General features: G+C 61.1%; 85 protein-coding genes and 1 pseudogene (1 of these 86 running past the window's edge). 39 read left to right on the plus strand and 47 right to left on the minus strand.

What is annotated here, in order from left to right; all coding sequences use genetic code 11:
• Nucleotides 1-5,823, minus strand: the 5' end (the start) of a protein-coding gene (locus GGD61_RS41265; RefSeq protein WP_183231106.1) for a VCBS domain-containing protein. Its footprint begins 7,605 nt before the window's first position; the window shows 5,823 of its 13,428 coding nt (coding positions 1-5,823); its start codon is at nt 5,821-5,823; the stop codon falls past the left edge of the window.
• A gap of 876 nt (nt 5,824-6,699) precedes the next feature.
• On the opposite strand from GGD61_RS41265, the gene GGD61_RS21955 reads away from it, so the two are divergent.
• Together GGD61_RS21955 and GGD61_RS21960 are read left to right on the plus strand one after the other, a co-directional pair.
• The gene (locus tag GGD61_RS21955; RefSeq protein WP_183231107.1) at nt 6,700-7,800 is read left to right on the plus strand and encodes a helix-turn-helix transcriptional regulator; all 1,101 of its coding nucleotides are present in this window, start codon (nt 6,700-6,702) and stop codon (nt 7,798-7,800) included.
• A 491-nt stretch (nt 7,801-8,291) separates the two neighbouring features.
• Entirely contained in the window at nt 8,292-8,963 is a 672-nt protein-coding gene (locus GGD61_RS21960; protein WP_084675014.1) for a hypothetical protein, read from the plus strand.
• 178 nt (nt 8,964-9,141) lie between these two features.
• On the opposite strand, the gene opgC is transcribed toward GGD61_RS21960, so the two are convergent.
• Nucleotides 9,142-10,578, minus strand: a complete 1,437-nt coding sequence (opgC, locus tag GGD61_RS21965) for an OpgC domain-containing protein (protein ID WP_183231108.1) — start codon at nt 10,576-10,578, stop codon at nt 9,142-9,144.
• 445 nt (nt 10,579-11,023) lie between these two features.
• Between opgC and GGD61_RS21970 the strand changes: the two genes are divergently transcribed.
• Nucleotides 11,024-11,686 carry a response regulator transcription factor gene (locus tag GGD61_RS21970; RefSeq protein WP_018323185.1) on the plus strand — a complete coding sequence of 221 codons (663 nt, stop codon included), beginning with the start codon at nt 11,024-11,026 and terminating at the stop codon, nt 11,684-11,686.
• On the opposite strand, the gene GGD61_RS21975 is transcribed toward GGD61_RS21970, so the two are convergent.
• From GGD61_RS21975 to GGD61_RS21985, 3 genes are all read right to left on the minus strand, one after another.
• Complete coding sequence (locus tag GGD61_RS21975) at nt 11,681-13,801, minus strand: MASE1 domain-containing protein (protein WP_183231109.1); 2,121 nt, start codon at nt 13,799-13,801, stop codon at nt 11,681-11,683. The genes GGD61_RS21970 and GGD61_RS21975 overlap by 6 nt on opposite strands.
• 982 nt (nt 13,802-14,783) lie before the next feature.
• Nucleotides 14,784-15,203 carry a hypothetical protein gene (locus GGD61_RS21980; protein ID WP_183231110.1) on the minus strand — a complete coding sequence of 140 codons (420 nt, stop codon included), beginning with the start codon at nt 15,201-15,203 and terminating at the stop codon, nt 14,784-14,786.
• Nucleotides 15,179-15,649 carry a hypothetical protein gene (locus GGD61_RS21985; protein WP_245283408.1) on the minus strand — a complete coding sequence of 157 codons (471 nt, stop codon included), beginning with the start codon at nt 15,647-15,649 and terminating at the stop codon, nt 15,179-15,181. The genes GGD61_RS21980 and GGD61_RS21985 overlap by 25 nt, the downstream gene beginning before the upstream one ends.
• A 55-nt stretch (nt 15,650-15,704) precedes the next feature.
• Between GGD61_RS21985 and GGD61_RS40540 the strand changes: the two genes are divergently transcribed.
• Nucleotides 15,705-15,908 carry a hypothetical protein gene (locus tag GGD61_RS40540; protein WP_245283407.1) on the plus strand — a complete coding sequence of 68 codons (204 nt, stop codon included), beginning with the start codon at nt 15,705-15,707 and terminating at the stop codon, nt 15,906-15,908.
• A gap of 10 nt (nt 15,909-15,918) precedes the next feature.
• On the opposite strand, the gene GGD61_RS21990 is transcribed toward GGD61_RS40540, so the two are convergent.
• A complete protein-coding gene (locus GGD61_RS21990) occupies nt 15,919-29,859 on the minus strand; it encodes an Ig-like domain-containing protein (RefSeq protein ID WP_312012690.1) in 13,941 nt (4,646 codons plus the stop codon).
• A 738-nt stretch (nt 29,860-30,597) separates the two neighbouring features.
• On the opposite strand from GGD61_RS21990, the gene GGD61_RS40545 reads away from it, so the two are divergent.
• Both GGD61_RS40545 and GGD61_RS21995 read left to right on the plus strand, forming a co-directional pair.
• Nucleotides 30,598-30,816, plus strand: a complete 219-nt coding sequence (locus GGD61_RS40545) for a hypothetical protein (RefSeq protein WP_026202838.1) — start codon at nt 30,598-30,600, stop codon at nt 30,814-30,816.
• Nucleotides 30,817-30,939: 123 nt separating this feature from the next.
• Nucleotides 30,940-31,230, plus strand: coding sequence for a hypothetical protein (locus GGD61_RS21995; RefSeq protein WP_183231112.1), 291 nt, complete (start codon nt 30,940-30,942; stop codon nt 31,228-31,230).
• A gap of 681 nt (nt 31,231-31,911) precedes the next feature.
• On the opposite strand, the gene GGD61_RS22000 is transcribed toward GGD61_RS21995, so the two are convergent.
• Nucleotides 31,912-32,130 (minus strand): hypothetical protein, encoded by a 219-nt coding sequence (locus GGD61_RS22000; protein ID WP_183231113.1) that lies wholly within the window; start codon nt 32,128-32,130, stop codon nt 31,912-31,914.
• Between the two features lie 235 nt (nt 32,131-32,365).
• Here GGD61_RS22000 and GGD61_RS22005 point away from each other — a divergent pair, with 235 nt between their 5' ends.
• The 6 genes from GGD61_RS22005 (at nt 32,366) to terL (ending at nt 37,787) form a co-directional block, all read left to right on the plus strand.
• The gene (locus GGD61_RS22005) at nt 32,366-32,578 is read left to right on the plus strand and encodes a hypothetical protein (RefSeq protein WP_018322887.1); all 213 of its coding nucleotides are present in this window, start codon (nt 32,366-32,368) and stop codon (nt 32,576-32,578) included.
• A gap of 182 nt (nt 32,579-32,760) precedes the next feature.
• The gene (locus GGD61_RS22010) at nt 32,761-32,925 is read left to right on the plus strand and encodes a hypothetical protein (RefSeq protein WP_183231114.1); all 165 of its coding nucleotides are present in this window, start codon (nt 32,761-32,763) and stop codon (nt 32,923-32,925) included.
• A 995-nt stretch (nt 32,926-33,920) separates the two neighbouring features.
• A complete protein-coding gene (locus tag GGD61_RS22015) occupies nt 33,921-34,232 on the plus strand; it encodes a hypothetical protein (protein WP_183231115.1) in 312 nt (103 codons plus the stop codon).
• 269 nt (nt 34,233-34,501) lie between these two features.
• Nucleotides 34,502-35,965, plus strand: a complete 1,464-nt coding sequence (locus GGD61_RS22020) for a DNA methyltransferase (RefSeq protein WP_183231116.1) — start codon at nt 34,502-34,504, stop codon at nt 35,963-35,965.
• On the plus strand, nt 35,962-36,387 hold the full coding sequence (locus tag GGD61_RS22025) for a DUF5681 domain-containing protein (RefSeq protein ID WP_183231117.1): 426 nt from the start codon (nt 35,962-35,964) through the stop codon (nt 36,385-36,387). The genes GGD61_RS22020 and GGD61_RS22025 overlap by 4 nt, the downstream gene beginning before the upstream one ends.
• Nucleotides 36,384-37,787, plus strand: coding sequence for a phage terminase large subunit (gene terL / locus GGD61_RS22030; protein ID WP_183231118.1), 1,404 nt, complete (start codon nt 36,384-36,386; stop codon nt 37,785-37,787). Before GGD61_RS22025 ends, terL begins: the two co-directional genes overlap by 4 nt.
• Nucleotides 37,788-38,155: 368 nt before the next feature.
• Here the strand turns inward: terL and GGD61_RS22035 are convergent, their stop codons facing one another.
• Nucleotides 38,156-38,551, minus strand: a complete 396-nt coding sequence (locus GGD61_RS22035) for a hypothetical protein (RefSeq protein ID WP_183231119.1) — start codon at nt 38,549-38,551, stop codon at nt 38,156-38,158.
• Nucleotides 38,552-38,791: 240 nt separating this feature from the next.
• Here GGD61_RS22035 and GGD61_RS22040 point away from each other — a divergent pair, with 240 nt between their 5' ends.
• The 3 genes from GGD61_RS22040 to GGD61_RS22050 are packed head-to-tail and all read left to right on the plus strand — an operon-like array spanning nt 38,792 to nt 41,350.
• A complete protein-coding gene (locus GGD61_RS22040) occupies nt 38,792-39,652 on the plus strand; it encodes a YqaJ viral recombinase family protein (RefSeq protein ID WP_183231120.1) in 861 nt (286 codons plus the stop codon).
• Entirely contained in the window at nt 39,636-40,778 is a 1,143-nt protein-coding gene (locus GGD61_RS22045) for an ERF family protein (RefSeq protein WP_183231121.1), read from the plus strand. Before GGD61_RS22040 ends, GGD61_RS22045 begins: the two co-directional genes overlap by 17 nt.
• Nucleotides 40,775-41,350, plus strand: coding sequence for a hypothetical protein (locus GGD61_RS22050; protein WP_183231122.1), 576 nt, complete (start codon nt 40,775-40,777; stop codon nt 41,348-41,350). The genes GGD61_RS22045 and GGD61_RS22050 overlap by 4 nt, the downstream gene beginning before the upstream one ends.
• Nucleotides 41,351-41,615: 265 nt before the next feature.
• Here the strand turns inward: GGD61_RS22050 and GGD61_RS41440 are convergent, their stop codons facing one another.
• The 5 genes from GGD61_RS41440 to GGD61_RS22075 all read right to left on the minus strand — a co-directional run bounded on the left by GGD61_RS41440 (nt 41,616) and on the right by GGD61_RS22075 (nt 46,921).
• Entirely contained in the window at nt 41,616-41,870 is a 255-nt protein-coding gene (locus tag GGD61_RS41440; RefSeq protein WP_183231123.1) for a hypothetical protein, read from the minus strand.
• A 1,451-nt stretch (nt 41,871-43,321) separates the two neighbouring features.
• Nucleotides 43,322-43,561 (minus strand): PilZ domain-containing protein, encoded by a 240-nt coding sequence (locus GGD61_RS22060; RefSeq protein WP_183231124.1) that lies wholly within the window; start codon nt 43,559-43,561, stop codon nt 43,322-43,324.
• 22 nt (nt 43,562-43,583) lie between these two features.
• The gene (locus GGD61_RS22065) at nt 43,584-43,805 is read right to left on the minus strand and encodes a hypothetical protein (protein WP_183231125.1); all 222 of its coding nucleotides are present in this window, start codon (nt 43,803-43,805) and stop codon (nt 43,584-43,586) included.
• Between the two features lie 1,879 nt (nt 43,806-45,684).
• Nucleotides 45,685-45,927: a PilZ domain-containing protein gene (locus GGD61_RS22070; RefSeq protein WP_183231126.1), complete on the minus strand. Its 243-nt coding sequence runs from the start codon at nt 45,925-45,927 to the stop codon at nt 45,685-45,687.
• Nucleotides 45,928-46,702: 775 nt separating this feature from the next.
• Nucleotides 46,703-46,921: a hypothetical protein gene (locus GGD61_RS22075; RefSeq protein ID WP_183231127.1), complete on the minus strand. Its 219-nt coding sequence runs from the start codon at nt 46,919-46,921 to the stop codon at nt 46,703-46,705.
• 571 nt (nt 46,922-47,492) lie between these two features.
• Between GGD61_RS22075 and GGD61_RS40560 the strand changes: the two are divergent.
• A pseudogene (locus tag GGD61_RS40560) lies at nt 47,493-47,633 on the plus strand (GDP-mannose 4,6-dehydratase); the annotation flags it as partial.
• Between the two features lie 1,078 nt (nt 47,634-48,711).
• On the opposite strand, the gene GGD61_RS22085 reads toward GGD61_RS40560, so the two are convergent.
• On the minus strand, nt 48,712-52,920 hold the full coding sequence (locus tag GGD61_RS22085; protein WP_183231129.1) for a cadherin-like domain-containing protein: 4,209 nt from the start codon (nt 52,918-52,920) through the stop codon (nt 48,712-48,714).
• Between the two features lie 521 nt (nt 52,921-53,441).
• On the opposite strand from GGD61_RS22085, the gene gmd reads away from it, so the two are divergent.
• Nucleotides 53,442-54,533 carry a GDP-mannose 4,6-dehydratase gene (gene gmd, locus GGD61_RS22090; protein WP_183231130.1) on the plus strand — a complete coding sequence of 364 codons (1,092 nt, stop codon included), beginning with the start codon at nt 53,442-53,444 and terminating at the stop codon, nt 54,531-54,533.
• An 83-nt stretch (nt 54,534-54,616) separates the two neighbouring features.
• Here the strand turns inward: gmd and GGD61_RS22095 are convergent, their stop codons facing one another.
• The 3 genes from GGD61_RS22095 to GGD61_RS22105 form a co-directional block, all read right to left on the minus strand.
• Nucleotides 54,617-55,921: a WcaI family glycosyltransferase gene (locus tag GGD61_RS22095; protein WP_183231131.1), complete on the minus strand. Its 1,305-nt coding sequence runs from the start codon at nt 55,919-55,921 to the stop codon at nt 54,617-54,619.
• A gap of 57 nt (nt 55,922-55,978) precedes the next feature.
• The gene (locus GGD61_RS22100) at nt 55,979-56,953 is read right to left on the minus strand and encodes a GDP-L-fucose synthase (RefSeq protein WP_183231132.1); all 975 of its coding nucleotides are present in this window, start codon (nt 56,951-56,953) and stop codon (nt 55,979-55,981) included.
• 763 nt (nt 56,954-57,716) lie between these two features.
• Complete coding sequence (locus GGD61_RS22105) at nt 57,717-58,646, minus strand: ABC transporter substrate-binding protein (RefSeq protein ID WP_246785975.1); 930 nt, start codon at nt 58,644-58,646, stop codon at nt 57,717-57,719.
• A 460-nt stretch (nt 58,647-59,106) separates the two neighbouring features.
• On the opposite strand from GGD61_RS22105, the gene GGD61_RS22110 reads away from it, so the two are divergent.
• The 3 genes from GGD61_RS22110 to GGD61_RS22120 all read left to right on the plus strand — a co-directional run bounded on the left by GGD61_RS22110 (nt 59,107) and on the right by GGD61_RS22120 (nt 63,159).
• On the plus strand, nt 59,107-60,471 hold the full coding sequence (locus tag GGD61_RS22110) for an undecaprenyl-phosphate glucose phosphotransferase (RefSeq protein WP_183231168.1): 1,365 nt from the start codon (nt 59,107-59,109) through the stop codon (nt 60,469-60,471).
• 123 nt (nt 60,472-60,594) lie between these two features.
• A complete protein-coding gene (locus GGD61_RS22115) occupies nt 60,595-62,067 on the plus strand; it encodes an oligosaccharide flippase family protein (protein ID WP_183231134.1) in 1,473 nt (490 codons plus the stop codon).
• 12 nt (nt 62,068-62,079) lie between these two features.
• Nucleotides 62,080-63,159 (plus strand): glycosyltransferase family A protein, encoded by a 1,080-nt coding sequence (locus GGD61_RS22120; protein ID WP_183231135.1) that lies wholly within the window; start codon nt 62,080-62,082, stop codon nt 63,157-63,159.
• 17 nt (nt 63,160-63,176) lie between these two features.
• Here GGD61_RS22120 and GGD61_RS22125 read toward each other — a convergent pair whose 3' ends face one another.
• The 3 genes from GGD61_RS22125 to GGD61_RS22135 form a co-directional block, all read right to left on the minus strand.
• A complete protein-coding gene (locus tag GGD61_RS22125; protein ID WP_183231136.1) occupies nt 63,177-64,415 on the minus strand; it encodes a hypothetical protein in 1,239 nt (412 codons plus the stop codon).
• Between the two features lie 121 nt (nt 64,416-64,536).
• Complete coding sequence (locus GGD61_RS41660; RefSeq protein WP_409362467.1) at nt 64,537-65,235, minus strand: glycosyltransferase; 699 nt, start codon at nt 65,233-65,235, stop codon at nt 64,537-64,539.
• A 553-nt stretch (nt 65,236-65,788) separates the two neighbouring features.
• Complete coding sequence (locus GGD61_RS22135) at nt 65,789-66,847, minus strand: glycosyltransferase (protein WP_183231138.1); 1,059 nt, start codon at nt 66,845-66,847, stop codon at nt 65,789-65,791.
• A gap of 45 nt (nt 66,848-66,892) precedes the next feature.
• Between GGD61_RS22135 and GGD61_RS22140 the strand changes: the two genes are divergently transcribed.
• Nucleotides 66,893-68,239, plus strand: a complete 1,347-nt coding sequence (locus tag GGD61_RS22140; protein ID WP_183231139.1) for a family 16 glycosylhydrolase — start codon at nt 66,893-66,895, stop codon at nt 68,237-68,239.
• Nucleotides 68,240-68,634: 395 nt separating this feature from the next.
• Here the strand turns inward: GGD61_RS22140 and GGD61_RS22145 are convergent, their stop codons facing one another.
• The 6 genes from GGD61_RS22145 to GGD61_RS22170 all read right to left on the minus strand — a co-directional run bounded on the left by GGD61_RS22145 (nt 68,635) and on the right by GGD61_RS22170 (nt 76,210).
• Nucleotides 68,635-69,360, minus strand: a complete 726-nt coding sequence (locus GGD61_RS22145) for a hypothetical protein (protein ID WP_183231140.1) — start codon at nt 69,358-69,360, stop codon at nt 68,635-68,637.
• A gap of 96 nt (nt 69,361-69,456) precedes the next feature.
• On the minus strand, nt 69,457-71,712 hold the full coding sequence (locus GGD61_RS22150; protein ID WP_183231141.1) for a polysaccharide biosynthesis tyrosine autokinase: 2,256 nt from the start codon (nt 71,710-71,712) through the stop codon (nt 69,457-69,459).
• A gap of 261 nt (nt 71,713-71,973) precedes the next feature.
• A complete protein-coding gene (locus GGD61_RS22155; protein ID WP_095424373.1) occupies nt 71,974-72,588 on the minus strand; it encodes a hypothetical protein in 615 nt (204 codons plus the stop codon).
• A gap of 149 nt (nt 72,589-72,737) precedes the next feature.
• A complete protein-coding gene (locus GGD61_RS22160; protein ID WP_246785976.1) occupies nt 72,738-74,228 on the minus strand; it encodes an O-antigen ligase in 1,491 nt (496 codons plus the stop codon).
• A 32-nt stretch (nt 74,229-74,260) separates the two neighbouring features.
• The gene (locus GGD61_RS22165) at nt 74,261-74,998 is read right to left on the minus strand and encodes a hypothetical protein (RefSeq protein WP_244550787.1); all 738 of its coding nucleotides are present in this window, start codon (nt 74,996-74,998) and stop codon (nt 74,261-74,263) included.
• Nucleotides 74,999-75,007: 9 nt separating this feature from the next.
• Nucleotides 75,008-76,210 (minus strand): polysaccharide biosynthesis/export family protein, encoded by a 1,203-nt coding sequence (locus GGD61_RS22170; RefSeq protein ID WP_092261666.1) that lies wholly within the window; start codon nt 76,208-76,210, stop codon nt 75,008-75,010.
• A gap of 275 nt (nt 76,211-76,485) precedes the next feature.
• Between GGD61_RS22170 and GGD61_RS22175 the strand changes: the two genes are divergently transcribed.
• From GGD61_RS22175 to GGD61_RS22185, 3 genes are all read left to right on the plus strand, one after another.
• A complete protein-coding gene (locus GGD61_RS22175) occupies nt 76,486-77,052 on the plus strand; it encodes a hypothetical protein (RefSeq protein WP_312012691.1) in 567 nt (188 codons plus the stop codon).
• Nucleotides 77,053-77,128: 76 nt separating this feature from the next.
• Nucleotides 77,129-77,404, plus strand: coding sequence for a hypothetical protein (locus GGD61_RS22180; protein WP_018317070.1), 276 nt, complete (start codon nt 77,129-77,131; stop codon nt 77,402-77,404).
• 234 nt (nt 77,405-77,638) lie between these two features.
• Nucleotides 77,639-78,820, plus strand: coding sequence for a hypothetical protein (locus GGD61_RS22185; RefSeq protein WP_244550788.1), 1,182 nt, complete (start codon nt 77,639-77,641; stop codon nt 78,818-78,820).
• Between the two features lie 11 nt (nt 78,821-78,831).
• Here GGD61_RS22185 and GGD61_RS22190 read toward each other — a convergent pair whose 3' ends face one another.
• Nucleotides 78,832-79,458 (minus strand): transglutaminase-like cysteine peptidase, encoded by a 627-nt coding sequence (locus tag GGD61_RS22190; RefSeq protein ID WP_018317068.1) that lies wholly within the window; start codon nt 79,456-79,458, stop codon nt 78,832-78,834.
• A gap of 193 nt (nt 79,459-79,651) precedes the next feature.
• Here GGD61_RS22190 and GGD61_RS22195 point away from each other — a divergent pair, with 193 nt between their 5' ends.
• Entirely contained in the window at nt 79,652-80,389 is a 738-nt protein-coding gene (locus tag GGD61_RS22195) for a metallophosphoesterase family protein (RefSeq protein WP_018317067.1), read from the plus strand.
• Nucleotides 80,390-80,451: 62 nt separating this feature from the next.
• Nucleotides 80,452-81,114 (plus strand): hypothetical protein, encoded by a 663-nt coding sequence (locus tag GGD61_RS22200; RefSeq protein WP_018317066.1) that lies wholly within the window; start codon nt 80,452-80,454, stop codon nt 81,112-81,114.
• A gap of 3 nt (nt 81,115-81,117) precedes the next feature.
• Here the strand turns inward: GGD61_RS22200 and GGD61_RS22205 are convergent, their stop codons facing one another.
• Nucleotides 81,118-81,522, minus strand: a complete 405-nt coding sequence (locus GGD61_RS22205) for a hypothetical protein (protein WP_018317065.1) — start codon at nt 81,520-81,522, stop codon at nt 81,118-81,120.
• 283 nt (nt 81,523-81,805) lie between these two features.
• Here GGD61_RS22205 and GGD61_RS22210 point away from each other — a divergent pair, with 283 nt between their 5' ends.
• The gene (locus tag GGD61_RS22210; protein ID WP_018317064.1) at nt 81,806-82,183 is read left to right on the plus strand and encodes an Ig-like domain-containing protein; all 378 of its coding nucleotides are present in this window, start codon (nt 81,806-81,808) and stop codon (nt 82,181-82,183) included.
• A 426-nt stretch (nt 82,184-82,609) separates the two neighbouring features.
• On the opposite strand, the gene GGD61_RS22215 is transcribed toward GGD61_RS22210, so the two are convergent.
• Nucleotides 82,610-82,855, minus strand: coding sequence for a hypothetical protein (locus GGD61_RS22215; protein WP_018317063.1), 246 nt, complete (start codon nt 82,853-82,855; stop codon nt 82,610-82,612).
• A gap of 183 nt (nt 82,856-83,038) precedes the next feature.
• Between GGD61_RS22215 and GGD61_RS22220 the strand changes: the two genes are divergently transcribed.
• A complete protein-coding gene (locus tag GGD61_RS22220; protein ID WP_183231142.1) occupies nt 83,039-84,211 on the plus strand; it encodes a hypothetical protein in 1,173 nt (390 codons plus the stop codon).
• Nucleotides 84,212-84,222: 11 nt separating this feature from the next.
• On the opposite strand, the gene GGD61_RS22225 is transcribed toward GGD61_RS22220, so the two are convergent.
• Together GGD61_RS22225 and GGD61_RS40565 are read right to left on the minus strand one after the other, a co-directional pair.
• Nucleotides 84,223-84,459 carry a hypothetical protein gene (locus GGD61_RS22225; protein ID WP_244550789.1) on the minus strand — a complete coding sequence of 79 codons (237 nt, stop codon included), beginning with the start codon at nt 84,457-84,459 and terminating at the stop codon, nt 84,223-84,225.
• Between the two features lie 187 nt (nt 84,460-84,646).
• Nucleotides 84,647-85,063, minus strand: coding sequence for a hypothetical protein (locus tag GGD61_RS40565; RefSeq protein ID WP_026201779.1), 417 nt, complete (start codon nt 85,061-85,063; stop codon nt 84,647-84,649).
• Between the two features lie 1,312 nt (nt 85,064-86,375).
• Here GGD61_RS40565 and GGD61_RS22235 point away from each other — a divergent pair.
• The 3 genes from GGD61_RS22235 (at nt 86,376) to GGD61_RS22245 (ending at nt 89,472) form a co-directional block, all read left to right on the plus strand.
• Nucleotides 86,376-86,549, plus strand: a complete 174-nt coding sequence (locus GGD61_RS22235; protein WP_018317058.1) for a hypothetical protein — start codon at nt 86,376-86,378, stop codon at nt 86,547-86,549.
• A gap of 831 nt (nt 86,550-87,380) precedes the next feature.
• Nucleotides 87,381-88,967: an EAL domain-containing protein gene (locus GGD61_RS22240; RefSeq protein ID WP_183231143.1), complete on the plus strand. Its 1,587-nt coding sequence runs from the start codon at nt 87,381-87,383 to the stop codon at nt 88,965-88,967.
• Between the two features lie 139 nt (nt 88,968-89,106).
• On the plus strand, nt 89,107-89,472 hold the full coding sequence (locus GGD61_RS22245; protein ID WP_018317055.1) for an antibiotic resistance protein VanZ: 366 nt from the start codon (nt 89,107-89,109) through the stop codon (nt 89,470-89,472).
• Nucleotides 89,473-89,517: 45 nt separating this feature from the next.
• Here GGD61_RS22245 and GGD61_RS22250 read toward each other — a convergent pair whose 3' ends face one another.
• From GGD61_RS22250 to GGD61_RS22310, 13 genes are all read right to left on the minus strand, one after another.
• Nucleotides 89,518-89,964, minus strand: coding sequence for a CHRD domain-containing protein (locus GGD61_RS22250; protein WP_246785977.1), 447 nt, complete (start codon nt 89,962-89,964; stop codon nt 89,518-89,520).
• A gap of 152 nt (nt 89,965-90,116) precedes the next feature.
• Nucleotides 90,117-90,398 (minus strand): hypothetical protein, encoded by a 282-nt coding sequence (locus GGD61_RS22255; protein WP_179736948.1) that lies wholly within the window; start codon nt 90,396-90,398, stop codon nt 90,117-90,119.
• A gap of 109 nt (nt 90,399-90,507) precedes the next feature.
• Nucleotides 90,508-90,954 (minus strand): hypothetical protein, encoded by a 447-nt coding sequence (locus GGD61_RS22260; RefSeq protein ID WP_179736946.1) that lies wholly within the window; start codon nt 90,952-90,954, stop codon nt 90,508-90,510.
• Between the two features lie 141 nt (nt 90,955-91,095).
• Nucleotides 91,096-92,823: a chemotaxis protein gene (locus GGD61_RS22265; RefSeq protein ID WP_183231171.1), complete on the minus strand. Its 1,728-nt coding sequence runs from the start codon at nt 92,821-92,823 to the stop codon at nt 91,096-91,098.
• 5 nt (nt 92,824-92,828) lie between these two features.
• Entirely contained in the window at nt 92,829-93,920 is a 1,092-nt protein-coding gene (locus GGD61_RS22270; protein WP_183231144.1) for a chemotaxis response regulator protein-glutamate methylesterase, read from the minus strand.
• Between the two features lie 16 nt (nt 93,921-93,936).
• Entirely contained in the window at nt 93,937-94,791 is an 855-nt protein-coding gene (locus tag GGD61_RS22275; protein ID WP_183231145.1) for a protein-glutamate O-methyltransferase CheR, read from the minus strand.
• A gap of 133 nt (nt 94,792-94,924) precedes the next feature.
• Nucleotides 94,925-96,730 (minus strand): methyl-accepting chemotaxis protein, encoded by a 1,806-nt coding sequence (locus GGD61_RS22280; protein ID WP_183231146.1) that lies wholly within the window; start codon nt 96,728-96,730, stop codon nt 94,925-94,927.
• Nucleotides 96,731-96,791: 61 nt separating this feature from the next.
• Nucleotides 96,792-97,280, minus strand: coding sequence for a chemotaxis protein CheW (locus GGD61_RS22285; protein ID WP_092261678.1), 489 nt, complete (start codon nt 97,278-97,280; stop codon nt 96,792-96,794).
• A gap of 62 nt (nt 97,281-97,342) precedes the next feature.
• Nucleotides 97,343-99,040, minus strand: a complete 1,698-nt coding sequence (locus tag GGD61_RS22290; RefSeq protein ID WP_183231147.1) for a methyl-accepting chemotaxis protein — start codon at nt 99,038-99,040, stop codon at nt 97,343-97,345.
• Nucleotides 99,041-99,077: 37 nt separating this feature from the next.
• Nucleotides 99,078-99,539, minus strand: coding sequence for a chemotaxis protein CheW (locus GGD61_RS22295; RefSeq protein ID WP_183231148.1), 462 nt, complete (start codon nt 99,537-99,539; stop codon nt 99,078-99,080).
• Nucleotides 99,539-101,614 (minus strand): chemotaxis protein CheA, encoded by a 2,076-nt coding sequence (locus GGD61_RS22300; protein WP_183231149.1) that lies wholly within the window; start codon nt 101,612-101,614, stop codon nt 99,539-99,541. The genes GGD61_RS22295 and GGD61_RS22300 overlap by 1 nt, the downstream gene beginning before the upstream one ends.
• Complete coding sequence (locus tag GGD61_RS22305) at nt 101,611-101,976, minus strand: response regulator (RefSeq protein WP_183231150.1); 366 nt, start codon at nt 101,974-101,976, stop codon at nt 101,611-101,613. Before GGD61_RS22305 ends, GGD61_RS22300 begins: the two co-directional genes overlap by 4 nt.
• Nucleotides 101,976-102,299 (minus strand): lipid asymmetry maintenance protein MlaB, encoded by a 324-nt coding sequence (locus GGD61_RS22310; RefSeq protein WP_018317042.1) that lies wholly within the window; start codon nt 102,297-102,299, stop codon nt 101,976-101,978. The genes GGD61_RS22305 and GGD61_RS22310 overlap by 1 nt, the downstream gene beginning before the upstream one ends.
• 271 nt (nt 102,300-102,570) lie before the next feature.
• Here GGD61_RS22310 and GGD61_RS22315 point away from each other — a divergent pair, with 271 nt between their 5' ends.
• The 3 genes from GGD61_RS22315 (at nt 102,571) to GGD61_RS22325 (ending at nt 106,724) form a co-directional block, all read left to right on the plus strand.
• Nucleotides 102,571-103,695, plus strand: coding sequence for an HD domain-containing phosphohydrolase (locus tag GGD61_RS22315; RefSeq protein WP_183231151.1), 1,125 nt, complete (start codon nt 102,571-102,573; stop codon nt 103,693-103,695).
• 189 nt (nt 103,696-103,884) lie between these two features.
• Nucleotides 103,885-104,553: a hypothetical protein gene (locus GGD61_RS22320; RefSeq protein WP_177237423.1), complete on the plus strand. Its 669-nt coding sequence runs from the start codon at nt 103,885-103,887 to the stop codon at nt 104,551-104,553.
• Nucleotides 104,554-104,573: 20 nt separating this feature from the next.
• Entirely contained in the window at nt 104,574-106,724 is a 2,151-nt protein-coding gene (locus tag GGD61_RS22325) for an adenylate/guanylate cyclase domain-containing protein (RefSeq protein WP_092261684.1), read from the plus strand.
• 25 nt (nt 106,725-106,749) lie between these two features.
• Here GGD61_RS22325 and pobA read toward each other — a convergent pair whose 3' ends face one another.
• Entirely contained in the window at nt 106,750-107,922 is a 1,173-nt protein-coding gene (pobA, locus tag GGD61_RS22330; protein ID WP_018317038.1) for a 4-hydroxybenzoate 3-monooxygenase, read from the minus strand.
• A 50-nt stretch (nt 107,923-107,972) separates the two neighbouring features.
• Between pobA and GGD61_RS22335 the strand changes: the two genes are divergently transcribed.
• Nucleotides 107,973-108,878: a helix-turn-helix domain-containing protein gene (locus GGD61_RS22335; protein ID WP_092261685.1), complete on the plus strand. Its 906-nt coding sequence runs from the start codon at nt 107,973-107,975 to the stop codon at nt 108,876-108,878.
• A gap of 355 nt (nt 108,879-109,233) precedes the next feature.
• Nucleotides 109,234-109,845: an NYN domain-containing protein gene (locus GGD61_RS22340; protein ID WP_018317036.1), complete on the plus strand. Its 612-nt coding sequence runs from the start codon at nt 109,234-109,236 to the stop codon at nt 109,843-109,845.
• A gap of 24 nt (nt 109,846-109,869) precedes the next feature.
• Here GGD61_RS22340 and pcaG read toward each other — a convergent pair whose 3' ends face one another.
• Nucleotides 109,870-110,496, minus strand: a complete 627-nt coding sequence (gene pcaG, locus GGD61_RS22345; RefSeq protein WP_092261686.1) for a protocatechuate 3,4-dioxygenase subunit alpha — start codon at nt 110,494-110,496, stop codon at nt 109,870-109,872.
• A gap of 3 nt (nt 110,497-110,499) precedes the next feature.
• A complete protein-coding gene (gene pcaH, locus GGD61_RS22350) occupies nt 110,500-111,288 on the minus strand; it encodes a protocatechuate 3,4-dioxygenase subunit beta (protein WP_018317034.1) in 789 nt (262 codons plus the stop codon).
• Nucleotides 111,289-111,389: 101 nt separating this feature from the next.
• On the opposite strand from pcaH, the gene GGD61_RS22355 reads away from it, so the two are divergent.
• From GGD61_RS22355 to GGD61_RS22365, 3 genes are all read left to right on the plus strand, one after another.
• Nucleotides 111,390-112,310, plus strand: coding sequence for a LysR family transcriptional regulator (locus GGD61_RS22355; RefSeq protein ID WP_018317033.1), 921 nt, complete (start codon nt 111,390-111,392; stop codon nt 112,308-112,310).
• An 87-nt stretch (nt 112,311-112,397) separates the two neighbouring features.
• Nucleotides 112,398-113,702, plus strand: coding sequence for a nicotinate phosphoribosyltransferase (gene pncB, locus GGD61_RS22360; RefSeq protein WP_018317032.1), 1,305 nt, complete (start codon nt 112,398-112,400; stop codon nt 113,700-113,702).
• 249 nt (nt 113,703-113,951) lie between these two features.
• Nucleotides 113,952-115,265: a GGDEF domain-containing protein gene (locus GGD61_RS22365; protein ID WP_183231152.1), complete on the plus strand. Its 1,314-nt coding sequence runs from the start codon at nt 113,952-113,954 to the stop codon at nt 115,263-115,265.
• The last annotated feature ends 78 nt before the right edge of the window (nt 115,266-115,343 follow it).

Consider the following 115,343-nt stretch of genomic DNA (forward strand, 5'->3'; position numbering starts at 1 on the left):
GGCGCTGCCGACGAGGTCGTTGGCGTTGTCGTCGCCGACGATCGGCGCGGCCGGCGTGCCGAACAGGAAATCGCTCGCCGTCAAGCTGTTCAGATCGACGTTCTGAAGCGTGAGGCCGTCGTTCGAATTGAACGTGATGACCGTGTTGGGACCGTTCTGCACCGCATGCGCTTGCAGATCGGAGAGACTAAAGATGCCGTAGACGCCGGTCAGATCGAGCTTGTCCTGGCCATGGACGAAATCCTGGATGAAGTCGAAGCCGCCGCCGCTCGAATAGACGAAAGTGTCCACACCGGCGCCGCCACTGAGGAAGTCGTTGCCGGATCGACCATCCAGGGTGTCGTTGCCGTTGCTGCCGGAGAGGCCATCGTTGCTGGCGCTGCCGACGATGGTGTCGTTGAAGTTGGACCCCAGAACGTTGAACACGCCACCGGTGATGATGTCGTGGCCGACCGAGCCGTCGCCATCGGCCGTGCCCGCGGTGAGGTTGATGCTCACACCGCCGGTCGCGTTGCCATACTGGATCTGGGTATTGCCATTGCCGGAGATGGTGTCGTTTCCGGCATTGCCCTGGAATGTGTTGAAGTTCGCGTTGGCGCCGGTGAAACCCGTTGCGTCGTAAACGTCATCAAGACTGCTGCCCACGGCGCTGTTGACGCCGGTGAACGTGTCGTGACCGGTCGAGCCGTCACCGGTGGCGGTGCCACCCGCGAGATTGACGGTCACCCCGCCGGTCGCGTTGGCGAAAATCAGACGCGTGTTGCCATTACCGGTGATGACGTCGTCACCACTCAGCCCTTCGAACTGGTTGAAGGTCCCGTTGTTGCCGATATTGGCCCCACTCGCGCCGTAACCGGTCGCGTCGTAGGTGTCGTCGAAGTTGGTGCCCTGAATGCCCTCGATCGATCGAAGTGTATCGATGCCGTTCGATGCATCGCCGGTGACGATGCCGGCCGCCATGTCGACGGTGATGCTTCCCGTGATGAAGAAGATGTTGTTGTAGGACGAGACGTCAAAGCCGCTGCGACCGTCGATATAATCGTTGCCGGCAAGGCCGGTGAATGTGTCGTTGGTCGCCCCGCCCAGCAGCGTGTCGTCAAACATCGATGCCTGAACGGCGTTGACGCCGCTGAATTGGTCGGTTCCGACGGATGAATCGCCGGTGGCAAAGCCAGTGACGAAGTCGACCTGGACGCCAGCCGTCGCGTTGTTGAAACCGAGCCGCGTGAAGCCGTTGCCGGTGACGATGTCGTCACCGCCATTACCGGTGAACTCATTGAACGTCCCGTTCGAGCCGGCATTGACGCTGCCCGAGCCGAAACCGACGGCATTGTAGGTATCGGCGAAGTTGGTGCCGCGGATCGCCTCGATCCCGCGCAACGTATCGGTTCCGATGGTCGAATCGCCGGTCACGGATCCGGCGGCGAGATTGACCGTAATTCCCGTCGTGGTGTTCGGATCGACATTGTAGTCGACGCGGTCATAGCCACCGCGGCCGTCGATGTAGTCGTTGCCCGCAAAGCCCGAATACACCTCCGCGGTGAACATCGGATTGTTGCTGCCCAAAATGGTGTCGTTATACGCAGAGCCCCAGACGCCGTTGAAGCCGGACCCGACGAGCGTGTCGTGACCGACCGATGCATCACCCTGTGCATAGCCGGCGGCAATATCCACCGTCACCGCGCCGGTGGCGCTGACATAGGACACGCGCGTCAGCTCGGCACCCTGGCTGTTGGTGTTGCTGATGATGGTGTCGTCGCCGCCTTTGCCTTCGAACTCGTTGTAGCCGACGGGGCTACCCGGGACATGGGCGTCGCCGGTGAAGCCCGCCGCGTTGAACGTATCGGCAAAGTCGCTGCCGATGGCAGCTTCGATGTTGACGAGGGTATCTGTTCCCACGCCCGCGCCGGACGCCGTTCCGGCCGCGAGGTTGATCGTGACGCCGCCGGTTGCGTCGGTATAGACGGCGCGATCGAAGCCCGGGCCACCGTCGAGGATGTCGTCACCCGAGCCGCCGCCGAGATAGTCCTTGCCAGCTCCCCCGAAGAGGATGTCGTTTCCGTCACCAGCGCTGATGCGATCGTTGCCGTCCTGGCCGTCGATCAGATCGTTGCCTGCTCCGCCCGAAAGCAGGTCATCGCCGAGCGAGCCGAACAGGGCATTCCCGACCGGGGTCAGCACGGCACTCTGGACCTGCTGGTCGAGATTCTCGACATAGAGCGTCGTGAGCTCAGTTACCGAATCCGGGTCGGAGAAATCCGTCGCAGCCAGTTGCTCGGCAGCCGCGCCTTGAGCGACCTGGCCGGCCTGCGCCAGCTCGGTGACGCTCGTGGCCCCCTGAATGCTGTCGTTCGCGGCAGCAACGACCTCGATAACCGTCGCGGCGGCCGCCGCGTCGACGCCGGAGGACGTGACGACGCTCTGAACCGTTTCCGGAGACGCCAGATCGAAGACGGGCGCGCCGGGCCCGCTCAGGGAGGCCGTAATGGCGCCTGCAATGGCTGTAATGACCGCGCCCGTCTCCACGCCGACGGCCGACACCTGGGCGACCGTGCTTTGGACCTGGATAGCCGCCGCAAGCACCGCCGTTGCCGTCGGATCGCCATTCACCGCAGCGGGCACGGGATCGTACGACAGCAGGTCAATGGGGTTGGCGGGATCAGAGGCGAGATCGACGTTGAACGCGGCCGCAATGGCGTTGATGGCTTGGTCCACCGTCAGCGGGTGCTCGTCGTTTGCCGTGCTATCGACCAGCGCAACGATCAATGTCGTCAGCGGAGTGATGACGGTGGAGCCCTCCGGCGCCCTCAGCACACCGGCGACCTGCAATCCCGTCGAGATATCGACGCCGCCGATACTCACGAGCGGACCGGAGCCGCCCGCCAGCGTAAAGCTGCCGTCAGCCCGCGTCGTCGTGTACGCCTCGCCTGCGTCAAGTATTCCATTGTTGTTGGCGTCAGCAAATACGGTCGCCCCGCCGATATAGCCGTCGATATCCAGCGCGTTGATCTCGTTGGCACCGGACGTCACCGTCAGCGCGAGCTCGGCTGAGCTCACCGCCTGATGAATGCCGTCGTCGGAGATGGCGGTGACCTGCAGTGTGAACGGATCGGTGCTGCCGACGGCGTGGTTCGGAATCAGAACGACGTTCTGAATGGAGTCGCCCGTCACGAGCCAGGCGCCGTCCCCGATCGCTGCGCCGTTCTGGACCGTAAAGCTCGACGGCACCCCCTCGATCTTCACCGACAAGGTGCTGCTCTGGTCGACCTTATCGGCGGCAATGTGAAGCGTGATGTTTCCGTCGGCGGCGCCCGATGAGTCCTGAACGCTCAGATTCGGCGCGTCCTGCGCGCCATGGATATCGAAGCTGATGTTCTTTGTCGTGCCGTCGACCGACGTAACCGTGAAAGTCTCCGTCCTGGTGTCGTTGGCGCCGAGATACTGAATAGCGGCGTTGTCGACCGAATAGGTGTAGTGGCCGTCGGCCTGCAGCGTCACCGTGCCGAGGTTGCTTGGTGCCGTGATCTCGCCAGCTTGGAACGCGGCCTGATTCTGGTCGGCGTCGAGGATGGACAGCTGCCCGGACGCCGTCAGCTGGCCGTCCTCGGTGACGTCGTGATCGCCAACATTGCCGATGGTCGCGCCGTCGTCCTCGCCGTGGATTGTGAACGTGACATCCTTGGAGCTGCCGTCCTGAGAGATGACCCTGAACGTATCGATCTTGGTTTCGCCGGCTCCGAGATATTGCGCGGCGTTGTTGGCGACGGTGTAGGTGTAGCTGCCGTTGGCCGAGAGGTTCAGCGTGCCGAGATTGCCCGGCCCTGTGAGCACGCCGGCCTGGAACGAGGACTGGCCCGCGTCCGGGTCGCTGACCGAGATGCTGCCCACGGCGGTCAGATTCCCGGCGTTGTTCGCCGCAAGGTCTTCCGTCACATCGGCAATGGTGGGATCGCCGATCGTCGCCGCGTGGTTGCCGCCGGCCGGGCCGTGAACGGTGAAGCTGACCTGTTTGGTGGTGCCATCGACGGCGGTCACGGTGAAGGTATCGACCTTGACGGTACCGGCGGCCAGATTATGCGCAGCGCTTTCGGCCACGACGTAAACATAGCTGCCGTCGCCCGACAGCAGCAGGAAGCCGAGATTGCCGGCAGCGGAGCCAACGGCCGGCTTGAACGCCGCTTCGCCCTGATCAACGTCCGTGATTCCGATGCTGCCGGATGCGGTGAGCACGAGTGCGGACGGATTGTCGTAGACATCGTGAATCGTGGGTGTGCCGATCACCGCCGCGTCATTGACGCCCTTGATGACGAACGAGATTTGCTTGGCCGTGCCGTCGAACGACTTGACGGTGAAGGTTTCGACCTTGGTGTCGCCCGCACCGAGATATTGCACGGCGCTGTTGGCGACCGAATAGTTGTAGGTGCCGTTGGCATTCAGCGTCAATGCGCCCAGATTGCCCTGCCCTGTGATCACGCCGGCCTGGAACGTGGACTGGTTCTGGTCGGCATCCGAGATCGAGATCGTGCCTGACACCGACAGCGTCGGCGTGCTCGCGTCCTCGGTGACGGTGGTGAAGGCGGGCGCGCCGATCACGGCGGCATCGTTGGTGCCGTGAACCGTGAAGGAGACCTGCTTGGCCGTGCCGTCCAGCGCGCTGATCGTGAACGTCTCGACCCTGGTCTCGCCGGCGCCGAGATATTGAACGGCGCTGTTGGCGATCGAATAGGTGTAGCTGCCGTCGGCTTTCAGGGACAGCGTGCCGAAATTGCCCACCGCGGATACCACGTTGGTCTTGAACGCCGATTCGCCTTGATCGACGTCGGAGATCGCGATCGTCCCGCTGAGCTTCAGGGTCGGATTGCGGGAATCCTCGGTGACATCGGCAGCCGAAGGCGTGCCGATGATTGCGGCATCGTTGGCGCCCTGGATCGTGACGGTCGCCGTCGCTGTCGATGTCAGGCCGGCGCTGTTAGTTACGGTGTAGGTGAAGCTCTCGCTCGCGGACTGGCCGGCGCGCAGTGACTGGAACGCCGAACCCGGCGTATAAGCGATGCTGTGGCCGTCGGCGGCGATGCTGACCGTCCCCAAAATTCCCTGCGTGTTGACGGAGGTGACGCGCAGCGTCCCGCCCGCGGGGTTGGTGTCATTGGCGAGCACGTTGATCGCGGTGGCGCCGGCATCCTCGCCGATCGTGACCGCATCGGCATTGGCGACCGGTTTCTGCACGAGCGAAACCTGGAAGACGGCGTCGTTATAGTCGGCGTCGCCCGGCGCGGTGTAGGTGCCGTTGGACCTGCGCGTCGCGGCGGAGTCCTCCCAGGCGATGGTGCCGGTTGCGCCGTCGGCGGTGTCGCCGGCGAGCTTGGCTGCCGTCTGCTGGCTGCCCATGACCGACGAGGCATAATCGACGCCGCCCGCGTTCTTGGAGGTCTCGGTGAACAACGCATTGGCGCCGGCGCCCCTGAGCAGGTCGGGCTTGCCGGCAACGTAAATGACGTTGCCGTTGGCATCGACATCGGCGACCGCCCAGGTGCCGTCCGAGAGCTTGATGACCTTGATGGCGCCGGAGAGATCGTCGGCATCGTTGCGGCCCGGCGCCGCGCCGTCGGGAATGAGGAAGAACTGGATCTTGCCAAGATCGGCGGTGTTCACCGCGAAGTCGACATAGGAGACACCGGGGGTGAGGGCGCCAGCCCCTTGCGAATCCGCATTTGCGAACAGAATTCCGCCGAGCCCTGTTGAGCTGTTGTACCAACCAAAGGTGTTGCGATAGGCCGCGGACTCCGAGACAAAACTGGCGCGCAAAATCGTCTGGTCGCTCATGGCGAGCCCCCCTTTAACGTTCTGATGCTCAAAAGTTCGCCGTCAGCCCAACGGCGCGAGTTGGAAATGAAATGGTCTTGTTATGATTGTATCGGGTATCGATTCGACGAGGCGCCGTTGCCCGACGTCGAACGGCGAAGTCCTGTCACGGAGCGACGAAGGACTTCTGATAATTGCAAATTGTTTTCATTGTTGCGTGACTGCGTCAAGACAGCACAGCTGCTAACCTTAAGCGCAGTGTGAATCGGACTGCGCAGCCGAGAAAGCGCGCGTTCCAGGTTTGCGATTGCGCCCGATTTCGGCAAACCAGAGGATCGAAGCTCTACCGAATTGCAGCACAATACGGGATGGAATGAAGCGATCGCCTTGCCTCCCCGGCTGGCCTTGACCAGATCGCTTAAGCTGCCGAGAAAATGGATTGCGACCGTTGATAGCGCAGCTGAACAATTCGCGCCGCGCCGGGCAACACATACTGCGACACTCTGACGCGCACAGATATCCCCACAGATCGATATCGGGAGCCGAAAGCCGTCGTCGAGATCCGACTGACTCAAGCAAAGCAATGTCATCTCAATTCCTGGTGCGGCAAATATTTCTCTTCCATGGAATAGCGCCGGCACATCTGGACGCATGACCCGAATGGGTCATTCCGGTCCGGGCGCCGCCGCCTGCCGCAGCCATCCGCTAGACTTTCGTCAAGTGCGATTTTTCAGGAAAAACAGGCAAGGGGGGCTTGCTTCGAGCCGCCTCCTCACGAAGCATCGCCGGTCAGGGAAACGCATTCCGGGGCCCAAATGTCGGGGACTTGCATGCATGCAGCAAGGATGCATGCGGGCTCGCAACGAAATGCGTGGGGTTAGGCGGAGGGGGCCGCGCTTGAAAGTCGACAAAATCGACGATGCGGAGCTGTCGAAGGTCCTCAATCGACTTGGCGAAGCCGCCGTGAATCCGGAAGCATGGCGCGACATCATGGATGACATCTGCAAGGCGGTGGGCGCGTCGGCGGCCCTACTCCTTCAAAGCGATATCCGGACCCCGGACGTTCCACGCACGGCGTCGATTGCGGAGGCTACCGAGCTCTACTTCAGGAATAACTGGCACCTGAGGGACCCGCGCGCCAAGGCTTTTCCGCGCATGATGGCGGGCGAGGTCGTGACCGACCTCGATGTGATGACCCCGGAGCAGATTCGCGCCGATCCCATGTACAACGAGTTGCTGTTTCCATCCGGTTTCCGCTGGTTTGCCGGCATCGGCTTCTGGGCTGACAGCGCAGCGTGGGCATTGACGATCCAGCGAACCGGCCGCGAAGGCGCATTCGAGGCCGCCGACAAGCAACTGCTTGCCCAATTGGCGCCGCGCCTGACCGAGACCGCCACGCTCGCGACGGTCGTCGGCAGGACTGCACTCACCGCGATGACCGATGTTCTGGACCGGGTCCGACAGCCCGCGTTGATCCTCAATCGGGAAGGAATGGTCCTGCGCACCAACGCGGCAGCCGAAGCGGGATTCGACAACGAGATCCGCATCAGGGAGCGGCGCCTCATCCTTCGCGACAAGCATGCGATGACAAGGCTCGATCAGCTGATCAGCGCGGTGCGCTCCACGCCGGACGCCTCCGCCATCCCCGCCTCTCCGATCCTGATCCGCCGGACGACAAAGCCACCGGTCGTCTTGCGGATCCTGCCGGTGGACGGGGCGGCGCGCTCCGTCTTCCTCGGAGCCCGCGCCATGCTGATCCTGTCCAACCTCATTCCACGCCCGGCGCCGGATCCGGCGCTGATCGGCCAGGCCTTCGATCTCACCCCGGCGGAATCCCGCCTGGCCGCCCTGCTTGCAACCGGCGCATCGCTCGCCAGCGCTTCCGAGCACCTGCGGATCTCGCGCGAAACCGCCCGCAACCACCTCAAGTCGATCTTCTCGAAGACGGGCACGCACCGCCAGTCGGAGCTGGTCACGCTTGTTTCTCAACTCGCTTGATTTGCATCGTCCAGCTCGGGACCGTGACCGAGGTCCTGAACCGCGCGTGGTATCAGCCATCATCCGCGGCAAACACGAACGCGCCAATTCCCTGCGAACAGGGAAGTTTACAGGGAAAAGCGCCCACCGCAGGCCCCGCCTTGGCAACGAGAATTGGCGAGAAGTACCTTAAATTGCTAGAAATCCCGAGCGTCCCGGCTCTCATCGGAGCAGGGAATTTTCGCTGGCGAACAGGGACTCGCATGGCCGTGAGCAGGGAAATATATCCGGCGGGCTTCAGTGGCGCGCCTCCCCTTGCGCCGCGCGAGCGGGATGACAATCGGGAGCTGCCTGAATGGGCGAATTGGCCGATCGGCCCAAGGTGAAGAACCGATCTCATTCAGCTATTGATCGCAAGGAGGCATTTGCCTGAAAAATTTCGCGCCTTGGCGTGATCCCGGACCTGGCATAGCATTAGGGAGTTTCATGCCTCCGGGGAGGCGGCTTTTGTGATGCGCCTGCAAACGCTCTCGTTTCGTGATTGGCTGGAGCACGCATTTGGACGCGAGGTTCGCTTTCAGCAAGCACCTTGGTACTTCGATCCCGAGCATGATTGGTGGGACCCGCCACCAGCAGAAGCTGTATCTTATCTCACTCGGCTGTTTGAAGACCCGCAGACCGCGCTAGAGGGATTTGCTGACAGCCAAATCGCACAAGGCTTAACCTACCTTGTCAATACCAGCGCAAGCGGCGATAACAGATGGCTTTGTTCAACTGATGTGCCCATCAAAGATCGTATCCGCTGCGTCAAGTCCATCGCAGAACTCTTTGCCAAGTTGTTCGAATCGCGGTGCACCCCCAGTTTGTCCCACCTGAGCGAAGCCGATGCCGGGACGCTAAACTGTGTCTGTTATATGTGGTGGGATGCCTTTCCGTGCTTGGCTCTTGCCGACGATCCGCACCTGCCAACTCTCCACGATTGCGCGCTCCGCACGATGGAGCGCATCCTTCACCTAAACTCGATTGCCTGTCAGGAGAGCGCTCTGCACGGGCTCGGACACTGGCAACGCGGCTACAGTGACAAGGTGACCCCAATCATCGATCGCTTTTGCACGATGCATGCCAAAGCTGACTTTCGGCTCCTGGCCTATGCTCAATCTGCCCGCTGCGGGTGCGTGCTGTGACCATGGGGACATGGCTCGATCCATGAGCAGCACGGCGGAACGCAAGATGGCGACCAAACCGTACGAGTCCCGTTGCTGAAACATTCCGCCTCACGCCGCGAAAGAAACGCGATCCTTCACCTCCCGGTGATCTCTCTGAGCGGCTCGAGGTCTGCCGGAACTTTTCCGTGCCGATGTGTCAAACGCCATATTCCGCCGATGCAATGGGCGCTGTTGCATTCCTGGCCACCGTCGCTGCAGGCTTCGGCGACGCCGCGACGACATTCGCCTTCGGCTGTAATAATCCGTCTGCGAGGCCAAACATCTGGTACACCCGGTGGGATTGCCTATCCGCGAACCAGCAATTGATGACGGGATTCCGGCCGCTGGCCCATCCGAGCTCGCGCAGTCCTCGGCGGAACGCCTCCAAGGGGCGCCAGTCAACGGTGCCCCAGGCGTCCGGCTGGACGTGCACGCCCGCAGCCAGAGCAACAGACGGCTGCAGCCTGGGCGTGATCTTGATCAAGTTCAGAAGCGTCGCTGCCACGATCATCATGAGGATCCCGCCAACGCTGAGCGTGATCTGCATCGCAAGCCCTTCCGATATGTCGAGCAGCGCCAGGAGGCTAGCGAGCGTCAGCAGGACGCCGAGGCAGAAGATTGGCAACGAGTGCTTGCCACAGAGGATGGCGCCGCGCATCACCGCACTCGTCAAGGCTTGCCGATTGGGCGGCACGAACCATACCGCCACAACCGCTAGAGCCAAGAAATGCAATAGACGCAACGGATCGAGATTGGACTTGTCTGGCGGGTAAGCCAATTTGGTCAGCCCCTGGGGGATCAACGCTTCCAACGGCTTGACTCTCCAGCTCAATGCGATGACGAGGCTGAAGATCAGATAGAGAGCGGCAGGTGTGAGCACCGTGCGAGACGTTAGCCAGGGGCGCACTCGTTCGCCCTCGATTATCATCCAGGCACCAAGAACCGCCAATAGCTGCCAGGCCAGTGGATTGAAAGCCCAATGGCCGCTCGGCCACGCCGGCATGGACCAGCCGAACATTTGCACCAGCGCATAAAGCGCCAGCGAGGCGCCAAGCGTCACGTTCGGCATTCGGAACAGCAACCACAGCAACGGCGCGAAAAAGAGGTGGAGAAGCACGAAGATCGGCAATACGTCGGTATTGACCGGACGGTATTGCAGGATCGCTGCGTGGGCGAGCGCCGAGCCCGGCTGGTCCAACAGAATCCGCGTATTGCTCTCATCAGCAAGACGGTTCCCGCCTGCGAGGTGAACCAAGATGGCGCAGGCGAGCGTCAGCAGCAGAAATGCGACATAGATGTCCCAACTTCGCCGCAGGGTCCGGCGGATCACACTGGTCCACCCCTCGCAACTCCGTACTTTGCCGTAGGCCAGCGCGCAGGTCACTCCCGAGACGAACATGAACACTTCCGCGGCATCGCTGAAGCCGTAGTTCCGTAGCGTCAGCCAACTTCCAATGTTATTGGGGACATGATCAAGAAAGATGCACCAGAGCGCGATGCCGCGGCAGGCATCAATGCGAAGGTCGCGGCTGTTGACTTTGAGCTCCGGCAGAGCGCCCGCAAATTGCTTCGGGGATGCGGTCCGATCCTGCATTGGCTTGCCTCGTCCAGGGTACGCGCAGGATTCGAGAGGAACGATCAAGAGGAACTGAATGTAACAAAAAGCACGCTGCGGATTCTGACAGCGCCGCAGTCCAGAATTGCTTCACACCGACCCGGCCACGACAGCAATTGCGACAATGATGATATGGCCGGGGTGCGCACAACCCTCTGGTAGAGTGGCTGACTGCCGTCATCATCGTGCAAGCGCCGCAGCCTGTAAATCGGCCGGAGGTCGGTACAGAGAGGTGCCTAGGTCCTATGACCAAGGTATCGTCCGTCCTGTGGGGCCCGCGAGCTGCGCGCTTCACGTAGTCCTCTTACCTGCTTACCTGCCGGCGAACCGCCGGCCGGAGCCGAGATGGAAGATGGACGATCTCGAAGGTGGGTGTATGATTTTCTATTGATCTCCGCGCGGCCAGAAGACGGAGAGCTTTTTTATGAAGGTGCTTGTTGTTGACGATCACACATTGATTCGGGCCGCGCTGCACGCCGTCCTGAAGCAACTAAAGCCAGAAGCCGTCATATTCGAAGCTTCGAGCGGCCGGGAGGCCATGCACATCGTCGAGGAGCATCCCGACATCAGCCTCATTTTGCTTGATATCAATTTGCCTGATCGCGACGGCTTCTCCGTCCTTTGCGAACTGCGCGATCGCTATGCGAGGACTGCTGTCGTCATTCTCTCGTCCTCCGATGATCAAGACACAGTCAGGCGCGCCTTCAAATTCGGCGCGCTGGGTTTCATTCCGAAAACCACGGAACGCGAGGTGATGCTCAAGGCTATTGAATTGGTGTTCTCCGGCGGCGTTTACATCCCGTTGGAGATACTGGAGAAGACGGCGGGCCCACGGCATGCAAACAAGCCAGTGACGCCCGACTCGCTCAAGGGGGTCGGGTTGACCGATCGGCAGATTGAAGTACTTGCGCTCCTGATGAAGGGGAAGAGCAACAAGGTCATTGCCACGATGCTCAATATGGCAGTGCCTACGGTGAAGAATCACATCACGGTCGTTCTCAAGGCCCTCGGCGTAGCGACGCGTACCGAGGCCATCATAAAGGTCGGAAAAATGGGCTGGGAGTGGCCGCCGAAATCTGGATCATGAAACTGCCCCGGCGTCTCTCCCACCATCGTGATCCCTAAACAGCTTGTGCATGACCGCGCGGAGCTGCATTGGGTCGACCGGCTTATGCAGCAAAACGTATCCTCTATCCTTGGCGTCCCGCAGTGGTTCAGCTGCCGTGTCGCCGCTGATGAGAATGGCAGGAATCGTCGAGCCAAACGCCGCATTGATTTGTTCAATTGCCCTGATTCCGGTCTTCCCGCGTGCGAGATGATAGTCCGAGATGATGAGGTCGGGGCGTTGTTCGCGCTCAGCAAGTCGAACCAGTGCGGCTTCGTCGGATCCGGCGGCAAGAACCGAACATCCCCATTTGCTGAGCAATCCGCCCGTTCCCTCCTGCACGATGGGACTATCGGCAATAACAAGAATTGCCTTGCCGTCGACTGCAAAAGCACCGGGGTGTGGTAAGTCGGCGGGCGCTGCAGCTCTGACGCATTCGTCGACCTTCGGAACCAGGATCGTGAATCGCGAACCGCGACCCACAGTCGAAGCGAGCTCAATTGGATGGTTGAGAAGCAAGCGAAGCCTGTCGACAATGGCAAGGCCGAGCCCCAGGCCGCCGGACCGGTTCTGCTCCGGAGCAGGAACTTGAAAAAACTCGCCAAAGATATTCTGCTTTTGATCCTCGGGAATGCCGGGACCGGTATCGTATACTTCGATGCGCAGCATTTCACCGCGCCGACGGCATCCGACCAGGATCCCGCCCTGCAACGTATAGCGTACAGCATTGGACACCAGATTCAGGAGTATGCGTTCGAGCAGCATGGCGTCGCTCCGCACCCAGGCGTCACTTGGCCTGACGCGTAAGCGCAAGCCTTTTTCACGCGTCGCCTGATCAAACGCCGTCTCACTTTTCTGCAACAGGCGCCCGATCGGGAATTCGGTAATGTAAGGGTTAAGCATCCCGGCATCGATTCTCGAAATGTCCAGCAGCGAATTGAACATTTCGTCCATTTCCTTGCGCGTTGCGTCGACCCGCTCGATCGTCCTCGCCCGCTCCCCCGGTTCGAGCGGCGTGCGCAGCTGGGCCACAAACAGCCCTAATGCATGTAACGGTTGCCGCAAATCATGGCTTGCCATGGCAAAAAAGCGTGATTTTGCGGCACTGGCGAGCTCCAGCTCTTGCGTTCGCTCTGCGACCTTCTGCTCGAGTTCGACGCGCGCGCGGCGCAGATGCTCCTCCGCTTTCTTGCGTACCTCGACATCGGCGCTCAGCAACAAGCTTGGAACGGTAATGCTGATCAAGAACATCAACACCAGCAGGAACGATGCGTTAAGGTCCGTGGTTGTGAACGGGCCGCCGCCCCTGAGCGTGCCCCAGATCGTGATGCCCGCGAGCATCAGGGCGACCGTCGCGGTATCGCGTGGACCGCGGCGCAGCGCCGCCCACAACATTGGCAAGATCGCCAAAAAACCCAGTGGATCTCGTCCGGGCGTTTGCTCGATCAAAGGGCTGAAAGCAATGAGTCCAACGACCGCCGCTGTCGTGAGGACGCCGACCGTCTCCTGAAGCGCATGGCGTTCGAAGTCATGATAGCGGCTTGATGCCCAAAGCACGATAACGGGAGTAATGACCAGTGCGCCTGTCACATCTCCCAGCCACCAGGTGATCCACGCGTCGGCGAAACTCTTCTGTTCGATGTACCCGAAGATTGTCAGACTGGTCAGGCCAATGCTGGCGCTGATCGGCGTCGCGATGACGACGCAGATCACCGCAAACTTTGCGACAGAATCGGGGGTTGAAAACGTATTACATCCGCTCGACCACCGATTAATGAGATAAGCGCCGACAACCGCTTCGAGAGCATTACCGGCCGCAATCGCGATTGCGGTAGCAACCGAGCCCGCCGTCGTCGCATTTGCGATCAACGCTCCCGCAAAAATTGCTGGCCAGGTCCGATATCCCCCCAACAGCACCGCCGCCAGCGCGACACCTGTCGGCGGCCAAATTGGCGTTGAACTGGGATGAACGGAGGCGAGAGCAAGGCCACCTTTGGCCAAGACGAGATAGATGGCGCCGATTGCGACCAGACTACCGACATAGCTGACACCTCGGCTAGAATTTGTCTCGGGAGCTAATGATCGAGGATTGGACATCGTCCACGTCCTGGACTAGGCAAATGCTTCGTCGATCGAAACTGACTTTTGATCTCTGGATCTAACATCGCTAGATGGATACGGGCAGATGCACTCAGGTCCAATTGATCACAGCAGTCCGCTGGCGGACTAAGAGACGGCACGTGCGATCGAGCTGGCCGACTTGCTGTTCAATCCCCGCGGATTGCGTCAGAACCAGTGGGACGAACAGGGCACCGTTGCACCCCGAGGAATTCGCGCCATCTCGTGTTCACCCCGAGCTTTGGGGGATGCATCGTACGACGAAGATAGGCGCTCCGAAAGTCGGATTTGGACCTGGACCAGGACGCCGTGTGCGACAAAGGCCTATCTCTCGTTGGAGTCTCGGGACTGAACCACTTGCACGATAGCTTGCTGCGACCTGACGAGAGAAGCGGAAGCCTCGCTCAAAAAAAAATTAGAAGCATCCATGACCGATGAGGCGACGAGTCCGTTGCGTCGGCCGTGGCGTTTGCGCTGGGCGACGCAATTCTCCCTTGATCGAACCACCGTAAAGAAGCCTGTGATCGAGTGCCATCGTTCGACGACTTGCACGGCGGTCATCTTATTTGAGGCGCCGCCTCGTTTGTTCGCTATCGCTGACAAAACGGCGCACGCACTTCACCGCATTCAAGCATCTTTGAAGAAGCAGCACTGGCGTGCTCGCGCCGCCAGCGGGCGGCAACTAATCACTTGCGTGGGCATCCGAAGACGAATGCGCCGTACACGGCCTTCGTCCGGATTGATCAAAGCGAATTGGCGGGCATGCCGACATTCGCCCGTATCCCGGCATGCCGGTGGCTGGAAGCCGCATCATCAACTGAGGCTAGAGCCGTACGGTTCGAGCGCCTGCCGAACGCCGCACACACCAAACAAATACCGCATCATCGCTCCGTGGACCGCCTCGACCGCGCTCCACAATGTGGCAGGTGCTACAGCCCAAAGCCTCGGCCGATCTCCCGCATCAGCCTGAGCGCGGCGTCAGTATGGCGGCCATAGAACAGCGCGCGATCAAGCTGCGAAAAGATGCCCATTCCAAATAGCGCGATAGCGACGCCTCTAAGCATGGTTGTAGACCGGGTTTGAACGATGCTGCGAAAGTCCAAAACGGCCCCAGCCGCAGGATGGGGTCAACAGCCGGGGCCGGCATTCCCATTCCAATGTGCCGCAATCGGCGGTAATCGGCACGCACCCAGCTAGCCACAGGAAAGCTAACGAACCATTTCGCGTGTCCGAATTCGGTGCGATGCGCTTTGCTGTTGCGCAAACCACGGCCCAACGCAAAGCGAGCGCCGCCCGCAATTATACGGAGGCCGAACCAGAATTGCCGTTGCGTGGCGTCCATCTTCAGCTGCTTCTTCAGGTTGATTTTATGGCGATCCAATTTTGGCCCGAGGACCCACGAGCCTCAAAGCCAAGGCGCATCGCTTCCAACGCCTCGGCCTGTTTTCCCTGGGCATTGAGCTGCCAGGCTGTGGCGGCCTGCCGCTGAATGCCGACGATCTCCGCCCAATAGGCATCCTTGTCCCGCTGCAGCTTGTCCCGCAGTTCTGCCAGTTTGGCGATGTCCGCCGTTGCCGCGGCTGCATTGCCAGAGCGCGCGGCGCCAAGAGCGCGGGCGAAACAGGTGATCGCATCGACATAGGCAAACCGGCTCGGCTCGGCCTTCAGCGCGGCCGCGCCCTGCCAATCGCCGCGCTCGACCATGTAACGCGCCTGGCTGGCCGCTATCGCATAGGGACCGGCGCGGACGGCGGGCGCATAGCCCGTCGTCGCAACCATGTCCGCGATGACGTCGCGGGCTCGGCTGTCCTGCGCGAGCTGGAGCAAGGCGTAGACCATATAATCGTCGGCATGCAGGCGCTTGCTGGGGTCCTTGCCGTCCTTGGCAGCCTTGGCGGAACGGCTTGGCCTCGATGGATTCGTTCCAGTAGCCGACGCGCGTGAAAATGTGCGAGGCCATATGCAAAGCGTGCGGCGCTCCCTGCCTGCATCGATGAAAGAAGAGAGCTTCCTGAAGGTCAGCTCCTCGCGTCGTCTGGCAAAAATCCAGCAGCTCGGCGATTCCGGCGCTGATGTTCTCCCCTGAGCGTTGACCGTTAGATGTGGAGGAGAAAATCCTGACTGGTCAGTATATTCGCGGTTACATTGGTCAAGACAATTTCCATATCCGCCGACCCTAGATTCTGCGCTGTGGTCGAGTTGTTGACGTAGACAATCGTATTCGCGCCGCTCTGAATCCACCCGATACTGTGCGCGGCGACTTGGGCGCTTCCGCTGAGCAAGCCTTGGACACTCGTCACCCCCGCGATCGCCCCGGTGTCGATGACGTCTGTACCATGAACGAAATCACTGATCGTGTCGTGGCTTGCAACCGTGGAATCGGAAACCGCAGCGAAGACGAATTGGTCGCTTCCCGCTCCTCCTATTAACGTGTCGGCACCTCCTCGGCCCTGGATCACGTCATTTCCGGCTTGCCCATCCAGCGTGTCGCTGCCGACATCGCCAAAAATGAAGTCAGCAAAGGATGACCCACGGACGGCATTCACGCCGGTGAAGGTATCTGTCCCGGTGCCGGCGAGGTCACCGGAGGCCGTCCCATGGGAGTTGCCGGCGGCGAGATCGACAGTCACCCCATCCAGAGCATTGTAGAATGCAATGCGAGTATTGCCGTTGCCGGTAATGGTGTCATTGCCGTCCATTCCCTCGAACTCGTTGAGGGTACCGAAATCGCCGGCATTTGCACCGGAGGTGCCAAAGCTGGTTGCGATGAAAATATCGTCGAAGCTAGTCCCGCGAATCGCCTCAATTGATCGAAGAGTGTCTGTTCCGATCGAAGCGTCGCCGGCCACCACGCCTGACGCCATGTCGACTTGAATACCTGAAACCGAACCGTCGTTGTTGTAGAACGCCCTGTCGAAGCCAGTTTTGCCGTCGATGAAGTCATTGCCGCCGCGACCGGCAAAATCTTCAGCTGTACCGTTGGGATTGTTGGAGCCGGTGATGGTATCGGCGAATGACGACCCTGACACCGAGCTAACGCCCGAAAAGGTATCGGTGCCTACCGACGCATCGCCGGTTACGGTACCCGACGCGCCGCTGGTGGTGCTGGTCCAGCTATTGAGACCGAAAGTGATCGTCACGGGACCAGTTGCATTGGTGTAGATCAGACGCGTGTTGCCGCTGCCGGTAATGGCATCGTCACCACCAAGTCCCTCGAACTGGTTGAAGCTGCCGTTGTTGCCGACGTTAAGAGCGCCTGCAAGGCCGTATCCCGTTGCCACATAGGTGTCGGCAAGGACGGTTCCCTGGATGGCTTCGATCGAACGCAGCGTGTCCGTACCGATCGAGGAGTCGCCCGTGGCGGTGCCGGACGCCATGTCAATGGTGACACTGCCGGTCGAAAGATAGATGTTGTTGTAGCTTGCGGTATCTAAGCCGCCGCGACCGTCAATCGTGTCGTTGCCGCCAAGCCCGGTAAATATCTCGTTGATGCCGCTTCCCGACAAGGAATCGGCGAACATCGTGCCCATGACGGCATTTACGCCCGTGAACGTATCGCTTCCGACCGAGACGTCCCCGGTCGCCGTGCCGGCTGCTATGTCCACCACGACGCCTGCGGTCGCATTGTTGAATCCGAGGCGCGTATTGCCGTTGCCGGTGATGATGTCGTTGCCGCCTTCGCCGGTGAACTCGTTGAAGGTCCCGAGCGAGCCGGAGTTCGTGCTGGCGCTGCTAAATCCGACGGCGTTGTAGGTATCGGCAAATTTGGTGCCACGGACCGCTTCGATCGACACAAGTGTATCAGAACCAACCGTGGCATCCCCCGTCAGGGTGCCAGCCGCGAGACTGATCGTAATACCCGACGTGGTGGTCGGATCGTTATTATAGTCGACGCGGTCGAAGCCACTGCGGCCATCGATCACGTCGTTGCCAGCGAACCCCGCAAACACCTCGACCGTGCCGAATCCATTGTTGCTTCCGAACAGAGTATCGGCGAACGAAGAGCCCCAGACGACAAGAATCCCGGAGCCAACAAACGTGTCGTGACCAACGGATCCATCTCCATCCGCTGCCCCGGCTGCGATGTCGACAGTCACACCGGCGGTGGCGCTCACATAGGAGACCCGCGTCAGAGCCGCGCCTAAAGGATTCACGTCACTCAGAATGGTGTCGTTGCCACCGCGGCCCTCGAACTCGTTGAACCCGATCGGCGTACCGGGCGTACCGGTGCCCCCAGCGAAACCGGTCGCATTGAAGGTGTCCGCAAAATCACTGCCAACCACGGCTTCGATCGCAACGAGCGTATCGGTACCCACTCCCGGTCCGGATACCGTTCCCGCCGCAAGGTTCACGGAGATCCCGCCCGTGGCATCGGTATAGACAGCGCGGTCAAAATCGGCCCCGCCATCGAGCAGATCGTTGCCGCCGAATCCCTGAAGCCGATCATTTCCGGCGAGGCCGGAAATTGCATCCGCTTGACTCGTTCCGAGCAGCACATCCGAGCCCGAGGTGCCGTTGGTGGCGTTGGGAAAGATGAAGTCGCTCTGCTGAAGGCTTGTTACACCTATCAGCGTCAGAGTATTCCCGCTTCCGACGTCGATGATGGTGTTGCCGCCGCTCACCGTTGCCTTCGATTGAACATCTGCGAGCGTGAAGAAGCCTGACAACCCTGTCAGATCGATCGTGTCGCCTTGGGTACGGTTAAAGTCCGTGATAGTGTCTGCTCCGTCACCATCGGCGTAGACAAAGGTGTCGGCGCCGTTCCCGCCGGTCAAGGTATCGGCGCCACCGCGGCCGTCGATCCGATCATTGCCGTCCCTGCCGTCGAGGGCATTGGAATTGGCATCGCCGAGAATGACGTCAGCGAAAGCTGAACCGCGGGCGGCATTCACGCCGGTGAATGTGTCTGTCCCGACACCTGCGAGGTCACCGGAGGCGGTCCCGTGGGAGTTGCCGGCGGCGAGGTCGACGGTCACCTCATCGAGAGCATTGTAGTATGCGATGCGGGTATTGCCGTTGCCGGTGATCGTGTCATTGCCGGCCATTCCCTCAAACTCGTTGAGGGTACCGAAATCGCCGACATTTGCGCCGGAGACGCCGAAATTGGTCGCGACATAAGTGTCGGCGAAGCCGGTTCCGCGGATCGCTTCGATGGATCGGAGAGTGTCCGTTCCGACAGCAGCGTCGCCGGTCACCACGCCCGAAGCCATATCGATTTGAATACCCGACGCCGAACCATCGTTGTTGTAGAAGGCCCTGTCGAAACCCGTTTTACCGTCGATGAAGTCATCGCCGCCGCGACCGGCAAATTCCTCCGAGGTGTTGTTTGGATTGTTCGAGCCGGTGATGGTGTCGGCAAATGACGACCCCGACACCGAGCCGACACCGGAGAAGGTGTCGGTGCCCACGGACCCATCACCGGTTAGGGTACCCGACGCGCCGCTGGTGGTGCTGGTCCAACCGTTGAGAGCGAAAGTGATCGTCACGGGGCCGGTTGCATTGGCGTAGGTCAGCCGGGTGTTGCCGTTGCCGGCGATGACGTCGTTACCGCCCATTCCCTCGAATTGATTGAAGCTGCCATTGTTGCCGACATTGGCATAGGGAAGGCCGGTCGCGGGATCGATAGCGCCGGTGACGCCGAAATTAGTCGCGTCATAAGTGTCGGTAAAATTAGTGCCCTGAATGCCTTCGATTGAACGCAAGATGTCGGTGCCACTCGAGGCATCTCCGGTCACCGTTCCAGCTGCAAGGTGAACGCTGATCCCCCCCGTCGTGAAGGTCAGGTTGGCATATTGCGCCGTGTCGAAGCCGCCTTTTCCGTCGATGAAATCATCGCCGGCAAGGCCCATGAAGTTCTCATTGGCGCCGCTTCCAGAAAAGATGTCGGCAAACATCGAGCCCATGACGGCGTTGACGCCGGTGAATGTATCGGTACCTACGGAGGCATCGCCGGTCGCAGTGCCCGCGAGGAAATCGACAGTCACGCCGGCGGTTGATTGGGTATATTGGAGTCGGGTGTTGCCGTTGCCGATGATGCCATCGTTGCCGCCCATGCCTTCGAAATTGTTGAAGGTGCCGCTCGATCCGGCGTTGGTGCTGGTGCCGCTGAAACCAGCGGCATCGTAAGTATCGGCGAAGTTGGTGCCGCGGACGGCTTCCACTGAACGCAGCGTATCGGTCCCGATCGTCGCATCACCGATGACCGTTCCGGCCGCAAGATTGACGGTTAAGCCCGTGGTGGTGGCGGCGTCGTTATTATAGACGGCAAAATCGTAGCCGCCGCGGCCATCGATCAGATCGTTGCCGGCACGAGCGTCATATTGCTCGAACGTGCCGTTCGGATTGTCGTCGCCCCGCAGCGTGTCTCCAAATGCCGACCCAATGACCGAATTGACATTGGTGAAGGTGTCGTTGCCAACTGATGCATCGCCGTTCGCCGTTCCCGCGGCGAAATCAACGACCACTGCCGCTGTCGCACTGACATAGGAAATGCGGGTCAGAATCTCTCCGGAAGGATTGACCGTGCCGGCGATGATGTCATCTCCCCCCATGCCTTCGAAGCTGTTGAAGCCGATTGGCGTGCCAGGCACCCCGGAATTGCCGCTGAAACCGACCGCCGAGTAGAGATCGGCAAAGTTGCTGCCCTGGATGGCTTCGATACCGACCAGAGTGTCGGTGCCGACACCCGGACCCGTCACGGTTCCTGCCGTCAGATCGGCGGTAATGCCCCCGGTCGCGTCGACATAGACCGCTCGATCAACGCCCGACAAACCGTTGAATGTGTCATTACCGCCGAAGCCTTGGAATGCATCGTTCCCGGCGGTCCCTGTCAGGGTGTTGTCGCCAGCATCGCCGAGAATGGCGCCGGGCACGCCGACAGAATAGACCACGGCGCCGCTGGTTTCGGTGTTGCCAGCGGCATCGCTGACCCGTGCGGTCAGAGAGTTGCCGCCCTGGTTCAGCGTGACCGTCGTGCTCCAGCTGCCGTTGGCCTGCACGATCGCGGTGCCGATCGTGGTGCTACCGTCCAGGATGGTGACGGTGGCGCCGACATCGGCGACGCCCACCGTGCCGGTGACGGTCTGGCTGGCCTGGTTGACCGGTCCGCCGGTGCTGGTAATCGCAACCGTCGGTGCCGTCGTGTCCAGCGTGAAGCTCAGCGAGGCCGAGCCGGTGTTGCCAAAAGTGTCGGCTTGGCTCGCGACGATGGTGTGTGATCCGTCGGCCAGCCCGGTCGGCGTAAACGACCAGGCGCCTTGCGCATCGGTAGTGGTCGTCGCCGCGATCGGGCTGCCGTCGATGGTGAAGTGCACCACCGTGTTGGCAAGGCCGCTGCCGCTCAGGGCCGGGTTGGCGGTGATGTGGTCGATGGCCGAGGTGCCGGTGTCGGCAACCAGGGCCTCGGTCACGGTCGGGCCGGTGGTGCTGAGGGTGTAGACCACCGCGCCGCTGGTCGCGGTGTTGCCGGCCGCGTCGCTGACCCGTGCGGTCAGGGAGTTGCCACCCTGGTTCAGCGTGACCGTGGTGCTCCAGCTGCCGTTGCCCTGCACGATCGCGGTGCCGATCGTGGTGCTGCCGTCCAGGAGGGTGACGGTGGCGCCGGCATCGGCGACGCCCACCGTGCCGGTGATGGTCTGGCTCGCCTGGTTGGTCGGTCCGCCCGCGCTGGTGATCGCAACCGCGGGTGCCGTGGTGTCCAGCGTGAAGCTCAGTGCTGCGCTCGTCGAACTGTTGCCGGCGACATCGCTGAACTGGGCCGTGATCTGTTTGGTGCCATCCGATCCGAGATCGCCGGCGGTCACTGTCAGATTAACGTTGCCCGCCGTCACGTCGGCGGCCGTGATCACATGCGTGACCGGGTGCGCCAGCGGCGAGCCGCCCAGCAACAGCCGCACCGTATCGCCAATGGCATCGGCCGGGTTCAGCGCCACCGTGAAGCTCGGCGAGGTCGCCGAGGTGATGTTGTCCGTGCTCGAGGTACCAGTATCCGAACCCGCCGTCAGATCTGGCGTGCCACCGGTCGGTGCCGTCGTGTCGAGGGTGAAGCTCAGCGACGCCGAGCCGGTGTTGCCAAAGGTATCGGTTTGGCTCGCGACGATGGTGTGTGATCCGTCGGCCAGCCCGCTCGGCGTAAACGACCAGGCTCCTTGCGCATCGGTGGTGGTCGTCGCCGCGATCGGGCTGCCGTCGATGGTGAAGTGCACCACCGTGTTGGCGAGGCCGGTGCCGGTCAGGGCCGGATCGGCGGTGACATGGTCGGTGGCCGACGTGCCGGTGTCGGCGACCAGGGTCTCGGTTACCGTCGGGCCGGTGGTGCTGAGCGTGTAGACCACGGCGCCGCTGGTCGCGGTGTTGCCGGCCGCGTCGCTGACCCGTGCGGTCAGCGAGTTCGGGCCATTGTTCAGCGTGACCGTGGTGCTCCAGCCGCCGTTGCCCTGCACGATGGCGGTGCCGATCGTGGTGGTGCCGTCCAGGATGGTGACGCTGGCGCCGGCATCGGCGACGCCGGCCGTGCCGGTGACGGTCTGGCTGGCCTGGTTGACGGGTCCGCCAGTGCTGGTAATGGCGACCGTCGGCGCCGTGGTGTCGAGCGTGAAGCTCAGCGCTGCGCTCGTCGAACTGTTGCCGGCGAGATCGCTGAACTGCGCCGTGATCTGTTTGGTGCCATCGGCTCCGAGATCGCCGGCGGATACCGTCAGATTAACGTTGCCTGCCGTCACGTCGGCGGCCGTGATCACATGCGTGACCGGATGCGCCAGCGGCGAGCCGCCCAGCAACAGCTGCACCGTATCACCAACGGCATCGGTCGGGTTCAGCGCCAAAGAGAAACTCGGCGAGGTCGCCGAGGTGATGTTGTCCGTGCTCGAGGTACCAGAATCCGAACCCGCCGTCAGATCTGGCGTGCCACCGGTCGGTGCCGTCGTGTCGAGGGTGAAGCTCAGCGAGGCCGAGCCGGTGTTGCCAAAGATGTCGGTTTGGCTCGCCACGATGGTGTGCGGTCCGTCGGCCAGCCCGGTCGGGGTAAACGACCACGCGCCTTGCGCATCGGTCGTTGCCGTAGCGGTGCTGAGAACACCATCGATCGTCAGATGCACCACCGTGTTGGCAAGGCCGCTGCCGCTCAGGGCCGGGTTGGCGGTGACATGGTCGATGGCCGAGGTGCCGGTGTCGGCAACCAGGGCCTCGGTCACGGTCGGGCCGGTGGTGCTGAGCGTGTAGACCACGGCGCCGCTGGTCGCGGTGTTGCCGGCCGCGTCGCTGACCCGTGCGGTCAGCGAGTTCGGGCCATTGTTCAGCGTGACCGTTGTGCTCCAGCCGCCGTTGCCCTGCACGATGGCGGTGCCGATCGTGGTGGTGCCGTCCAGGATGGTGACGGTGGCGCCAGCATCGGCGACGCCCACCGTGCCGGTGACGGTCTGGCTCGCCTGGTTGGTCGGTCCGCCCGCGCTGGTGATCGCAACCGCGGGTGCCGTGGTGTCGAGCGTGAAGCTCAGTGCTGCGCTCGTCGAACTGTTGCCGGCGACATCGCTGAACTGCGCCGTGATCTGTTTGGTGCCATCGGCTCCGAGATCGCCGGAAGTCACCGTCAGATTAACGTTGCCAGCCGTCACGTCGGCGGCCGTGATCACATGCGTGACCGGGTGCGCCAGCGGCGAGCCGCCCAGCAACAGCCGCACCGTATCGCCAATGGCATCGGCCGGGTTCAGCGCCACCGTGAAGCTCGGCGAGGTCGCCGAGGTGATGTTGTCCGTGCTCGAGGTACCAGTATCCGAACCCGCCGTCAGATCTGGCGTGCCACCGGTCGGTGCCGTCGTGTCGAGGGTGAAGCTCAGCGACGCCGAGCCGGTGTTGCCAAAGGTATCGGTTTGGCTTGCGACAATGGTGTGTAGTCCGTCGGCCAGCCCGGTCGGTGTAAACGACCACGCCCCTTGCGCATCGGTGGTCACCGTCGCTGCGATCGGGCTGCCGTCGACGGTGAAGTGCACCACGGTGTTGGCAAGGCCGGTGCCGTTCAGCGCTGGGGTGGCGGTGACATGGTCGGTGGCGGAGGTGCCGGTGTCGAAGACCAGGGCCTCGGTCACGGTCGGACCGGTGGTGCTGAGCGTATAGACCACCGCGCCGCTGGTCGCGATGTTGCCGGCGGCATCGCTCACCCGTGCGGTCAGCGAGTTCAAGCCGTTGTTGAGCGTGACCGTGGCGCTCCAGGTCCCGTTGGCCTGCACGATCGCGGTACCGATCGTCGTGCTGCCGTCCAGGATGGTGACGGTGGCGCCGGCATCGGCGACGCCGACCGTGCCGGTGATGATCTGGCTGGCCTGGTTGACGGGTCCGCCGGTGCTGGTGATGGCGACCGTCGGTGCCGTCGTGTCGAGCGTGAAGCTCAGCGCCGCGCTCGTCGAACTGTTGCCGGCGACATCGCTGAACTGCGCCGTGATCTGTTTGGTGCCATCGGCTCCGAGATCGCCGGCAGTCACCGTCAGGCTGACGCTGCCTGCCGTCACGTCGGCGGCCGTGATCACATGCGTGACCGGGTGCGCCAGCGGCGCGCCGCCCAGCAGCAGCTGCACCGTATCGCCGATGGCAACCGTCGGGGTCAGCAACACCGTGAAGCTTGGCGACGTCGCCGAAGTGATGTTGTCGGTAGCTGAGGTACCGCTGTCCGAGCCCGCTGTCAGGTCCGGTGCACCGCCGGTGGGCGCCGTTGTGTCGAAGATGAAGCTCAGCGACGCCGAGCCGGTGTTGCCAAAGGTATCGGTCTGGCTTGCGACGATGGTGTGCGGTCCATCGGCCAGCCCGCTCGGCGTAAACGACCAGGCGCCTTGCGCATCGGTGGTCACTGTCGTCGCGATCGGGCTGCCGTCGATGGTGAAGTGCACCACGGTGTTGGCGAGGCCGGTACCGCTCACGGCCGGGTTGGCGGTGACCTGGTCGGTGGCGGAGGTGCCGGTGTCGGCGACCAGGGCCTCGGTCACGGTCGGGCCGGTGGTGCTGAGCGTGTAGACCACCGCGCCGCTGGTCGCGGTGTTGCCGGCCGCATCGCTCACCCGTGCGGTCAGCGAGTTTGGGCCGTTGTTGAGCGTGACCGTGGCGCTCCAGGTCCCGTTGCCCTGCACGATCGCGGTACCGATCGTGGTGGTGCCGTCCAGGATGGTGACGCTGGCGCCGGCATCGGCGACGTCGACCGTGCCGGTGATGGTCTGGCTGGCCTGATTGACGGGTCCGCCGGTGCTGGTGATGGCGACCGTCGGCGCCGTGGTATCGAGCGTGAAGCTCAGCGAGGCCGAGCCGGTGTTGCCGAAGATGTCAGTCTGGCTGGCGACGATGGTGTGCAATCCGTCGGCCAGACCGCTCGGCGTAAACGACCACGCCCCTTGCGCATCGGTGGTCACCGTCGCTGCGATCGGGCTGCCGTCGACGGTAAAGTGCACCACGGTGTTGGCAAGGCCGCTGCCGCTCAGCGCTGGGTTGGTGGTGAGGCGATCGGTGGCGGAGGTGCCGGTGTCGGCAACCAGGGCCTCGGTCACGGTCGGGCCGGTGGTGCTGAGCGTGTAGACCACAGCGCCGCTGGTCGCGATGTTGCCGGCCGCATCGCTCACCCGTGCGGTCAGGGAATTGCCGCCCTGGTTCAGCGTGACCGTTGTGCTCCAGCTGCCGTTGCCCTGCACGATGGCGGTGCCGATTGCGGTGGTGCCGTCCAGGATGGTGATGGTGGCGCCCGCATCGGCGACGCCGACTGTGCCGGTGATGGTCTGGCTGGCCTGGTTGACCGGTCCGCCTGCGCTGGTGATCGCAACCGTCGGCGCCGTCGTATCCAGGGTGAAGTTCAGGGACGCGCTCGTCGAGCTATTGCCGGCGACATCGCTGAACCGCGCCGTCACCTGCTTGGCGCCATCGGCGCCGAGATCGCCGGCAGTCACCGTCAAGCTGACACTTCCGGCCGATATGTCGACTGCTGTGATCACATGCGTGACCGGATGCGCCAGCGGCGAGCCGCCCAGTAACAGCTGCACCGTATCGCCGATGGCATCGGTCGGGTTCAGCGCCACCGTGAAGCTCGGCGACGTCGCCGAGGTGATGTTGTCCGTGTTCGAACTGCCACTGTCCGAACCCGCCCCCAGATCTGGCGTGCCGCCACTCGGCGCCGTGGTATCGAGAGTGAAGCTCAGCGACGCGCTGCCGCTGTTGCCGAAGAGATCGGTCTGGCTCGCCACGATGGTGTGCGGTCCATCGGCCAGCCCGCTCGGCGTAAACGACCAGGCGCCTTGCGCATCGGTGGTCACTGTCGTCGCGATCGGGCTGCCGTCGATGGTGAAGTGCACCACGGTGTTGGCGAGGCCGGTACCGCTCACGGCCGGGTTGGCGGTGACCTGGTCGGTGGCGGAGGTGCCGGTGTCGGCGACCAGGGCCTCGGTCACGGTCGGGCCGGTGGTGCTGAGGGTGTAGACCACCGCGCCGCTGGTCGCGGTGTTGCCAGCCGCATCGCTCACCCGTGCGGTCAGCGAGTTTGGGCCGTTGTTGAGCGTGACCGTGGCGCTCCAGGTCCCGTTGCCCTGCACGATCGCGGTACCGATCGTCGTGGTGCCGTCCAGGATGGTGACGCTGGCGCCGGCATCGGCGACGTCGACCGTGCCGGTGATGGTCTGGCTGGCCTGGTTGGTCGATCCGCCTACGCTGGTGATCGCAACCGTCGGCGCCGTCGTGTCGAGCGTGAAGTTTAGCGAGGCCGAGCCGGTGTTGCCAAAAGTGTCGGTCTGGCTCGCCACGATGGTGTGCGGTCCGTCAGTCAGCCCGCTCGGCGTAAACGACCAGACCCCTTGCGCATCGGTGGTGGTCGTCGCCGCGATCGGGTTGCTGTCGACGGTGAAGTGTACCACGGTGTTGGCAAGGCCGGTGCCGCTCAGCGCCGGGTTGGCGGTGACGTGGTCGGTGGCCGAAGTGCCGGTGTCGGAGACCAGGGCCTCGGTCACCGTCGGGCCTGTGGTGCTGAGTGTGTAGACCACAGCGCCGCTGGTCGCGGTGTTGCCGGCCGCGTCGCTGACCCGTGCGGTCAGCGAGTTCGGGCCATTGTTCAGCGTGACCGTTGTGCTCCAGCTGCCGTTGGCCTGCACGATCGCGGTGCCAATCGTGGTGGTGCCGTCCAGGATGGTGACGATGGCGCCGGCATCGGCGACGCCCACCGTGCCGGTGATGGTCTGGCTGGGCTGGTTGACGGGTCCGCCCGCGCTGGTAATCGCAACCGTCGGTGCCGTGGTGTCCAGGGTGAAGCTCAGCGAGGCCGAGCCGGTGTTGCCGAAGCTGTCAGTCTGGCTTGCGACGATGGTGTGCAATCCGTCGGCCAGCCCGCTCGGCGTAAACGACCACGCCCCTTGCGCATCCGTGGTCACTGTCGCCGCGATCGGGCTGCCGTCGATGGTGAAGTGCACCACGGTGTTGGCGAGGCCGGTGCCGTTCATCGCCGGATTGGCGGTGACGTGATCGGTGACCGAAGTGCCGGTGTCGGCAACCAGGGTCTCGGTCACGGTCGGGCCGACGGTGCTGAGCGTATAGACCACCGCGCTGCTGGTCGCGGTGTTGCCGGCGGCATCGCTCACCCGAGCGGTCAGGGAGTTCGGGCCGTTGGCGAGCGTGACCGTGCTGCTCCAGCTGCCGTTGCTCTGCACGATGGCGGTGCCGATCGTGGTGGTGCCGTCCAGGATGGTGACGGTGGTGCCGGCATCGGCGACACCGACCGTGCCGGTGATGGTCTGGCTCGCCTGGCTGACGGGTCCGCCGGTACTGGTGATAGCGACCGTCGGTGCCGTCGTGTCGAGCGTGAAGCTCAGCGAGGCCGAGCCGGTGTTGCCAAAGGTATCAATCTGGCTTGCGACAATGGTGTGTAATCCCTCGGCCAGCCCGGTCGGTGTAAACGACCACGCGCCTTGCGCATCCGTGGTTGCTGTAGCGGTGCTGAGAACACCATCGATCGTCAGATGCACCACCGTGTTGGCGAGGCCGGTGCCGCTCAGGGCCGGGTTGGCGGTGACGTGGTCGGTGGCCGAAGTGCCGGTGTCGGCAACCAGGGCCTCGGTCACGGTCGGGCCGACGGTGCTGAGCGTATAGACCACCGCGCTGCTGGTCGCGGTGTTGCCGGCGGCATCGCTCACCCGAGCGGTCAGGGAGTTCGGGCCGTTGGCGAGCGTGACCGTGCTGCTCCAGCTGCCGTTGCTCTGCACGATGGCGGTGCCGATCGTGGTGGTGCCGTCCAGGATGGTGACGGTGGTGCCGGCATCGGCGACACCGACCGTGCCGGTGATGGTCTGGCTCGCCTGGCTGACGGCTCCGCCGGTGCTGGTGATCGCAACCGCGGGTGCCGCCGTGTCCAGCGTGAAGCTCAGCGAGGCCGAGCCGGTGTTGCCAAAAGCGTCGGTTTGGCTCGCCACGATGGTGTGCGGTCCCTCGGCCAGCCCGGTCGGTGTAAACGACCAGGCCCCTTGCGCATCGGCGGTCGCCGTCGCCACGATCGTGCTGCCGTCGATGTTGAAGTGCACCACGGTGTTGGCAAGGCCGGTGCCGTTCAGCGCCGGGTTAGTGGTGAGGTGATCGGTGGCGGAGGTGCCGGTGTCGGAGACCAGAGCCTCGGTCACGGTCGGGCCGGTGGTGCTGAGCGTGTAGACCACCGCGCCGCTGGTCGCGGTGTTGCCGGCCGCATCGCTCACCCGTGCGGTCAGCGAGTTTGGGCCGTTGTTGAGCGTGACCGTGGCGCTCCAGGTCCCGTTGCCCTGCACGATCGCGGTACCGATCGTGGTGGTGCCGTCCAGGATGGTGACGCTGGCGCCGGCATCGGCGACGTCGACCGTGCCGGTGATGGTCTGGCTGGCCTGGTTGGTCGATCCGCCCGCGCTGGAGACCGCGACGGTCGGCGCCGTCGTGTCCAGCGTGAAGCTCAGCGCGGCCGAGCCGGTGTTGCCAAAAGTGTCAGTCTGGCTTGCGACGACGGTGTGTAATCCGTCGGCCAGCCCGGTCGGCGTAAACGACCAGGCGCCTTGCGCATCGGTGGTTGCCGTAGAGGCGATGAGAACACCATCGATCGTCAGATGCACGACGATGTTGGCCAAGCCGGTGCCGCTCAGCGCCGGGTTGGCGGTGACGTGATCGTTGACTGACGTGCCGGTGTCGGCAATCAGGGCCTCGGTCACGGTCGGACCTGTGGTACTGAGCGTGTAGACCACGGCGCCGCTGGTCGCGAAGTTGCCGGCCGCATCGCTCACCCGGGCGGTCAGCGAGTTGCCGCCCTGGTTCAGCGTGACCGTGGTGCTCCAGGTCCCGTTCCCCTGCACGATGGCGGTGCCAATCGTCGTGCTGCCGTCCAGGATGGTGACGGTGGCGCCGGCATCGGCGACGTCAACCGTGCCGGTGATGGTCTGGCTGGCCTGATTGACGGGTCCGCCGGTGCTGGTGATGGCGACCGCGGGTGCCGCCGTGTCCAGCGTGAAGCTCAGCGAGGCCGAGCCGGTGTTGCCAAAGGTATCGGTCTGGCTCGCGACGATGGTGTGCGATCCGTCGGCCAGCCCGCTCGGCGTAAACGACCACGCCCCTTGCGCATCGGTGGTCACTGTCGCCGCGATCGGGCTGCCGTCGATGGTGAAGTGCACCACGGTGTTGGCAAGGCCGGTGCCGTTCAGCGCCGGGTTAGTGGTGAGGTGATCGGTGGGAGAGGTGCCGGTGTCGGAGACCAGAGCCTCGGTCACAGTCGGGCCGGTGGTGCTGAGCGTGTAGACCACCGCGCCGCTGGTTGCGGTGTTGCCGGCCGCATCGCTCACTCGTGCCGTCAGCGAGTTCGGGCCGTTGTTGAGCGTGACCGTGGTGCTCCAGGTCCCGTTACCCTGCACGATGGCGGTGCCGATCGTGGTGGTGCCGTCCAGGATGGTGACGGTGGTGCCGGCATCGGCGACGCCCACCGTACCGGTGACGGTCTGGCTGGCCTGGTTGACCGGCCCGCCCGCGCTGGTGATCGCAACCGTCGGCGCCGTCGTGTCGAGCGTGAAAACAACGGGCACGCTCGTTGTGACGTTGGCGCTAGGGTCCAAAGCCACGATGCTGTGGTCGCCATCACCTGCCAGGGTGACCGCCAGGCTCCAAACGCCGCCGGAGCCAACGGTAACCGTTCCAATCTGCGTCGTAACACCATTGTATGTGTCGTACAGCGTCACCGTGCTTCCAACGAAGGACGGATCAACTGTTCCGCTGATTGTTTGATTTCCTTGGTTGGTTGGACCACCGGCGCTGCTGATAAGGACAGGTCCGAATGAAGCCACAACAACAGCTTGCGGTGGGTCCAAAGTGGGGACGAGCGGCTTCGAGGCGGAGGCAGAAGTCCCCGCGATGGAAGCGAGCGTCACAACAACTGGAGCGATCGATCCCCCACCGGCTTGGCCTTTTATGTCGTCCCCTATAATGGTGGTTGGAGCTTCAGTGGGTGATGGTGGCGGGCTCCCAGCGAACTTCTGCAGCGACTTTGTGTCGACGTCTCCTCGCTTGCCGTCGCTAGGAGCCGGAGTGTCTGGAGCAATCTGTTTCCCGATATCATAGGTCGTCAACACCTGTTGAAAAGCGTTGAACTCCTGCGCAACTTGCCCTGGGGTCTTGCTGACGGTTTGAGTGATCACCTCGAAATTCGCGGTTGGCGTGATGGTTAGCGATGGACCGTCGCTGGTAACTATCCCGATCGGATCCCCCGCAGTACAAACGCCTTGAAGCAAGTTCGTCGCTGGAACGCATTTGAAGACTTGTACGGAATGAACTCGGCCGTCTTGCTGATCAGCGACAGAGACCGAGACTTTCCCATCCACAGCATCGACGCTGAGAAGGACGGCAGTACCGCGAATTCCGATCACGGCAGTCGGCGTCGCGACCTGCATGTCGCCGGTTTTCGCGACCTGGCCAGCGACGAAACTGGCGGCACCCTGGATGAGAGTGAACATCGAATGGTTCGTGCCACTCGTCAGGCTGACTAAGGTGCCACTCGCACTACTCTGCCCCTCATACCCCAATTCGTTCAACATGAACCGAGCGTTGGCGCTCAGGTTGAACGTGCTGCCGTCGATAAGGACGAGACCAATGGTAGAGCCGCTTCCAGTTTGCACGACATCGTTCTGATAAACGACATCCCCATTATTCGCCTCGATCGTAACGCCGTTGCGAACGATGCTGGCGCTTCCCGTTACGGTCGCGACACGGCCAATCACCTTTCCAGCAGCGGCATTACCTCCGGCTTGCGCAAAGGTTTGATAACCGGTGAGGGCTTCGACCACTCTCGCATCGAGCAGCGCGCCGTCCGACGAGCTGAGCGGCAAACGCTTCTCGCCGAGAAAGTAATTGGGGATCGTGATCCGATGGTCAGAATCGGAAATGATGAGATCATGACCTGAACGTGCATAGTCCCCTGAGAACAAGAGATGCGCGTCCGAAATGATGAGTGCGTGAGTTGGGGCAGGCTTAGGGAAACTAAAGGACGCCCCAGCCATATCAGATCCGGCAACATCGAACTTTTGGTTCAATGGGGTATTCAAACCAGCCCCCGCCCATAAATTTGCAAATTAAATAATTAAATGCTAATAACACCCTAGAGATTTAATTAAAAGAGCTATTTGATCTGGCTGGAACGCTGAAAGCCTGCGGTGGTTTGGCCCGTGACAATCACGCTGGACCGAGCGTCCGTGGCTGACGATCCAAAACGACAAACGCTGGGTCCATTCGCATGGTGCAATTAAGAGGGCTTCATCGCCTGGACCTGTTGGAAGTGCGCCGTCAGCTGGTGCGCACTCGCAATCGGCACTCCAATAACAGGAGCATTGTGAGGCGCATCAATGGTCTGCTATGTCGAATTTATCACTTGGATGCGATCGAACCCAAAGGAGGCCGGCGAATCCGCAAAGCCATTCAAGTTGTGCTGCGAGATACATCCAAGAATTAGTTGACCAAAGTCCCGCGCCCCGCTCCCTTATTATTTATCCGCGATTGCGCGGTGCGTTCACTCGCGAGCGTATCCTGCCACATCTCGACCAGTGGACAATTGCGACAGACCGCGGGTTGACCGCCGCTTGCGGTTTTTACCGTTTGCCGCTGGGCGGGTGATTGCACGTCTTATGGAAAGCGTTCGCCGCCCCGGCCATCTGAAGCGATAGCTGGTCCATGGCCGATCCTTCTTCAGCCAGGCGCTTCTCAACGTACTGCTGCTCAACGTCGGTCAACGCAGTTTCCAGCAGGCGCAAATACCGCTCAACATTCTTCCTATGGGTCTGCAAACGGACAATCGTTTCGTCGCTCATGTTCTATCCAATAGGTAGCGGCGCAATATTGCAAAATAGCTCTGAAAAGCCGCGTCAAAAAAACCAAAATATAAATAACAGATTTAAAATGGCAGAACAATCGAAGCAGATCAAGACTCAGCCTCGCGGTGAATTGCTTATGCTCCACACGCCGGATTTTTGAATTTACTAAAATCCAAACTCCCTTTATCCTAGTGGTATATTGCTATGCGAAATTTGATTGTGGGGCAGCGTTATGTCGAGTGCGATTGAGTTGATCGTTGGCGGCTTCACTCGGCTAAAAGACCAGCAGTCGCTCGAAGCTCTCCGGATGCATCGCTGGCGGTTGGCCGCTGATCTGAAGGCCACAACTGGTTTCGATTGCCGATCATCTATCGTCCAAATCGAACAAGACATCGCGGCCATAGAAGCGGGGCTCCGGACGCTTTCTCAACCGGTCAGCGGCTGATCGGACAAGCGAGGGTGAGAGAGACCGAAGGCGGTTAGTCCGCTCCACCCCACGCCGATTTCCCGCCGGAATGCTGGCAGGCGCTCCTCGACGATCCACGCTTCGGCCTGTCGGGCAAACTCTAGATGGCACCCGTAAATTTCCCAATGTTGCCTGCCTCGGGCCGCCGGCAAGATGACAACATGAAAGCATCGAAGCCGAAGGAATGGAGCGACCTCGAACGCAGGAAGCTTTCGGCAATGAGCCGCCGGCGGTACGGCGCGGCGGAGATTGCCGCGGCCCTTCGCCGGCATGTCGGCTCAGTCAAGCGGATGGCGCGAGAAATGAGGTTACTGCTGAAAAAATGACGATCGGACGAATCTCATCGATCTATTGCAAGAGAGAGCACCTGTCCGCGTTCGACTGATGCCGGGCCTTAGGTGCGGTATCTTACGGAGGATTGGCTCATTCGGGGTAGGAGCGGGGGCGCTCGGCTTCGACCGATTCGTTTGACGCCAAACAACGGCGCGCCCGCTCGATCTGTGCTTCGGTGGCGCCGTGACTTCGGACCTACATCTCGACCACGGCGCTGAGTACTTCGCGACATAGTATCTGGCGTCCGTACAAGATACGCGTCCGGTGGGGGAGACCAATGACGCGACGACGGTGAGCTCGGACTCGAAGTCTGTCATCGACAGGCGACACGGCCGCCGCGCTCAACACCAGCGGCCACTTCACCATCACCGACCCGGACACCGGCGAAGCCCACGTCTAGCCCAAGGCGCACGGCATCGTCGGGCCGCTCGCTATGTCATTCAATCATTGGTCCCGGCAGAAATGACGCGGCGGGGCGAGTGAGGGACCAGACATCATCAGCCGCGGCGACTGGGCTGACCACAGCTGTCCAGTCATTCGGACGAGCTTCACATCTCGCGGGGTTTGGCAACTTGGCGCGCAACGTCCAAAGCCCAGCGCTTTTTTAGGGCCCTCGAAGCGTCTTCGGATTCTCCATTGCGCGTGCGCCAAAGCCAGCGCCGGATGTTGCCCGGACTGCCGCCAAACCCAAGCCCCTTTGCCACGGCTGCCTAATTAGCGCGGGTAGGCCTGAGAGGATCGACGCTGACCAGGCGGGCGGCATTGACGCCCGGAGACTGAACGGCTGCTGTCCTTCCTGTTGGTTCACCGTAGAGCTACGGACTATCGCGTTAAGTCGGCATGTTATCAGACTGGGCACTGACGGGGACGATCCGCACTAGCTCGTCAGTCAGGGAGACGCTCTGGATGTGAATAAAGGTGCCATTGGATCTCTCGTTTAGGGAGTGCCCCCGATATGCAAAAAAAGTTACAGTTTAGACCTAGACCGATGCCTCTCGAAGAACTTGCGGTAAACTTGCTATTCAAAGCTCTCGGTGAGGATCGGTACAATCGATCTCCGCAAGAGTATGCGAATCTGATCTCGCTCATTCCTCCGCTCAAGGAAGCCATTTACCTGGTCAATCAAGGCCTTCAAGAGCTCATCGAAAGCGGCCAGCAGCACGAAATCTGCTACTTCCAGCCCGGCGATTTGGCGCCCCGCTATATACCCTTTCCGAGTAAAATCTCGGTCGATACACTTCGGAAAGGCCTGATTACTGCCGGCTTCCGAGAGCCAAAATGGCAGAAAGCTCGCAGCTAACATTTTTTTCATGCCACGATGGCTGTTGCGTACTGCCCCTCAGCTACCTAGCGAGCCATCATGACCGATCGCGCGGCCACAGCGGCCGCCCGCAGACACGGCGAAACGACCGTATCCGCGGGCCTTTGTGCAAGCGGACCACGCCTCCACCACCAACAGCATTGTCGCACGGCCTAATCAGCTGATCATTATACACTTTTTTCATCATTTACCCAACGCACCTGCTGTGGTGCATATGAGGTGCTCCTTCAACAACAAGGAGCCACAACATGACGCTCAGTCGAACAAAGGCCGCCCCCAAACCAAGGCCTAACAGAGGCACCGCGCTTTCCAATTCCCGTAAGCAAACTAAACACCTCGAACGTCCCATTGAAGACCATTTGGAGGTTACCAAGACAAGCACTCGCTTGCCACAGGTTGGCCAACCGGAAGTACGATTGCTGCCGCTACGAGCTCTCAAGCGAGCTGCCAAGAACGCGCGAACGCACTCCAAGAAACAGATCAAACAAGTCGCAAACTCGATTCTCCGCTTCGGCTGGACCTACCCGATTTTGGCCGACGAGGATCGGCGCATCATCGCCGGGCACGCCCGCTGGGAGGCGGCTAAGCAGCTCTCCCTCAAGGAGGTCCCCGTTCTGGTGCTGCGCGGCCTCAGCGACGCGGAAAAGCGCGCCCTGGCGCTCGCCGACAACAAGATTCCGACAAACGCGGGTTGGGATCGAAAGTTGCTTGCCGAAGAACTCGGTGAGCTCGCCTCGCTTCTCCCAGACTTCAATCTCACCCTCGACATCACAGGGTTTGAGCCGGCCGAAATCGACGGGCTAATGCTCGACTTCGGCAACTCGGAGCATGATTCAGCTGACGCGTCCTGCACAATCGCCGAGCAGCCCATCAGCCGCAGGGGCGAGCTGTGGCAGCTTGATGCGCATCGCGTGCTGTGCGGCGATGCCTGCGATCAGAGCGATTGGGCAAGGCTGATGGGGTCCGATCGGGCCCGCATGCTGATTGCCGATCCCCCTTACAATGTGCAAATTTCCACAACGCTCGGCCGCGGCAAGATCAAGCACCGCGAATTTGCGGTTGCCTCCGGGGAGATGTCGCCGGTCGAGTTTACCGATTTTCTCACGCGCTGGATGCGCCTGGCCGCCCACTTCTCGCACGACGGCTCACTGCACTTCGCGTTCGTCGATTGGCGCCACATTGGCGAAATGCACAATGCAGGCCACGCCGTCTTCGGGCCGCTGCAGAACCTGGTGGTCTGGAACAAGACCAATGCCGGCCAAGGCAGCTTTTACCGTTCCCAGCACGAGCTGATCTTCGTCTACAAGAACGGCGATGGGTCGCATCTCAACAATGTTGAGCTGGGCCGCCATGGCCGCAACCGTTCCAACGTCTGGACCTATGCCGGCGTCAATACCTTCCGCAAGGACCGCCTCGATGATCTCACGGTGCATCCCACGGTGAAACCGGTCGCCTTGATCGCGGATGCAATCAAGGACTGCACGCGGCGGGGCGATCTCGTTCTCGACCCCTTCCTGGGGTCGGGCACCACCCTGCTGGCGGCGGAGCGCGTCGGCCGCAAGGCCTACGGGCTGGAGATCGACCCCTTATATGTCGATGCCGCAATCCGCCGCTGGCAGAACATCACCAAGCGCGATGCGATCCTTTCCACTACCGGACAGACGTTCGACGAGGTGACCGCTGCGCGTTCCGGACCGGAGAGCAGCACATGAGCCGGCGCAAGCAATCAGGCCCGCCTACGGCCAAAGGAAATCAAGGCGACGGTGTTGGTTACGGCCGTCCACCCCGCGAGCACCAGTTTAAGCCGGGTCAATCCGGCAACAAGGGGGGGCGGCCCAAAGGCTCGAAGAACGAGGCGACCATCATCAACGAAATTCTCAACCGAAAAATCGACATCCGTGACAAGGGAAGATTGCGCAAGATCTCCGTGCTCGAAGGCATCTTCACCAAATTTGCGGACGACGCGCTGAAGGGCAAGGACAAAGCGGCCGCCTTGCTTCTCAATCGCAAGCAGCAGGTCGAATCCATCGAACAGCCTGCAACGCCGCTGCTCGACACGGATGATCGCAAAGTTTTGGAATCGTACGCCGAACAGCTCTACCAGCAATTCAAAAAACAAGGAAAATCCGAATGACCAGCCAGGATTTTGCATTGTTCACCGCCATCCTGCGCGCTGACTTCATCAGCTTTGTCCATCGCAGCTTCCTCCATCTCAACCCCGGCGCTCAATTCCTGCCCAATTGGCACATCCAGGCCATTGCCTATCAGCTCGAGCGGGTGCGCCGCGGCGAGATCACCCGCTTGATCATCAACATGCCGCCGCGCTACCTCAAATCGATCACGGTGTCGGTGGCATTTTCGGCCTTCCTGCTTGGACACGCGCCAGGCCGCCGCATCATTTCCATCAGCTACGGCGATGACCTCTCCGCCAAGCATGCCAGTGACTTCCGATCGATCGTGCATGCCGATTGGTACCGCCGCGCGTTTCCGGACATGCGCATCGCGCGCAGCACCGAAACCGAGCTGGTCACGACCCGGCGCGGTTCGCGCCGGACGACATCGGTCTCCGGGACGCTGACAGGGCTCGGCGGCGATCTCATCCTGATCGATGATCCGCAAAAGCCGATTGATGCGCAGTCGGAGGCGCGCAGAACCAGCATCAACCAGTGGGTGACCAATACGCTGATGTCGCGGCTCGACAACAAGCAAACCAGCGCGGTGATCGTGGTGATGCAGCGCGTTCATCTGGACGATCTGTCCGGGTTCTTGGCCAGTTCATCCGATGACTGGCAGGTGCTCAGCCTGCCCGCGATCGCCGAGACCGACGCCGCGATCCCGATCGGCCCGAATCGATTTCACCTCAGGAAGGCCGGGGACGCGCTGCATCCGTCCCATGAATCGATCGAGACGCTGCGCAAGCTGCGCCAAACGCTCGGCCCCGACGTGTTCGCCGCGCAGTACCAGCAGGCGCCGGTTCCGGCCGGCGGCGCCATGATCAAGCGAGTCTGGCTGCGATATTACGACGAGGTCCCCTCAAGGGAGGTGCTGGGCTGCCGCATCATCCAGAGTTGGGATACCGCCGCCAAGAATGGCGCGCAAAATGACTGGTCGGTCTGTACGACGTGGCTGGTCGTTGACGGGAATTATTACCTGCTCGATCTTGTGCGCGGTCGGTTTGAGTATCCGGCGCTGCGCGACACCGCGCTCGAGCTCGCCAAGCGCTTCAAGCCGCACGAGATCCTGGTCGAAGAAGCCTCCACCGGAATCGCGCTGGCCCAGGAGCTCGGCGAGAAGGGCGATTGCTTCGTCAATCCCATTAAGGTGGAGCACGACAAGGTCGGCCGGCTCTACGTCCAGCAGGGCAAATTCGCCGCCGGACGGGTCTGGCTTCCCAGGAACGCGCCGTTCCTGGCCGAGCTCGAGATGGAGCTATTGACCTTCCCGCAAAGCCGCCACGACGATCAAGTCGACAGCATCAGCCAGGCGCTGGCCTACGAGGACAATGGCTACGATTACACGCTGAGCTGGCTGTGATGGCCCCCATTGCCGCCAGGCGAGTCTCACGCCCTAACTCACGGCCGGTCCGGACGTGAAGTTCAGCACGTCAAAGCGGGCGCTCAGCGCTCTCTTTGGCGGATGGCAAATGAAGAAGAACGGGTCGAACTGCTCGATGGCATCCGTGCGGCGGATCTAGACGTCCACGTCGTGGAATTTGTCGCCATCATCTAGGCCCTGGGCGTTGATCCGTTGGAGTTGTTCCGCGACTTTCTGTCGGCTCGTTGTTCGGCGCCGAAGCAGCCCAGGCGCTAAGCCCATCATCTGCGATGCGCAGTCGAGGAGCGTTGCCGGCAGCCATTGGGGCGGTGCGGCCAATTTCCGGAACGAAGCCAACTGACCTTGCCTCACTCGCGCTCGAAGCTGAGCAAGCGAAGCGTCCTCTTCTGCTGCACCAAAGCAGCCCGGTCGTAGCGCTCCAAGCCTTGAAGGCCTTTCAGATCTGCCGCCAGCGGGCCGTTCAAAAGTGCGCCTAACATCGCCTGCCGCAGGCTGCGGATCCGCAGCAGCGCGAGCTTGGACCGCGCCAGCGCCATCGCCGCATCGGGCGTGATCGGATGCCCGAGCCCCGAAGCAATCGCGACGGCAAGATTCTCCACCTCGGGAGGATCGCTGATAATGCTTCGCGCCAGCCCATGGCGCAGCGCGTTGCGGCTGGACCTCGTCTTTCCAACCGCCGTTTTCGGCCCCGTGCTGCGCTTGGCGTTGCTGCGATTGGCTTCGATCTGTCGAATGGACACCATGTCCGAGGCCCTCGGCCGATGCTGATCGTGGCGGCCGGAAGCTCGCTCCAACGCATTGAGAGATCAAGGGTTTTCAGACCCATAGAACTGCGATTTTGCTGCAGAAAGGACTGGCATTGCCGCGCAAAAGGAGCGTTAATCATTAAACCGGCCGGCGGGCCCTTGGCCCCGGTCTCTCCCCTCGCAGTGGCGGGGCTTTTGGTGGTGCGGCGGCAAGCCGCGTCAACCCAGGAGAGACCGGTGAGCACGATTGCATCCGACGGCGCCGTGGCGCCCCACTCCGCCGTCACATTCAACCGCCTCGACCGCCGCGCCTTCATCGGCGGCTCGGACGCCCGCATCATCATGGGCCAGGACCAGGACGAGCTCCTGCGTCTGTGGCGGGAAAAACGCGGCGAGGTCGCGCCGCAAGATTTGTCGCGTAACCTGATCGTCCAGCTTGGCAGTGCCACCGAAGACCTCAACCGCAGCTGGTACCAGAACGCCACCGGGCATGCGATCACCGACATCCAGAAGCGGGTGCGGCACCCCGTCCATGCCTGGATGGCAGCTACCCTGGACGGCATCGTCGCGCCGACCGGCGCGGTGTTCGAGGCCAAGTTCATGCTGCCCTGGGCCTTTACCGAAGAGGCAGCGGCCGACAAGCACATGGCGCAGCTGCAGCACAACATGTGGGTGGTCGCGGCGCGCGCGGCCGTGCTCTCGATCATCACCGGCGGCGGCAAATGGATCGAGATCACCGTGCATGCCGACCCGCTCTATCAGCACCTGCTGCTGACCGCGGAAAAGAAATTCTGGCGCTGCGTGCAGAGCGGCGAGCCGCCGCTACTGTTTGGGATCGAGACCCCACGGCCGCGACTTGCCGCCGTCAAGGTGGTCGACATGACCGCCTCCAATCTGTGGGCCGCCTGCGCGGCGACCTATCTTCGCACCCGCCAGGCCCATGGCGAGCATGAGCTGGCCAAGACCGAGCTCAAGAAGCTGCTGCCGGAGGATGCCAAGGAGGCGTTTGGCCACGGCGTTCGCGCCAAGCGCTCAAAGGCCGGCGCCGTCAGCTTTGATCCGGTTGAGATGGAGACCGTCCATGCACCAGGCCAGTGAGCATATCGGGGCGATCGCAGCGGCGCTGGCTCGCGCGCAAGCCGAACTGACCAATCCGGAAAAGACGCTGACCGCTCAGATCCGCTCCCCGTTCCTGCGCGATGACGACCGCACCTTTCGCTATGCCTCGCTGGCGAGCGGCCTCGACATCGTGCGCAAGACGCTGAGCCAGCAGGAGATCGCCACCATCCAGACCACGCGGGTCGAGGAGACCACCGGCCACATCCACCTCACCACCCTGCTCGCCCATTCCTCCGGCGAGTGGATCTCCTCGGACTGGCCGGTCTGCGCCGCACGGGACATCGAGGCGCCGCATCGCATGGGTGCGGCGCTCACCTACGCCCGACGCTACGCCCTGTTCGCGCTGGTCGGGATTGCCGGCGAGGACGATCTGGACGCCCCGGATACGGCCGCCGGTTCTCCCGCACCACCTAACCTCAAGGCCTCGCCCGGCAAGGGCGCTCTCAACCGTGCCCCGGTGCTGCGGCCGGGGGAGTCCGCCGCACTCCGGGAGCAGCTGTTGCGCCAGCTCGAAGCGCTGCCTGCCAGCACCGATCTGCTCAGCTGGGCCATGGCGAGCCTCCCGCTCAAGAACAGCCTGCAGGAGCCGGATGCCCGGCACGTCGAGGCAGCTTATCAGGCCAAGCTTGAGGACGCTGGCCGTGCTCAGGCCGAGCAGACGGCCGACTTGAATGGCACGCCAAGCCTGCCAGCAGCGCCTGCTGCTGACGCCGAGGCCGCGCTGCAGCCAGCGCTACCCGAGGCCGGGCTCGCCTATCCCAAGGAGCCGTCCCGCAAACGCAGCAAGGCGCACCTGTTGTTTGTTAGGGAGCAGCCCTGTCTGGTGTGCCGGCAAACCCCGTGCGATGCCCATCATCTGAAATTCGCTCAAGCCCGGGCGCTCGGCCGCAAGGTCAGCGATGAGTTCACTGTCCCGCTGTGCCGCGCGCATCACCAGGAGCTGCATCAGCACGGCAATGAACGGGCGTGGTGGGCCAACCTGCAGATCTCGCCGCTGCCGGTGGCGCAGGAGCTGTGGGCGGCGAGCCCCGTCCACGATCCCGCCAACCTCGCCCTGAGCGCCGCGTCGCTTGCGGCAAACCTGGATTCGGAGGCCGCCGGATGAACGGTCTATTCCAAACCGCGGGCGAGCTCACCGTCACGGCGCTCCCGGTCGAGTTTGAGTCCTTGGCGCCCCCGCCCCTGCTGCTGCCGGGCGAACAACTCGAACACTACCAGGCGCTCCGGCAGGCGATCTTCACAGATCTTGCGCCACGGTCCGCCATCGAGTGGCTGCTTGCGATCGATGTCGCCGAGCTGTCCTGGGACATCCAGCGCTACCGCATGTTGCGGCATAAATTGCTCGAGAGCTATCGCCAAAAGGCAGTTGAGGCGGCGCTGCGGCGCATCGATATAATCGGGATCGATCCCAACTTCGAAGATCAAGCCGAATACTACACCCAGCAAAATGCCTTGAGTTGGCGCATTGATCCGGTCGCCGCGACCGAGATCGACGCCCGCCTTGCTGCCTATGGCTTCGATCAAGACGCGATCACTACCGAAGTCTACGTTCAGGCGCGTGAGGTCTTGGCTCTGTTCGAGGGCCTGCTCAATGCTGCTCAGACCAAACGAATGTTGCTGCTTCGTGAGATCAGGAATCAGCGCTTCTTAAGTGGACCGATGCGCCGGCTGCGCTGAACGATTCATCAGCCTAAGGGGGCCGCCGCCGGTCGGCATCCGCCTGGCAGGTGTTCGACAGCGGCTATGTCGTCATTGGCGTGGCATACGGACAGCATAAAAACAGAACGCGTTTGCCGCTTAGCAGCACTGACTTTCCCGATATCAACAAGTCAGGCAGGTTCCCAGCCGACCTTGTGTCCGCAACGCCGGCGGGAGAAAACGTTGCCCAACATTACAAAGCTACCACCCGATCAGGATTTCAGCCACTAAACTAGAGCGGTTGTCACAAAACAATTTTTGCTCTGATCAATATGAACTGCGGGGGTGAGACATGTTTGATGTCTATTGCAACGGTAAGCGGGACTTTCTCGTCATAAGCAATGGCTCCCCAATGCCCCAGCCCTACTCTTCCAAAAAATGGCGTGGGAGTAGAAGCAGAGTTCACAAGGTCAGCGACGAAATCAAGAAGGCCGTTCAGAGGCAGGGCTATTATCTTCGCAGCTTGCGAAAGACTGAGAAGACTCGGGCGAATACGCATCGCTAGTCTGGATCTCCTCTAGAATAACGCGCCTCCGCAAGTCGTGCGCAGCAGCCGTCAGATGTGATCCCACCATCAGCCCGAGCCACTTTAACTTCAAGAGAACGATCGGATCACAAAGCTCGATAGAAAGTCCGGTCCCCAGTATCGCAATGGCGCGGCGCTCCTCCGCGTCGAGATCAGCCCAGGAAATGCCTTCCATCACGCGACCTCAGAAGGTTTTGTCAGCTAGAAGCAAATGAGTGCATGATTTGCCACAGCATATCCGCGGGGGCGTCAATGTACCGACCGCTGGTTAGGTATCGATCCAGTTGCGCTGTGCTACTCCTCGCCATAAGGCCACTGTGAGACCCCTAAATATTGGCCAACCGGGCGTGTCGAAAATCTCTAACCTGCTCAGAACTCGCTGTCGCATACGCGACCTAAAACGTGCAAATGGTCACATTTGACGGGTAACGAGCTCCTTAACAGGCGCGATATCTGGATGCTGCGCCGTGGGATGAGGCGAATGTGTAGCGGGGCCCGTTACCGGATGATCTTGAAGCACTCCATGAGTTGGTCGAGTCAAGCAATTATGGAAAAGCCATCCTGTGACTTTGGACAGAGCGCACGGTCCCGTCCTAGGCACTCGCGAACTTGTGCTGACTTTGGGTATTGCCGATCAGACGAATGTCGCGGACCGTCGGGATACTGTTGAAGAAGAGCTGCCGCGGAGTATGCGCTAGCCCCCATGAACGTAGGGCGCCGTTCTACAGCCCAAATCCGCGACCAATCTCTCGAGCAAGCCTGAACGCCGCGTCGATATTGCGGCCATAGAAAAACGCTCGATCGAGCTGCGAAAAAATGCCCATTCCAAATAGCGCGGTGGCAATGCCTTTAAGCATGGCTGTGGACCGGGTTGAACGATACAGCAAAAAGTTCAAAACGGCCCCAGCCGCAGGTTGGGAGAACAGCCGGGGCCGACATTCCCATTCCATATGCCGTAATCAGCGGTAATCGGCACTCTGCCAGTTAGTCACATGAAAGCTAATGAATTCTTTCGCTCATCACTGTTCAAGCCCCGAGCCGTTGGCTCCAGCTAAGGCGCCGCGATGGATCGCGTCCACCATACCAGACAGTCCCTCCATCGAGGCATTGGTGCGACGCGGGCGAGAGTTAGATCGCCATGAAATTAGCTAATCGGCCCATTGCGGGAACAAACGTCCGCTAGTGCGGCTTACTCGGCCTCGCTGCTTGTGGAAGCGCAGCAATCGACCGTAGACCGCCAAGCGAGTGCGTCCCAATTCCTGGCCAACCTCGCTCGCGGCCATGCCACTTTCGATGAGCCTCAGAAGGTGCGCTTCTTCCTCGGGTGACCACGGGCGTGTTTCAATTCTATTGTTGGACATCGTCGATCCCATGCCGGGGATAGCACCGTGAAAATCCATTTCTGATCAGGGTTATCGTCAAGACTATTCGAACGATACCCCAATGCGATTGTCATCCGACCAGATTAGTCGGCAACTATATACGGTGCGACCTTTCTCAAGCATCAATTTGAATGTGGAATTCACGAAACGCTTCGACGGAAGTTCGATTGCCGCGCCATGTTCGGACATGTTGAGAACGCGGCAGCGTGAACTGGCGCCGTCGCCAAACATATAGGCGACCTCGTCCACATCAATGCGCTCAAGCTTCCGACGTTCTGTCATGTATGTTGCCTGCCAATGGGGCTCAATCTCCTGATGTACAGCTTTTCTCTAGCAACTGAAATTGTCGAGCAAATTGCGTTGCCAAGGCTGATCGCTCTCTGGCAAGGACCCTTCTTTGCTCATTCATGTCGTGTCCCTCACGTTCAAGCACCTCAATCAAGATCGCTTGGTTTTCAACGCTTAGTTGCTTCGCCGCAATTTCTCTTGAAATAACTGCAAATTCATCGTTGCAATCTGAGGTCATGGTAATCCCAGGACTGATCTGTCGGTAAAGATAAAACAACATCCTACCTGACTAACTTTGCTAGAATGTTACTTTGACTTTACGAGGCGCAGCTACTGGCTTATCCAGGATGCATCCTGTTACCTTCGTCTCGAAGCAGCGACCGTGCCGTCCGTGTTCATAGCCAGAGTTCAGCGACTTAGGCGTGAGAACTGGCAAGTGGCCGGATGAGGCGCAGCAGCAGCCGCCGGAAATGTGCCCATGCGGCTGGCCAGCCTCCCGCTTGCCCGGCTCTGCTCCAGGCTGGCTTGCGCCTCGCGAAGATCGGCACCACCGTCAGCGGGTTTGATTGCACAACCATGCCGGCCGTATCACTACTGAAGGCAGAGGCCCGCTGGTTCACCCCCGCGGGCCATCGTGCTACAATCCACAAGCGACAGGCAATGCTGAGCACTGCGTTTGAGAGCAGTGCTAAGGGGTTTGCAAGTCACCATTGCTGACACGGGCGTGAGACATCCCGGTCAAAGCGGGGCTCATGCCATTCCTCTCCTGGTAAGACATGGGAGACTGGGAATGATCAGGTCTATTGTATTAGCTTCCGTGGCTTTGGCTTTGGCGGCCGGCGCTGTACAGGCTCAGCAGGGCATGTCTCGAAAAGCCTTTGTCCGAGGTCTCGACAGCTGCAGGCAACTCGCTAGCGAACGTGGTTTCTCGAGCGCCGGGGGAATTATGAAAGGGCAAGGTCGCGCAAAGCGAGAGTTTGTCATCAACTGCATGCGCGGCAAGCAAACCTGAGGAGCGATCTTGTGCTCGCCGGTTCAGAGTTGCGGGCCTCTAGGCGCGCGGCTCGCCCTACTGCTCATTGCGTTTGGGGACTGCATAAGCAGGTGTGATGGTCGTCGACTCAGGCTGGTGGGTCTACGTGCTAGCATCGCCGATCGTGCGGAACGTCGCGGCACCGGCCGCAGGAGCTGTTTCAGAGCGGCACCTTGCGTAGTCGGCCGCCCGCCATGCTCGAATGCAGAGTAAGGACGTCCTCGGCTGATTAGCTTTACTTAGTTTCTTGAGCCGCTAACGAGCATTACATGCCGCACATAAGTTCGCCGTCTCTGCAGCCCCCATGACAATTCGACATGTGCTCACAATGTAGCGGCCGATTGAGCCGGGTGGAAGGCTAACACCCGCATCGACCAAGCCGGTTCGCATTTTCAAGCGCGCCGACTGCAGAAGCTCACTTGGGACGATTAAGACCGTTCCAGCTGGCAGACCCCGGTTTATGTCTCATTGGTCCCAAAACACAACGCTGCCGGGCTCGAAATGCAGGTCCCGGCAGCGTTTTCAGTCTCAAACTGAGCGCTGAAATCCCAGTTGGTTACGACAGGGCAATGGCCATGCCACAACCTTGTGACACGGCCGCCGGTTCACGCTGGCGCCGAGGATTAATATCCACGCTTCAGTCCTAGGAACGACCCCGGCCGTCGCGGGGGCTGGCTGCGGACGCACCGGGGCCGCCCCGACGCGCCACTCAGCGTGACACGCCCTTTGATAGCATCTCACCCAGATCGCGCAGATTAACTCTAGGAGGCATAACCCGTCCGACCGCCGGCTACCTCCGGTTCTTTACCTTGATCCAGTGATTCTGCCGGCCACCGCGGTACGCCGACGCGATGTTTCGAGACTAGCCCCTCAAGCCCCATGCGGCACGCTGCCCGGAATAGATCCGCGATGTCGCCTCGCTCGAAGGGGGTACGCTGATCCCATCCGGCCGGCGTGCCAAGAGCTGTTGCAAGCTTGCTTTCCGCATGTGGAGCGGCAGCAACCGCACATCGTCGCCGCCCATCGCCAGCACATAAGGCGTATACTTCCCCTCATGATCCAGACTGAACTTTACGACAACGTCTCAAGCTGATACAAAAGCGATCCCAATCCGCCTGTCGGAGCGCCACACCGCTCGGCACGGCCGGTGCAACTCTGCCGTCGGAATCCTCAGCATGAACTCATGCGGAATTCCAATCTGACTCGGTACCTCCAAATGTGCGCCGCTCTCCGACAGGTCACGTGCGACGCAGCTGAACGCGCCCCCGGCAAAATCGATCATAGCGGCCTTGAAGACGCGCCGCCGGCGTACCTTACGCTTTTCCATGACCGCGAGGAGAAATTGTTGAAAATTGTCGCAGAAAGTCCCACTCGAATCCTAAGGCGCAATTAAGGATACGCTAATCGCCGGGTTAGACCCCTCCATCTCCCGTTTGGTGGGAGTGGAAAGGGTATTGACAGACCGCCGGTCCCCGGCGAACGTTCGTCACCTCACGTCATGCTGCTTCGGCGTTAGGCAGTCCCTCCCACTTGGAGTTTAAGGCTCGGGTCCTTTACGTCCGTGCCCGACCTTAGCGCAGAGCGTCACTCTGCTTCATGTAGGTAGCTCGAATAGAGCAGTCCAAGGCAGCCCCTAAGCAGATTCCGGCTGAGCGCCATTGCGGGGTCCCCGTGGCTCGTAATGCGCGAGGTTCGCAGCCGATCGCGACGACGGTAGACACCCGCGGGACGCCTGCTTTTGCAGTGAACGTCAGGAGTTGGGGGGCTCTGGGCTAAGTTGATTTTTTGAACTGACAAAGCTTAGATATTTGCCTAACTCTTACCCATAAACACCTCGGGGGGCCACGGTGGAGCTATTTAGAGCCGAAAAGATTGGCGAAATCGAAAGCCGGCCAAATAGAGTGTGTAGATTGTGCGGAAGAACGCTCCGCTTACTGAAGGCAGTGCATTTCCCAGATCGGGAAAAGACCGTGCGCTCATTTGAGTGCGAGTGCGGCGACCGCACTTGGGACGATTAACTTTGGGCTTAGCGTTCGGCTTCGGGGAAATGGAGCAGCTGCGATATTTCGCGCCTGTTATATAGCGAGCATCCGGCTGTCGCTTCATAGGCCAAGGCGGCTGCGCAGAATGTCGCGTTCTTCGCGCAGTTCTCGGAGCCGCTGAGCATTATCAAATTGTAACGCCTGCCACTCGACCCGATCCTCTGCAGTCCACAAGTAAGACTCGCGATTGAATCGATCTTTCTCTTCTTCATCGAACTCGACGTACGTTCTTATTTCGCGTTCCACTTGGTCCAGTTGTTCTAGTAGAGTTCCCGGCATTAGCCGTTCCTTCGGCTCTGCCTCCAGCCTGCCCTGATCTTCGACGAATGGGCGCGCTGATCAATGGATATTGGCCGAGCGGCTGATACGATCATCCTGCCTAAGATCACTATCGCCATTTCCCCGCCTGGGCACGAAATATCATCCGACACCCGGCGGTTCAATTTACTCGACTCCCTTAGATGTGCAGCAAACCGGAGTCCCCTAGTCGCATAGGGGCGCGAAGCGGTTCCTATTTCGGGATTTGAGCACGGTAGTGGCGTCTCTGGTCATGTGCCGGAGGGCACATCTTCATGCAAGGGGCGTTCGAATCCAAAAGCGCATAGGGGCCTTTACGCGATCACTTATTACGCCAAGCCTGGAGCTCTTATCATATCCAATCTGCTCTGTCCGCGCAGGTTAGGATGAACGCGGTCGAAGATGGTTACACCTACGCACACGTCTGTCGGAAGTCTTTGCTCAACCATTACAGCCAAACGCCGTTATCTCAGCTCGATTCCTTTCGTTTTCACCAATCCCTAGCGAAGCAGATTTCGTGCAAGCACAAACTTTCTTTTTAGGGACTGATACGATAGAAAAACGTGCACTTGCTACCGGCGTCACCGGACAGGAAGGCGCCTATTTGGCTGAACTTCTTCTGCAGAAGGAATACGAGGTCCACGGCATCAAGCGCCAGACCTCCCTCTTCAATACGGATCGCTTTGAGCAATTGCGGCGATTATGCTGTTACCAAACGCCAGCTATTGCTCCGGGCCGGTTGGCCCAGCTAAGCTTTGCTCCTAGGGAAGTCGTCATCCGATCGACCGCAGAGCAGCACCTCGTACTCCTGGTGCCGAGGCAAGAGCCAGTCCTCGTCCTGGATAACGTTAGCCCAGTCGTCATGTGACTGTCTCACGCCTTAGACTGATACACTCTCCTGCGTGCCCAGGCTGGAGCATTGCAGCGCTGGACGCGGAACGTTGCGGACTTCTAAAGTGTCGCCACGAACGAATCGAAGTCAGCAAAGCTTCGAACGACATCAAGCCGGACCGACCATGGCACAGCCGCGATCCTCCGGATGTTCTCCTGTTAAAGGCTTGGCTAGAAGGGCGTTCAATGCTGACACCCCATAGACGGCAGGACCAGGAGATACATCAGATGGCAGCCGGAAACAGATTGTGCTGGTCACCGGTTGATTTAACCATCCATTAACCAATTTCGCTCAAGTTCCCCCTGCGGAACCGGGTGCCTTGTGCCGCTTGCATTAGGGCCCGCATGTCTCGGCGATTTCTCATGACAGCCATTAGTGCCGCCTGTTTGCTCACAGGCTGCGCAACTGCGCCATTAGCGCCAAGCAGTGCGATCGCCTGGGATGGATTGGGCCGCAATCCCAATCTGTCTTCCACGGCGAGGCGCGGGACTAGTTCTCCTCTTGTCTACGAACACAACAAGGAACGAGAGAGAGTATTACTCGCCCTTCGTCCCTATTCAGAGACGTGGTGGGCCGTGCACGACGAGATTGAAGCGGAAAACGATCGGCAGCTCAGCAAGAGGCTGGTGATCTGTCATGGCTGTCTTACTCATCCGCCATCCGAATATTCAACTGGATCCATTTCGAAACAACAATCGACCAAGTGAGGCGGCGCCTACCGGTTCGGCCTGCTCGAGCGAGCTCACGCAGGGGCCGCCAAACCGAAGAACGATGTTACGACAAAGCCCTGACGTGTAACGCGCCTAGTCGTCGAGCGTGCGCCCCGCCGCTAACCTACAGACATCTTCCAAGTTAAGCCCAATGAAGAGGTCGATCAATGCTATGCAACAAATGAATAATCCAGGGCACCAAGATGTGTCACACCCACGATCGTAAGCTTATCGACTCCGCCGGCAAAGTGGACGGACCACTCGTCTCCCTCGACGGTCAGATACGCGCTTGCGTCATAACCCTTGAAAAGCAGCTTGTCATGCTCAGCTGTTGAGGTTGTATACACATGGAAGTCAGCGATCGTATCGTGTCCGCTCCCCTTTCCATAGACAAAGGTGTCGTTTCCTTCACCTCCAAACAGCCAATCGTCGCCTCCTGCCCCATTAAGAATGTCATTGCCACTTGACCCTACCATTCGATTTGCGAGATCGTTTCCGGTTCCTGTCAAGCCCCCCTGCATCAGGGTTAGATTCTCGACATTTGACGGGAGCGTATACGAAACGCCCCACACTTGAACCGTGTCGACACCTTCGCCCGGGTTCTCGATGATCGTCGTATTTGCAGCACCGACGACATAGGTGTCGTCACCGGCGCCGCCGATAAGGGTGTTACCCGTCCCGCCCGCCTTGAGATTGTCGTTCATGGCGGTGCCATAGACGTACTGATCAGTAGCGGTGCCACTCCAATAACTGAGAGCGGTGCCGCTGGTCGGCAGAGCTCCTGGAAGCTGAAAGTTATCACTCACGAAATCGGAGATCGTTGTCCCGCGGAAGACCAGTGTCTCATAGGGCGTCAACGTCAGGTAGACGTCGAATCCGACCTGATCCATTTCTGCCTTGATTTCGCTAAACGAAGTGAAGCTAAAGCCATCCAGCTTGACTACGTCATGATCAATGGCACTTCCTGAATGGAAATCGGTGATGATATCCGAGCCATCCCCGAGCTTGATGACAAAGGTGTCGCTCCCCCCGCCCCCGGTAAGGATATCGTTGCCCTGTCCTCCTGTGATGACGTTATTGGCTGAATTGCCGATGATGATGTTAGCTTGGCTATTCGCGGTGCCATTGATAGCAGCGCCCCCGGTCAAGATGAGGTTCTCAACGTAGTTGGAAAGGGTGTACGAGGTCGATGCCCGCACTGTATCCACTCCGCCCCCGGCGACCTCCACGATTTGAGCGTTAGCATCCGTGACGATGTAGGTATCGTCACCAAGGCCGCCGATCATGATGTCGGCACCGCCATTACCTCCGATCAGATCGTTGCCGACCGTTCCCGTGAGGGTTTCGGCACTGCTTGTTCCAGCGATCGTGACGGTGTGAGTACCGCTCGACAGAAGGGTGTAATTGGCCAGCGTGTATTCGGGTAGTTGGTAGGCCTCGATCGAATCGATGATCAGGGTTGCGTTGGATCCAGCGGCTGCGGCTCCAGCCCAGCCACCCATCGCGAGATTGGCAATCATGTACATCGCCGTATTCATATCTGCGGGCGTGGGAGCCTTGGCAATCTCATCGCCATCGACAAAGAACGTCAGATCATAGGGTGTCCATTCGACCGCAAATGTATGCATTCCCGAAGTGAGATCAGCCGTATTTGCCCAAGCACCCGGGGCGGCCGTCGATCCGGTCGACGAATGGACCTGCCAATGAGCCTGATCCGGGCTCTGCCCGAATGCCTCGAGAACGTCGAGTTCAGCGCTGTACTGCCCGTTAATCGGCAGCAACCAGAAGGCAGGCCAAGCCCCCGTTGTGCTTGGTAACGTGGCCGTCATCTCGAAGTATCCGTAAGTCTGAACGAAGCTGTTTTCGCTCGAGATCATACCGGTGTAGAATTGAGCTCCTCCGACATACGGACTGATGGACGAGGAAACCGGCTGAGCAGTGATGACCAATTCGCCATTCTTGATGGAGAACGGGTTGAGGCCGAGCGAACTCGATGCCTGCGTCCCCGGCAGGCCGGTGAAGCTGCTATCGACGTAAACGCCCTGCTCCCCGCTCCCGCTCAGCAGATAGCTGGCTGAACCGCTCCATGCGTAGCTTGTCCGCCAAGTCAGACTAGGATCCTGACCGGCCGACAGCGAATTGAAATCATCGCCAAACGTCTTGATGAGACCCGACTGGGGCGTCACGATGTTGACGTTGGCTGCTACGAAGCTTTGAAGATTGGTGTGCTCAAGGGTAATCCTCTCGCCGTTTCCGAGGGCAAGGTATACATCCGTGCCTGCTTGCGTCATTGCAGCCTTGACATCGGCAAACGTCTTGAAATTCGTGCCGCTAATCTGAAGGATGTCCCCAGCCGCTCCAGCGGTAAAATCGATGATGACATCATTTCCATTTCCGGCCTTGATGACGAATGTGTCTATGCCGCCGCCACCCAGGAGTACGTCGTTGCCGAGCCCTCCATCGATCATGTTGTTGCCGGCGTTACCGGTGATGATGTTGTTAAGCGCGTTGCCGGTGGCCGGCGCCCAGGCACTCCCGGTCAGCGTCAGATTCTCGACATTTGGCGCATTGACGAGGCTATAGCCGTCGTAGTTTCCAACCAGGATCGTATCGACGCCTTGGCCGGCCTGTTCGACGACCTTTGTCGTGCGATCGTAGATGACATAGGTGTCGTCGGCGGCGCCTCCAACGAGAGTCACCGCCGCGCCGCTGGCCTGCAGCTTGTCGTTTCCCAAAGTCCCGTACAACGTGCCGGTCCCAGCAGCGGCTGGCGCATAGCTCGCGGTTGCGCTTGCGGACAAAGGATTGTCGAGCTGGACATTGGCGGCAGCCAGCGACGTGAGCGTCGCGTTTTTCAATGTTACAGTCTCGGCGCTAGACAGCACTATGACCGTATCAGAGCCAACCTGCTTGGCAGCCGCCAGGAGATTCGCAAAAGTTGCGAATCCGTAGTTCTGGACTCGCAGCACATCACCGCCAGCGCCGGCTTGGAAATCACTGACGACATCCGAGCCGTACCCTTTGGAAACCACGAATAAGTCGCTGGCTCCGCTTCCGGTCAACACGTCATTGCCGGAGCTTCCGAATACGATACGACCTGCCGCGACCGGAGCCGGCGGTTCTGTTGCTGCAATAGTCAGGCTAGCAGTGGATAGTGCGGTCAGCGATCCGTCGGACGCCGTGTAGTTGAAGCTCACCTGTCCGTAGTAATTCGCTGCCGGCGTATACGTCCAGGTGCCATTGCCGTTGTTGACGATACTGCCACCACCGCTCGCCACACTGACCGAGGTGATCGAGAGCGACGAGCTGTCGACGTCCGTAACTCCAGCAAGCAAGGCCGCCGCACTGATCGTATAGGAGACATCCTCCGTACCTGCAGCAAGCGTTACCGGCTTGGCCACCGGCGCGTCGTTGACTGCCGCGAGCATCAAGCTGGCGGTCGATGTTGCAGTCAGCGATCCATCGGACGCCGTGTAGTTGAAGCTGACCTGTCCGTGGTAATCCGCTGCCGGCGTGTAAGTCCAGGTGCCATTGCCGATGTTGACAATGCTGCCACCACCGCTCGCCACGCTGACCGAGGTGATCGAGAGCGAAGAGCTGTCGACGTCCGTGACTCCAGCAAGCAAGGTCGCCGCACTGATCGTATAGGAGACATCCTCCGTACCTGCAGCAAGCGTTACCGGCTTGGCCACCGGCGCGTCGTTGACTGCCGCGAGCATCAAGCTGGCAGTCGATGTTGCAGTCAGCGATCCATCGGACGCGGTGTAGTTGAAGCTGACCTGTCCGTGGTAATCCGCTGCCGGCGTGTACGTCCAGGTGCCATTGCCGTTGTTGACGATGCTGCCACCACCGCTCGCCACGCTGACCGAGTTGATCGAGACCGAAGAGCTGTCGGCGTCCGTGACTCCACCAAGCAAGGTCGCCGCACTGATCGTGTAGACAGTGTCCTCGATACCTGCGGCCAAGGCTATAGGGCTCGCCACTGGCGCATGATTGACAGCCTCATTGACGAGGAGGACATTCTCGGCTGTCAGCGAATTCAGCTTTATGTTGCTTAGAGTTAGAGATTCGCTATCTGAGAGATTAATGACGACATCAGATCCGACTTGCTTCGCTGCAGCCTTGAAGGCCGCGAAACTCGTAAAGCCATAATTCTCGATGCGCAGTATGTCTCCACCTGCGCCACTAGTAAAATCCCTAATCGTGTCGGAGCCAAATCCCTTGGAGACTACAAACGTGTCGCTTCCGGCTCCCCCCGTCAGCAAATCGTTACCTGCGCCCCCAGAAAGCACGTCGTTCCCGGAAGTACCGATTACAATGCTCGCATAATCGACCTTCTGGGTCTTCGTTGAGGTTGTCGAAGTTGTTGATTTTGCCATGACCGTTCCGCCGTTAATGCGGCAACGATCCAAGCTTCGCCTCAAAATCAACTTACCGGGATCCAGACAAATTGAACGAGAGCTGGTCCAGGTCTTCGCTGGCTTAATGTTCGCTGAAAAATGCGAACTTCATAGATAGTTCACTTATTGCCCACGGTCAGCATTGCTGAAGGAATGAGGCCGATCCAGGGGATTTGTTGATGCGTGTATTCATCGTTGGGATGATCCGCCGCAAATCCACTTGAGCATGGACCAGTGGGCCTGAATGCTGAAGCTATGGTTAGGGCTGACGCGGCGTTCGGCACGACACGCGGCAAGCATGAGCACGACCACTGGTTTGCCCCTCCTTGCCCGAGGTCCGCACTGAGGCGATAATCATGAATTCAAGTTACGTTAGGACGACATCTCCGGCTCAACTAGAGGTCCCAAGAGCCGTTAATCTAAGCTTGATTTTTTGGACAGACGTCTCCCCATTGGCTTCGTTTTGGAGTACGAACGACGGATCAAAACAAGAGATTGCTATGGCAAAAAAACGTGCACTGATTACCGGTGTGACTGGTCAAGATGGCGCCTATCTAGCTGAATTGCTTTTGGAGAAGGGGTATGAAGTCCACGGCATCAAACGCCGGACTTCGCTATTCAATACTGATCGCATCGATCACCTCTACCTAGATCCTCATGAGACCAATCCAGCATTCGTCCTGCATTACGGGGACCTAACGGACTCTTCGAGCCTCATACGCATTGTTGGTCAGATTCAGCCGCACGAGATCTACAATCTCGCCGCGCAAAGCCACGTGGCCGTTTCGTTCGAGGAGCCAGAATACACCGCGAACTCCGACGCCCTTGGTACGCTCCGAATTCTCGAAGCGATGCGGATCGTCGGACTCGAAAAGACCGCTCGGTTCTACCAAGCGTCAACGTCCGAACTTTACGGCATGGTCCAGGAGATCCCGCAAAAGGAGACCACTCCCTTTTACCCACGTTCGCCGTATGCTGTCGCCAAGCTCTATGCCTATTGGATCACGGTCAATTACCGTGAGGCCTACGGAATGTACGCATGCAACGGCATCCTTTTTAACCATGAATCTCCGGTCCGCGGCGAAACCTTTGTCACCCGCAAAATCACTCGCGCGCTCGCGCGCATTCATTTGGGCCTGCAGGAACGGTTGTATCTCGGCAATCTGGACGCCCTGCGCGATTGGGGACACGCGCGTGACTATGTCGAGATGCAATGGCTGATGCTGCAACAGGAAAAGCCAGAGGATTTCGTGATCGCTACCGGCGTGCAGCACTCCGTCAGGGACTTCGTCAACGTCGCCGCGAGCGAGGTAGGCATGACAATTGATTGGGAGGGAAGCGGCGCCGAAGAAAAAGGATACGATGCCGCCACAGGAAAGTGCGTTGTTTCGATCGATCCTCGCTATTTCCGTCCCACCGAGGTCGCCACGCTTCTTGGTGACCCGTCAAAGGCCAAGCAGAAACTCGGCTGGGAGCCCAAGACATCGTTCGAAAGTCTGGTTCGAGAAATGATGAAGGAAGATCTCGAATCCGCAAAGCGCGACGAACTGATCAAGCAGCACGGCTTCAGATATTATCCGCGCCATGAGTGAGCGGCGGCAAATGTAAAACGGAAGGGCGGGAGCTTGAAATCGCTCCCGCCCTTTTTGATTCTTGGTATGCCGGCCCGTTTTCATCAAGGCAGAGGAACGCCATCCTTCACCGGAATTGGGACATCCATAGCTCCAAGAGTGGGCTTTGGCGCTCGAGCAAATGGAGCCTTCATGGTTGCCATCTCCTCGATCCAGCGCCGGACGATTGTTCGGCGATCCCAACGCTCGATGGAACGTCTTCGCCCCTCAGCGCCCAACTCTTCGCAAAGCCCACGTTCGTCGCTCAGCTTCACAATTGCGGCGGCAAGCGCTCGTGAGTCGCCCGGAGGAATGACCAGCCCAGCGCCATCAACTTCCGCAGCGAGCCCAGTTCCTCGACTTGCCATTGCAATGACCGGCCGTCCGGATGCCAGGATTGCGCCGAGCTTTGAAGGCAGGACTAGGTCGGCCGCCTCAGCCTTCTGAGGAATGAGATGAAAGTCAGCGGTCGCCATCAACTCATTGAAGCTCTCATTGGGCTGCAAATCCAAAAAGTGCACTCTTGAATGACCCTCCGCCATTTCGACCAACTTAGCCTTGTGAGGTCCCTCACCAGCGAGAATGAGATGAATATTGGCACGACTATCTTCCAAAGCTGCAGCCGCACTGATTGCAAGATCTAGGCCCTGCTTGTTCGACATCGTGCCTGAGTAGAGCCCAACAGTCGCCGTGTCGGGAATGCCCAGTTGTCGACGATAGCTAGTCTGCCTGGATGCGGGAAAGATAGCACCCGTATCGATCCAATTCCTGACCTCGCTTGTGCGTCCCATCTCCAAACCCTTGCCATGCAGACGAGCAACCATCTGCGGAGAGATCGATGAAACTCTGTCAAACGAGCGGATGATGGTGGCTTCCGCCTTGAGCATCCCCCTTCGCAGATTCTCATTCTGAAGCAATCCCAGATCGAAGGCCGCGTCGACCTCGAAATCCTGCACATGCAGCCAAGACTTGGCGCGAATCCGGCGAGCCATGAAGGAGACGAATGCAGCTGACATCAATGAGGGCGCCACCGAGAGCATGATGTCAGGGCGCCAGCTAAATGCCTCTTTCGCAACGGGCAGCACACTGCTCAATGCGAAGGATGCATGATGAATCAAACGCTTCCCGCCCGATGGCTGCGCAGGGACGTAAATCGGTGTGCGCGTGACGCGGACACCGTTGACGTCCGTTGCCCTGAAATATGACGCACTAAAGTTCGTCGGGATCTTCCAGGCGGGATAATAGGGTGGCGCGGTGATCACCCTAACTTCGTGACCTTCGTCGACGAGGGCTTCGCACAACTCCGTATTGTACTTCGCCACCCCAATTAGGTCGGGCGCGTAATTGATACCGACTAGAAGAATACGCATTGATACATCCAATGAAAAACGATTCAAAAAACTTAGCAATCGAAGTATTTGGGCTGCTCAACTCGCCCGGCTGGGTTCCAGGTGACGGCCATGGCCCTGAAGGAAGTCTTCAAAGGCCAAAGCAATTCCCGCCCGAAGCGAAGTGGTGGCGCGCCATCCAAGGGCGTGGATCCGTGAGCTATCCAGGAGCTTGCGGGGCGCACCATCAGGCTTGGAAGTATCGAAAATCAACCTGCCTTCGTAACCGACGACCTCGGCTACAGCCATCGCGAATTCGGCGATCGATAGCTCGTCGCCGCTACCGACGTTAATTGGCAGGTCGCTTGAATAGTTCTTCAAAAGGAAGACGCAGGCGTCTGCAAAGTCGTCCACGTTGAGAAATTCTCGGAGCGGCGTGCCGGTACCCCACACGGAGACGCTGGGCGCATTGGCCATCTTGGCTTCATGGAAGCGCCGGATCAATGCTGCAGGGACGTGGCTATGATCCGGGTGGTAGTTGTCGCCGCGGCCGTAGAGATTGGTCGGCATCACCGAGATGAAGTCATCGCCATATTGCCGACGAAAGGCCTGGCACATCTTGAGGCCGGCGATCTTCGCAATTGCATACCACTCGTTGGTCGGCTCGAGGGGCCCCGTCAACAATTCACTTTCGGCGATCGGTTGCTTGGCGTGCTTGGGATAAATACAGGATGAGCCCAGAAACAGCAGGCGCTGCACGCCAACCGTATGGCTTGCGCGGATAACGTTCAATTCCAGCGCAAGATTGTCGCAAAGAAAATCGACCGGGAAATTGTTGTTGGCCGCGATACCGCCGACCTTGGCAGCGGCGTGAACCAAGACGTCGGGACGATTGGCTTCGAGCCATCTCAGCGTGGGCTCCTCTTTCGTGAGGTCCAACTCACGTCGATCGGCAACGAGCAGGGTGCAATTCTCTGATGCAAGCCTTCGGACGACAGCTGATCCGACCATGCCGCGGTGACCCGCGACAAAGACGCGCTTGCCCGCGAGATCGTAGGCTGAGACCCCTGTCATCGTATCCTCTATCGACGTCCGGCTTGGCGAATCACCACTCCGAGGAGATCCAGTCACCGCCGCCTTACGCAATGACGCTGCCGATGCAGCGCCGCCAGTCTGGTAACACAATCTTCACCATGGGACAGCCTATCCAGATCCGACAAAGATATTCATGGTGAACTCATGCTGGATGCACAAGAAAGCAGCACTCAGCAAACAAAATAAGAAAGGCAGCCGCATGCTAGGTATGCGGCTGCCTTTGAAGAGATCCTTCGAAGAACGGCGGGGCCGCTCGAATAGCTCAACCTCAGTACGCCCGACGCAGGACAGGACCGACAGACGCGCAAACGCGGTCCATATACCAGCCATAAGGTGTCTCGACCCGCACGAGGGGGCAACGACGCCACGGCACATACCGATATGGGTACGGCTGAGCCCAGAACGTAATGGGAGTGACCTGGCTCTCGCCCGTGAGCAGGGCCGCCGGTGCTGACATTTGCATTGCCGCATTTGCTCCCCTCGCGGCGCCGAGGGAAACGATCGCAGCCAGAAAACCTGCTCGCATCAACGTCTTGAACATTCCAAAAAGCTCCTGGCCCCTGCTTGAAGCCCGACTTGCATCGTCAGACCCTGGCGTACCGACGGCACAGTCCGGAAACCGCCCCCCGCGCTAATCTCACGATAAGTCCAAGTTTACCAAGGACGCCGGCAGAAAAGCAACCGATGCCGCGGCGGCTAAAGGGCCTTTGTGTCGATATGGCATAAGTGTGGCTTCTCGGTCCTATTTTTCCGCGCTCCAGGCTCCCGGGGCAGCCAGATCCGGTGAACGGCGGTACAGATCCCGAAGGAACTGGTAGTTGACCGTTTGAGCCAGCGGCACACCCTCCTCGCCGAGTTTGGCGAACAAGAGGATATCGCGAAGCGTCCGCCAGCGGCTCTCGTCGTAATCTGCGATACGGCTGCCGGTAGGCAAGACCAAGCTGCGCTGCTGCTGAAGCTCGAATATCAGACGCCCGGATTTCAATCTTGAAGGGTCAAAGCCGGAAAGAACAGCCTCGCTACGTGCATAGTCGGCATACACGAACTGCCAGCCCCGGATGATGCCCTGGAGCACGTCGGCAACGACGGACGGCTGGTGACGTATGAGCTCATTGCTGGAGAAATAGACCAGCCCTGGAACGTGAATGCCGTAGTCCTGCGGCTTGATAACGTTGAGTCGTACATAACCGACGGCGGATGGATCGGGCTGTTCGTCGATCGGAGCGATTATGGCATCGACCTCGCGAGTGTAGAGAAATTCGAAGCTGTAGCGATCGGGCACCTTCGTGATCTGGCTGCGGGGCAGTCCGAGTTGGGCAATCATGGCGTCGAAGACCACCTCGCCCTCACTGCCCTTGCGGTAGCCAACTTGCCTGCCAACCAAATCCTGGGGTCGGCGCAGGCCGGAGCTTTCCAAGGTGAATATCGCAAGCGAAGTATCGAGGAAACTTGCGGCGAAAGCTGTCACAGGGACGCCGCGCCAGGCCGCCAACAGGAATTTTTGGCCGCTCGTCACGCCAATAGCATGGTCCCGTGCGACGGCCTCGACAAAGCTGGGGTCGTCCGGGTTGGGGCGAAGCGTGATCGGGGTCGCGAAAAAGCCCTGCTTCGCAGCTGCCAACTCGCCGGCGAATCGCGCGTCATATCGTCCGTCAATATAGAGATTTGCCATGGCCGCATAGCTTGATGGCTGCTGCGGCGGCGCCCGATCCGAACGAAGCGCAAGGGCCGCCAAGCCGAGCAGAGCTACTGCGGCAAGGCCGATCGATACAAACCGACGAAGTTGCCCTCTGCGCCGGCGTCCGGATTGGCTTCGAAGCACCTCGAGCATCCTAACGAACTAGAAAATTGACATATCCTCAAAGATACATTGTAAGCTACAATTCTCCCTAGGGGGGTAAGGTTACTTTTCCCTTCTTCTTGTTTTAATTACAGTTTCGCCTGATAGCTCGGCACGTTCGGATAGCTAAGTTATTTTTGATTGAGTTGTGGATACGATGACGATTTTATGGACTGAACGGACGTCCTCGCGTGATTCGTCGGCGGACACTCGCAATCCAGAACAAGCCCCTCCTTCGCCCTTTGGTTCAGGGTATAGCTGGCTTCGTCCTTCGGTTGTCGAACGGCTGGTGATGCTGACCGACGCAGCCCTGGTGATAATCGCCGGGATCGGCTGCGCAGTAGTTTACCACCTTCACGTGCACGCTGAGGTTGCCAAGATCAATCAATATGCCGCCGGGAGCCTCTTGGTCGCGCTCAATTTCGTCCTCCTTACCACCGTCCAGCACGGCTACCGCATCAAGACAATCACCAATTTGTTGCGTAGCTTCCGCCTGACGGTGTCCACTTGGACGGGCTTGTTCGGCGCTCTGCTCGCCATCGCCTTCACTATGAAGGTGAGCGAGGAATTTTCCCGCGCGACCACGATCTCGTTCTATTTGCTGGGCCTTGCCATGCTCTTGGCTTGGAAAACCGTCGCCGCGCGGGCGATCGCACGTGGCTTGCGCAGCGGCGCTTTCGCCAACAGTCCCGCCGTGATGATTGCTGAGTTCGGCCTACCGGCCTCGTCCAACGCAATCCAGGACCTCGCCCAGCATGGCTATCGTCTGAGGCGCATCATGGAGATTCGCTCCAACGAGCTTGCATCGCCCCTTCTGCTTTCGGCGATCGCGTCCCGGCTCGACGAACTGGTCGGTTATGCGCGGGAGAACCGGATCGAGCACGTCTTCCTGCTGATGAGCTGGAACCGTCAGCACGCGATCGACAGCATTCTAGACGCACTAAAAATCCTGCCCGTTCCCGTGCATCTGGTGCCAGACGCACATGCTGCGCGCTTCTTACGCCATCCGCTGCAAAGTACCGGCAACACCTGGACGGCCGAACTGCGCCGCGCACCGCTATCCTGGAAGGAACGAACGGTTAAGCGCACGCTAGACCTCCTGGGTGCCGGCCTTGCCCTGATCGTCTTCACCCCCGTGATGCTGATGACCGCCCTCCTCATCAAACTGACATCGAGAGGCCCGGTGTTCTTTCGCCAGACTCGCAATGGCTTCAACGGACGCGCCTTCAAGATCATCAAATTCCGCACCATGCGCGTCCTGGAGGACGGCCCGACCGTTCGCCAGGCGGAGAAGGACGATCCGCGCGTAACCCGCATCGGGAGGTGGCTGCGAAAGACGTCGATCGATGAGTTGCCACAGCTGTTCAACGTACTGAATGGCGACATGTCGCTGGTCGGTCCCCGTCCCCACGCTACCGCTCACAACACCAAATATGAGCAGATCATCGGCAATTACGCCTTCCGCCATCATGTGAAGCCCGGTATCACCGGCTGGGCGCAAGTTAATGGTTACCGTGGAGAAACCCGCGCCATCGAGCTGATGGAGAAGCGCGTGGAGCACGATTTGTGGTACGTCAACAATTGGAGCTTAAGGTTGGATGTTTGGATTCTGGCACGGACAGCCATCCTCACTCTGTTCAAGCCGAGTGCCTACTAAAGGTTCACGGAATCCCGTTCACTGAGTGAAAACCTTACACGCTGGATTTGCTATGCGATGGATGCTAGATTTGAGGGCGGCAGCGCTAGCACTGACCGGTGCCCATCCTAGCCTGATAGACACTTGAGTGCTCCAGCTTTGTCGCTCGCACGCACCGCAATTGGTTCTATCTGGTGGAGCATAGTGGAAAACGGCAGCTTGACTGCAGTTTCCTTTGTGGCCCTTATCATCTTTGCCAAACTTCTCGAACCCAATGACTTCGGCTCTTACGCAGTAGCAGTGTCGGTAATCGAGGTCGCTGGCATCTTCACCAACATGCTGTTCCATGACGCCCTGGTGCGAGAGCCCAAGGCAAGCGACGCACACTTCAACGCGGCATTCACAGTATCGCTTCTCGTCAGCATTGTAGTCTTTGTCATCTTGCTGACCATATTCCCGCTTCTGGCGACCCTTGTGGGTGATTCGAGAATTGGCGACATCGGCCGCGTGCTCGGAGTTGCACTACTAATCGAAGCTCCAACGAGCATCTTGAACGCACGTCTGAGGAAAGAGTTCGGCTTTCGACTTCTCGCAATTCGTACGCTGATTGGCCGAACTGCTGGAGCAGCAATCGGAATACTGGCAGCCCTGCAAGGATTTGGTATCTGGTCTTTGGTTATCCAATCGCTTTCGATGACGATCTTGGGCTGTGCCACCTTGGTTGTGTTGTCCGCGTGGCGCCCTCGTATGACAAGAGAACTGCGACCTCTGGCCGATGTGCTCAACTACAGCGTTGGAGCAGTCACGTCACTCGCAACCAACTTTGCTACCAAACGCGCTTTCATCTTCTTTGCGGGAGTATTTCTCGGGGTCGAAACAGTCGGTTTCCTTAACATCGCTTTTCGACTTGTCGATACGGTCTGGGCAATCTCTGCAACTGCCATTTCACAAGTAATGCTCCCTTTGATGGCTCGATTGCAAGACGAGCGGGAGCGACTTCTTAATTCATACAAAATCGTTCTCGGGATAGGGTGCAGTCTCATATATCCGCTCTTCGTAGGGATCGGCTGCGAAGCACGTGAACTGATCAGCGTAATCTTTGGAAATAAATGGCTGCCCGCGGCTGAGCCGGCGCTCTGGTTAAGTCTGCTGGTTTTTGTTCAAGCTCCTCGCCTATTCATGACATCGCTGTTGAGCGCCATCGGCGAGATCAAAGGTATCCGCTCTGCGAACCTCATAGCCCTTGCGTTTATGGCCGTAGCTATTGCCGTTACACGCCTGGCCGATACGAACTATGCACTATCAGTCTGGTCAAGCTGTGAATGCTTGGCGCTCGCAATGTTGACCATGCTTGTTTATCGCAAGTGCGGCCTCTCTCCGCACGAACATCTTCGGATCGTTATCCCCCCCGCGATCGCGTCGTGTCTGATGGCTGTCGCAATCAGCCTCACGCGACACTTCTTGCCAGATACACAGGCCGGCTTGAATATTCTGCTTCTCTCGGTTGTCGGTTTCTTGGCTTACGCAGGACTGTCGCTCCACGCCAAGGATTCTCTGATGCTCGCAGTTGGGCTTTGGCGTACACATAGATATCGCCCGCCTACAACGGATTCATAAGGGCCTCGCGCCATGGCAACTCTCAGCAGCGCTCACCTTCAGGTGGCACCAGATCCCTCGGAACTGGCTTCCGTGATAATCTGTAACTACAACTATGAGAAATTTGTCGGAGAAGCCATTTCGAGTGCTCTCAACCTCGATTGGCCTCGCGTGGAAGTGATCGTCGTCGATGACGGCTCAACGGATCGGTCTCGAACCGTCATTGAATCATTTGCATCTCGCGGCATCAAAATGATTTTCCGAGCTAATCGAGGCCAAGCGAGCGCTGCTGAAGAAGGCTATCGCAATAGCCAAGGCAAGTGGATTCTTTTTCTCGATGCGGACGATACGGTCCATCCATCCCTGATTTGCGAAGCTCAGGCTGTGATGAGACCCGGCTGGTCGATGATCCAGTTTCAAATGAAACTGATGGACGAGACCGGCCGGTTTCTCGGAAGCGTCTTCCCAAAGTACAATAAGCACACCACACCTGAGAAGATCAGGAGGTCGTTGGCCACCACGGCCAGCTATCCGACCCCCCCCGCATCGGGAAACCTGCTTTCAAGACAGTTCCTCGATAAGATTATGCCGTTGCAACAAGATATGGATAGATTCATCGATAGCTATTTTTTGGCAACAGCCCCCTTACTGGGCGATGTAATAACGGTCCGCAAACCGTTGATTTCATACCGAATGCACGGCAAAAACGATGGAGCTCAACTGACTCTGGATGTCGCCCGCATAACACGCGATTTGCGAAAACACATCACGCGCACTGGTTACGGTGCCGAGCTCGCGCGCAACTTTGGCATCAAAGTCGCCCCCGACCGATGGCGTTACGGATTCTATAATCTTGCAATGCGCATCGCGTCTCTGCGGCTCGCCCGTGAAAACCATCCGATTCAAAACGATACAATCTTGAGATGCCTGAGAGATGGTGTAGTTGCTACCTGCAGTCTGCAGGGGCTCACCCCGTCGAGACATGTGGCAATGTCACTTTGGCTCGTATGTGTTGCCTTGGCGCCGAAAAGGATTGCCAACGTTCTCGTTTCTTGGCGATTCGCCCCCATGTCTCGTCCCCGATTTGTGCAGCGAACGGTTCAGTCGGCCTGAGCAATCAGAGGCTGAATTCAGCACCTCTGTCTGGGTTGATCGCGCGAATTCGCGGGAACCAACGACCGTCGGTCCTTATGCACTAGGCTCAACATCCAAACCAACAGCACGAAGTCAGGTTTCAAGATATTTCCAGCACTGATCCAAGCATATAGAACAGCGTTGCAAATCTCGGGGCGAAGCCGACTTGAATACAGCCGGCAGGCAAAGAGCGCTACGACGACGCAAAAGCCGGCCACACCATACTCGTAGATCAGCTTTGCCCAAGTTGGATCGTTGATTTCATACTTCAGTTGAAGAGCGGCAACCGTACGAAGATAACTTCCGCTCCCGTTTCCAAGCCAGATCGCAGCGCCGCCCTTCTCAACGCTCCGCTCCAGCATCTGAAGCGGAGCCACAAATCGCGCATAGCCGCTTGAGCCCCGGCTGTCGAGTTCTGATAAACGATCAAGCCACAAGCTCAATCCAGGAATCTCGGACCCGTACGCGAGCAACGCAAAAAGAACCACGAGTGCGGCTACGAAAAGCGGCGCTTTTCTGAGAGAGGTCGGCACGAGAAAGGCCACTATGACAATCAGGATACCCGAGCCGGAGATCGACGATAGCAGACCCCCGAGCAGGAGAACGATCAGAAACAACCTTCGCCTGGAATGATATTCAAGCAAGAAGCCAATTGCGGTCAGAATCGAAAGCGTCGCCGATTCTCTTAGGAAGAAGCCATTGGCCTTGACGATGCCGCCGCTCTCTCTGAAAAATGAGTAAGTGCCAGCTCCACGGATTTCGTCGGGCAAGATGAAAGCAATATTGGTCAAGCCCGAGGCCTTGAATATATTCACTGCCAGCAGCTGAAGAACGGCTATTGCGGCTATGACCGCTACTAGAAGAATGAATGTGGATTGAACGTATTTGCTGACACGCTCCATTTTCTCGCGGTGAGCGAGTCTGACAGAAAACGGAGCATAGAGGCAAAGGAGCAAAAAGAGCGAACTCCACGAGGTCGGCTCCGCTGAATAGACTATACGACTTGAGCCGACCGTCGCGATAGCCAGCCAAAGTACAGCAATCGAAACTTCCAGCGCCGCAAAGCCAGAACCCAGAAGATAGACACTTAACGCCAGATAGCAAAATAGATCGGTCGAGGCGGGAAAGTCGCCAATATTGATGGCAATCTGTGAGAGGAATAGCAGCGAAGCAACGGAGCACCAGATTGCGAACTTCGCGAGCCGGGTCAGTTCCGTCCCGGCTCGACCTTGCACGGATTGATATTGGCTCTCCCAAGGTGTCGAAGAGGCCTGAACTCTTGCTATCATTGCACGGCGCCAAGTTCGACAAGCAGTGGCTTAGTGTACTGAAAACCTGCCAGCTGTCTCAACTCCATTACCTCAAAAAGACGCGGCTCATCCGCTCTGTTCCCGCGGCCAACCCAAACCGTTGCGCCGCCAAGCTTTGAAGTTCAATTTGACTAGCGTTGAGAGCTTCCAGATCATCGATGTTGCGCACTATGAGGTCGCCAATCTCACTGAGATTCTCGGCCTCAAACATCGCTGAGCGCTCCTCTGGCGCCATGCCCGTCAGAGCGGGTCGTAAGCCAAAGATTGGCAAGCCGGCAAAGGCATAGTCGAGAATCTTCAATTTGAAACCTCCTCCCAAAACCTCGGCGACCAACCCGCCCCTACACTTGTCAAGGAGCGGCCGCACATCGGGCATGCGGCCATGGAAAGTCACAGAAGGATCCCCCTCATGTCTCGCTCGAATGGCTTCCGGCACCGCACCAACAACTTGAAGGCTGATTGTATTCCGCCGGAGAGTTGGGACAAGCCCGTCCAGTATCTGTTGCAAGTTTCGCTGCTTTGCAGCCCATTCGAAAGATCCCAGCAGCACCAGAGCTCGCGGACAGGTCTCAACAATAGTGCGGCGAGGGTTCACCGGACCGAGATGGACGGGGGGAATGACATGGATATTGCCGGAGAACCGACCAAAGTACGAAGCATCGTCGCTCGTAATACAAATCACTGCATCGGCAAGCTCTACAATCTTCCGCTCTAGCCGCCGATACTTCTCAGCATCCAGTCTCATGACGACTCGTCGAGCGAGGCCCTCGAACTCTTGCGCGATCAGCGGGCGAACCAAGCCCTCCGCGTTGTGCGCTATATAGCAGATCGGTACACGGCAATCCTCCAACATATCTAGAACGCCGGCCGAATTTGCGTGATCGATGACGATCCAGTCCCAAGTCCTGCCCAAGAGATTGCCTAGATCTTTCCGAACTTGCGCAGAGGCAAGCTGGTATGCGTCTCTGGGCAGTGAAGAGATGAGGCTTCCGAGACCCAACCCGGGTGTAGGTCGGACCATACTGCACGTTACCCCGGGCAGGCCAAACAGCTTATCGTCGCTTCTGTGACCATCTCGTTGGGTGCCGAAGACATGAACAGCCACTTGTCGGGAAGTGACAAGAGCCTCAAGTAGCCCGGCCGAATAGAGCGCGTCGCCACTGTAGAGTGGCGATGGGACACGTCCAGAAATCCAGAGAATTTGCTTCAAGAACAGCCCCTCACGAATGTGACCCCGCCCGGCCGCCTACTCCCGCAGCGAAGCACGCTGTGATTGCTCCTGAAGCAGACAAGTTCACTCAACTACGAAATGCCCCCCCGAGACGGCTCCGAACATTCGACCACCATTGCGTCCTCGAGAACCGTGCTTCGATTAATCTCCGCACCAACCAAGCAGGCAGTAGCGTTATACTGCATATCCAGGTCGCGTGTTTGAGGGCGACGCTCGGTCGAAAGTGACCACGACCTATCGCGATTATGCCCTTGGCCCACAGATCGAAGAGAGATCTGTTTCGATCGCTCTCATCCTCGCGCGATAACTTACGCGCCATGATCCGATAGTTCAGAAACACCAATTCGTTGTCGAGCAAGTCCCCGGTCGGCAGTTGATGTCCAAGACGATCTGCATGCTCCCGCAAAATGTCGAACTCCTGCTTGCGATACCTGATTCTAGATGCAAAATCCGGAATGAAAGCAACCTTGCCGCTGCTATTCTTTCGACTGTTATTACGTTGATGCACGCGGTACTGCCCTTGCGGATCTGAGATAGTGACAATCCTTCCGTAGAGCGGAGCGATGGTGTTGAGAACCCCATCCAAGGAGACCGGCGGGCTGACCGGCATCACTTGTTTCAGAAAATCGCGGGAGTATGCGTTTCCCGAAGTCACTGGCCAACGATACGTACCCGTTTCGTTGAACTCGCGAGCCAGCTCTACCTCTGTTATGGCCCTGCGGGAAAAGTCTGGCATACGCCTACCGAGGCGACGACCGCGCTCATCGACAACATCCAGGTCGAATTGAACCTTTACAACGCCAGAACGTAAGGCCTTTTCCACGCGCTCCACGGCCATTGGATAAAACGTATCGTCGGCGTCCAGGTACATAACAATTTGGCCGGTGGAGCTGGCATAACCGCTATTTGTGACGCTCCTTATACCTTGGTTGGATTGAAACACCGACTGAACGCGCTCTCCGTAGGAGCGAATGATGTCACGGGATGAATCGGTGGACCCGTCATCGATCACGATGATCTCGTCCGGCAGACGGGTCTGTGACAGCACGCTTTCGATGGCGTGCCCGACGTATTCCTCGTAATTATAGTTCGTTATGATAACGCTGATTGTTGGTCGAAGAGTCATTCGAATCCCTGGTCTCGCTGACAGCGCTGGAAGGAAAATCAGGAAATGGCCTCTGAGAGCTACCGTTCTATTGCTTCATTCAAAACCGCGGTCAGAATTCTGACGTCAATCTTAATTCTCATCTCGCTCGCGACGGGGTCGGCTACCGCAGGCGGCTGGAAGCTGGTATTTGCGGATGAGTTCAGCACCGACACCCTGGACAGGGACAAATGGGCCACTCGTTATATTTACGAAAATGAAACGTTGGATCACTTCAAGGACGAGGTTCAGCGCTATCGAGATAGTCACCTTCTCTCGGATGGCGTTCTGAGCTTGATCGCCAAGAAGGGAAGTTCGAGCCGCTTCGATTCTGGTATGATCCGGACATATCAAACCTTTTACTATGGATATTTCGAAGCCCGCGTTTTCCTGCCCAAAGGAAAGGGGATCTGGCCAGCCTTTTGGCTGCTAGGCGACTATGATCGGGACGGACGAACCTGGCACCCACCGGAAATCGATATCTTTGAATACGTCATAAACGAGCACGACGACAAAGATACGATGTTGCACTCAGGAGCTCAAGATAAGGCTCCAGCGAGCGTGTACACGTACGTTGACTCCTCCTTCGATGCCCGCCGCAATCAGATGCGTGTGGACGCTCCTCTGAACGCAGGATGGCACACCGCGGGCTTGGTTTGGGCCCCCGAGAGGATTTCGTTCTTTTGGGACGGACGACTGATTTATTCTCGCCCCTACCGTTGGCTACGTCCTGACGGCGTACTAGGTCCGCCAGCCCAGGTAATCTTGAATTTTGCAATAGGTGGTGCCGGATGGGCCGGCCGGCACGGGATCGACGAGTCCGCGTTCCCCCAGGCGTTCAAAATAGACTACGTTCACGTTTGCCAATTCACTCCCTCAAACGAAGGCTCCCGACTTTGTGGTGGAAGCGAAGCCACTCCTGATCCAGTTCAGTTTTCGTACGAAACTGAGCATAGCGATATGCCAAAGCCAACGTTTTTGCCTCCTCGAGCCACTCTTGCACGCTATTCGTTGGGGGCTACTCTCTTGTCTGACGAGGGCCCCACCGAGCTCGAAGTCCCCATTAGACTGCCGGACGATACATGGCGAGATGAGACGATCAACATCTTTCTGCTTGATGAGACCACCAATGCTCGTAGTACATTGTATGCGAAACAAGCGAGGCATCTTGGACAGCGTGGCGCGGATGGTACCAACACAATTCGCTTGTCACTTCCGGCACTTCCTCAACGGGGGGATTTCGCACTGTTGGCGGAAATATCGTCGAGCGGAAAGGAAACGCAAGGTTGGCACGTTCCGCTGGCCTGTGACACCGGGATTAAGCAACCGCTCAAGTTCAAGACCTGTCGCCTACTAAGCCTGCGGCGGCGATAACAAGCGCTATCGTTGCCTCATTGAATACTTAAACAGCTTTACGCCTGTCATCGTCCCTAGGATCACGTCGGACCTGGCATAGCTGGCAAGGGTTGTGTCCATACATCTGTCAGAACTCGCGTAGCATACAGTCACCTTCACCAGCCGAGGGCAGTTGTTTTTAATACTGACGACGTGATCAAAGACACTGGGTTGGGTTACATGCGCCCTCGCCGCTGCTTCAACATCCAAACAGGGTCTACCAAGCGCATCCCGTATTACTGTCGATCCTGATTGCTCAGCAGGTCCTTGAAAAGTCAATCTCGGCGGATTGTGTGAGGGCGTTTGCGCATACCCAACAGACGGAAACGACAGCAGCAGACCGACTGCAGCCGCCATCCATGATATGTCCATCGTCATTGACGCCATGTCCTCTCATCGATTTCAACCCCCGGAACACGGACCTTCAGTCCCTCTTTGGCTAACCGTCTTGCAAAAGACTCGCGTGGAACGACGTTTACAATTGCAATGCTGGCTAGCAGGCGCTCCCTTTGCATCCAACCCACGCCCATCAGGTTCAGTGCGGCGGCATCCGTAAATTCGCTATCCACCATGCCAGTAAACTCCGAGACCACTCTTTGTTGCGTGGTCCCGGTCAAATTCGAAAAGGTGGCGAGAGCCAGCGCGTTTCGTCGAAGCGCGATCCAACCCTCGATGGGACCAGTGGCGTAAGATTGGGAGAGATATTCAAGGGTCTTCTCATCAAAACCGCGATGAGCGGTATCCATGGAGTACAGCATCAGCCAAAGAAAGGAATCGGCTGGGTTGAACTCGAGTGAAGACCTAATCTTTGTATCTGCCATGGCTGCTTCGTGGTCGGCCTCCTCCGCGCTCATTCGCCCTGTTGCTTCTTCAGCAATCCGCAGCCGGATCAGTGCTTCCGCGCGTGCGACATCATTGCGCGCGATCGTTGGCCTAGCTTGAGCTTGCAGCATGGCCCCCATCCCATTCACCGCACCCGGCTTGAAGCGGTCACCAGCAAGTATGCGCGCTATTGGCTCCTTGGCTGGTACCGCCGCCCAAAACGCGGGCAGCGCTTCGAGGGGCCAGATGACCCCAATAATACCCAACAACAACAGCAAGGACCTCAGACACGCAAAAAAAGGCATTCTCGCACGACGTCTATCGAGGCAATAACGCAGCCCTTAGACCAGAGCAGCACGACCGCACCGGGCTCGTTATTCCACATACCCATAACGGGCATAATATTTTTGATAGTAATAGCGCCCATGATAGGACTCATAGCGTGATAGGAGCTTGGTATCGGCCTTGTTCAGCACTACGCCCAAAAGCTTGTCCTGGATCTCCGGCGCTCCACGCAAATTGTGCCGTACGACGTCGATCTTGGTCTTACCCCACTCCACGACGAATATGTACGAATCGACGAAGTGGGTAGTGACACGCACGTCCACCACGGGCGCCATCGGCGGCATGTCGAGTACCACGTAATCATACTTCGTACGCAGCGCCGCGACGAGATCGCGCATCGGCTTGGAGGCTAGAATCTCGTTGGTATGCAGGAGCCTCGAAGTTGCGCCGGCGGGTAAGATCGCGAGCTGGGTTTGAGGATCGACGGCGACGACATCCTCGAGTCGAGCCTTGTTCGCAACCACGTCGACTAGACCGGCCTGCGCGTCCGGGATCAAGGCGCGGGACAGCGAGGGGTTGCGCAGATCTGCATCGATCAGAATCACCCTCGCTCCACCATGGGCAATGAGCTGCGCAAGGTTGGTCGAAAGGGTGCTCTTGCCCTCGTTAGGCAGGGTCGAGGTCACCGCCAGCACGCGGTTGTCGCGCACGATGGAGTTTAAGTCTATGGCAACTTTCAGCGATCGCACCGCCTCCGAGAAGCGTGATAAAGGATTGTCGACGACAAAGCGCAGGAAGTCCGGCTGCGGATTGCTATTCCTCCGGCTGAGCTTGCCGCCTAATACTGGCGTCGACACGGCACTGCCGAGCGCCGGAACGATCGCCACGCAGTTGGCTCCCAGCTGCTCCTCGACTTGCGCGGTCGTACGGAACACGCTGTCAGCGTACTCGCGAGCCACGGCGACCCCGAAGCTCAGCATCAAGCCGGCAAGCAAGCTTGCCGCGAGAATGACCAGTGTCTTTGGAGCGCTCTTGACCAGCGGTGTAGTCGCCGCACTAATCACACGGGCCTCGGTGATCGGAAACGACTGCTGTTGTACGCTCTCCATGTAACGCTGGAGGAAATTATCATACATCGCCTGGTAGCTCTGCGCGCTGCTCTCGAGTTCGCGGAGTTGCACCTGTGCTTGGTTGGTAAGCTGCGACTCCGACACGACATTGGCGAGGCTGGACTTGATCGCCTCTTCGCGGGTCATCGCGATGTCGTAATCGCTCTTGTACGATTCCTGGATGCGCTTCAGCTCGTCGATGACATTCTTCTTGATCTCGGCCATCTGCCGACGCAGGTTGACCGCGGCAAGGTGCTCGGAGCCGTACTTCATTGACCAGATCGACTCTTTGGAGGCCATGTCGACATATTGCCCGCGCAGCTTGACGATGGTGTCGTTCTTCAGTGCATCGGCGACGTTGGCGTCCGGGATCTCCTGCTTGAGGATGTCGTTGATGCGGTCAAGCCGGGCCTTGGCCTCAGCAGTGGAGGCATGCGCCAGCACCAGCTGGCTATTGACCTCCGCGAGTTGCTGTTCATTCATCAGCCGCCCGCCGGTGTCGACGATATTGTTCGCAGTCTTGAAGTCCACCACCGCCCTCTGCGCGGCTGAGGCTTGTGTGCGCAACTCCTTGATGCGGTCCTGTAGCCAGACGCTTGCGCGGCGAGTCGCTTGATACTTAGCCTCGAGCTGGTCGACAATGTACGCGTCCGCGATCGCATTCGTAATTCGAGCGGCCTTTTGCGGATCGCGCGAGGTGAAGCCGATTTCCATCACATAGGTAACACCGATGCGCTTGATGTATCGGTTGCTCTCGAAACGCTGAAGGGCTTTACGCGTGAGCTCGAACTCAGAAGGGGCGAGGCCCGAGGAGAACAGGCTGGTCACCGAGCCGAGGATAACGCCGAGCAGGCCCGCACCGCTGCCCGCGAATTCGGGATCCTCCGTGAGATGAAGATCCCGGATCACACTCAGGCTGATGTTTTCGGATTTCAGGATTTCGACCTGGGTTTCCACCGTAGCCGAGTCGATGGCCACGTCGCCTAGCACCGACTGCTGCTGAAAGAGCTGGACCTTGCGGGTGTCAATCACCATCGAGGCGCTTGAGGTGAACAACGGCGCGGCGGTGAAGAGATAAAGCAGCGCCAGGATCACGCAGGCCGACACGATCGCAAGCATCGTCGGAAATTGACGGCGAACAATGTCGAGATATGAGGTCAGCGTGTGGGAAGAGTACCTGCTCAACTCAGCGAAATCGCGGTTGATCTCCGAGCCCGGCCTATTTACCTGCAGCATCAAGCAAATTCCTGAAGAAAAATCGATGGTTCTCAAGGGCCGGAAAGTCTGCCAACTACCCCGGAGGGGGCGGAACGAACCAGATCCTAAAGCCAACAAGTAGAGACTATCACATTGTCGCTTGCAGTTGAACGTGGTTGATATCGCGCGAAGCGCGACCGACGCAGCATCTGCCGTGAACCTTAACAGCGCAAAAGCAAAGCGGCGCCCAATGGCGCCGCTGCCGTCAATTCTCAAAGGGCCGGCCGCGAACCAGACCGGTCAGCGCGGGCTCACACTGTTCGTGGAGCTGCCGACGCCGCCATTGCCGGGGTTGGGTGCGTTGTTAGCGGTCGTGTTACTGCCGAACGTCGTGCCGCCCCCGCCGTTGCCACCGCTGGCCAAGCCGCTAGTGCCGGTTGGGCCGCCGGCGCCGGTGCCGCCGCCGCCCGCGCCGCCGGTCGCAGCTATCGCAACGTCGCCGGTCGCGGCCTGATAGGCAGCGATTACGTCGGGATTACCAGTGCCGGCGATAGCGGCCTGAATCTCGTTGCCATAGGCCTGGTCCTGCTGCGCCGCCATACGGGCGACCAGTGCGAGGCCTCCAACGATCGCGCGCATCTGATCCTTGGTGGTCGCGGGGTCCTTCAGCAGTGCGATCAGGCCCGGCAACGTAGTCGGATCGGAGGCGCCGAGGTCCCGTACGCGCGAGATAAGCTGCGGGCCGCCGGTCGCATATTGCTGCAACAGGCTAGTGGGGGATGCCTTGAAGTCGGAAATGACGGTGGCCGGCAGCTGGCGCTGCGGCGGGTAAATGGCGGCACTGGCGGCCGACGAAATCGTCGCGGCGAGGGCCGCGGCGGCAGCCACGCGAAGCGCAATCCTGATAACGCTCATAAATCAACCTCCAAAAAATCAGCTGCCCCGATTTGCTTCCTCGCCCGGGCAAATGGCCATGCAGTACAGGAACCTATCCGAAGAGAAAAGGGCTGTCCATTTATTCTAAATACTTCGTAAACGGTGCAACTGCTTCAAATCTAGACACTTTAATGAACCTGGGCATCGAGCGAGGCTGCGTCAGCAGTTATCGGACGGCCCTCGCTTCGCCGGCTAATGAAGTTGGCTTCCGCTGCCAGCCGGCCCTCCTTGCTGCGGAAGGATTGCGAAAGGCCCGCGCCAAAAAGCGCAAAGAATGGAATGCTGTAACCCGGCACCTGGAGTGTGAAGTCCAGACATGAGTGCAGCAGCGAGAGCGTAGCGGTCGCAGCCGCCGCCAGCGGGATGATGGCATCGCGACGGCGCCTGAACACGCCCTTCGCCAGCACGAGCAGCATGATGGCCCAGGCGAGCGCCACCAGCAGAGCCATGGGAATGCCTACCTCGGAGACAAGCTCCAGCGGCGTCGAATGCGCGGCATCCCAGACCCCGCGAATCGAGATGTTAGGACTTCGATACGGCGGAAAGGCCCATTGGAAGGTGCCCATGCCGGTGCCGAACCAGGGGTTGTCGCCGATGATCCGCAGCGTCGATTTCCAGGCCTCGATGCGGCCTTCGTCGACCAAGCCCTGGCTGTCGAACCGGCTGGAGACGCGGCTACCGAGCAGTTGAAGCAGCCCCAACGCAACCGCAAGGCCCGAGCCGAGCGAGATCCAGACGCCGGTGCGCGGCGGCAGATCCTTCCTGAGAAAGAGCGTGAACGCGACGATCATCGCGAGCAGCGACAGGCCGACGCCGGCGCGCGAGGTCGTCATGAACATCGCCATCAGGCAGATCAGCAGGCAGCCAAGCTGCGGCAGGATCTCTTTTGGCGGGATCGTGCGCAAGTCGAGCGACAGACGTCGCCACTCGATGTGCCGCTCAGGGAGCCGGCGGCGGACATCCTCCAGGATCAGCAGCGTCCAGATCACCGCGCAGGAGCCGAAATAGGCCGCCGCCGTGTTGCGGTTGATGAAGGTGCCGGTGACGCTGCCGAGATAGGCCGTCTTGTCCCGCCACAGAATCATGGTGGGCTCGATCAGGAACGAGAGCACGCCGTAGAGGGCGTATACCGCACCGGAGATCGCGATCACCCACAGTAGGCGGCGGGCGCGGTCGCGGTTCGCTCCGACGGTGATGCCGAGAACGATGGCGAGGATGTTGGCGAGCGGCGCGCCGAGCGCAAAGAACGCCTCGTTCTTCACGATGGAAGCCGAAGGAGCGACCGGCACGCCCAGCAGATCCGAGGCCTGCTTCCAGATCGGCTGGAATGGCGCAATCCAGGGATGGTCGGAGAGCTGCTCATGCAGCACGAACGCGTAGGCCGCAACGATCACCCCGAGGCCGGCGAGCAGCCAAAGATGCGGCCGACGCAGATCGCGCGTCGGCGCGAAGATCACCGCTACCCCGAGGCACAGGCACCAGAATGCGATCGACAGATCATTGGTCGAGCCGAACGGAAACGGCGCGCCGGCTACCACAAAGAGCAGGATGAAGGTCGCGGGCAGGCTCCATGACCAACGAATCCTGAACCAGCTCATATTGGGAGGCCAAAGGCGCATCGTGCTTTCTTAAGGCGAGCTTTGCTTTAGGCTTAGAGGAAGCAATCGATCGGATAGATCTTCAGATCCACATTGAGGCGGCTGTTCCGGGTCTGCGCCCGGAACGCCAAGAATACTCCAAAGCTATCACTGCCCGGATCGAGTTTTATTCCAGGGGTTAATTCGTCGGGCGGGACCAGGACGCCGATGTGCCGGTTGATAGCCGAAATCTCGATCCGCCCCTCCCCCTCGCCGAAATGCCCGCCGAGTTGCGTCACCGTGACTTTGGGCAGGCCGCGGCGCTGATGACAGACCTCCTCCTCCCATAGCTTGGTCTGCTGGACCAGCGGCTTTCCCGCACCATCGGGGACAACGATATCCGGGAAGGACGGGCGCAGCATTCCGAAGAACTTGCTCTCCTTGGAGTTCGCCGAAAGCCGGACTGTGAACGACAGCTCGCCCTTGGCGCCCTTGAGGCGTGACAAGACAGGAGCGTCGGGCTCCGCGGAGACCATCACGTCGATGCGGTGGCGAACGCCTAGCTCTGCAGCAGCGCCGAGAGCCTGCCCGAGCGGTGCAAGCCCGAAGCCGACGGGGACGAGAGCCAAAAGACGGCAAAGTGTCCGTAAGCGCATGAAGCCCCTTGCAACAGTGCGGGGTGCCCGATGACCGGCGCGCTGCCCAGTGGCGCCTTGATCTTTCCCGAACTCGTAGCCGCAGCAGAACCGCTTCGATCTAAACGAAGATGGCACCGGGACAAAGCCCCGGTGCCATCGGTTTCGCTGGATCAAGTTGGTGTCTTACGGCGCCAGCTTGACGTTGTTGCGGAAGATCAGGGCGTCGTTGGAGAGGTTCACGGCATCGCTGCCGGTGGCCATGATCACGCGCAGGAACTGCAGGAATTTCGTAACTTCGACGTTGCGGGAGTTCGAGACGTAGATCACGTCGCCGTTCTTCATCATGACCTTGGTGGTAAGGAAGAAGCCACCGGGATCGCGGAGGTTCACGTTGAAGATGACCGGAACGGTCTCGGAAGTGTACTTGCTCACGTCGATACCGAGCTGGGCCGCAACCTCGCGCGGCTCGCGGCGATACATGTACACGGCGGCCGGATCGGCTTGGCCATCGAGAAGACCACCGGCCTTGCCCATGGCTTCGCCGAGGTTGATGCGCCAGGCATCGAAGTTGAACTCGCCGCTCTGGCCGCTGGCGCCGAACGCCAGGAACTTCTGCTGCTCGCGATAGACGTAGATGCTGTCGTCGGGGCGAACATAGACGTTGTTCTCGGGCGCCATCACGAGATTTTCGAACGGCACGGTGGCCCGCCGTCCGCCACGCTCCAGCATGACCCAGGTCTCGAAGCCCTGGCCCTTGATGCCGCCCGCGCGGGTGATCGCATCGAGCACGCGATCCTTGGCGCCCGCCGCGCTGGCGGGATAACGCGCCGGCGAATTGACCTCGCCGAGCACGCTGATGAGCTGGGTGCGTTGCGAGGACATCGCCACGACCGCCTGCGGCTCGATCGCACGGTTGCCGATCTTGTCGACGATCGCGCGCTGAATTTGGACCGCCGTAAGCCCCGCAGCCTTGATCTGGCCGGCATAGGGCACGGTGATGAAGCCGTCATTGTCGACCGACTGATCGGGGATCGTCACATAGTTACCCGGACGGACGCCGGCTTCCGCCGGGATGAACAGACCGCCTGCCGCGGCTTCGAAGATGGTGACGCTGACGACGTCGCCGATGCCGAATACGATGCTGGCCGGCGGCCGCCGATCAGTGAACACGCCGGCGAGCCCTTTGGGCTCATGGGTGTGCAGGATCTTCACCGTCGCGGGATTGAGTGGCACCAGCTCGTAGGCCGGAGCGTTTTCAGTCTGAATCTTGTTGTTGACGTCGTCCGTCAGCGGTCCCGAGCCGGGATTGGTCGAGCACGCTCCGAGCGCCAAAGCGGCGGCCAGCAACGCTGGCTTCAACATATAGGTCTTGGCAATAGATGACATGAATCGCGCCCGAGGCTCCCCAAGTGACGTAAATTGGTACGGCCTAGGGGGTGGTGCGACAAGTGTTCCCGGTGGTTAACGGTGCGATCGGTCGGCTACTGTGGCGCCCGGGCCACTCTTTGGGGCTTGGTTTAACCCTTTGTGACTATTTGTTGTATTTCGTGTGCTCCGTTGGCGCGCAAACCGCCCAAGCCGAGGACTCAGTGTGTCGAGCGTGAGGCTTCTTGACCTCGCCGCCCTCTGCTAAGGCTGGAACCATTAAGATAGGATTCCCCGTGTCTGGCCTCCTTTTGATCACGCTGCTGGCAGGTTCGCTCCTTGGCGGCGTGGATCTCCCCTCGCAATGGACGAGCCCCTGCCCGGACAACACAACGTGTCGCGGGAGGCCTATCGTTGAAGCCGCCAACCCCGCCCCCTCCTCCGTCTGGAAGTTCAGCCGCACGCAAGGGGGTAAGGACGGCGAAAGCTTCGCGGCCATCACGAAGACCGCGGATACCACCCAATCCGACCCGGACTTTGCCGGCCTCATCGTTCGCTGCGCGCCGAAGGGCAAGGTTGACGTGCTGGTGGCCCTGATCAGGCCCTTTCCGCCGCGGAGCCACCCCAAGGTCACCATCGCCGCGAGCGGCGGTGGCACCCTGACCTTTGACGCCAGCATGGCGGCCGCAGGCGCCGCGGTGCTGCTGCCCGACGAGGTCTCGGCCTTTGCCGCCGGCAAGTGGCAGTCAACGGCCTCGCTGTCGGTGGTGGTCAGGGAAAGCGACAGCGAGATCAAGGGCGTGGTGGCCCTGAACGGCTTGCGTGAGGCCTATCATTCGCTGCTGGCAAATTGCAGCCAATAGGCCAAATTTAGCCATACAGATTAAGGGTCTTTTTAGGGTGGGGAACCTAGGGTCCGAAGCACGGAGAGTGTTTCGGATGACCGCGTTTTTGATTTTCAGCTTTTTGGTAGGTGCCGTGCTGGGCCAACGCTTTCGCGTCCTGGTCCTGCTGCCGTTGACCTTCGTCATGGTGCTCGCCGCCATCCCGGTCGGCTTGGTGCTCGATCTCACCGTGCTCGAGAGCCTGAAAGGCGTGGCACTCGCGGCCATCGCCCTCCAGGGCGGCTATCTGTTCGGCTCGGCCGCGCGATTTGGCCTTGCCGCCGCACGTGCCGCCCGCGTCTTCGGCCGTCCGATCAAGGCCACCCGCTGATCGCGCGCCGATCAACGCTGCGACGAGCCCGCGCGCAAACGGCCCGAGGTTTAAACGTTGGACCGAGGCAGGCCTCTGTTTGAAAACCACCCGCCCGCTTGTATGGTGACCTGACCGTTTCAGGATTCCCTTCGAGCGCGCCGTTTGTCCCTCGCTTATTTTGCCCTCATCGTTTCCATCGTCTCCGCTTCCACTCTCGAAATCGCCGGCGCCAAGTTCGGTGCGCAGCTCGGGATGATGGCCGCCGCGCTTAGCCTGCTGGCGGCCACCGCGAGCGCGCGAAAAGCCGATTACGACCACTATGTTCGCGCGACCTCCTGGGGCCGCTGGATCCCGATCGCCCTTCCGCTGTTCATCGCGGCTCAGCTCGTCCCGCTTCCGCTAAGCGCTGCCCATCCGATCTGGGCCAGCACGCGCGATGCCATAGGTGGCCTGCCGTTCGGACCGATCACGGCCGATATCGGCTTGACCGTCAGCGCGCTGCTGCTGGCGCTTGCGGCGATCTCGTTGCTCGGCGTCACCATCCTGGTGGTCCGCAATCGCAGCCGGGCCGAGCTGGTTCTCTTTGTGCTGAGCGGCGTAACCGCGGTCTCCGCCTTGATGCTGGACCTGCATCGGCTGTCGCCGGCGCTTGCTGGAGCCGCGCCCTCAGATTTCACGACGACTTTGGCCGGCCTCGGTCTCATGCTCAATCTGGCGGTGATGCAGTTCGCGGCCGAACGGGCCGAGACGCATCATTCGATGCTTCGCTCGGTGGCGATCGGTCTTTGCGGACTCATGGGCGCGCTGGCAAGCGCGCTTGCGGTGTTCGGCCTGTCGGGCACGAACAGCGCGATCGCCGCGGCCTTTGGCATTGTGCTGATCCTGCTGATCCTCGTCATTCGCAGGCTCGATCTATCGCCATTGGCAGCGGGCGCCTTGTCGGCCGCCGCCTTGATCGGCGCGGCGATCGTGCTGTCCTTCCTGTTCGAAAAAGGCACCGGACCGGTCCTCTTGCGGCTCGTCCCGGATATGGGGGCTGAAACGCGGGCCGCGCTGGAGCGGATGTTGACCGACACGCGCTGGTTCGGCGCGGGCGCCGGGACCTTTGCTGCGGTGGGCCGGATCTATCAGAGCGATGTCGGAGCCGCTTTGACGGCGCCGTCGACCGCGACGGCGGTCTTTGCGGGCATGGGATGGATTGGCCTGGCGGCCGCGCTGGCGGTGAGTTCGATCGTTCTGGTACGCCTGTTCTTCGGCGCCTTGCAGCGCGGACGCGACTCGTTCTTCCCTGCGGCCGCCGCGGCCTGTGTTTTGTTTGCGCTGATTCAGAGCTTGGCCGGGCCCGGGCTGCTGCGCCCGGCGGCCATCCTGTGCCTTTCGGTGATCGTGGGACTGGGGCTGTCGCAGAGCATCAGCCAATCTGGATCACGATAGAGCGCCGGTGATCAGACCGCGCGATCGCCGAGGGAGGCCCAGTAGTTCGGGTTCTTGGGCGACTGAATGCGGACCCAGCGATAGGGCTTCTTCGACCACGGCAGAATGTGGCCGGAGAGATTGTCCAGCACGAGATCGCCGGCGAAGGTGCGCACCACAACCACGAGATGATGCTCGCCCCAGGTGGTCACGACCTCGCTGAGCAGCACCGAGCGCGCCGGAAAGCCCTTGGCGATCAGTTCGTGGCGTTTTGTCACAGCGTAATCGTTGCAGTCGCCGCTGGTCGGATGCAGCAGCCACTTCTCGCCGCGCAGCCCTTCCAGATTGGCCTCGGGACGGATGGCGGTATTGACCTGCTGGTTGACCTCTTGCATCTGCGCCAGCCGCTCCGCGGTAAGCTTCAGGCGCCCGCCCCTGAACACGATGTGCTGGGGCCGCGGCTTGCACTCGTCCTTGTACTTCAGGCAAAACAGCGTGAATGCCATTGGCGCCAGCGTCGGCTGGTCGAACTTGATGTACTGGATGGCCCCGCGCAGCCCCAAGGGCGCACCGACGAATGCGGCTTCAGCGCGCTGCTGCACCCCTGCAGCAACGACGATGGCGGCCACGGCCGTCAGGAACTTTACAACTTTGCGCATGTCGCGCTCCCCGTTTTTGTTGGGGAGACGCTACGCGAGATGTCTTGAAATACGGCTCAAAGGCCGCGCGATCCTTTAATCAAAATGCGGGGGCCCTGGTCGGAAACAATTAAGAATACCGATGTGTGACTTGTTCTGCTAAGAGCCATCGCGACGTTCCGCTCGCGACGCTGGAAGCGATTCGACCGACCTGATGGGCCTTTCCTCACGCTTTCGAAAGAAGACCAAGCCTCGGCTTCCCGACGGCGTTCGCGTCTATGCCATCGGCGACGTGCACGGCCGCGCCGATCTGCTTCAATCGCTGTTAACCGTCATCGACGTCGATCTGGCCCGCTCGGCCCCCGAACGGGCCATCCAGGTCTTTCTCGGCGACTATGTCGACCGCGGCCCGGACTCGCGCGGCGTGCTTGATCTGTTGATCGAACGCTCGAAAACACACGAGACGGTTTGCCTCAAGGGCAACCACGAGATCTTCCTGCTCGAGGTCCTCAAGGACCCCGCCCGCCTGCAGGAGTGGCGCCACTATGGCGGCCTGCTGACGCTGGTCTCCTACGGCATCACGCCGACCATGAATCCGTCCGCGGAGCAGCAGGTCGAGCTGATCGAAGGATTGCAGCGCGCGCTGCCGCCCGAGCACTTGGCTTTCCTCCAGCAATTGCCCTCGTCCTTTACTTGCGGGGACTTCTTCTTCGTCCATGCCGGCGTCAAGCCCGGCGTGCCGCTCGAGCGCCAGAAGGATGAGGACCTGCTCTGGATCCGCGAGGAATTCCTCGCGTCGGAGGAGCGCTTCGGCAAATATATCGTCCACGGTCACACGCCGGTCAGCGCGCCCGATATTCGCCCGAACCGCATCAACATCGACACGGGCGCCTATGCGACCGGAAACTTGACGCTGCTGACCATCCAAGGTGATAGTCTGCTCGCAATTTAAGAGCCCGGCCGTCCTATCGGTCCCGTCTTCGGTTCGCCCTCACAGGACTCGTCGATTTCACCATGAACCGCATGTTCCTGCTTCGCGTCATCGGCATCTGCACTGCGTTCGTGCTGCTGCTTCACGCCGGCATAACGTTCTTTGGCGATCTCGTACGGCCGAACTTTCGCGCGAGCGACTTGTTCTCGGGTGAGATTCCGCCCGAGAAGGCCAAGCTGGCGGCCGGCGGCGTCTTGGCATCAATTTCGCTGGATGGCGACCTGCTCGCGAACTACGCGGCGGCAATGGCGGCTGACGTTCTTCACCGTCCTTCAACCGATGCGGCCGGACGGACCGGCGAGAACAAGGCCGCCCAAAGCGCCGTCGTCGCTGCCTTGAAGGTCTCACCAATCAGGCCCGCGCTCTGGCACACGCTCGGCACGCTGCAGGCCCAGGCCGGCGAAGCGGCAACGCCTGCGGTGAAGATGTCCTACTTGACGGGATCGGTGCCGATCGACGTCGCCTTGGCTCGCGTCCGGACCGTGACCTCGGGCGCGGCTGCAACGGACGAGGAGATCAAGCTGCTGGCGCAATCCGACATCCGCTCGGCGCTTGCCAATCGCTCGCGTTACGAGCCGCTGCTGATCGCGGCCTATGTGCAGGCAACGCCGCAAGGCAAGGCGCTGCTGCTCGACACCACGAAAGTGACCGATCCCAAATTCAACGAGATCTTGCGGCGTTACTGAATTTCAGCGCACCGATTTCGGGTTGACCGGCACGAAGTCCTGATCGCGACGCGGTTGGTCGGATCGCCCCTGATAGACGAACATGCCCTTCTTGGTCGTGACGATATCGCCTCGCTGCAGGCTATCGTCGCGGAGAAGGCGTTCGGTCGCGACAAGGTCCGGATCTTCCGGAATCGGCTTGTAGAGCTCGGGATGCTCCCGCCGCTCGCGCGAAGCTTCCTTGGCGCGGCGCCGAGCGTCCTCGATCCGCTGCCGCCATTCGTCGCGCGTTACTTCTGGCTCGCTTGGTGGAAGATAGTCGCTGAGCGAGGGCTCCGGATCGGCCTGAGCAAGACAGAAGCAAGGGTAGGCGAGACCAAGGCCGAGGGCAGCGGCAAGGGAAACGACAGCTCGAGACAGCGTCCCCAACCGCCTTCCGTCATCTAGCGAATGGTCACGTCGAGCGGTTCGCACGCTGATAACTCCAAAGACAGAGCATAAGGACAACCATTGGCCGGAAACTCCTTATGCCCGGCTCATCAATCTATACCTTTGCCAATTGCAAGAAAGCGAATTCGCAGGCAAGCTTTGCGCTTTAGCTTGCAACCTCGTCTGGCACGAAGTTGACGAGCACCTGGCGAGCCCGAGGAGTCGAAGACCTCGTTAGCTCGCTGATATTCTCTTCGGGAATTGCGCGTGGAGCTGCCGTCGCATGCCTCAAAAACCCTTGTTGCTGCTAGCTGCCTGCATCGCAGCTTCCGCTGCGCTAGTCATGGCGGCTCACGCCAGTCCGCTCTGCATCAAGGAACGGACGCCGTTCGAACTGTCGGGAGACACAGTGACGTGGACGCTGACCATCCAGCCTGGATCCGACTGCATCCAGGGCCTGCGTTGGTCGTACATGCAGATCTTCAAGGTATCGGTCGTGAGCGGACCATCAAGGGGACAATTGACCGTGGTCGGGTCCGGCTTCCGCTATCTGGCAGCAGCCGACAAGCAAGGTCCCGATAAATTCACCCTTCTGATCTCGGGTAAAAAGCTTCACGGTGCAGGGACATCGACCCTAGAGGTCGAGGTCAATCCTCAATAGCTCGCCGAGACGCCGCTCTCTTAGGGGACAGGAGCGTTCCGTTATTTACCGAAAATCGGGCACGGCGGCCGAACGGCTGATGTTCGCGATGTTCTCTTAGGCCAGCCGGCGGCACACCTACCGCCTACTTGAGGCACTGCCCCGGGTTCTGTTTCCGTAATAGGGTATAGCTCGCCCGCCGCGGGTCAGGGGCGCCTGGATCCGGCTCGGGTAATTCGGCGTGGCCGTGCTGCCCGACGGCTGCGACGGATTGACAATGATCACGTTGCGGTTGGGCGTCGAAGGGTCGTTGACGCCCTGGGCCCAGGCAGCGGCGGGCACAAGCAACGCAATGGCGATCAGAACTGGTCGTTTCATACGATATCTCCCAAGCATGAACGTCAGGGAGGCGATCACCGTTCCTTCACGCTTCGTTGGGTCGCAGCCTCAGCGGGGAACGGCAACCAGCTTGCCATCGCGCCAGACGCCTTGAGCCGACTTTCCAGCAGGCAGCCTGCCCGAGAGGTTCCGAACGGCGGTCGGCCGCGAGGCCGTCTGATTGGTTTGCGCCTTCTTCGTCGGCGTGGTGATGATGCTGGAGCTCGTGGTGTTGGCCTGATCCTTGATCCCTTGTGCAACGGCAGGCGAAGCCAGGAACGTCAAAACCGAAAGGACTGCTAGAACGCCGCGCATGGCCGAACACCAGAATGAGGAGCTTGGCGAAATGTCACAGGTTTTCCTCTAAAAGCAAGCACCTTCGAAACACCGCGGGGCTTTGCCAGGCCCGGCAATGACAGGGGAAGCTGCCTCGGTGGAGACGTTTCAAGCGGAAAGACCTAGCGAAATAGCCCTAACCGGGCTACTTGATCGGCCTTGATGACCGACTCCGGTGAAATTGCGGCCAACGCTCCTTCGACGCAACAGATCAAAGCCGGGTTTATCCGTCTCCTGTCGAGCCGAATCCGCGCCGTATCCGACGATCCCCGGCAGATGCGGGAGATCGTTTATGAGCTGGCGCGCGTCAAGCTTCTGGAGCAATTCACCCACGCCGAGGCGCGGGAATCCCGGGAGCTTCAGCAGGTCCTCGAAAGTGCCATCAAGGAGGTCGAGCGTTCCTTCGAGCGCAGTGATGCGTCGGAACCGCAAAATGTTGTACCCCCGCCGATCCCGGCCCCCGCTCCGGTTTCGGCTTCGCCGCCTGCTGCGAAGGACGCGGGAGCACCGCGCCGTCCCGTGGTTTCGCCGCGATCGCCGGATCAAACTAAACGCAGCGGCGCCTTCACCTTTCTGGTTCGACTGGCCGGCATTCTCCTGCTCATGGCCGGCGCCAGCACCACGGTGATCTATTGGCCGCGTTTGAGGACCCAAGTGTCCGCACTGTCGCAATTGGTGCTGCCATCCGAGCGCGCGCCGGGCAACCCCGAGCCCCGGCCGGCCACCGCCCCGCCCCCGTCGGAGAGCGTGAGTGTCGAACGATCGCCCGACAGCGCAAAGGAGCCGGCGCCACCTGCACATCCCTCCATGCCTTTGCCGACGACCTTCGGCGTCTACGCGCTGAACGAGGGGCAGCTCCAGGAACTGAAGCCGGTCCCCGGAAAGATTCCAGACCGCCGCGTTGCGATCTCGGCGGCCATCAACACGCCGAGTGCAACGACCCTGACAAGCGGAGATGTCAACTTCATCGTGTTCAGACCGGACGGAAGCATTGAGGCAAGCGTGACCGAGGTTCGAGTCGTCGCGAGGGTGTCCCGGTCAATGGGCGTCGATGCCTCCGGCAAGGCCGCCATAGTCAACGCGGGCGATTCCTGGGTCATTCGCAGCATGTCCTACCCCTACAAAGTGGGGCCGGTCGAGGATCAGCAGAGGATGCTGTTGCTGCAACCGGAACAGGACGGCTTCACGCTGTCGCCGGGCCGCTACATTGTCGTCGTCAAAGGCATCGGCTACGATTTCACCGTGGCAGGGACGATCACCGATCCCAACCAATGCGTCGAACGTATCAACGCGGCAAACGGCGCGTTCTATTCTCCCTGCCCGCCGCCGCGTTAGATCGACGGCCGCTACTTACTGGGCTTGCTGTCCTTGGCCGCCTCCGCCGGCGCGTCGTCGACCTTACCGTTGTTCGCGACGCATTTTTGGAAGTATGCGCGCTGATCCTTGGCCGTTCCCTTGGCGCTCCCCGCCGCCGGGTTGCCGATTTGCCTGGGCGGAAACGCCTTGGCCACCGCCGCTTCGCATGCGCGCGCCACTTCGGCGGTGATGGCCGACGCCGTCGCCGGCGCAGCCAACGTCAACACGCATGCCAATCCAACCAACCTTCGCATATTCCTGACCGGCACCTTGCTGCTCCCTCGAAGCGTGAATGCTTGCCGGGACCATAGCAAAAAGGATCGACGCGCCAAACCGCAAAGCGGCGCTGAATTGTCACGCGGTGTGGCCTGGGCGTCTCGAAGGATGGCCGAGCGCGCGGCAAGAGCTCCAATACTAGCTGTTGAGCTGCGGCGGCTTGAAATTCGGAAAACGCGTGAGCATTGCGGTCTTGACGAACTTCAGGTGCCCGATGCTGCTCGCCAATTCCTTGAGCCGGCGCTGGCCATTGGAGATATCAGCCGCAAAGAGATCCTGGTGATGATTGTCGAGCGCCTCTCGCTCGAGATACTCGTCGGTACCGTTTCCGAAGGTGACGGATGCGCGCGCAACTGCGTCATCGACACGCCGGTTGAGGCCGGCCTGCTCCCTCTCCGCTTCCTGCAATGCCGTTTCGATCGCCGCCAGGACGGCACCGATCCGCGTGCGATCGGTCTCCGCATCACGCTCCGCGGAGCGGGCCTTAAAACCTTTGTCCTCGCGCCGGGAGCCGAGAAGATTATGCGCGCGTGCTCTCAGGAATAGCTGAAACATGTGGGCCATCCCCATTTTCGAGATCTAAGCCGCTACCATCGGTCAGGCATAGTTAACAAAGCCTAAATCCTGCGTCCGCCCCGCCTGGCTTTGTGCGATCCGGCCCGCCAGGCTCCTTCGTGCTTGGAATAGAGCTCCAGCCACCGAACGTCGTCAACCGCGGCCGCTCTCGTGCCTGCGCGGGTTTCGGCCACGATTTGCACCGTCTCCTTCGAGGCAAGATCCAGCGCCTCGAATTCCGCCGTCTCCTCCAGCGAAAGGCCTATCAGAACACGATGCCCTTGCGCGTCAACAAAATATCTGCGCGGCGCGTTCTGCCGTTGATCAATCATTTGAATGACCCTCGCTCATGATCCAGGGACCTGGAAGATCTCTCAGATGCCGGCCATAGCTACAAACAAACGCAATCAAAATAAGAGCGCAAGTCGTCGCGCCCAGCAACGCAATCAGCCACGTCATCTACGCCTACCCGCACGCCCTCCGGAAATAGAGGGCCCGAACTCGCAATGAACTGATCCGTCTTAGGTTGCCTTGCCTGGGCGCTCAAGGACGGCGGCAGATTAACCTAACCGCACATGGTTATTTCGACTCCGCCACGACGACCATTCACCCGGGTCAGCACGCGCGCGGCCCCGCGGTTACGATGGCCGCTGGGTGCGACCGGCTTCCATCGAAGCGGGGGTATAGGGTGCATAGAGACGATATCGTGCCGATCGCTTCCGCGAGCGCCACGCCCGTACGGCATAGCCGCAGCCAAAACCCGCTGCGAAAATCGAAATCAAAACCAAAGCAGCTAACATTGGAATATTCCCACGTTTGCCGGAACGCTCCTCCCGCGCTCATTTTCATCTTTTCGTTGTGTCGACTTCAAGTTCGTCACCGCTGAAACTTTTGTCAGACGAAGATGAAGTTTGTGCAACGTGATGCTCGAAGATTGGTCGGCACGCGAGGACACAGAGCGCGGAGAAGAGGCTCCAGTTCTTTTTACCAGAACTCGCCACGCCGACACCATGAACCCTCGTTCATCTTGGTGCTTCAAACGTCGACCGGCACGGATGAGACCGCCGTGGGAGGGCGCGCATCGGATTCGCCAGCGAAACACCGTGGTTATACGGAGCGTCGCGCATCGATTTCATCGCAGTAAGGTTGAGCAGTTAGCTTAATCCGCGTTGTTTGTTGCGAAGTCTCACCGATCGCATATCCATCTCGCACCGGGCTCCCCCAAGCCCGGCCCCACCCAAGCAAAGCCGTCGAGCGAACATGGGTCGCTTGGCGGCTTTGTCGTTGTGTCGACAAGAGGATGATTTCGGTTATGGCGCGCAAGCCCTGGTCGTTCAAAGAAGACCGCCGGCTCATGGAGCTGGCCAAGTCTTCGGCTTCGCTGGAAGAGGCCGCGAAAGTTCTCGGACGCTCGCCTGATGCGATCAAGCGCATGGCCTTGCGGCTTGGTCTTTCGCTGAAGCCGAAGACGGGCAAAAAGAGCTAGCCTCGGAAAGGCGACGGTGCTCGCCTTGAGCCCCGCAGCACGACCTCCCGCGTGCGGTGAATGACGACCGACCTCACTGTCGGGGCCAGCAGGTCACTGCAAAAGGCTCAGAGGTCACGACTCCGCAGATGCGGACGTCAGCCTACAGTCTTTCGAAACAGACATTCTTTCGAAGTAATCATGGCTTTGCCTCGCCGGGACGGAACCAGACCCACGTTCGGGTGTTAGTTCGAATCTCACAGCGAGGTCTGGCAGTGCTCCACTTTGCCATTTCCGCGGTTTTGGTTTGGCTGGCGATCAACATCGCCTTCGTGGTGCTTCGGCTGCGGGCCGCCCGTGATCCCGCAGCGCCCCACACCGACAGGTTAGGCAGAGCTTATCCAGAGGCCGTCTCCCCGCGCCCCCGATGAGCGCGACCAAGCTGACCTGACCTAGTTGCGCGTCTTCTTCTGGGACCCCATCCCAGGGCTCGTTCCATAGTTGGGTGTCCCCGTCCCCTTGAAGGCTCCGCCCATGCTGTCCGAACCGGAATTCGTGGCCGTGCCGCTGCGGGAGGTGGGCTGAGTGCCCGATGGCTGGTCTTTGGTTCCCTGCGCCCAAGCCGCGGAGCTTCCGACGACGAACGACAGGAGGAGGAGGCTTAACGTCCTGATCATACTGCTCAACTTTCCATGCTCGGGCCGCACGACCATCAGTCAGGCAACCCCTGGGTAGCCCTTCCGGACCGGTCCGCTCGTTAAACCCTATCTTAGCCCCCGCTGGCTAGAATCAATTCCCAAAATCAGTTCCGAGATCAGTCACCAAGCCTCTCCTGAATTTCGCCTGGACCGGATGAGATTACAGCGGCCGAACCTCTCGTTTGCGGCGCTCGTTGTTGCGAGCACGATGGCGTTCGGGCTGGCGGGCCATTTTGCGGCAGACGGCGTCATTCGCCACCAGCAGGCGCACCAGCTGAACGAGCTGACCGAGGTCGTTCTGCGCCGCTCCGAATTTGCGGTCGATTTCGCCGCGGCCAGCCTCGACGAACTCGCCAAGCGTGATCTTGCTAGCTGCGCGCCGGCAGCGTTGCAAGCCATCCGGCTCCACGTCTACCAGCGCTCGGCGATCAAGGACGTCCGTCTCGTCAACCCGGACGGATCGGTGATCTGCTCGGCCTATTCCGAGACGCTCGAGTTCGACAAGGGATGGGCGGATCGGCGCGACATGCTGCCCTCACACGACAAGAGGCTCTCGCTGTTCCGCGTGGAGCAGTTCGGCGGCGACGCATTGGGCGTGCTCAGGGACGTCAATCGCAGTTCCGCGCTGGTCGCCATCGTCGGCATCAACGCCGGCCTGTTCGATCTCATGCCCGCCGAGCTGCGCGCGCACAGCGAGGTGATCCTCGCCTTGAGCAATGGCGAGAAGCTCGGCGAATTCCGGCTCGATGCCGACAGGCCCCTGCCAGGGCCGATCAGCTTCGACAGGCATTCCACGCGCTTCCCGCTTCACGCCACGATCCGGCTCGAGCACGCCGTGCTTTCGAGCTGGAACAGCGAGGCGTATTGGCCGGCGCTCGCAGTCGCTCTTGGGCTTGGCGCACTGTTCGGCATCCTGCTGGCACGCAGCCGCCGGATGGAAGGGCCGGTCGCCGATCTCGATCGCGGCCTCGCAGCCGGCGAATTCAAGCCGTACTACCAACCCATCTTCGAGCTCAGGACGGGCCAGATCACCGGCTGCGAGATTCTGGCGCGCTGGGTTCGTCGGGACGGCTCGGTGGTACCGCCGATGAACTTCATTCCGCTGGCCGAATCCAGCGGGCGCATCCAGGTGATGACCTGGCAGATCCTGAAATCGGCGCTCGCCGACCTGCAGGGCGTGCTGAAGGCGGACAAGACCTTCAAGATGTCCGTGAATGTCGTGCCCAAACACCTGCTGAGTGCCGGCTTCGTCGAGACGCTGCGTCGCACGGTCCTGGCAGCGAGAATCTCCGCACGCCAGATCGTGGTCGAGGTCACCGAACGCGACGAGCTCGACGATCTCGCGCACGCCGCGACCGTCGTGGCCGAGTTACGCGACCACGGCTTCCGCGTCGCAATCGACGACGTCGGCGTGGGTCACAGCGGTCTGTCGCGACTGAAGGGACTCGGCGCCAACACGATCAAGATCGACAAGTTCTTCGTCGACACCATCACCGTGGATGCATCGACCACGACGATCGTCGAGATGTTGGTCGCGCTCGCCAAGGACTTCCGCATGACGGTCGTCGCCGAAGGAATCGAGACCGAGGAGCAGCGCCGCGCCCTGATCGCCTCCGGCGTCGAGGAAGGGCAGGGCTATCTCGTCGCCGCACCGCTGCCCTTTGCGAAATTCAGCGAGCTCGTCGATTCACGCCGCCACTCCGCATCCGCAGCGCAGGCGGGCGACGTCCTGGTGGCCTGACCATCTTCGCCGGACCGCCTCCCGGCCGGCGATAACGGCCAGGTTTTAGGCAGCCCGCGCCGCCCGAAGAGCGACGAGGCGCTTTAACGATGTTCTCGTCTTTCGAAGCGGAATGGCCCTCGAGCGGTTATGGTAGGCCATGCGTCGAAATCACCTCATCGCAGCCGCGGGAATCTGCCTCGCCCTCATCGCCTATGCCACCCTGGCAAGGCTGGCGGGGCGGCCGGCGCTGATGGGGCATCACGAGGCTTACTGGATCGTCGTCATCGAGCGCTTCAGCGCCTATGGCCTGTTGGGCTTCCTGCTCGCTTTCCTGTTGCCCGGCCGGCTCGCTTTGGCCTGCTCGCTCGTCATCGCAGTCGCAATGGGGCTGGAAGTCCTGCAAACGCTGACCCCCGATCGTGATCCGGGTTTCCTGGACGTGCTGCAAAAGGCGGCAGGAGGCACCGTCGGTGTCATCCTCGCCCAGACGATCCTGGCCTTCTTGCCTCGGCCGCCAGCCTGAAGCCCACGGCGCTGACACATTCTTCAGCGCCACGGCGACATCCCCCTACTTCATCATCTGCCCGCGCAATTCGCCGCCTGGGTTCGCGGCCGTATGGATGTTCGCGTACCATTTGCCGGCCAATAGATCCGCCGCCTGGGCATCCGTGAGCGTGGCGCTGCCCTGGATAGGACTCTGGACCGTCTTGAAGGGCAAAGCGATGCCGGCGTTCTTGCCCGCATCACTGGGGCCATGAAAATGTGCGCCCATCGCCGGACCAGTCAGATTGGCAAACGTAATCGTATAGGTCAGCACTTTGGTCTGGGTGTCGAACGCGGCCTCCGCCTTGCCTGAACCGGACGAGCCGTTCGGAGGCACTTCATTGCTGCCCTTGAGGTCGGCCTGCAGCTTGACGACCTCCGCACGTGACGGCGCGGTTGTGACGATCAGCAGCCCACCGAACATCACCGTTCCCAACAGCGTCACGCCGACCCGATACTTGGCTTTCCTCATGGCATTCTCCTACAGGCTCTACGGCCCGATGCGGTTGAAACCCCGGCCCCGGCTCGAAATTCCGGAGACGAGTCTATGCCTGATTCGCGAAAAGCTGGCGGCGATCCACCGGTGGCACGTGGAACGATCTGCGGGGCCTGACGCCAAGCGAGCTAGGCTGCCCCGCGCTCGCGGAACCCGGTCGGGGCCAGGAGTTCGGCCATCTGCCTGTGCGTGCTCTGCAGCGCCTCGATGGCGCCGTCGAGATCGAAATCCGCTTCGCGGATTGAGGCGAAGAACTTGGCCGTCAGCGCCAGGTCGAGCTTGACGCGCGTTGCGCCGTCGCGGCTCTTGCGACGGTCGAGCGACAGATGGACGGCCCGCATTCTGGCTTCTGCCGGCGAACAGCCGCTGAGTGTTGCCAGTTCGTCGTATGTCATCCAGATCTGAGGCATGGTCTCGTCCGTCCTTTATTGCCGCCTCATCCTAGCTTTCCGCGCCTGAATGCATCGTTGCCGCAGCGCGGGTCGCAGCCCGCTTCGCTGCGATAGCGTCAACGCAAGACTAAGATGCGGGAGGCCTGGAAGGCGCAGGAAATTGGCGCGGCCGCGAACGGCTGTCGAGGCCCTTGGGCAATTTGTCATTGAGCTTCACGACGGCGCCTCGCGCCTCCACAGCCGGCGCATCTTCCTGGCTGTAGATCAGCGTCACCTCGAACATCACGTCGGGCGCTTCCCTGGCCGTTCCGGAGCAAGTCGCCATCGCACCGCTGCACACGCCGGCGAGGCTGACCTCGACCTCGTCCAAACCGAACACGGTCGGCGGCCCCTCGGCATAGCGCCGCGTGGTCAGCACGGCCGTGAAGCGCTGATCGTCATCGAACTGATAGGAGCCGCCATAGGTGAAGAAGCTGTCGCTGCCGGAGATCCGTCCGTCCGCCAGATGCACGATACCCGTGCCCTGGCCGCGCGGCGTCCTGAACCAGGCCGCGTATTTGCCGTCTCGCATCATGGAAATGTCCGCCGTAAAATTCACTGATATTTGCAACCAACTCTGGGGCGCGACAATGACCGACGCGGCGAGTATTCCGCGACGGTTAACGCCCTGCAAAGCCGACTCGTCAAATTGCCGCCGCATCACGTGGCGACGCAATCAAAACAATTCTATGCCGTCATCCGCAGTCTCGACCGCCTCGACCCGGCGCATGGCGGCGATCGATGCCAGTCCCAGCGCTTGCAGGAACTCCCGATGAACGTCCCGCTCGCGCTCCATCGTGTAGCGCGCGAAGAGATCGTCGAGGATCGCCTGATCCTGCAGCTCAGGCTGTAGCCGCTGCGCGCTTGCGCTCGCAGTCTCGAGCCGCGTAGCGACCGCAGGCAAGGCTGCGGAGCTTTCGCCGAGCCTTGTCATCAGGCCCTGGGCCGAATTCATCAGCCGCTCGAATTCCGCGCCTTCGTCGACGAGCCGGCTCATCAGCTTGCCGAGCCGTTCATTGCCGGCCTCGACCTCGCGCAGTGCCTGAAGGATTTGCGGCTCGAGCTTGGCAAGCTGGGTGGGATCACCCTGCACGCGGAGCTCCTTCAGCTCATTGGCCGAGCGCTCGATCCCGTCGAGCACGGGCCTCAGGCGCCCCGCCCCCGCGGAGACCTGGTCGGCGGTCGCCTTGAGCTCGTTGGCGATGACGACGAAGGCGCTGCCGCGGCTGCCGAGATGGCTCGCCTTGAGGCCGGCATTCATTCCGATCAGCGTGATGTCGATAGTCGCTTCGGCAAGCCCTGCGATCGCCTGGCGAAATTTCGTCAGCGTGTCCTCGACGATCGCTAGCGCCTCGTCGACCGAGCGGCCGGCACTCTCGCAGGTAGCGATCAGGGTCGATGCGTGCGCCAGCGTCTGCTTGATGCGCGTCAGGAACGACGACGAGCCGCCCTCCTCGCCGCCGAACAGCGTGCGGCCGTGGCCGACGACGCTGCCCGCATCGTGCAGGATGGCCGTCAGCGCGCCGACGATCTGGCCGACGTCGCCGCCGAACTCGCGCTGGGCATCCCTGAGCTGGGCCGCCTGCAGCCGGCAAATCGCACGCACGCCGTCATCGCTCGGCACCGTTTCAGGAACGAGGCTCGGCGCTGATTCCGACACAAGGCCGAGGCCATGGGACACGTGCTCGAGACGCTGACGCGTGCTGTCGCCCGCCTGCAGCGAGATGATCGCGCTGCCGACCGCCTCGGCGATCTTCCTGGTGCTGGCACTGGCGCGGTCGGCCAGATGGCTGCTCTTGCTGCGCTGGTCGCGCAAGCCGGAATAGGCCGCGCCGAGCTCGGCGCTCTCCGACATCAGCTGGGACCGGTAGCGGCTCTCGAATTCCTTCTGCCGGGCGGAGGCGGTGGCAACCGCCTCGGACAGGCGCTGCTGGTCGCGCGCGCAGCCTTCGATCGAGCGCTGCACGGCCCTGCCGAGATCGTAGGCTTCCTGGGTGAAGGCGAGAAAGCCCTCGCGGTCGCCGTCGAGCGAGGCCGCCTCGATCCGCGCGCTGCGCGCGATGATGGTGATCATCTGGATGTGCTTGAACAGCGGCTTGAGCAGCGAGGACGCCTCCGCCGTGCTCTTGCCGATCGTCTCCAGCAGGGCGCTCTCCGCCGGCAGCGCCTGCGCCAGCTCGCTCAGCTGCGCGGCGATCTCCTGCAGCGCCGTTGCTGCACCCTCGATCTCGGCGCCGGAGAGCTCACCCGAGAGCGTAGCCAAGCCCTGGTTCAGCTCCTTGAAGATGAGGTGGCCGCAGCCGAGCTCGTGACCGACCCGCGCGAAGACGTCCTCGATGCGCGAGGAGACGTCCTCAATCGCGGTGGTTGCCTCGGCGAGCGTGTTGGCCGGAACGGGCGACATGGCCATCAACCCGCCACCGCGGCGTGCCCGGCCTGATACCAGAGCATGATCTCGCGCGGGATGTGATGCAACGAAACGACCTTCTCGACACCGCCATGGGCGATGGCTTCCTTGGGCATGCCGAACACCACGCAGCTCTCTTCGTCCTGCGCCCGCGTCGAGGCGCCGAGCTTGCGCATCTCCAGCATCCCGCGCGCGCCGTCGTCGCCCATGCCCGTCATGATGACGCCGAGCGCGTTGGCGCCGGCATGTTGGGCCGCCGAGCGGAACAACACGTCGACGGAGGGGCGATGCCGCGATACCGGCGGGCCATCCTTGATCGCGATCTGGTAGCGCAGGCCGATGCGCTGGAGCAGCATGTGGCGGGCGCCGGGCGCGATATAGGCGCAGCCCGGCAGCACCGGCTCACCGTCCTCGGCTTCCTTGATTCTGATCTGGCAGACGCCGTCGAGACGCTTGGCAAAGGCCGCGGTGAAGCCTGCCGGCATGTGCTGGACGATGACGATCGGCGGACAGTGCGCCGGCAGCATCTCGAGGACGTCATTGAGCGCTTCGGTCCCACCGGTCGATGCTCCGATGCAGACGATGCGCTCCGTCGTCGGCCGGACCCTGCCCTGCACCGGCGGCGGGATGATGGCATCGGCGGTCAGCTTCTTCTCGATAGCCCGGCGTTCCGCACGCGGCCGCACCCGCGCGCGCGCAGCCGACTTCACCGCCTCGCGCAGCCGCGTCGAGCATTCGAGCAACGCCAGGCGCGTGTCGATCTTCGGCTTCGGCACGATGTCGACCGCGCCCGCCTCGAACGCCTCGAACATCACGTTCGAGCCCTCTTCGGTCAGCGAGGAGCAGATGATCACCGGGATCGGGCGTTGCGCCATGATCTTGCGCAGGAACGTCATGCCGTCCATCCGCGGCATTTCCAGGTCGAGGATCATGACATCGGGGATCTCGTCCTGCAGACGCTTCGCAGCCACGAACGGATCGGAGGCCGTTGCCATCACCTCGATATCGGGGTCGTCGTTGAGGATCGTCTGCAGGATTTGGCGCACCGACGCCGAATCGTCCACGATCAGCACGCGAACCTTCTCCCTCGGCATCTTGGTTGCGCTCCGGCTAGACCTGGAAAATGGTTGGCTGAACCTGCTTCAGCCCGGGCACGGCACTGTGAATCATCGATTCCGAATGTCCGACCAGCAAATAGCCGCCGGGACGCAAATGGCTGCACAATTGCTCGACCACCTTGCGCTGGGTCTCGCGCTCGAAATAGATCAGGACGTTGCGGCAGAAGATGATATCGACGTCGCGATCGACCGGATAGGACTTGTCCATGAGGTTCATCCTCATGAAATGTGTCGCGCGCCGCAGCTCGGGTACGACCCGCACCTCACCGCGCGACTTGTCCCGCGACGTCGCAAAATATCGTTTCACGAATTGCTCCGGCACCGGGCCGAGCACGTCGCGCGTGTAGATCGCAGTCTTGGCGAGGCGCAGCACCGCGGTCGAGATGTCGGTCCCGAGGATGCGGTACTGGAAGCGCGAGCCGTTCCGCGTCATGTCGTCCAGCACCATCGCGGTGGTGTAGGCCTCCATGCCGGTTGAGCTCGCCGAGCTCCAGATCTTCAGGTTCGCGTTCTTGCGTCCATGCGACTTGAGCAGGCCGGGAATCGCGACGTCGCGCATGAAGGTGAAGTGCTGCGGCTCGCGGAAGAAGTCGGTCTTGTTGGTCGTCACCACATCGATGAGATGGGTGAGCTCGGTATCGAAATGATCGGCCTCGAACAGGTTCTCGACATATTCGTTGAGACCGGTGAAGTTGAGCGCGCGCACGCGCTTGTGCAGCCGCCCCTCCAGCATCAGCCGCTTGCCCTGCGGCAGCTTGATGCCGACCTGGCCCTCGATCAGTTCGGCGATGGTGCGGAAATGGCGGTCCGACAGATGCACGGCCGTATCCTGTACGGCGGGCATCATGACCGCCGGCCCCGGTCCGCGACGGCCACCTGCACTGAATGTCGGGCCGTACGGGCCATCTCGAATCCTACGGGTTTAAACAACCGATGAAAGACCGGTCCACCGTCCCAGGGCAGACCGGCCCGCAAAAATCCTAGCGCTGAAAATCGGCGTCCCGATCATCCTCGCCGTCATGCATGTCGAACGCAAAGCCGCCGCCACCGGCAACCTTCACGGCGCGCGCCGGCCGGGCCTGCACGACCTTTTTCGCCGGACGCTCGGCAGCCGCCATCATAACCGCCTTGGCGCGCAACTGGCTCACCGCCCGGTCGATCGGCGCCGGCGCCTGGCTCTTGGCGCCGTGCTCGATGCGGAAATAGGCGATGGTGGATTGAAGCTGTTCGGCCTGCGAAGCGAGCTCCTCCGAGGTCGAGGACACCTGCTCGGACGCGCTGGCGTTCTGCTGACCGACCTTGTCGAGCTGCTGGATCGCCTGGTTGATCTGGGCCGAGCCGACGTCCTGCTCGCGGCAGGCCGCGGTGATCTCCTCGACGAGCTCGGCGGTCCTCTTGATGTCAGGGACAAGCTTGGAGAGCATCGCGCCGGCCTCCTGTGCCACCTTGACGGTGTCGGCCGAAAGCGTGCCGATCTCGGCCGCGGCGGCCTGGCTGCGCTCGGCGAGCTTGCGCACCTCGGAGGCGACCACCGCAAAGCCCTTGCCGTGCTCGCCGGCACGCGCGGCCTCGACCGCGGCGTTGAGCGCAAGCAGATCGGTCTGGCGTGCGATCTCCTGCACGATCGTGATCTTCTCGGCGATGGTCTGCATCGCGTTGACGGCGCGGCCGACCGCGGCACCGCTGGCTTCGGCGTCCTTTGCCGACTGCGCGGCGATCTTCTCAGTCTGGTTGGCGTTATCGGCGTTCTGCTTCACGTTGGAGGCCATCTCCTCCATCGAGGAGGAAGCTTCCTCGGCGGACGAGGCCTGCTCGGTCGCGCCCTGCGACAGCTGCTCGGCGCTCGCGGAGAGCTCCTGGCTGCCGGCCGAGACGTTCTGCGCTGCCGTCAGCGCTTCGGACACGATCTGGCGAAGCTTCTCCACCATGCGCTCGAGCGCAAGGCCCAGCGTGTCGTTGTCCGACAGCGGCTTGGCTTCGATCGTGAGGTTGCCCTGCGCGATCTCGTTGGCGACGGCCGCGGTGGCGTTCAGATTGGCGGTCATCGCGTTCAGGGATTTCACGAGATCGCCGATCTCGTCGTTGCTGGAAGCATCGATCTTGTGGCTGAGATCGCCGATCGCGACGGCATCCGCCAGCCCGACCGCCTTGGCGAGGGACCGGCTGATATTGATCGAGATCCAGACTGCGCCAATCGCGGCAACGATGAGCGAGACGATGATGAGGACGATCAGAACCAACTGGGCACGGCGGCTGTCTTCGTTGGACTGCACCGCCTGCTCGGCCATCTGCCTCTTCGTATTGGCGACATAGGCTCCCATCGCCTCCGTCGCATCCGCAACCACCTTGCGCCCGTCACCCATCGAGCGCTCGGTGGCCTTGGTCTTATCGGTCTTTGCCAGCCTGATCGTCTCTTCCTGAAAGACGTTCATTCTGGCGTAGGCGCTGGCGAAGTTGTCGAGCAGCTTCTTGCCGCCTTCGCTGGCCATCGCATAGACCTCGTCCCTGATCTTCATGGCCTCATCGCGGAGCTTGGCCGCGTTCACCGCGAATTCCTCGGCCTCGCTTGCCGTTCCCAGAATTGCGTTCTTTTCCGCCCTGACCTGCTGCCAGATGATCTTTTCGACCTCGGCTGCTTTCTCCATCCGCTTGGCGCGAAGCACCATGGAATCTGCGGTCGCGGCCATGTCGGACAACTTCATGTAGCTCACGGCGCCTGCTACCATGAACAGAAGAATGACGACGCCAAACGCGCTGGCGAGCTTGGCTTTGACGGTGAATCTCATTTTCAGTCTCGTTGGTTCGAATTGGGGTGCTTACGCGTGACCACGCTTCACTCTTGCAAACTCAGGCGGCGCGCGGCGCATCTGTAGCCGTGTCGCGGCCTTCCGGAACTTCGTCATTGGCCATCAGCTTGGCGAGATCGAAGATCACGACGAACTTCTCGCCCTTGCGGCCGATGCCGGCGGCATAGTCCGATTGCCATTTCCCGCCGACCTCTGGCACGGGCTCGATTGCCTGCTCGTCGATGTCGGTGACCTCGAACACGCAGTCGGCGACGAAGCCGACGCCGACCAGGCGGTCCTTCATCGGCACATCGAGGATGATGATGCGGGTCGCCTCGGTGGCGGCCACGCTGGGCAGGCCGAGCTTGTTCCTGAGATCGACGATCGGACAGCCGCTGCCGCGCACGTCGATCATGCCGAGCAGAAAGTTCGGCGCATGCGGAAGCCGCGAGATCGGCCGCATGTCGAGAATTTCCCGGACGTTGCGGATGCTGATGCCGAACGTCTCGCCGGCGAGCCCGAGCGTCAGATATTGCGAAGTTGCGGCCATGATGCAGTCCAGGATTCCCGGTTGGAAATGGGTACGGTCCGGCACAAGGCCGGACCGGTTGATCAGCGTTGGAACTCGGCGTCGCGATCGTCTTCGCCGTCATTCATGTCGAAGGCGAAGCCACCGCCACCGGCGACCTTCATCGCACGTGCCGGCTTGCGGACAAGCACCGGCTTCTTCATGCCGCGATCGGCGGCCGCCATGTGCGCTGCCTTGGCCCGGAGCTGACCGACGGCGCGGTCGATCGGCTCGGCCGCGGCCTTCTCCTTGCGCGTGGCATGCTCGATCCGGAAGAACGAGATAGTGGACTGCAGCTGCTCGGCTTGCGAGGCGAGCTCCTCCGAGGTCGACGACACCTGCTCGGAGGCGCTGGCGTTCTGCTGGCCGACCTTGTCGAGCTGCTGGATCGCCTGGTTGATCTGGGCCGAGCCGACGTCCTGCTCACGGCAGGCCGCGGTGATCTCCTGCACCAGCTCGGCGGTCTTCTTGATGTCGGGCACGAGCTTGGACAGCATCTGGCCGGCCTCCTGGGCGACCTTCACGCTCTCCGTGGAAAGCGTCCCGATGTCGGCCGCGGCGGCCTGGCTGCGCTCGGCAAGCTTGCGCACTTCGGAGGCGACCACAGCAAAGCCCTTGCCGTGCTCGCCTGCGCGAGCGGCTTCCACGGCCGCGTTGAGCGCGAGCAGGTCGGTCTGGCGTGCGATCTCCTGCACGATCGTGATCTTCTCGGCGATGGTCTGCATCGCCTCGACGGCACGGCCCACGGCGACACCGCTGGCTTCAGCGTCCTTGGCCGACTGCCCCGCAATCTTCTCGGTCTGGTTGGCGTTGTCGGCATTCTGTTTCACGTTCGAGGCCATCTCCTCCATCGAGGAGGAGGCTTCCTCGGCGGACGAAGCCTGCTCGGTCGCGCCTTGCGAGAGCTGCTCGGCGCTGGCGGATAGCTCCTGGCTTCCGGCGGAGACGTTCTGCGCCGCAGTGATCGCCTCGGCAACGATTTGCCGGAGCTTTTCGACCATTCCGTTCAGCGACCTGACGAGATCTCCGATCTCGTCGTTGCTTGCGGAGGGAATGGTCTGGCTGAGATCGCCCTCCGCGACCGCACCTGCAAGGCCAACCGCTCTTCCGAGCGAGCGGCTAATCGAGATGGAAATCCAGAGCGCAGCCCCGATCGCAACCGCCAGCGAGATGCCGATCAGCGTCATCAGCAGGAACTGGGCCTGGTGCCCCTCTGCCTTGGACTGGACGGCCTGCTCGGCCATCTGCTTCTTCGTATTGGCGACATAGGCGCCCATGGATTCCATCGCGTCTGCGACGACCTTGCGGCCGTCACCCATCGAGCGCTCCATGGCCTTCGTCTTGTCGGTCTTCGCCAGCCGGATCGTCTCTTCCTGGTAGGTATTCATCTTGGCGTATGTGGCTGCAAAGCTGTCGAGTAGCTTCCTGCCGTTCTCGCTCGCCAGCGCGTAGACCTCATCCCTGGTCTTCATCGCTTCCTCGCGAAGCCTGGCGGCATCGGCGGCAAACTGTTCGGCCTGAGCCTCCGTACCGAGCACCGAGTTCTTCTCGGCACGTAGCTGAAGCAAAATGTCCTTTTCGATCTGCGTCGCCTTTTCCATGCGGTTTGCGCGCAGAACCATGCTGTCAGCGGTCGCCATCATGTCGCCGAGCTTCATGTAAGCCACGCCGCCCGCAATCCCGGACAGGACGATGATCACGCCGAACGCACTGGCAAGCTTTGCCTTGACGGTAAATCTCATTTCCAGCCCCTACCCCGGTCTCGCCCGAGACCTCATCTCAATTTAGAATGCGTTCCATGTTCGGAACGATGACGAACTCTTCGCGCCAGTTCGCGATGAAGCGGATGAACTCCGGCTTCCAGTGCATGCCGACGCGCGGCGTCTGCTGCACGTCGGTCTGGGAGATCTCCGTGACCTCGTAGACCTTGTCGGCGGTGACGCCGACCAGAACCGGCTCGCCATCGAGCTCGAGCTCGATCACCACGATGCGCGTATCGGCCGAATCCTCGAGCTGCGGCATGCCGAAGCGGATGCGCAGGTCGGCGAGCGGAATGACGTTGCCGCGCACGTTGATCACGCTGGGAACGAAGGCGCGCGCGCCTGCCACCTTGGTGACGGGGACGGGATCGATGATCTCGCGCACGAGGCCGGCGTCGAGCGCGAACTTCTCCTCGCCAAGGCCGATCATCACGACCTGCATCGCGTCAGCCTGCCGTTCGCCGGCCAAACTATCGTTCATCACGCCGCCTCGCTGATATGCTGCTTCTCGACCTTCGACTGCGCCAACGCGACGAGCTGCGCGACGTCGAGGATCAATGCCGCCGTGCCATCGCCCAGGATGGTCGCGCCCGAGAACATCGTGACATCCGAATGCAGCTTTGAGAGCGACTTGATCACGGTCTGGTGGTTGCCGATGATCTGGTCGGCGACGAGACCGACGTGAGTCTCGCCGGTCGAGATGATGATCGTCTTCTGATGACGGTCGGGCGTGCCCGATGCCGTCATGGTCTCGCGCAGCCGGAGGAAGGGCACCAGATTGCCGCGCACGTTGAGGAAATTGCGACCGCGCGAGCGCTCGTCCTCGGCGGTCAGCTCGATGCATTCTTCGACCGCGGACAGCGGAATGATGTAGCGGCCTTCGCCGACGCGGATCAGAAGACCTTCGATGATTGCCAGCGTCAGCGGCAGGCGCAGCGTCACCGTGGTGCCCTGGCCCGGCCGGGTCGACAGGTCGATCGAGCCACGCATGTTCTCGATGGTACGCTTGACCACGTCCATGCCGACGCCGCGGCCTGATAGCGCCGAGATGGTCTGTGCGGTCGAGAAGCCGGGATGGAACAGGAACTGATGGACCTCGTGATCGGTGAGCACGGCGCCAGTCGCGATCAGCCCCTGTTCTTCGGCTTTCGCACGGATACGCGCGGTGTTGAGGCCGCCGCCATTGTCCTTCACGGTGACGAGCACCTGCGCTCCGGAATGGACGGCCGCGAGCTCGATCCGGCCCTGCTCGGTCTTGCCATTGGCCGCGCGCGTGGCGGTATCTTCGATGCCGTGGTCGACGGCATTGCGGATCAGATGCACCAGCGGATCTGCCAGGCACTCGATCATGGTCTTGTCGAGCTCGGTATCTTCGCCCGAGGTGACGAATTCGACGGGCTTGGACAGATCGCGCGACAGATCATGCACGAGGCGGCGGAAACGGCCGAACAGCGAGCCGATCGGCACCATGCGCGCACCCATCGTGGTATCGCGCAAGGAGGAGGCCAGGCGCTCGATCTCCTCGGCGATCATCTTGATCGAGAGGTCGGAGCCGGAGGCGGCGAGCTGGGTCAGCCGCGCCTGGGCGATGACGAGTTCGCCAACGCGGTCCATCAGCTCGTCGAGACGCTCGGCCTGGACGCGAACGGTGGCGATGCCGCGATCGTCGCGCTTGGCCTCGAGCTTCGGTTCAGGCTTTGATTCCGATTTCGGCTCCGCTTTTGCGACGGGCTGCTCGGCGACGGGCGCGGCAGCAGCCTCGACCAGCGGCGCAGGCATATCGACTACCGGGGCCAGCTCCTCGTCGAGCAGCTGGAACAGCGGCGCCGGCGCAGGCGCTTCGATATGCTCCAGGGGCGACAGCGTCAGCTTCATCTCGTCCTGGACGAACATGAAGACGTCGTCGATCGCGTCCTTGTCGCAGGCCGCGTGCAGCTTGACGTCCCACTTCAGATAGCAGTCTTCCGGCTCCATCTCGTCGAGGAACGGGACGCCGTCGGTGACAGGCACGACGAAGCAGGGCCCGAGCTTGCAGAGGTCTTCCAGCAGGTCGAGCGGGTTCGAGCCGTTGCGCAGGATATGGGTTTCGAATTCCAGATAAAGGTGCCAGCCGGCCTGCTTGGTCCCGGCGGGAGCCAGCGGCGGCGCTTCGGCAATCTCCATCACCGCCGCAACAGGCTGGTCGGCCGAGACGAAGCGCTTGAGGTCGTCGAGAATGGCCTCGCCAATGATGTCGTCGGTCGACTGGGGATCTTCGATCAACGCGCGGATGTAGTCCTTGGCCGCGAGCGCGACCGAGATCAGCTCCTGGGTCGGCTTGATCTCGCCCTTGCGGACGCGGTCGAAGGCGGTCTCGAATTCGTGGGTGAAGGAGGCGACCTTGTCGAAGCCGAACATGGCGCCCGAGCCCTTGATCGTATGCAGGGCGCGGAAGGCGGAATCGACCAGTTCGCGGTCATCGGGACGCTGGCCGAGATCGAGCAAGGCCCCTTCAAGGACTTCGAAGAGCTCGCTGGCTTCCTGACGAAAGACCTCGGTCGGGTCCATTGCGCTCATGCGCGCACCAGCTTGCCGACCACGGCGAGCAACTGCTCAGGCTTGAACGGTTTGGTGATCCAGCCGGTGGCGCCGGCGCTCTTGGCTTCCTGCTTCACCGTGTCGTTGGATTCGGTCGTCAGGAACACGATGGGCATGCCGATCGCACTCGGCAGCTTGCGCAGCGCCCGGATCAGCTCCAGCCCGTTCATGACGGGCATGTTGAGGTCGGTGATCACGAGATCGAGCTTGCCGGCCTGCGCCTTGGCGAGGCCTTGCGCACCGTCGCCGGCCTCGATCACGCTGTGACCGGCCGGCTCGAGCACCACCTTGATCATTTGCCGGATGCTGGGCGAATCGTCGACGGTCAGAATCGTGGCCATTAGGTGCCATCTTTCTTTTGCGGGAAATGCTGATCGATCATCGCCTCGCTGGTGAAGCCGGCGCGGCGGAGGGTGTTGCGAAGAGACTGTGAGAATGAGGTCAGCACCACCGGGCGGCCCTGAGCCTGGCCCGTCTTGGCTGTCGACAGCAGAAGCTGGATCGAGGTCACGTCGGCCTTGTCGACGCTCGAACAGTCGATCTCGAGCCGCTCCTGGCGGCCGAACGCCTCGCGAATGAGCTCATAGACATTGCGGATGGCCGCGATGCTGCAATCGGCGGGCAACCGCAACGACCACTTTGGCTCCGTGGGATTGAGCGCCATCGCTGCCCCGCCTTTGCTAAAATTCCACTACTCGTTTGACGCGAATCCGGTGAGCAAACTCCTAACGCGGGCATCCGTACAACTACGGGTCACATTCTCGCGGAATTCGCGCAACTGCATGCAGACGTATACAACCTCCTGAAATCTTTCATGCGCGGCGCGCATATCCGCGGCGCGGGTGCTCCCGTACGGCGCATTTGCTTCGCGTTAAATTCGCTCGGGCTATGGCTTGGGTTCGTGTCTTTGCCAGCGAAGAGAGCCCCGGCCGCCGATGCTGACCCAAGCGCTTCTGGTTGACGACAGCCGTTCCGTCCTCAACTTCCTGAAACGTCACATCGAGGCCGAAGGCCTGGTCGAGGCCACCGCCTTCCTCGATCCCGTGGAAGCGTTGACTTGCGCGCGGGAACGCGGCTTCGATCTCGTGCTGGTCGACTACGAGATGCCGCACATGGACGGCATCAGCTTCATCCGCACCTTCCGTGCCCTGCCCGGCTGTGCCGACATCCCGATCGCGATGATCACGTCGCGGCAGACCGATGACGTCAAGATGGAAGCGCTGCAGGCCGGTGCAACCGACTTCCTGCCCAAGCAGCCGCAAAGCGTCGAGATGACGGTGCGCCTGCGGAATTTGATTCAGCTTGGTGCAGCCGTACGCAAGCTCAACGACCGTGCGGCGCATCTGGCCAGCGAAGTCGCAGCCGCGACGCAAAAGCTCGGCGAACGCGAGGAGGAGATCATCCTGCGGCTCGCACTCGCGGTCGAATACCGTGACAACGACACCGGCGAGCACACGCTGCGGGTTGCCCGGTACAGCCGCATCATCGCCGAGCAGCTCGGACTGCCGGCCCGGCTTTGTCGCGACATTTATCTGGCCGCGCCCCTGCATGACGTCGGCAAGGTCGCCATTCCCGACAACATTCTGCTCAAGCCCGGCAGGCTGACCGACGATGAGATGGCGGTGATCCGCACCCATGCAACGATCGGCGAGCGGATCCTGGCGAACTCCGGCTGCGAGCTGATCCAGCTCGGTGCGCAAATTGCCGCAGGCCATCACGAACGCTGGGACGGTGCGGGCTATCCAAACGGTCTGAGGGCAGACGAGCTCCCGGTCGCCGCGCGCGTGGTCGCGGTCGCCGACGTCTTCGACGCGCTGACGACGCGACGACCATATAAAGAGCCGATGCCGATCGAGCTGGCTCGCGGCTATTTGGTCGAGAACCAGGGCCGCCAGTTCGATCCGGCCTGCGTCGAGGCTTTCTTGTCGCGCTGGGACGAGGTGGTCGAGATCGCCGCCGGTGAGCGGGCAACGCCATTTCACAAGGCCGAGGCTCCGCTCACTCCGGCCATGGAGGCACCGGCCGAGGGCCGTTCGCCTGAGGTTGTCCCGGCCAGCTGATTTCGCCGTCCGGCCAACAGCTTGGCATCTTCCTTCGTCGGCGATGGCCGGCTTGAACCACTTCCTGCTAGAGTGCACCAATAATCAAAGAGTGATTCTGGTCACACTTGCTTGGGCGCCCCGATGCTAAAAATCGCACCGGGACGGAGACCTAGCAAAAATTATCGGTCGAATTGAATGAGAACAGTCATGAGAAGCCTGATCGGCGCTGTTGTCGGCGCGTTCTGTACTGCGGCCCCTGCCTTGGCAGAGACGCCGGCCGCGATCGTCGAGGATGTGCAAGGCAAGGTCGATGGCGTCGAGTTCATGGACTATGTCGCCGCGGGCAAGATCATCAAGCTCGGGCCCAAGGCCAGCATTACGCTCAGCTATCTCAAATCCTGCCTGCGCGAGACCATCAGCGAGGGCGTCGTGATGGTCGGCGCCGAGCAGAGCACCGTGCAGCTCGGCGACGTGCAGCGTGCCAAGGTGCCCTGTGACACCAAGGCGGCGCAGCTCTCCGAACGCGAGGCGAACCAGAGTGCGGCGACCACGTTCCGGACCATGCGGTCCGATGCCAAGAGCGCACCGTCCAAGCTGCCGACGATTTACGGCGTCGCGCCCCTGATCCAGGCCAAGAGCGGCAGCACGCTGGTGATCGAGCGCACCGACGGCAAGGAACCCACGATCAGCGTGCCGCTCAAGAACGACATCATGATCCGCGGCAAGTTCTACGACTTTGCCAAGGCCGGGAAGTCGCTGACCCCGGGCGGCAGCTATCTCGCAAGCCTCGGGGCCAAGCGTTACACCTTCCAGGTCGATGCCAGCGCGACCGCCTCGCCGACCCCGATCATCGGCCGCCTGCTGCGGCTCGAATAAGCAGACCTAGCGACCGGGCGATGCGGCGGATCGGGGGACGGGACATCGTTGCGGCGACCCTGATTGCGCTCGTGACGGGCGCGATCTTCACGTCGCCGCCGCTTCAGACCCTGCAAGGCCTTTCGCTCGACATCCTCACGGCGATGCGCGGGAGGCTTCTCGGCGACAGCCGCGACATCGCGACATCGCCGGTCGTCGTCGTGGCGATCGACAGCGAAACCTACGACACGCCACCGTTCAAGGGATCGCCGACGCAGACCTGGACGCGCGAGATCGGCCGGGTGCTCGGCAGCGTCACCGAGGGCGGCGCCAAGGTGATCGGCTTCGACGTCATCTTTCCGAGCTCGATCGAGCAATCGGAGATTCCTTTTGGCGACACCGCCGTTGGCGGCCGCATGAAGGGATTCGATCGGGATTACTTGATCGCGCTCCGGCAAATCTCCGATAGCGGCAAATTGGTGCTCGGCGAAATCCTGAGCAATGACCATCCGGAAGTGCCCTATCGCGCCCAGCAAGTCGCCGTGCGCAACACCGTGCGGGCACTCAATGTCCACACCGACCACGACGACGTCATCCGACGGATGCCGCTGAGCTTTGCCATCGAGGGCCGGCCGGTCCCCGCGATGGCGGTCGAGCTCACTGCGCGCGCGACGGGCGCAAAGCCCGAGATTGCGCCCTCTGGCGCGACCGAATTGTCCGGCTATGCGATCCCAAGTGCCGTGCCGAATACAATGACGCTCAACTTCCGAGGGCTGGGACGCGACATCCCGACCTTCTCCTTCGTCGATCTGCGCGCCTGCGTCGAAAAGGGTGACCGCGACTTTTTTCGCCGCGCTTTCGGCGGCAAGGTCGTGCTGCTCGGTACGGTCCTGAATTTCGAGGACCGCAAGCTCACCTCGATGCGCCTCTCCGGCGGGTATGACGGCACGCCGGCGGCACGATGTGCCCTGCCCGCGCCGGCAAGCACTGTGCAAAAGTCTCGCAGCGACGTCGCCGGTGTGTTCGTGCACGCCACCGCGGTCCGAAATCTGATCGAGCGCGATGCCGTGACCGAGCTCGGCTTCCCAATGCGGACCATTCTCACGATCGCGTTCGCGGCGATCATCGCCTGCGCGGCCTGCCTGCTCGCACCGAGTGGCGCGCTGCTCACGTGGTCCGCTCTCACCCTCGTTTATGCAGCCATAGCCGTCAGCGCGTTCGTCCATGCCTTGGCGCTGCCGCTGACGGAGCCGGCACTCGCGAGCCTTGCTGCGCTCGCGATCATGATCGGCTACCGATTCATGCTGGCCGATCGCGACGAGCGCTTCCTGCGCAAGAGCTTTGCCTTCTACCTCGCGCCCGAGGTCATCGAGACCATGGTCACCTCCGGCAAGATGCCGGCGCTCGGCGGCGAGATGCGCAACGTCACCATGTTCTTCTCCGACCTCAGCGGTTTCTCGTCCATTGCCGAGACCATGACGCCGGGAGAACTGGTGACGCTGATGAACGAATATCTGTCCGCCATGACGGATATCATCGAAGGCCATGGCGGTTACGTCGACAAATATATCGGCGATTCCATCGTCGCGATGTTCGGCGCGCCGGCCGACGATCCCGCACACGCCGCCAACGCCGTTCGCGCCGCGCTGAAGTGCCATGAGAAGCTGGCGGAGCTCAATGCGGGCAATCCCGTCTTCGCCGGTCACGGCCTGTCGCATCGCATCGGGCTCAACAGCGGCGAAGCCGTGGTCGGCAATATCGGCTCGCGCCGCCGCTTCAACTACACCGTGATGAGCGACACCGTGAACGTCGCCTCGCGGCTCGAGGGCGCCAACAAATATTACGGTACCGCGATCATGGCCTCGGAGACGACCATGACGCAGAGCGGCGACGCCTTTGCCTGGCGCGAGCTGGATGCGATCAGGGTGCTGGGGCGCGGCGAAGCCATCAGGGTGTTCGAGCCGCTGGCGGAGAAAGGCGCGGAAGGCGCCGAGCAGGCGAAGGTCGCCGCAGCTTATGCTGAAGGACTGGCGCGCTGGCGCGCGCGGGATTTTGCGAAGGCGGCTGATGCCTTCGGGCAGATGGCGGAGACTGATCCGGCGTCAGCGCTGTTTGCGAAGCGCGCGACGGCATTCACCGCGAATCCACCGCCGCCAGATTGGACCCCGGTCAATACGCTGGAAGGGAAGTAGCGACGTCAGCCCAGACGCGCCGCGCCTAAAACGGCAGTCCCACGTAATTCTCCGCGAGCAGGCGCTGCGCCGTCTCGGACGAGAGCAGATAGTCCAATTCCGTCTGCTGAAGCCGGTCCTCGTATTCGAGCCGGTCGGGGAAGCGGTGCAAGAGCATCGTCATCCACCAGGAGAAGCGCTGCGCCTTCCAGATCCGCGCGAGCGCCTTGGCGGAATAGCCGGCAAGCCCGGAATCATCGCCGCGCTGATAATGCGCGAGCAAGGCGTGATAGAGATAGTAGATGTCGGACGCCGCGCTGTTCAGCCCGCGCGCGCCCGTCGGCGGCACGATGTGAGCGGCATCGCCGGCGAGGAACAGGCGGCCATAGCTCATCGGCTCGGCGACGAAGCTGCGCAGCGGCGCGATGCTCTTCTCGATCGACGGCCCCGTGATCAGCTTGCCGGCGACCTCCTCCGGCAAGCGGCGCTTCAGCTCGGCCCAGAACGCATCGTCGCTCCAATCCTCGACCTTATCGGTCAGCGGCACCTGGACGTAGTAGCGGCTCAGCACCTGCGAGCGGAGCGAACAGAGCGCAAAGCCGCGCTCGTGCTTCACATAGATCAGCTCGGGCGACACCGGCTTGGTGCGCGACAGCACCCCCAGCCAGCCGAACGGATAGACCTTCTCATATTCGCGCAGCACATCCTTCGGGATCGACTTGCGGCTGACGCCGTGGAAACCGTCGGCGCCGACGATGTAGTCGCAATCGACGCGGACGGTCTCGCCGTTCGATCGATAGGTCACGTAGGGGCGGTCCGATGTCAGATCATGCGGCGTCACGTCCTGCGCATTGTGCACGACCTTGCCGCCGAGGCGGTCCCGCGCCTCATAGAGATCGCGCGTCAGCTCGGTCTGGCCGTAGACCAGCACCGAACTGCCGCCGGAATGCTTGTGCAGATCGATCTTGGACAGCACGCCGTCATGGGCGATCTCGAAACCGGTGTGGATCTCGCCTTCGCGGTCCATCCGCTCGCCGCACTGCGCCTCGCGCATCAGCTCGGCGAAGCCATGTTCGAGCACGCCGGCGCGGATGCGGGCGAGCACATGGTCGCGGCTGTATTTCTCGAGCACGACCGCGTCGATGCCCTTGAGGTGCAGCAGCTGGGATAACAACAGCCCGGACGGCCCGCCGCCGATGATACAGACCTGAACCTTCATTTTCGCGTCCTCCCGTCGGCACTTTTTTGCAGATTTGGCGGCGCAGACCGATGGAGGGTTTCGCCATTGTCTTGTACTATTCGAACATGAGAAGCGCGCTCCCTGCCCCGACGATCCGGGTCTACAATTTGTTCGGCGAGTCCGGCGATCTGCCCGACGTCGTGCATTGCGAGACCATTGCGTCCCGCTCGGTGCTGCACGACTGGACCCTCGCCGTGCACCGTCATGCCCGGCTGCACCAGGTGCTGCTGATCGAGCGCGGCGGCGGCGAGGCGACGCTCGACGGGCGCGTGGTGCAGCTGAAGCCGATGCAGATCGTCAACGTGCCTGTCGGTCACGTCCACGGCTTCCGCTTCGTGCCGGATACGCAAGGTTGGGTGCTGACCATCGCCGCGGAAATTCTGGACGAGGCGCTGCTTGCCGCCGAGGGTCTGCGCGGTGCACTGGCCCGCTCAGCCGTGGTGCGCGGAACGCCGCAGATCCGCACCACCATGAAGCAGATCTTCGCCGAACACGCCGCGCGCGATTTCGGCCGCGCACATGTGCTGCGGGCGTTGTCGTCGGCCATGATCGGGCTGGTGGCCCGCGCGCTGACCAGCGAGAGCGGCGGCAACGGCACGGTCGAATCCAGCCTGTTCCGCCGTTTCGAGGCGCTGCTGGAGCAGCATCACCTGGAACGCTGGAGCGTCGCGGACTATGCCGAGGCGCTGGCGGTGACGCCGACACATCTCAACCGGATCACACGGGCGGCAACCGGTGATACCGCCTCGCACCTCATCCTCAACCGGCTGATCCGCGAGGCGCGGCGCAACCTCGTCTACACCAATTTGCCGATCTCGACGATTGCCTACACGCTCGGCTTCGAGGATCCCGCCTATTTCAGCCGGGTCTATGCCGCAGCCACGGGAGTGTCGCCGCGCGCCTTCCGCGCGCAGCTGCATGGCGATGAAGGTTGACACGTCGGACGAAAGACCGAGCGCGCCCATGGATGAAGGCGACATTGCCGCAATGGCCGCCTTTGCTGCCGGTGCAGCCACTTACCTTCGTATATCGGGTCCTATCCTTTGCATAGAAGCCCCTTACCTCAGTACAATTGAGCAGGGCCTGCTCGCGCCTTAGCGTGGCTGCATTCGGCGCCCTGGCGCTGGTGGCATGGAACCTCCCTTACCTTGGCGCAAGACGGCCACCCCTGTCCGGTCGTCTGCGCCGCTTTTTCAGCAAGCCATCGGCGCCTTCAGTATTTTCCGGCCGACATACCGTACCCCGACAGCTGATCGGCCAGCTTTCGTGTGGACTGGAGATTTGAGCACAATGTCTTCGATTGAGAAGATCGCACTCTTTATCGATGGCTCCAATCTCCATGCCACCTCCAAGGCGCTCGGCTTCGACATCGATTACAGGCGTCTGCTCGGCGAATTCCAAAGCCGGGGTGTGCTGTTGCGGGCCTTCTACTACACGACCCTCATCGAGAATCAGGAATATTCGTCGATCCGCCCGTTGATCGATTGGCTCGACTATAACGGATACACCGTCGTCACCAAGCTCACCAAGGAGTTCGTCGACGCCACCACGGGCCGCCGCAAGGTGAAGGGCAGCATGGATGTCGATCTCGCCGTAAGTGCGATGGAGCTCGCCAAGCACGTCGATCAGATCGTGCTGTTCTCGGGCGACGGGGATTTTCGTTCGCTGGTGGAAGCCCTGCAACGCCGCGGCGTCCGCGTGACGGTCGTCTCCACACTCTCCACTCAGCCACCCATGGTCGCCGACGACCTGCGCCGGCAGGCCGATGTATTCATTGACCTGGCAGAACTGAGACAAAAAGTGGGGCGCGATCCGGTCGACCGGCCGGGATCGCGCGAAATGCGTCAGTCGCCGCAATTCCTCGCCCGCGGAGCGATCAATCGCGGCGATCCGGTGGAGTGATCCTGCCGGACGGCGGCCAGATCCTCACACATCGAAGAACACCGTCTCCTCCGGCCCCTGCAGATGGATCGTGAAGGAATACACGACCTTGCCGCCGCGCTCGCTGCGCTTGGCGACCAGCGTCGAGCGCCGGGACGGCTGTTCGATCAGGTTGAGCACGGGGTCGGCGGCGTTGGCGGTCTCTTCGTCCGAGAAATAGAGCCGCGTGTTGAGGCCGATGTTGATGCCGCGCGCGACGATCCAGACATTGATGTGCGGCGCGCATGTCCGGCCCGCCTTGTCGACGATTGCGCCCGGCTTGATGGTCTCGAAGGTCACGAGGCCGCTCTCGAAGTCCGAGCCGGCGCGGCCCCAGCCGCGAAACTCCTGCTCCAGCGCGCCGGCCGACCGATCGGCCGGATGGTTGTAGCGGCCGCTCGCATTGGCCTGCCAGATCTCCAGCAGCACGTCGCGCAGCGGCGTACCGGTGCCGTCGAGCACCTTGCCTTCCAGCGTGATGCGCTCGCCCTCTGTATTCGGCGTTGTCAGGACATTCGAGAAGTTCTTCTCGAAGATGTCGAAGCCGGCCATCGCCGGGATCAAGCCGATATGGACGTAGGGCCCGGCCGTCTGCGAGGCGGTTTCCTTGAGATAGTTGAGCGGCTGCGGCATGGCTCAGTTCCCCGCGGTGCGGTTTTCAAAATAGGTGGAGCGCTGGCCGCGCAGGACGATGTCGAAGCGGTAGGCCAGCGAGTCGAACGGCGCCGAGGCGTTGAGGTCGAGCGGCGCCACGAGGCGGTCGAGCGCATCCTGGTCCGGAATCGTCGTCAGGATCGGACAGACCGGGATCAGCGGATCGCCCTCGAAATACATCTGCGTGATCAGCCGCTGCGCAAAGCCCGAACCGAACACCGAGAAATGGATGTGGGCGGGACGCCAGCTGTTGACGTAGTTGCGCCAGGGATAGGGCCCCGGCTTCACGGTGCGGAAATAATAGTAACCGGTGTCGTCGGTCAGCGCGCGCCCGCAGCCGCCGAAATTCGGGTCGACCGGCGCCAGATAGGTGTCCTTCTTGTGCCGGTAGCGGCCGCCGGCGTTGGCCTGCCAGAACTCGACCAGGGTGTTCGGAACGCCGCGGCCGGTCTCGTCCAGCACGCGGCCGTGGACGATGATGCGCTCGCCGACGGGATCGCCGTCCTTGGCGTAGTTACGGATCAGATCATTGTCGAGCGGACCGAGATCGTTGTGGCCGAACACCGGCCCCGTGATCTCCGAGACCGAGCCCTCCAGCGACAGCAGCGACTGCCGCGGCGAGCGAAGCACCGAGGATTTGTAACCGGGCGCATGCGCGGGCGGATGGATCGAACGATCGCGCTGGAAGAAGCCGCCATCACCAAGCGGCGGCGTCAGGGGCTCGGGGCGATTGAGGCGGGGATCCCGCAAGGCTGGCGCCTGGGCATTCATCGTGTCTCTCCCTGGGGCGCCCGGGGTCCGGACGCGCGGCTTATCGGGAGATCATGAGCCGGTCTATTCCTCAGATAAATAGATTGATTATAATATATTGCATGAAAGAAATCGATCATTTGGCCCTCGACGGCCACGCCCTCGAGCTGTTCCTTGCGGTGCTGGAGGAAGGCTCGGTCACGGCTGCCGCCACACGGCTCGGCCTGACGCAATCCGCCGTCAGCCACGCCCTGAACAAGCTGCGGCGGATCGCGGGCGATCCCCTGTTCGCCAAGTCCGGCCGCGGCATCGTCGCAACCGCGCACGCGCAAGCGTTGGCCGCAAAGGCGCGCGCACTGATCGACGAGATGCGAAGCTTTGCCGGCGGCGTCAGCTTCGAGCCGCCGCGCGCGCAGCTTTCGTTGACGATCGCGGCCAATGACTTCCAGCGCGATCTGCTGCTGCCCCGATTCTTCGATCATGTCGCCGGCCAGGTGAAGAGCCTGAATTTGCGCGTGATCCCCTCGCAGTCGCCCTCCCCCGCGATGCTGCGTGAGAACCGCTGCGATCTCCTGATCACGCCGCTGCCGCCGTCCGGCATCGACATCGTGCAGAAGCGCCTGCTGAGGGATCATTACGTCTGTTATTTCGATGCCAAGGCGCGTACTGCGCCGGCCAGCCGCAGCACCTATCTCGCCGCGCGCCACATCACCGTCGTCTATACCGACAATGAGAGGCTCGATTTCGACCGCCGGTTGGCGGCCAACGGTCTTCACCGCGACATCGCGATCTCGGTGCCGAGCTTTTCCGGCGTGCCGTCCTTCCTGCGCGGCTCGCAGATGCTGGCGAGCATGCCGAGCCTGCTCGCATCCGGCGTGATGCGCGGCTTCGCGCAAACGCGGATTCCGCTGGCGTCCCGCACGCGGACGCTGGCCGAGCTGCCGATGTTCATGGTCTGGCACCAGCGCTATCAGAAAGATCCGGCTCATCGTTGGGTCAGGAGCCAGCTCGAGACGGTCGCAGCGACGGCCGCCAAGGCTTGAAGGCCTGATCGCCGATACCGCCTTTCGGAAGACCACCCCTCGCCAAACCCACTGGTTGCGCGCGGGCCGCCGCGCTAAAATCCCCCCATGACAGTGACCGATATTGCGAGCCGGACCTACAATCACAGCTGGCGGCTGGACCCCATCATCCGCAGCCTGCTTGATACCGACTTCTACAAGCTATTGATGTTGCAAATGATTCGGGAAGACTACCCGGATCAGCAGGTGACCTTCTCGGTCATCAACCGCTCGCGCCATGTGCGGCTTGCCGAGATCATCGACGAAGGCGAGCTGCGCGCCCAGCTCGACCATGCCCGCACCATCCGCTTCACCAAGAAGGAGCTGATCTGGCTGGCTGGTAACACCTTCTACGGCAAGACCCACATGTTCTCGGCGGACTTCATCCGCTGGCTGGCCGAATTCCGCCTCCCCGAGTATGAGCTGCGCAAGGTCGAGGGCCAATACGAATTGCATTTCCACGGACCGTGGACCCACACCACGATGTGGGAGATCCCGGCGCTCGCGATCCTCAACGAGCTGCGCTCGCGCGCGGCGACGAAGGGCCGCGGCCGCTTCGAGCTGGACGTGCTCTATGCCCGCGCCAAGGCCAAGCTGTGGACCAAGGTGGAGCGGCTGCGCAAGCTGGAGAATCTGCGCCTGTCCGACTTCGGCACACGTCGGCGTCACGGCTTCCTCTGGCAGCGCTGGTGTGTGGAGGCGGTGAAGGAAGGCCTGGGTCCGTCCTTCATCGGCACCTCCAACGTGCTGCTCGCGATGGACAACGATCTCGAAGCCATCGGCACCAACGCGCATGAGCTGCCGATGGTCGCCGCGGCACTCGCCAGGGACGACGAGGAGTTGCGCTGGGCGCCCTATCGCATTCTCGACCAGTGGCGCCAGACTTACGGCGGCAATTTGCTGATCGCGCTGCCCGACGCCTTCGGCACCAAGGCCTTCCTGCGCGATGCGCCGGAATGGGTCGCGGACTGGACCGGCTTCCGCCCCGACAGCGCGCCGCCGATCCAGGCCGGCGAGGAGATCGTCGCCTGGTGGGAAAGGAAGGGGCGCAATCCCAAGGACAAGCTGCTCGTCTTTTCGGATGCCATGGATGTCGGCTCGATCGAGGAGACCTATCACCACTTCGCCGGCCGGGTGCGGCTCTCCTTCGGCTGGGGCACCAACCTCACCAACGACTTCGTCGGCTGCCCGCCGGACGGCTCGTTCAATCTCGATCCGATCTCGCTGGTCTGCAAGGTGTCGTCGGTCGATGGCCATCCGGCCGTCAAGCTCTCCGACAATCCGGAGAAGGCGACCGGCATGCCCTCGGAGATCGAGCGGTATCTGCGCGTGTTCGGCGACGCCGGCCGCGTCCGCAAGCCGGTGCTGGTCTAACGGCACCGACGAAACTCTCTCGATCGGGTAAACCGCGCACGACGAATGCGAGGCATTCGTTCGTCGATGCGGCGCCTTGTCCTATTTACCGGCATTTGAAGCGATCTGCGCATATCGGCTTCACAGCGCTTTCACCCTGCGATGCAGTCTCCCGCGCCTTTCAGGCCGAGTTAAGCAACCATATCCTCTACTTGGCGTTGCAGGCGCAGCGCTCCGCTGGGGGTCATTGCGCGATTTGGGGAACGCAGGGTGTTTCGCAGAACAGCGACGTCGACGAAGGGACACAGCTTCCTTCATGTCATCAAGCTCGTATCGCCTTTCGTGATGGTCGTCGTGCTCCAGGCGGCGATCGCGGGATTCAGTCTCGAGGTGATGTCGTCGGTCCGCGCCTATGTCGCGGGCGAAGCGATGTGGTCGCGCTCGCAGAAGAACGCCGTCTATTTCCTCAATCTCTACTTGCATTCGGGCGATGCCAGCCAGTTCACGCAATACCAGGCCTCGCTTGCCGTTCCCATCGGTGACGAGTTCGCGCGCTGGGCACTCGAGCGTGATCCGGTCGACGTCGAGGCCGCCCGCATCGGCTTCCTGCAAGGCGGCAACCATCCCGACGACGTGCCGGGACTGATCTGGCTGTTTCGCTACTTCAACCGCGTCAGCTTCCTTCAGGACGCGATCCGCGAGTGGGCTGCCACCGATCCGATGCTGCTGGAGCTGAGCGTGTTCGGCGAGGTCATCCGGTCCGAGCTCGCGAAGGGACCCATTCAGGACACGAACCGCCTGCAAGTCCTGTCATCGCGGCTCTCCGAGCTCAACGCCCAATTCACGGTGCATGCCAAACGGTTCTCCACGGTGCTCGGCGAAGGCTCCCGCGCCATCAAGCTGGCACTGACCGGCATCAATATCGTCACCGCCGCGGCGCTGATCCTGCTCCTGATCTGGCACACCAGGCGCTTGGTGCTGCAGCGGCAGGCCTTCGAAGATGCCTTGCATGCCGAGAAAGAACGCCTGGCGTGGCAGGCATCGCACGACTGGCTGACCGGCCTGTCCAACCGCCGCGCCTTCGAGGCGCGCCTGCAAAGCGAGCTGGACGTTGCCGCGGCGGGTTCGCTGGGCCTGATCCTGCTCGACCTCGACCAGTTCAAGAACGTCAACGACAGCTGCGGGCACCTTGCCGGCGACAGCCTGCTCTGCCAGGTCTCCCGCCTCCTGCAACAGGACCGGCATCCGCGTGACCTGGTGGCCCGGCTGGGCGGCGACGAATTCGGCCTGATCCTGCCGCAGTGCTCGCCTGCGAACGCGGTCGACATCGCCGAACGGCTGCGGCGAGCGCTCGAGCTGTTCAACTTCGCCTGGGACGATCGCTGCTTTGCGGTGACCGCCAGCATCGGCGTCACCTGCATCGCGGATCGCAACATCACGCTCGAGGATGCAATGCGGCGCGCCGATGCGGCCTGCTACCGCGCCAAAGAAAAGGGACGCAACCGCGTTCAGGTCGATGGCGGGCGACCGGACGTCGTCGTGGTCGCGCCTTGGCACCGCGAAGCCGCCGCCGCGCAAGGCTGATTGCCGCCCGCGCATCATTTCAATTCGACGGTCGGCCGACATTGCGATCGGGTGAGTTCGCCTCAGACCGACCCGATG

It is taken from the genome of Bradyrhizobium sp. SBR1B (assembly GCF_014198205.1).
Classification (GTDB): Bacteria; Pseudomonadota; Alphaproteobacteria; order Rhizobiales; family Xanthobacteraceae; genus Bradyrhizobium.

Bases quoted from the DNA above. Each gene is read 5' to 3' on its own strand.
- GGD61_RS22075 (WP_183231127.1), bottom strand. From the start codon at position 46,921: ATGCCGGGAACTCTACTAGAACAACTGGACCAAGTGGAACGCGAAATA.
- GGD61_RS22320 (WP_177237423.1), top strand. From the start codon at position 103,885: ATGAGAAGCCTGATCGGCGCTGTTGTCGGCGCGTTCTGTACTGCGGCC.
- GGD61_RS22160 (WP_246785976.1), bottom strand. From the start codon at position 74,228: ATGCGCCTTTGGCCTCCCAATATGAGCTGGTTCAGGATTCGTTGGTCA.
- GGD61_RS22135 (WP_183231138.1), bottom strand. From the start codon at position 66,847: ATGACTCTTCGACCAACAATCAGCGTTATCATAACGAACTATAATTAC.
- GGD61_RS22240 (WP_183231143.1), top strand. From the start codon at position 87,381: ATGAGATTACAGCGGCCGAACCTCTCGTTTGCGGCGCTCGTTGTTGCG.
- GGD61_RS22305 (WP_183231150.1), bottom strand. From the start codon at position 101,976: ATGGCCACGATTCTGACCGTCGACGATTCGCCCAGCATCCGGCAAATG.
- GGD61_RS22150 (WP_183231141.1), bottom strand. From the start codon at position 71,712: ATGCTGCAGGTAAATAGGCCGGGCTCGGAGATCAACCGCGATTTCGCT.
- GGD61_RS22210 (WP_018317064.1), top strand. From the start codon at position 81,806: ATGCCTCAAAAACCCTTGTTGCTGCTAGCTGCCTGCATCGCAGCTTCC.
- GGD61_RS22190 (WP_018317068.1), bottom strand. From the start codon at position 79,458: ATGCGCAAAGTTGTAAAGTTCCTGACGGCCGTGGCCGCCATCGTCGTT.
- GGD61_RS22325 (WP_092261684.1), top strand. From the start codon at position 104,574: ATGCGGCGGATCGGGGGACGGGACATCGTTGCGGCGACCCTGATTGCG.
- GGD61_RS22340 (WP_018317036.1), top strand. From the start codon at position 109,234: ATGTCTTCGATTGAGAAGATCGCACTCTTTATCGATGGCTCCAATCTC.
- GGD61_RS22195 (WP_018317067.1), top strand. From the start codon at position 79,652: ATGGGCCTTTCCTCACGCTTTCGAAAGAAGACCAAGCCTCGGCTTCCC.
- GGD61_RS22010 (WP_183231114.1), top strand. From the start codon at position 32,761: ATGAAAGCATCGAAGCCGAAGGAATGGAGCGACCTCGAACGCAGGAAG.
- GGD61_RS22085 (WP_183231129.1), bottom strand. From the start codon at position 52,920: ATGGCAAAATCAACAACTTCGACAACCTCAACGAAGACCCAGAAGGTC.
- pcaG (WP_092261686.1), bottom strand. From the start codon at position 110,496: ATGCCGCAGCCGCTCAACTATCTCAAGGAAACCGCCTCGCAGACGGCC.
- GGD61_RS21960 (WP_084675014.1), top strand. From the start codon at position 8,292: ATGCGCCTGCAAACGCTCTCGTTTCGTGATTGGCTGGAGCACGCATTT.
- GGD61_RS22270 (WP_183231144.1), bottom strand. From the start codon at position 93,920: ATGCCGAGGGAGAAGGTTCGCGTGCTGATCGTGGACGATTCGGCGTCG.
- GGD61_RS22065 (WP_183231125.1), bottom strand. From the start codon at position 43,805: ATGACCTCAGATTGCAACGATGAATTTGCAGTTATTTCAAGAGAAATT.
- gmd (WP_183231130.1), top strand. From the start codon at position 53,442: ATGGCAAAAAAACGTGCACTGATTACCGGTGTGACTGGTCAAGATGGC.
- GGD61_RS22035 (WP_183231119.1), bottom strand. From the start codon at position 38,551: ATGGTGTCCATTCGACAGATCGAAGCCAATCGCAGCAACGCCAAGCGC.
- GGD61_RS22100 (WP_183231132.1), bottom strand. From the start codon at position 56,953: ATGACAGGGGTCTCAGCCTACGATCTCGCGGGCAAGCGCGTCTTTGTC.
- GGD61_RS22295 (WP_183231148.1), bottom strand. From the start codon at position 99,539: ATGAACGATAGTTTGGCCGGCGAACGGCAGGCTGACGCGATGCAGGTC.
- GGD61_RS22025 (WP_183231117.1), top strand. From the start codon at position 35,962: ATGAGCCGGCGCAAGCAATCAGGCCCGCCTACGGCCAAAGGAAATCAA.
- GGD61_RS21975 (WP_183231109.1), bottom strand. From the start codon at position 13,801: ATGTCCAATCCTCGATCATTAGCTCCCGAGACAAATTCTAGCCGAGGT.
- GGD61_RS22045 (WP_183231121.1), top strand. From the start codon at position 39,636: ATGCACCAGGCCAGTGAGCATATCGGGGCGATCGCAGCGGCGCTGGCT.
- GGD61_RS22250 (WP_246785977.1), bottom strand. From the start codon at position 89,964: ATGAGGAAAGCCAAGTATCGGGTCGGCGTGACGCTGTTGGGAACGGTG.
- GGD61_RS22300 (WP_183231149.1), bottom strand. From the start codon at position 101,614: ATGAGCGCAATGGACCCGACCGAGGTCTTTCGTCAGGAAGCCAGCGAG.
- GGD61_RS22170 (WP_092261666.1), bottom strand. From the start codon at position 76,210: ATGTCATCTATTGCCAAGACCTATATGTTGAAGCCAGCGTTGCTGGCC.
- GGD61_RS40565 (WP_026201779.1), bottom strand. From the start codon at position 85,063: ATGTTTCAGCTATTCCTGAGAGCACGCGCGCATAATCTTCTCGGCTCC.
- GGD61_RS22020 (WP_183231116.1), top strand. From the start codon at position 34,502: ATGACGCTCAGTCGAACAAAGGCCGCCCCCAAACCAAGGCCTAACAGA.
- GGD61_RS22255 (WP_179736948.1), bottom strand. From the start codon at position 90,398: ATGCCTCAGATCTGGATGACATACGACGAACTGGCAACACTCAGCGGC.
- GGD61_RS22200 (WP_018317066.1), top strand. From the start codon at position 80,452: ATGAACCGCATGTTCCTGCTTCGCGTCATCGGCATCTGCACTGCGTTC.
- GGD61_RS22220 (WP_183231142.1), top strand. From the start codon at position 83,039: ATGACCGACTCCGGTGAAATTGCGGCCAACGCTCCTTCGACGCAACAG.
- GGD61_RS22310 (WP_018317042.1), bottom strand. From the start codon at position 102,299: ATGGCGCTCAATCCCACGGAGCCAAAGTGGTCGTTGCGGTTGCCCGCC.
- pncB (WP_018317032.1), top strand. From the start codon at position 112,398: ATGACAGTGACCGATATTGCGAGCCGGACCTACAATCACAGCTGGCGG.
- GGD61_RS22285 (WP_092261678.1), bottom strand. From the start codon at position 97,280: ATGGCCGCAACTTCGCAATATCTGACGCTCGGGCTCGCCGGCGAGACG.
- GGD61_RS21970 (WP_018323185.1), top strand. From the start codon at position 11,024: ATGAAGGTGCTTGTTGTTGACGATCACACATTGATTCGGGCCGCGCTG.
- GGD61_RS22140 (WP_183231139.1), top strand. From the start codon at position 66,893: ATGGCCTCTGAGAGCTACCGTTCTATTGCTTCATTCAAAACCGCGGTC.
- terL (WP_183231118.1), top strand. From the start codon at position 36,384: ATGACCAGCCAGGATTTTGCATTGTTCACCGCCATCCTGCGCGCTGAC.
- GGD61_RS22315 (WP_183231151.1), top strand. From the start codon at position 102,571: ATGCTGACCCAAGCGCTTCTGGTTGACGACAGCCGTTCCGTCCTCAAC.
- pobA (WP_018317038.1), bottom strand. From the start codon at position 107,922: ATGAAGGTTCAGGTCTGTATCATCGGCGGCGGGCCGTCCGGGCTGTTG.
- GGD61_RS22260 (WP_179736946.1), bottom strand. From the start codon at position 90,954: ATGATGCGAGACGGCAAATACGCGGCCTGGTTCAGGACGCCGCGCGGC.
- GGD61_RS22275 (WP_183231145.1), bottom strand. From the start codon at position 94,791: ATGATGCCCGCCGTACAGGATACGGCCGTGCATCTGTCGGACCGCCAT.
- GGD61_RS41660 (WP_409362467.1), bottom strand. From the start codon at position 65,235: ATGAGACTGGATGCTGAGAAGTATCGGCGGCTAGAGCGGAAGATTGTA.
- GGD61_RS22015 (WP_183231115.1), top strand. From the start codon at position 33,921: ATGCCTCTCGAAGAACTTGCGGTAAACTTGCTATTCAAAGCTCTCGGT.
- GGD61_RS22290 (WP_183231147.1), bottom strand. From the start codon at position 99,040: ATGAGATTTACCGTCAAGGCAAAGCTTGCCAGTGCGTTCGGCGTGATC.
- opgC (WP_183231108.1), bottom strand. From the start codon at position 10,578: ATGCAGGATCGGACCGCATCCCCGAAGCAATTTGCGGGCGCTCTGCCG.
- GGD61_RS22180 (WP_018317070.1), top strand. From the start codon at position 77,129: ATGACCGCGTTTTTGATTTTCAGCTTTTTGGTAGGTGCCGTGCTGGGC.
- GGD61_RS22005 (WP_018322887.1), top strand. From the start codon at position 32,366: ATGTCGAGTGCGATTGAGTTGATCGTTGGCGGCTTCACTCGGCTAAAA.
- GGD61_RS22235 (WP_018317058.1), top strand. From the start codon at position 86,376: ATGGCGCGCAAGCCCTGGTCGTTCAAAGAAGACCGCCGGCTCATGGAG.
- GGD61_RS22050 (WP_183231122.1), top strand. From the start codon at position 40,775: ATGAACGGTCTATTCCAAACCGCGGGCGAGCTCACCGTCACGGCGCTC.
- GGD61_RS22215 (WP_018317063.1), bottom strand. From the start codon at position 82,855: ATGCGCGGCGTTCTAGCAGTCCTTTCGGTTTTGACGTTCCTGGCTTCG.
- GGD61_RS22060 (WP_183231124.1), bottom strand. From the start codon at position 43,561: ATGACAGAACGTCGGAAGCTTGAGCGCATTGATGTGGACGAGGTCGCC.
- GGD61_RS22000 (WP_183231113.1), bottom strand. From the start codon at position 32,130: ATGAGCGACGAAACGATTGTCCGTTTGCAGACCCATAGGAAGAATGTT.
- GGD61_RS22265 (WP_183231171.1), bottom strand. From the start codon at position 92,823: ATGTCGCCCGTTCCGGCCAACACGCTCGCCGAGGCAACCACCGCGATT.
- GGD61_RS22245 (WP_018317055.1), top strand. From the start codon at position 89,107: ATGCGTCGAAATCACCTCATCGCAGCCGCGGGAATCTGCCTCGCCCTC.
- GGD61_RS22070 (WP_183231126.1), bottom strand. From the start codon at position 45,927: ATGGAAAAGCGTAAGGTACGCCGGCGGCGCGTCTTCAAGGCCGCTATG.
- GGD61_RS22280 (WP_183231146.1), bottom strand. From the start codon at position 96,730: ATGAGATTCACCGTCAAAGCCAAGCTCGCCAGCGCGTTTGGCGTCGTC.
- GGD61_RS22110 (WP_183231168.1), top strand. From the start codon at position 59,107: ATGCTGACCGACGCAGCCCTGGTGATAATCGCCGGGATCGGCTGCGCA.
- GGD61_RS22155 (WP_095424373.1), bottom strand. From the start codon at position 72,588: ATGAGCGTTATCAGGATTGCGCTTCGCGTGGCTGCCGCCGCGGCCCTC.
- GGD61_RS22335 (WP_092261685.1), top strand. From the start codon at position 107,973: ATGGAGGGTTTCGCCATTGTCTTGTACTATTCGAACATGAGAAGCGCG.
- GGD61_RS22355 (WP_018317033.1), top strand. From the start codon at position 111,390: ATGAAAGAAATCGATCATTTGGCCCTCGACGGCCACGCCCTCGAGCTG.
- GGD61_RS22120 (WP_183231135.1), top strand. From the start codon at position 62,080: ATGGCAACTCTCAGCAGCGCTCACCTTCAGGTGGCACCAGATCCCTCG.
- GGD61_RS41440 (WP_183231123.1), bottom strand. From the start codon at position 41,870: ATGCGTATTCGCCCGAGTCTTCTCAGTCTTTCGCAAGCTGCGAAGATA.
- GGD61_RS40545 (WP_026202838.1), top strand. From the start codon at position 30,598: ATGAACTCGGCCGTCTTGCTGATCAGCGACAGAGACCGAGACTTTCCC.
- GGD61_RS22095 (WP_183231131.1), bottom strand. From the start codon at position 55,921: ATGCGTATTCTTCTAGTCGGTATCAATTACGCGCCCGACCTAATTGGG.
- GGD61_RS22105 (WP_246785975.1), bottom strand. From the start codon at position 58,646: ATGGCAAATCTCTATATTGACGGACGATATGACGCGCGATTCGCCGGC.
- GGD61_RS22185 (WP_244550788.1), top strand. From the start codon at position 77,639: ATGATGGCCGCCGCGCTTAGCCTGCTGGCGGCCACCGCGAGCGCGCGA.
- pcaH (WP_018317034.1), bottom strand. From the start codon at position 111,288: ATGAATGCCCAGGCGCCAGCCTTGCGGGATCCCCGCCTCAATCGCCCC.